Annotated in this window: 90 protein-coding genes, 1 tRNA gene, 1 pseudogene and 1 riboswitch (1 of these 93 only partly in view); of the genes and pseudogenes, 32 read left to right on the forward strand and 60 right to left on the reverse strand. The window is 30.3% G+C overall.

The genetic code is table 11. From position 1 onward, the window contains the following. Window positions 1-618, reverse strand: the beginning of a protein-coding gene (locus Q0L44_RS00245) for a DASS family sodium-coupled anion symporter (protein ID WP_296633698.1). It extends 813 nt beyond the left edge of the window; only the first 618 of its 1,431 coding nucleotides appear in the window; the start codon lies at window positions 616-618; the stop codon falls past the left edge of the window. A gap of 67 nt (window positions 619-685) precedes the next feature. Beyond that, a complete protein-coding gene (gene ahcY, locus Q0L44_RS00250; protein WP_296633700.1) occupies window positions 686-1,993 on the reverse strand; it encodes an adenosylhomocysteinase in 1,308 nt (435 codons plus the stop codon). 63 nt (window positions 1,994-2,056) lie between these two features. On the opposite strand from ahcY, the gene Q0L44_RS00255 reads away from it, so the two are divergent. From Q0L44_RS00255 to Q0L44_RS00285, 7 genes are all read left to right on the forward strand, one after another. Further along, window positions 2,057-2,683 carry a 4'-phosphopantetheinyl transferase superfamily protein gene (locus Q0L44_RS00255; protein WP_296633703.1) on the forward strand — a complete coding sequence of 209 codons (627 nt, stop codon included), beginning with the start codon at window positions 2,057-2,059 and terminating at the stop codon, window positions 2,681-2,683. 27 nt (window positions 2,684-2,710) lie between these two features. Next, window positions 2,711-3,343: a nicotinamide riboside transporter PnuC gene (gene pnuC, locus Q0L44_RS00260; RefSeq protein WP_296633705.1), complete on the forward strand. Its 633-nt coding sequence runs from the start codon at window positions 2,711-2,713 to the stop codon at window positions 3,341-3,343. Then, window positions 3,304-3,918 (forward strand): ATP-binding protein, encoded by a 615-nt coding sequence (locus Q0L44_RS00265; protein ID WP_296633708.1) that lies wholly within the window; start codon window positions 3,304-3,306, stop codon window positions 3,916-3,918. Before pnuC ends, Q0L44_RS00265 begins: the two co-directional genes overlap by 40 nt. Before the next feature lie 53 nt (window positions 3,919-3,971). After that, window positions 3,972-4,376 carry an alternative ribosome rescue aminoacyl-tRNA hydrolase ArfB gene (gene arfB, locus Q0L44_RS00270; protein ID WP_296633710.1) on the forward strand — a complete coding sequence of 135 codons (405 nt, stop codon included), beginning with the start codon at window positions 3,972-3,974 and terminating at the stop codon, window positions 4,374-4,376. A gap of 58 nt (window positions 4,377-4,434) precedes the next feature. After that, window positions 4,435-4,525: riboswitch (TPP riboswitch) on the forward strand. 132 nt (window positions 4,526-4,657) lie between these two features. After that, on the forward strand, window positions 4,658-7,009 hold the full coding sequence (locus tag Q0L44_RS00275; protein WP_296633713.1) for a TonB-dependent receptor: 2,352 nt from the start codon (window positions 4,658-4,660) through the stop codon (window positions 7,007-7,009). Between the two features lie 285 nt (window positions 7,010-7,294). Continuing rightward, window positions 7,295-7,486 carry a hypothetical protein gene (locus tag Q0L44_RS00280; RefSeq protein WP_296633715.1) on the forward strand — a complete coding sequence of 64 codons (192 nt, stop codon included), beginning with the start codon at window positions 7,295-7,297 and terminating at the stop codon, window positions 7,484-7,486. Between the two features lie 21 nt (window positions 7,487-7,507). Beyond that, the gene (locus tag Q0L44_RS00285; protein ID WP_296633718.1) at window positions 7,508-8,371 is read left to right on the forward strand and encodes an RNA polymerase sigma factor RpoD/SigA; all 864 of its coding nucleotides are present in this window, start codon (window positions 7,508-7,510) and stop codon (window positions 8,369-8,371) included. Between the two features lie 265 nt (window positions 8,372-8,636). Here Q0L44_RS00285 and Q0L44_RS00290 read toward each other — a convergent pair whose 3' ends face one another. Further along, window positions 8,637-8,795 carry a hypothetical protein gene (locus Q0L44_RS00290; protein ID WP_296633721.1) on the reverse strand — a complete coding sequence of 53 codons (159 nt, stop codon included), beginning with the start codon at window positions 8,793-8,795 and terminating at the stop codon, window positions 8,637-8,639. Here Q0L44_RS00290 and Q0L44_RS00295 point away from each other — a divergent pair. Then, window positions 8,749-10,227 carry a cellulase family glycosylhydrolase gene (locus Q0L44_RS00295; protein ID WP_296634180.1) on the forward strand — a complete coding sequence of 493 codons (1,479 nt, stop codon included), beginning with the start codon at window positions 8,749-8,751 and terminating at the stop codon, window positions 10,225-10,227. The two genes, Q0L44_RS00290 and Q0L44_RS00295, sit on opposite strands and share 47 nt — an antisense overlap. 5 nt (window positions 10,228-10,232) lie before the next feature. Here the strand turns inward: Q0L44_RS00295 and truB are convergent, their stop codons facing one another. The 8 genes from truB to Q0L44_RS00335 form a co-directional block, all read right to left on the reverse strand. Beyond that, complete coding sequence (truB, locus tag Q0L44_RS00300) at window positions 10,233-10,925, reverse strand: tRNA pseudouridine(55) synthase TruB (RefSeq protein ID WP_296633723.1); 693 nt, start codon at window positions 10,923-10,925, stop codon at window positions 10,233-10,235. 12 nt (window positions 10,926-10,937) lie between these two features. After that, entirely contained in the window at window positions 10,938-11,735 is a 798-nt protein-coding gene (locus Q0L44_RS00305) for an undecaprenyl-diphosphate phosphatase (protein ID WP_296633726.1), read from the reverse strand. A 3-nt stretch (window positions 11,736-11,738) separates the two neighbouring features. Beyond that, window positions 11,739-11,981, reverse strand: coding sequence for a DUF3098 domain-containing protein (locus Q0L44_RS00310; protein ID WP_296633727.1), 243 nt, complete (start codon window positions 11,979-11,981; stop codon window positions 11,739-11,741). Window positions 11,982-11,985: 4 nt separating this feature from the next. Continuing rightward, window positions 11,986-12,864, reverse strand: a complete 879-nt coding sequence (locus tag Q0L44_RS00315) for a permease-like cell division protein FtsX (RefSeq protein WP_296633729.1) — start codon at window positions 12,862-12,864, stop codon at window positions 11,986-11,988. A gap of 73 nt (window positions 12,865-12,937) precedes the next feature. Then, a complete protein-coding gene (gene mce, locus Q0L44_RS00320) occupies window positions 12,938-13,339 on the reverse strand; it encodes a methylmalonyl-CoA epimerase (RefSeq protein ID WP_296633732.1) in 402 nt (133 codons plus the stop codon). Window positions 13,340-13,405: 66 nt separating this feature from the next. Continuing rightward, the gene (locus Q0L44_RS00325) at window positions 13,406-13,915 is read right to left on the reverse strand and encodes a hypothetical protein (RefSeq protein ID WP_296633733.1); all 510 of its coding nucleotides are present in this window, start codon (window positions 13,913-13,915) and stop codon (window positions 13,406-13,408) included. A 200-nt stretch (window positions 13,916-14,115) separates the two neighbouring features. Continuing rightward, complete coding sequence (locus tag Q0L44_RS00330; protein WP_296633735.1) at window positions 14,116-15,666, reverse strand: ribonuclease E/G; 1,551 nt, start codon at window positions 15,664-15,666, stop codon at window positions 14,116-14,118. A 284-nt stretch (window positions 15,667-15,950) separates the two neighbouring features. Further along, entirely contained in the window at window positions 15,951-16,241 is a 291-nt protein-coding gene (locus Q0L44_RS00335) for an HU family DNA-binding protein (protein WP_296633737.1), read from the reverse strand. A 141-nt stretch (window positions 16,242-16,382) separates the two neighbouring features. Here Q0L44_RS00335 and mutY point away from each other — a divergent pair, with 141 nt between their 5' ends. Genes mutY through gldD form a run of 4 tightly spaced genes read left to right on the forward strand, consistent with a single transcriptional unit; the run spans window position 16,383 to window position 19,808 of the window. Beyond that, window positions 16,383-17,426 carry an A/G-specific adenine glycosylase gene (gene mutY / locus Q0L44_RS00340; RefSeq protein ID WP_296633739.1) on the forward strand — a complete coding sequence of 348 codons (1,044 nt, stop codon included), beginning with the start codon at window positions 16,383-16,385 and terminating at the stop codon, window positions 17,424-17,426. 40 nt (window positions 17,427-17,466) lie between these two features. After that, window positions 17,467-17,901, forward strand: a complete 435-nt coding sequence (gene ssb / locus Q0L44_RS00345; protein WP_296633741.1) for a single-stranded DNA-binding protein — start codon at window positions 17,467-17,469, stop codon at window positions 17,899-17,901. Window positions 17,902-17,917: 16 nt separating this feature from the next. Further along, a complete protein-coding gene (gldE, locus tag Q0L44_RS00350; protein ID WP_296633742.1) occupies window positions 17,918-19,243 on the forward strand; it encodes a gliding motility-associated protein GldE in 1,326 nt (441 codons plus the stop codon). Then, window positions 19,236-19,808 (forward strand): gliding motility lipoprotein GldD, encoded by a 573-nt coding sequence (gene gldD, locus Q0L44_RS00355; protein WP_296633744.1) that lies wholly within the window; start codon window positions 19,236-19,238, stop codon window positions 19,806-19,808. Before gldE ends, gldD begins: the two co-directional genes overlap by 8 nt. On the opposite strand, the gene Q0L44_RS00360 is transcribed toward gldD, so the two are convergent. The 12 genes from Q0L44_RS00360 to rplU form a co-directional block, all read right to left on the reverse strand. Beyond that, window positions 19,798-20,868 (reverse strand): HesA/MoeB/ThiF family protein, encoded by a 1,071-nt coding sequence (locus Q0L44_RS00360; protein WP_296633745.1) that lies wholly within the window; start codon window positions 20,866-20,868, stop codon window positions 19,798-19,800. The genes gldD and Q0L44_RS00360 overlap by 11 nt on opposite strands. 116 nt (window positions 20,869-20,984) lie before the next feature. Next, a complete protein-coding gene (locus Q0L44_RS00365) occupies window positions 20,985-22,091 on the reverse strand; it encodes an NTP transferase domain-containing protein (protein ID WP_296633748.1) in 1,107 nt (368 codons plus the stop codon). After that, complete coding sequence (gene moaC, locus Q0L44_RS00370; RefSeq protein WP_296633750.1) at window positions 22,084-22,560, reverse strand: cyclic pyranopterin monophosphate synthase MoaC; 477 nt, start codon at window positions 22,558-22,560, stop codon at window positions 22,084-22,086. The genes Q0L44_RS00365 and moaC overlap by 8 nt, the downstream gene beginning before the upstream one ends. 143 nt (window positions 22,561-22,703) lie before the next feature. Further along, entirely contained in the window at window positions 22,704-22,997 is a 294-nt protein-coding gene (locus Q0L44_RS00375; RefSeq protein WP_296633752.1) for a GIY-YIG nuclease family protein, read from the reverse strand. Between the two features lie 146 nt (window positions 22,998-23,143). Then, window positions 23,144-24,334 (reverse strand): molybdopterin molybdotransferase MoeA, encoded by a 1,191-nt coding sequence (locus Q0L44_RS00380; protein WP_296633755.1) that lies wholly within the window; start codon window positions 24,332-24,334, stop codon window positions 23,144-23,146. Then, a complete protein-coding gene (locus Q0L44_RS00385) occupies window positions 24,331-24,879 on the reverse strand; it encodes a GRAM domain-containing protein (protein ID WP_296633758.1) in 549 nt (182 codons plus the stop codon). Before Q0L44_RS00385 ends, Q0L44_RS00380 begins: the two co-directional genes overlap by 4 nt. 179 nt (window positions 24,880-25,058) lie before the next feature. Next, a complete protein-coding gene (gene moaA / locus Q0L44_RS00390) occupies window positions 25,059-26,051 on the reverse strand; it encodes a GTP 3',8-cyclase MoaA (protein ID WP_296633761.1) in 993 nt (330 codons plus the stop codon). Next, on the reverse strand, window positions 26,052-26,465 hold the full coding sequence (locus Q0L44_RS00395; protein WP_296633764.1) for a YeeE/YedE thiosulfate transporter family protein: 414 nt from the start codon (window positions 26,463-26,465) through the stop codon (window positions 26,052-26,054). 52 nt (window positions 26,466-26,517) lie between these two features. Further along, on the reverse strand, window positions 26,518-27,075 hold the full coding sequence (locus Q0L44_RS00400) for a YeeE/YedE thiosulfate transporter family protein (RefSeq protein ID WP_296633766.1): 558 nt from the start codon (window positions 27,073-27,075) through the stop codon (window positions 26,518-26,520). Continuing rightward, window positions 27,076-28,308, reverse strand: coding sequence for a glycosyltransferase N-terminal domain-containing protein (locus tag Q0L44_RS00405; protein WP_296633769.1), 1,233 nt, complete (start codon window positions 28,306-28,308; stop codon window positions 27,076-27,078). A gap of 90 nt (window positions 28,309-28,398) precedes the next feature. Next, a complete protein-coding gene (gene rpmA / locus Q0L44_RS00410) occupies window positions 28,399-28,659 on the reverse strand; it encodes a 50S ribosomal protein L27 (RefSeq protein WP_208080109.1) in 261 nt (86 codons plus the stop codon). 26 nt (window positions 28,660-28,685) lie between these two features. Next, the gene (gene rplU, locus Q0L44_RS00415; protein WP_296633777.1) at window positions 28,686-29,213 is read right to left on the reverse strand and encodes a 50S ribosomal protein L21; all 528 of its coding nucleotides are present in this window, start codon (window positions 29,211-29,213) and stop codon (window positions 28,686-28,688) included. 251 nt (window positions 29,214-29,464) lie between these two features. Between rplU and Q0L44_RS00420 the strand changes: the two genes are divergently transcribed. Next, window positions 29,465-30,778, forward strand: a complete 1,314-nt coding sequence (locus Q0L44_RS00420; RefSeq protein WP_296633778.1) for a pitrilysin family protein — start codon at window positions 29,465-29,467, stop codon at window positions 30,776-30,778. Window positions 30,779-30,814: 36 nt separating this feature from the next. Continuing rightward, the gene (locus Q0L44_RS00425) at window positions 30,815-32,863 is read left to right on the forward strand and encodes a pitrilysin family protein (RefSeq protein WP_296633781.1); all 2,049 of its coding nucleotides are present in this window, start codon (window positions 30,815-30,817) and stop codon (window positions 32,861-32,863) included. 53 nt (window positions 32,864-32,916) lie between these two features. Here Q0L44_RS00425 and Q0L44_RS00430 read toward each other — a convergent pair whose 3' ends face one another. After that, the gene (locus Q0L44_RS00430; protein ID WP_296633782.1) at window positions 32,917-33,789 is read right to left on the reverse strand and encodes an EamA family transporter; all 873 of its coding nucleotides are present in this window, start codon (window positions 33,787-33,789) and stop codon (window positions 32,917-32,919) included. A gap of 94 nt (window positions 33,790-33,883) precedes the next feature. Between Q0L44_RS00430 and Q0L44_RS00435 the strand changes: the two genes are divergently transcribed. Beyond that, entirely contained in the window at window positions 33,884-34,321 is a 438-nt protein-coding gene (locus tag Q0L44_RS00435; protein ID WP_296633785.1) for a heavy metal-associated domain-containing protein, read from the forward strand. 69 nt (window positions 34,322-34,390) lie between these two features. Here the strand turns inward: Q0L44_RS00435 and Q0L44_RS00440 are convergent, their stop codons facing one another. Together Q0L44_RS00440 and Q0L44_RS00445 are read right to left on the reverse strand one after the other, a co-directional pair. Then, window positions 34,391-35,572 carry a multidrug transporter gene (locus tag Q0L44_RS00440; RefSeq protein ID WP_296633787.1) on the reverse strand — a complete coding sequence of 394 codons (1,182 nt, stop codon included), beginning with the start codon at window positions 35,570-35,572 and terminating at the stop codon, window positions 34,391-34,393. 22 nt (window positions 35,573-35,594) lie between these two features. Next, on the reverse strand, window positions 35,595-38,396 hold the full coding sequence (locus tag Q0L44_RS00445; protein WP_296633790.1) for a TonB-dependent receptor: 2,802 nt from the start codon (window positions 38,394-38,396) through the stop codon (window positions 35,595-35,597). A 270-nt stretch (window positions 38,397-38,666) separates the two neighbouring features. Between Q0L44_RS00445 and Q0L44_RS00450 the strand changes: the two genes are divergently transcribed. After that, a complete protein-coding gene (locus tag Q0L44_RS00450) occupies window positions 38,667-40,913 on the forward strand; it encodes an inorganic phosphate transporter (protein ID WP_296633793.1) in 2,247 nt (748 codons plus the stop codon). 4 nt (window positions 40,914-40,917) lie between these two features. Here Q0L44_RS00450 and uvrC read toward each other — a convergent pair whose 3' ends face one another. The 6 genes from uvrC to Q0L44_RS00480 all read right to left on the reverse strand — a co-directional run bounded on the left by uvrC (window position 40,918) and on the right by Q0L44_RS00480 (window position 49,005). Continuing rightward, window positions 40,918-42,714, reverse strand: coding sequence for an excinuclease ABC subunit UvrC (gene uvrC / locus Q0L44_RS00455; RefSeq protein WP_296633795.1), 1,797 nt, complete (start codon window positions 42,712-42,714; stop codon window positions 40,918-40,920). 86 nt (window positions 42,715-42,800) lie between these two features. Next, window positions 42,801-43,430 carry a lipoprotein signal peptidase gene (locus tag Q0L44_RS00460; RefSeq protein WP_296633797.1) on the reverse strand — a complete coding sequence of 210 codons (630 nt, stop codon included), beginning with the start codon at window positions 43,428-43,430 and terminating at the stop codon, window positions 42,801-42,803. A gap of 42 nt (window positions 43,431-43,472) precedes the next feature. Further along, window positions 43,473-44,051, reverse strand: coding sequence for a hypothetical protein (locus Q0L44_RS00465; RefSeq protein ID WP_296633800.1), 579 nt, complete (start codon window positions 44,049-44,051; stop codon window positions 43,473-43,475). A gap of 113 nt (window positions 44,052-44,164) precedes the next feature. Further along, the gene (locus Q0L44_RS00470; protein WP_296633802.1) at window positions 44,165-44,542 is read right to left on the reverse strand and encodes a TraR/DksA C4-type zinc finger protein; all 378 of its coding nucleotides are present in this window, start codon (window positions 44,540-44,542) and stop codon (window positions 44,165-44,167) included. 4 nt (window positions 44,543-44,546) lie between these two features. Beyond that, on the reverse strand, window positions 44,547-48,020 hold the full coding sequence (gene ileS, locus Q0L44_RS00475; RefSeq protein ID WP_296634182.1) for an isoleucine--tRNA ligase: 3,474 nt from the start codon (window positions 48,018-48,020) through the stop codon (window positions 44,547-44,549). Between the two features lie 223 nt (window positions 48,021-48,243). Beyond that, window positions 48,244-49,005: a TerB family tellurite resistance protein gene (locus tag Q0L44_RS00480; protein ID WP_296633805.1), complete on the reverse strand. Its 762-nt coding sequence runs from the start codon at window positions 49,003-49,005 to the stop codon at window positions 48,244-48,246. A gap of 157 nt (window positions 49,006-49,162) precedes the next feature. Here Q0L44_RS00480 and Q0L44_RS00485 point away from each other — a divergent pair, with 157 nt between their 5' ends. The 3 genes from Q0L44_RS00485 to Q0L44_RS00495 all read left to right on the forward strand — a co-directional run bounded on the left by Q0L44_RS00485 (window position 49,163) and on the right by Q0L44_RS00495 (window position 50,564). After that, window positions 49,163-49,573 (forward strand): BrxA/BrxB family bacilliredoxin, encoded by a 411-nt coding sequence (locus Q0L44_RS00485; RefSeq protein WP_296633807.1) that lies wholly within the window; start codon window positions 49,163-49,165, stop codon window positions 49,571-49,573. 83 nt (window positions 49,574-49,656) lie between these two features. Beyond that, a complete protein-coding gene (locus tag Q0L44_RS00490) occupies window positions 49,657-49,902 on the forward strand; it encodes a hypothetical protein (protein WP_296633809.1) in 246 nt (81 codons plus the stop codon). Then, entirely contained in the window at window positions 49,899-50,564 is a 666-nt protein-coding gene (locus Q0L44_RS00495; protein WP_296633811.1) for an HD domain-containing protein, read from the forward strand. The genes Q0L44_RS00490 and Q0L44_RS00495 overlap by 4 nt, the downstream gene beginning before the upstream one ends. On the opposite strand, the gene Q0L44_RS00500 is transcribed toward Q0L44_RS00495, so the two are convergent. Next, the gene (locus Q0L44_RS00500; protein ID WP_296633814.1) at window positions 50,561-50,746 is read right to left on the reverse strand and encodes a hypothetical protein; all 186 of its coding nucleotides are present in this window, start codon (window positions 50,744-50,746) and stop codon (window positions 50,561-50,563) included. The genes Q0L44_RS00495 and Q0L44_RS00500 overlap by 4 nt on opposite strands. Before the next feature lie 3 nt (window positions 50,747-50,749). Beyond that, the gene (locus Q0L44_RS00505; RefSeq protein ID WP_296633816.1) at window positions 50,750-51,622 is read right to left on the reverse strand and encodes an AraC family transcriptional regulator; all 873 of its coding nucleotides are present in this window, start codon (window positions 51,620-51,622) and stop codon (window positions 50,750-50,752) included. Window positions 51,623-51,824: 202 nt separating this feature from the next. Between Q0L44_RS00505 and Q0L44_RS00510 the strand changes: the two genes are divergently transcribed. Next, a complete protein-coding gene (locus tag Q0L44_RS00510) occupies window positions 51,825-52,394 on the forward strand; it encodes a hypothetical protein (protein ID WP_296633821.1) in 570 nt (189 codons plus the stop codon). A gap of 47 nt (window positions 52,395-52,441) precedes the next feature. Here the strand turns inward: Q0L44_RS00510 and Q0L44_RS00515 are convergent, their stop codons facing one another. The 4 genes from Q0L44_RS00515 to Q0L44_RS00530 form a co-directional block, all read right to left on the reverse strand. Further along, window positions 52,442-53,224 (reverse strand): enoyl-CoA hydratase-related protein, encoded by a 783-nt coding sequence (locus Q0L44_RS00515; RefSeq protein WP_296633825.1) that lies wholly within the window; start codon window positions 53,222-53,224, stop codon window positions 52,442-52,444. 31 nt (window positions 53,225-53,255) lie between these two features. Next, window positions 53,256-54,665, reverse strand: a complete 1,410-nt coding sequence (locus Q0L44_RS00520) for an ATP-binding protein (protein ID WP_296634185.1) — start codon at window positions 54,663-54,665, stop codon at window positions 53,256-53,258. Window positions 54,666-54,957: 292 nt separating this feature from the next. Further along, window positions 54,958-56,289 carry an MATE family efflux transporter gene (locus Q0L44_RS00525; RefSeq protein ID WP_296633828.1) on the reverse strand — a complete coding sequence of 444 codons (1,332 nt, stop codon included), beginning with the start codon at window positions 56,287-56,289 and terminating at the stop codon, window positions 54,958-54,960. A gap of 64 nt (window positions 56,290-56,353) precedes the next feature. After that, the gene (locus Q0L44_RS00530) at window positions 56,354-59,092 is read right to left on the reverse strand and encodes a PD-(D/E)XK nuclease family protein (RefSeq protein WP_296633833.1); all 2,739 of its coding nucleotides are present in this window, start codon (window positions 59,090-59,092) and stop codon (window positions 56,354-56,356) included. Between the two features lie 69 nt (window positions 59,093-59,161). Between Q0L44_RS00530 and Q0L44_RS00535 the strand changes: the two genes are divergently transcribed. Then, on the forward strand, window positions 59,162-59,944 hold the full coding sequence (locus tag Q0L44_RS00535; protein WP_296633837.1) for an amidohydrolase: 783 nt from the start codon (window positions 59,162-59,164) through the stop codon (window positions 59,942-59,944). A gap of 98 nt (window positions 59,945-60,042) precedes the next feature. Here Q0L44_RS00535 and Q0L44_RS00540 read toward each other — a convergent pair whose 3' ends face one another. From Q0L44_RS00540 to Q0L44_RS00620, 17 genes and pseudogenes are all read right to left on the reverse strand, one after another. Continuing rightward, on the reverse strand, window positions 60,043-61,026 hold the full coding sequence (locus Q0L44_RS00540) for an acyl-ACP desaturase (RefSeq protein WP_296633839.1): 984 nt from the start codon (window positions 61,024-61,026) through the stop codon (window positions 60,043-60,045). A 4-nt stretch (window positions 61,027-61,030) separates the two neighbouring features. Then, window positions 61,031-61,759 carry a lysophospholipid acyltransferase family protein gene (locus Q0L44_RS00545; protein WP_296633841.1) on the reverse strand — a complete coding sequence of 243 codons (729 nt, stop codon included), beginning with the start codon at window positions 61,757-61,759 and terminating at the stop codon, window positions 61,031-61,033. Between the two features lie 3 nt (window positions 61,760-61,762). After that, window positions 61,763-62,185, reverse strand: a complete 423-nt coding sequence (locus tag Q0L44_RS00550) for a hypothetical protein (protein WP_296633844.1) — start codon at window positions 62,183-62,185, stop codon at window positions 61,763-61,765. 91 nt (window positions 62,186-62,276) lie between these two features. After that, the gene (locus Q0L44_RS00555) at window positions 62,277-65,000 is read right to left on the reverse strand and encodes a TonB-dependent receptor (RefSeq protein WP_296633846.1); all 2,724 of its coding nucleotides are present in this window, start codon (window positions 64,998-65,000) and stop codon (window positions 62,277-62,279) included. 210 nt (window positions 65,001-65,210) lie between these two features. Next, complete coding sequence (gene pgi, locus Q0L44_RS00560; protein ID WP_296633849.1) at window positions 65,211-66,779, reverse strand: glucose-6-phosphate isomerase; 1,569 nt, start codon at window positions 66,777-66,779, stop codon at window positions 65,211-65,213. A gap of 2 nt (window positions 66,780-66,781) precedes the next feature. Continuing rightward, entirely contained in the window at window positions 66,782-68,050 is a 1,269-nt protein-coding gene (locus Q0L44_RS00565) for a peptidoglycan DD-metalloendopeptidase family protein (protein ID WP_296633851.1), read from the reverse strand. 103 nt (window positions 68,051-68,153) lie between these two features. Further along, window positions 68,154-68,918 carry a DUF3108 domain-containing protein gene (locus Q0L44_RS00570; protein WP_296633856.1) on the reverse strand — a complete coding sequence of 255 codons (765 nt, stop codon included), beginning with the start codon at window positions 68,916-68,918 and terminating at the stop codon, window positions 68,154-68,156. Between the two features lie 72 nt (window positions 68,919-68,990). Next, a pseudogene (locus Q0L44_RS00575) lies at window positions 68,991-69,907 on the reverse strand (tryptophan 2,3-dioxygenase family protein). A gap of 49 nt (window positions 69,908-69,956) precedes the next feature. Further along, a complete protein-coding gene (gene hppD, locus Q0L44_RS00580) occupies window positions 69,957-71,117 on the reverse strand; it encodes a 4-hydroxyphenylpyruvate dioxygenase (RefSeq protein WP_296633859.1) in 1,161 nt (386 codons plus the stop codon). Between the two features lie 90 nt (window positions 71,118-71,207). Next, a complete protein-coding gene (locus tag Q0L44_RS00585; RefSeq protein ID WP_296633861.1) occupies window positions 71,208-71,525 on the reverse strand; it encodes a four helix bundle protein in 318 nt (105 codons plus the stop codon). A gap of 33 nt (window positions 71,526-71,558) precedes the next feature. After that, complete coding sequence (locus tag Q0L44_RS00590; protein WP_296633863.1) at window positions 71,559-72,716, reverse strand: homogentisate 1,2-dioxygenase; 1,158 nt, start codon at window positions 72,714-72,716, stop codon at window positions 71,559-71,561. A gap of 244 nt (window positions 72,717-72,960) precedes the next feature. Continuing rightward, window positions 72,961-74,016, reverse strand: coding sequence for an NAD(P)/FAD-dependent oxidoreductase (locus Q0L44_RS00595; protein WP_296633864.1), 1,056 nt, complete (start codon window positions 74,014-74,016; stop codon window positions 72,961-72,963). Window positions 74,017-74,139: 123 nt separating this feature from the next. Beyond that, window positions 74,140-74,376: a NifU family protein gene (locus Q0L44_RS00600; RefSeq protein WP_053975297.1), complete on the reverse strand. Its 237-nt coding sequence runs from the start codon at window positions 74,374-74,376 to the stop codon at window positions 74,140-74,142. A 4-nt stretch (window positions 74,377-74,380) separates the two neighbouring features. Beyond that, the gene (locus Q0L44_RS00605) at window positions 74,381-75,520 is read right to left on the reverse strand and encodes an Mrp/NBP35 family ATP-binding protein (protein WP_296633869.1); all 1,140 of its coding nucleotides are present in this window, start codon (window positions 75,518-75,520) and stop codon (window positions 74,381-74,383) included. A gap of 149 nt (window positions 75,521-75,669) precedes the next feature. After that, the gene (locus Q0L44_RS00610; RefSeq protein WP_296633872.1) at window positions 75,670-76,005 is read right to left on the reverse strand and encodes an MGMT family protein; all 336 of its coding nucleotides are present in this window, start codon (window positions 76,003-76,005) and stop codon (window positions 75,670-75,672) included. 42 nt (window positions 76,006-76,047) lie between these two features. Beyond that, on the reverse strand, window positions 76,048-76,719 hold the full coding sequence (gene trmB, locus Q0L44_RS00615) for a tRNA (guanosine(46)-N7)-methyltransferase TrmB (RefSeq protein WP_296633875.1): 672 nt from the start codon (window positions 76,717-76,719) through the stop codon (window positions 76,048-76,050). 9 nt (window positions 76,720-76,728) lie between these two features. After that, entirely contained in the window at window positions 76,729-76,950 is a 222-nt protein-coding gene (locus Q0L44_RS00620; protein ID WP_053973699.1) for a hypothetical protein, read from the reverse strand. A 41-nt stretch (window positions 76,951-76,991) separates the two neighbouring features. Between Q0L44_RS00620 and Q0L44_RS00625 the strand changes: the two genes are divergently transcribed. The 9 genes from Q0L44_RS00625 to Q0L44_RS00660 all read left to right on the forward strand — a co-directional run bounded on the left by Q0L44_RS00625 (window position 76,992) and on the right by Q0L44_RS00660 (window position 83,996). Further along, window positions 76,992-77,921 carry a DUF6427 family protein gene (locus Q0L44_RS00625; protein ID WP_296633880.1) on the forward strand — a complete coding sequence of 310 codons (930 nt, stop codon included), beginning with the start codon at window positions 76,992-76,994 and terminating at the stop codon, window positions 77,919-77,921. Between the two features lie 55 nt (window positions 77,922-77,976). Beyond that, a complete protein-coding gene (locus Q0L44_RS11490) occupies window positions 77,977-78,135 on the forward strand; it encodes a hypothetical protein (RefSeq protein WP_366084914.1) in 159 nt (52 codons plus the stop codon). 2 nt (window positions 78,136-78,137) lie between these two features. After that, window positions 78,138-78,872 (forward strand): DMT family transporter, encoded by a 735-nt coding sequence (locus tag Q0L44_RS00630; protein WP_366084915.1) that lies wholly within the window; start codon window positions 78,138-78,140, stop codon window positions 78,870-78,872. 36 nt (window positions 78,873-78,908) lie between these two features. Beyond that, on the forward strand, window positions 78,909-79,775 hold the full coding sequence (locus tag Q0L44_RS00635) for a YicC/YloC family endoribonuclease (protein WP_296633883.1): 867 nt from the start codon (window positions 78,909-78,911) through the stop codon (window positions 79,773-79,775). Between the two features lie 95 nt (window positions 79,776-79,870). Continuing rightward, window positions 79,871-80,467: a guanylate kinase gene (gene gmk / locus Q0L44_RS00640; protein ID WP_296633885.1), complete on the forward strand. Its 597-nt coding sequence runs from the start codon at window positions 79,871-79,873 to the stop codon at window positions 80,465-80,467. A 13-nt stretch (window positions 80,468-80,480) separates the two neighbouring features. Next, window positions 80,481-81,062 carry a nicotinate (nicotinamide) nucleotide adenylyltransferase gene (gene nadD / locus Q0L44_RS00645; RefSeq protein ID WP_296633889.1) on the forward strand — a complete coding sequence of 194 codons (582 nt, stop codon included), beginning with the start codon at window positions 80,481-80,483 and terminating at the stop codon, window positions 81,060-81,062. Window positions 81,063-81,107: 45 nt separating this feature from the next. After that, the gene (locus tag Q0L44_RS00650; protein ID WP_296633891.1) at window positions 81,108-81,974 is read left to right on the forward strand and encodes a M23 family metallopeptidase; all 867 of its coding nucleotides are present in this window, start codon (window positions 81,108-81,110) and stop codon (window positions 81,972-81,974) included. Further along, the gene (locus tag Q0L44_RS00655; RefSeq protein WP_296633893.1) at window positions 81,974-83,470 is read left to right on the forward strand and encodes a GH3 auxin-responsive promoter family protein; all 1,497 of its coding nucleotides are present in this window, start codon (window positions 81,974-81,976) and stop codon (window positions 83,468-83,470) included. Before Q0L44_RS00650 ends, Q0L44_RS00655 begins: the two co-directional genes overlap by 1 nt. Window positions 83,471-83,546: 76 nt before the next feature. Further along, complete coding sequence (locus tag Q0L44_RS00660) at window positions 83,547-83,996, forward strand: 6-carboxytetrahydropterin synthase (RefSeq protein ID WP_296633894.1); 450 nt, start codon at window positions 83,547-83,549, stop codon at window positions 83,994-83,996. 2 nt (window positions 83,997-83,998) lie between these two features. Here Q0L44_RS00660 and Q0L44_RS00665 read toward each other — a convergent pair whose 3' ends face one another. Further along, window positions 83,999-85,318 carry a hypothetical protein gene (locus Q0L44_RS00665; protein ID WP_296633896.1) on the reverse strand — a complete coding sequence of 440 codons (1,320 nt, stop codon included), beginning with the start codon at window positions 85,316-85,318 and terminating at the stop codon, window positions 83,999-84,001. A gap of 450 nt (window positions 85,319-85,768) precedes the next feature. Between Q0L44_RS00665 and Q0L44_RS00670 the strand changes: the two genes are divergently transcribed. Further along, window positions 85,769-86,302, forward strand: coding sequence for a hypothetical protein (locus Q0L44_RS00670; protein ID WP_296633899.1), 534 nt, complete (start codon window positions 85,769-85,771; stop codon window positions 86,300-86,302). 19 nt (window positions 86,303-86,321) lie between these two features. On the opposite strand, the gene pth is transcribed toward Q0L44_RS00670, so the two are convergent. From pth to Q0L44_RS00685, 3 genes are all read right to left on the reverse strand, one after another. Next, window positions 86,322-86,888, reverse strand: coding sequence for an aminoacyl-tRNA hydrolase (pth, locus tag Q0L44_RS00675; RefSeq protein ID WP_296633901.1), 567 nt, complete (start codon window positions 86,886-86,888; stop codon window positions 86,322-86,324). 65 nt (window positions 86,889-86,953) lie between these two features. Then, window positions 86,954-87,571: a 50S ribosomal protein L25/general stress protein Ctc gene (locus Q0L44_RS00680; protein ID WP_296633903.1), complete on the reverse strand. Its 618-nt coding sequence runs from the start codon at window positions 87,569-87,571 to the stop codon at window positions 86,954-86,956. 18 nt (window positions 87,572-87,589) lie between these two features. Then, window positions 87,590-88,531 carry a ribose-phosphate pyrophosphokinase gene (locus Q0L44_RS00685; RefSeq protein ID WP_296633906.1) on the reverse strand — a complete coding sequence of 314 codons (942 nt, stop codon included), beginning with the start codon at window positions 88,529-88,531 and terminating at the stop codon, window positions 87,590-87,592. 124 nt (window positions 88,532-88,655) lie between these two features. Here Q0L44_RS00685 and Q0L44_RS00690 point away from each other — a divergent pair. After that, window positions 88,656-88,737, forward strand: a tRNA-Leu gene (locus tag Q0L44_RS00690). A gap of 40 nt (window positions 88,738-88,777) precedes the next feature. Here Q0L44_RS00690 and Q0L44_RS00695 read toward each other — a convergent pair. After that, a partial coding sequence (locus tag Q0L44_RS00695) for a BspA family leucine-rich repeat surface protein (protein WP_296633908.1) occupies window positions 88,778-89,567 on the reverse strand: 790 nt, incomplete at its 5' end.

Raw genomic sequence — 89,567 nt, forward strand, 5'->3', positions numbered from 1 at the left:
GAATTCATTTTCCAAAAGACCTATTAAAACAGAATTTGGAGGTGTGCCAATTACTGTAGCTATACCACCTGCATTTGCTGCAAACGCAATACCAAGCATAATACTCAATGCAAAATTCTTATCACCTTTTGTAAAACCATCTTTATCATTGATTAAAAGTTTAATTACAGAAATTGCAATAGGAAGCATAACTACTGTAGAAGCGGTATTACTAATCCACATACTCATAAAAGCGGTAGCTAACATAAAGCCCAATACTACTTTTTCTGGAGTAGTTCCTGTTAATCGAACAATGTTAAGTGCAATTCTTTTATGAAGACGAACCTTTTCTAAAGCTAAAGCCAACACAAAACCTCCAAAAAACAAGAAAATTATTGGACTTCCATAATTGGCACCAACTTCAGCAATAGGCATTACTTTTAATAATGGAAATAGTATTAGTGGTAACAGTGCTGTTACAGCAATATGAACTGTTTCTGTAATCCACCAAATAACCATCCAAATAGCAACAGCTATTACTGAATCTCCAGTTTCTGAAACCAAAGTAATTGGTAAAAATTGTATGATAAAAAATAGTATTGGACCTAATAGTAATCCTATTTTTTTGGATAATTGCATCTTTAAGCTTTGTGCTAAAATAAAAAACCTCTCATGATTGAGAGGTTTTTTTTATAATTAAAAAATTTTAATATCTGTAATGTTCTGGCTTATAAGGCCCTTCTACAGTAACACCAATGTATTCTGCTTGGTCTTTATGCAATTCTGTAAGTTCTACACCTATTTTTTCTAAGTGTAATTTTGCTACTTTTTCATCTAAATGTTTTGGTAACATATATACTTTATTTTCATAAGCACCTGCATTGTTCCAAAGTTCTATTTGCGCCAAAGTTTGGTTTGTAAATGAGTTAGACATTACAAAACTTGGATGCCCAGTTGCACAACCTAAGTTTACCAAACGTCCTTCTGCAAGAAGAATAATATCTTTACCATTAATGTTGTATTTATCAACCTGTGGCTTAATTTCTACTTTTTCGCTATTGTTGTTTAAATAAGGTACATCAATCTCATTATCGAAATGACCAATATTTGCAACAATAACTTTATCTTTCATTGCCTCAAAATGCTCTCCTCTAACAATTCCTTTGTTACCAGTCGTTGTAATTACAATGTCTGCATTACCAACAACAGTTTCTAATTTTTTAACTTCAAAACCATCCATTGCAGCTTGTAAAGCACAAATAGGATCAATCTCTGTAACAGTTACAATAGAACCTGCTCCTTTAAATGAAGCAGCTGTACCTTTACCTACATCTCCATAACCACAAACTACAACTCTTTTACCCGCCAACATAATATCTGTTGCTCTACGAATTGCATCTACTGCAGACTCTTTACAACCATATTTGTTATCAAATTTAGATTTTGTAACAGAATCGTTAATATTAATAGCTGGCATTGGCAATGTCCCATTCTTTACACGCTCATACAACCTATGCACTCCTGTAGTTGTTTCTTCTGATAAACCATTAATACCTGCAGCTAATTCTGGATACCTGTCTAAAACCATATTGGTTAAATCTCCTCCATCATCTAAAATCATATTTAGTGGCTTTTTGTCTTCACCAAAAAATAACGTTTGCTCTATACACCAATCAAATTCTTCTTCGTTCATTCCCTTCCAAGCATAAACAGGGGTGCCTGTTGCAGCAATTGCAGCAGCAGCTTGATCTTGTGTTGAGAAAATGTTACAAGAACTCCAAGTAACTTCTGCACCCAAAGCTTGCAAAGTTTCTATTAAAACAGCAGTTTGAATTGTCATATGCAAACAACCTGCAATTCTAGCCCCTTTTAACGGCTGTGAATCTCCATATTCTTCTCTTAAACTTATTAAACCTGGCATTTCTGCTTCTGCCAATTCAATTTCTTTTCTTCCCCAATCAGCTAAAGAAATATCTTTAACTTTAAAAGGTACGTATGCTGTATTTGTGCTCATATTATGTATATTTATTGTCTAATTTAATCGACCGCAAAGATACAACATCATTTTCTAAAACCTATGCCTCTTTACAAAACTATAACAGTTTCAAAAAACACTAAAGTCTTCATTTGGAAGATAGAAGAAAGTTTAGAAACGCTAAAAGCAGACATTACGTTAACCAATAAAAACCAAGCTAGATTAAATTCCATGAAATCTGAGTTACATCAAAAAGGGTTTTTATCTATTAGACATTTATTAAAAGAGGTAGAATTAATAGATTCAGATCTAATTTACGACGAATTTGGAAAACCCCATTTAGAAAATAACAACTACATTTCTATTACACACTCTTTTAATTTTACTGCAATTATTCACTCTAATAAAAAAGAAGTGGGTATTGATATTGAAAAACAGCGAGATAAAATTTTAAAAATTGCTCATAAATTCACACCTTTTGAAGAGTATAAAACCATTGCAAACCATGATGCCTTAATTCGAAAATTAACCATTGTTTGGGGAGCAAAAGAAAGCTTATATAAAATTTATGGTAAAAAGAAATTACTTTTCTTACGACATATTTATATAGCTGACTTTAAATTTGACACCCTTACAACTACAGGAGAAATTCGTTTTAATGAAGAAATAGCTTCTTATGAGGTTGCTTTTTTAGAATTTGAAGGTTTTACATGCGTTTACGCCTCTTAACATGCCTAATTAATTTAATAATTTAAAATGTCAGATATTTTCGATTTCCTTTTTGGCCAGTACAAAGGCTATTCAACCCTAGATACAACTCTAGAGATTATTGCTGTCATCTTTGGTTTTTTGTCTGTTTGGTTCTCTAAACAAAACAAAAATTGGGTGTTTCCTACAGGAATGATTAGTACTTCCATTTTTGTGTATCTGCTTTTAAAATGGGAACTTTTAGGTGACATGATGATTAATGCCTATTACTTTATAATGAGTATTTACGGCTGGTATATTTGGACTAACAAAATTGATGAAACACATGTTACTCCAATCTCTAAAACAACTAAAAAGGAAAAAATAACTTCTATTTTCATTTTTTTGGGTACATTAATATTTGTGTATTTAGTCTATATAAAATTCGATAAATGGACATCTTGGGTAGCTTATGTTGATACTTTTACAACAGGCATCTTTTTTGTAGGGATGTGGTTGATGGCAAAACGAAAAATAGAAAATTGGATTTTTTGGATTATTGGAGACATTATTTCTATACCTTTATACTTCTATAAAGGGTTTACCTTTACCAGCATTCAATATTTAGGATTTACATTTATTGCCATATTTGGCTATCTCGCATGGAAAAAAAACTTTTACAACAACCAATTAACGTCGTAAAGATTGTCTTATTTGGCCCAGAATCTACAGGGAAAACAACACTTTCTAAGCAATTAGCACACCATTACAATACCGTTTGGGCTCCTGAGTTTGCACGTGAATATTTACAAAAAAAATGGAATAATGAACGAAAAACCTGTGTGGCTTCCGATTTAATTCCAATTGCAATCGGTCAAATGAAGCTTGAAAATAAACTGGCAAAAAAAGCTGATAAGGTTTTGATTTGTGACACAGACTTGTTAGAGACTAAAGTATATTCTCAAGAATTTTATGGGGGTTTTGTCGACAAAAAATTAGATGAAGCTGCAGAAAAAAACCAATATAATTTATATCTGTTAACGTATATAGATACTCCTTGGGAAGAGGATGATTTAAGGGATAGACCAGAAGAACGTTTAGAAATGTTCAATGCTTTTGAACAAGCATTAAAAGATCATAATAGACCATATATTTTACTTAAAGGAGATAAAGAAACTCGTTTAAAAAAAGCAACCCAAGCAATTGACACAATTATTTCAAGTAAAAAAAACCTATATTCATTTTCAGATTCATTACATAATTTAGATATAATTTAGATATAATTTTTAAAAATTAATATTCTTTTTTTCATGGAAAGCTAAAACAAGATATGCAAATAGCAAAAGCCATTAATGAATTACAATTTAAAGCTATTAGAAGTTCTGGTGCTGGAGGCCAACATGTAAATAAAACTTCGTCTAAAGTTGAATTAACGTTCGATTTGGAGAATTCTGACGCCCTATCTGAAAAAGAAAAAGAGCTATTAAAAACCAAACTCCAATCAAAATTAACCAAAACTAATGTTTTGATTTTATTTTGTGAAGAAACCCGTTCTCAACATAAAAATAAAGAATTAGCTATTCAGCGATTTTTAAGTTTGATAAAAACCAATTTAATCATCCCTAAAAAAAGAAAAACTACAAAACCAAGCAGAGCTTCTCTTAAAAGAAAAGCAGAAAACAAACAACGGAATTCAGTAAAAAAAGATTTAAGGAAAAGACCAAAATTAGAATAGAGGCTAAAAAAACCCATTTTTTTGTTTTCTATTACTATTTTCCAATTTAAATTTGCATTGTTCTCAAAAGGGGTGCTGTAAAAAGCTGAGATCATACCCAATGAACCTAGAACAGGTAATGCTGTTTAGGGATTTCGAGCGTTAAAAAAACATCTTGTAGATGTTTTTAGTAAATAGCGAAAAAGTTATACTTTTTCTTTAGTTCGACGCTTAATAACTAATTATTCAATATTAATTACAAGAATAATTACCTCTTTTTATTCGTTTTAAAATTTTTTAAAATGAAAAAAACTATCATTTTTTTATTCTTGTTTACAAGTACACTTGTAAACGCACAGTCCTACCAACTTATAGGAAAAGTTGTAAACCAAAACAATGAACCTTTAGCAAATGCAACTGTTTATGCAAAAGATCTAAAAAGAGGTACCACTTCAAAAGCAGATGGTACTTATCTTTTAAATTTGCCAAAAGGAGAACATTTCATCCAAGTAACCTATTTGGGTTATCAGAGTTTTTTACAAAGAATTGTAATTCTTAATCAAAATATAACGGAAAATTTCACCTTACAAAATGAAAACACCGTTCTTGATGAAGTTCTAGTAAATGCAGTAAGGGTTAATGCAGACATTCCTGTTACATTCTCTAACTTGTCTAAGAAAGAAATCGCAAAACGTAATTTGGGGCAAGACATTCCTATCTTACTAAACTATTTACCATCTGTAATTTCATCATCAGATGCAGGTGCAGGTATAGGTTATACTTATATGAATGTTCGTGGTTCTAATGGAGAAAGAATTAATGTAACTGTAAATGGTATTCCTTATAATGATGCAGAAAGTCATGGGACTTTTTGGGTGAATTTAGGAGATTTTGCATCCTCTACAGAAAACTTGCAGTTGCAAAGAGGTGTTGGTACATCTACTAATGGTTCAGGAGCTTTTGGGGCAAGTTTAAACATTTTAACAGATGCTGTTTCTGAAAAACCTTTTGGGGAAATTTCGAATTCTTTTGGCTCATTTGGAACGCGTAAACACACTGTAAAATTTAGTACTGGTAAAATAAACGATCACATAGAAATTGCAGGTCGTTTATCTGATATATATTCAGATGGATATGTAGATAGAGCATTTACAGACTTAAAATCGTACTATTTACAAGGAAGTTATTCTGATGAAAATACACTTATAAAAGCAATTGCTTTTGGGGGTGAAGAAAGAACCTATCAATCTTGGTTTGGATTAGATGCTACTCAATTAGAACAAGACAGAAGACAAAACCCATATACTTATGAAAATGAAGTAGATGATTATGGACAAAACCATTACCAATTTCATTGGAATGAGCAACTAAATAAACAATGGAGCACTACTTTAGGATTAAACTACACTAAAGGTTCTGGATTTTTTGAGCAATATAAACCAGGCGAATCTGCTGCAGATTTTTATAATTTAATTGCAGATGGAAGTGATATTATTGTAAGACGTTGGCTAGACAACGATTTTTATGTAGCTAATTTTAATACCAATTACAAAACAGAAAAAATTAATTTAATTACAGGAATCTCCTACTCTAATTATACAGGAGATCATTTTGGAGAAGTTATTTGGGGTTCTGATTTAGCTCCAAATACAGAAATTAGAGATCGTTATTATTTTTCTGATGCTACAAAAAATGATTTTTCATTGTTTGCAAAAGCTAACTTCTATATCTCAGAAAAATTGTCTGGTTATGCAGATTTACAAGAACGATTTGTGTCTTATAGAACACAAGGTTTAACTTCAGATAGAGATCCTATAAACGTAGCTGCCAATTTTGATTTTTTCAATCCTAAATTTGGTTTAACCTATAATTTAAATGCTAATAATAATTTATATGCTTCTTTTGCAGTTGCAAATAGAGAGCCAAACAGAAATGATTTTGAAAATGGAGTTTCTACTCCAGAAACTTTAAATGATTTAGAATTAGGCTGGCGTTTAAACAATGGTAAAGTAAAACTAAATACCAACATTTATTACATGGATTATAAGAATCAGTTAGTTTTAACTGGTGCACTAGATGATGTAGGCGCTCCAGTAAGAGAAACCTCTGGAAGTAGTTATAGGTTAGGTTTAGAAATAGATGCAAATATCCGTTTTTCTGATAAATTCTCATGGAAACCAAATGCAGCATTTAGTACCAATAAAAACAGAGACTTTTTTATAACTAGAGATGGTAATACTACCCCTGAATTATTAGGAAATACAGATATCTCTTTTTCACCAAATGTAATTGTAGGTAATATGTTTATCTACAATCCAACAGAAAAATTACAGGTAAGCTTGTTGTCTAAATATGTAGGTAAGCAATTTTTAAGTAATTTAAGTAGCGTAATATCAACTAACGATGTTTTGGAAAGCTACTTTACAAGTGATATAAATGTTACCTATACGATTTCACCAAACAAGATTTTTGAATCAATTACTTTAACAGCTTTAATAAATAATATTTTTGATACAGAATATGTAGATAGAGGTTATTATTATACATATGATGATGATTTTTCTGAGCCAGGAACTGTAACTACTGTAGATGGTGCAGGCTATTACCCACAAGCAACTAGAAATTTTTTAATTGGTGCTACCCTAAGATTTTAAAACAAGTTTCTACTAATATCGAAAAAACAATTTTTTGTGTGTTTTTTGTTATTTTATAGTTAAAAAAAGGACAAAAATAGCTGTTTTTTAGCAAAAATGGCTTATTTTTTGTAATTTCGAATTATATGAAAAGAAAAAAAATCGGTAAAAAATACACTTTAACACCTTATAAACTTGGTGCTCTTCTTGACGTAATTGTCTTCTAGCGTTTCTGCTAATCCACAAACTTCGTATCCTACCAATCTACTTACGAACACAAAATCTAGTGTTCAAAAAATAATTATTATGAAAATCATTAAAATTAAAAGAATAACTAAACAAGAAAAATACTACTCATCAGCCATGGGTATCTTAAATTCTAAAGTAACCTATATTAAAAAATATGTATTGGGCTTTCCAACAAAAACTATTCATAAATATAGAGAAACTTATTACGGAGAGGTGAAAGATTGCGAGGATTGTAATTTATTTATTTAAAAATAAAACCCAAACGGCTATATGAGACAACTAAAAATAACAAAACAAGTTACCAACAGAGATACAAAATCTTTAGAAAAGTATTTTCAGGAGATTGGTAAAATTGATTTAATTACAGCAGATGAAGAGGTAGAACTTGCTTTAAAAATAAAAGCAGGAGACCAAAAAGCATTAGACAAATTAGTTAAAGCAAATCTTCGATTTGTAGTTTCTGTAGCAAAGCAATATCAAAATCAAGGATTAAAACTATCTGATTTGATTAATGAAGGGAATTTAGGATTGGTAAAAGCTGCAAAAAGATTTGACGAAACAAGAGGGTTTAAATTTATATCATATGCGGTTTGGTGGATTAGGCAATCGATCATGCAATCGTTAGCAGAACAATCTAGAATTGTGAGGTTACCATTAAATAAAATTGGTAGCATTAGTAAAATAAATAAAGTCTACTCTAAGTTAGAACAACAAAATGAAAGAGTTCCAACTTACGTAGAAATAGCAAATGAATTAGATACAACAGTAAGAAATGTTGCCCAATCTATGAAGAATTCAGGTAGACACCTTTCTATGGATGCACCTGTTAGAGAAGGTGAAGATAGTAATCTCTATAATTTTCTTCAGGCAAATGAGTCTCCAAAACCAGATAATAATTTAATGAAACAATCATTAGATATTGAAATTGATAGGGCATTAGAAACACTAACTTATAAAGAAGCAAAAGTGCTAAAAATGTTTTTTGGATTGGGAAATCACTCTCCAGCAAGCTTGTCTGAAATTGGTGAAAAGTTCGATTTAACTCGAGAACGTGTTAGGCAAGTAAAACAAAGAGCTATAAAACGGTTACAAAACAAAACTAGAACCGAGGTTTTGCGTTACTATCTAGGTTAAAACAAAAAGTTTTTAACAAATAAATCTAGTTAATATTAAACTTTTTTATGTATTAAGTCTCGATTTTTAGTGATATACAGGAGGTTTTAGAATTTAAAGAAATTAAAATTTACTAGATGTAATTTAAGAGTAAAATTGTATTAATCTGTGAAATGTTATAATTTTAGAACCATGTAAAGTTGTAAAAGCATACCACTACACATTCTTTATGATACAGAAAAATCATCAAATTAAATCTATACTTTTTACTAATTCTCCTTTTCTCTTATTGCTCAAAGGATGAAAACAACGAAACTATAGATCCACCAATTACAACAACATCCTCTAAATTATTAAAAGCAAATGGAGGTAATATTGTTGATGAAAATGGAAATACTATTTTTCTAAAAGGAGTAGCATTTGGAAACGATTTTTGGTTTAGCAATATAAGTACTACACACCATAATGAAATTGATTTTCAAAGAGTAAAAAATATGGGAATGAATACCATACGTTTTTATTTAAACTATCATTTTTTCGAAGATGACGGTAATCCATACAATTATAAACAAACCGCTTGGGATTGGTTAGATCAGAATATTGCTTGGGCAAAGAAAAACAACATCTATTTAGTTCTAAATATGCATACTCCACAAGGAGGTTATCAGTCTCAAGGAAATGGATCTGCTCTTTGGGAAGTAGAAGAAAATCAGAATAGATTAATAGCATTATGGAAAGCCATTGCAGAACGTTATAAAGATGAACCAACTATTGCTGGGTTTGGCCCTTTAAATGAACCTGTACCCACAGTTTCTAAAGCTCAATGGAGCGTGTTAGCCCAAAAATTAATTGACGGAATTAGAGAAGTAGATGAACATCATTTACTATTTATTGAAGAAGCGATATACATTCAAAATAGTAACGAAGGCTACGAAAACTTAAATTTTCCTGAAGTAGAAGGTGATAATCTTGTGTATGAATTTCATTCTTATGAAACTTATTTATATACACATCAATTATTTGATTGGGCAAACTTGGGTGATGGAGGTAAATATCCAGATGAAAATTATGTAGAGGAAACTCCTGGATCCTGGTATACTGCCACTTTTGATAATCCTAATATAAATGCTGGAACTAGTAATTGGAATTATTTTGAAGGTGTAAAATATGCAATTACAGATTCTAAAATAAGTTATGCAATTCCTGCTTTAATTGGCGAGAATGTAGATGGTACCGTCTATTATGATAATATTGTTATTAAAGAATATGATGAGAATGATAATTACATTAGAGATACTAATGATTTCGATTTTAAAACACAACAAGGTTGGAGTTATTGGAGCGCAGACGATAGTGGAGCAGGAGGTTTCTCTACTTCTATAGGTTACAATGATCAATCTAGTATCTATATAAAAAATGCAACTGCAGATTGTAATATGAGTGGATATAATTACAAATTTATTCCTAAACAAGGTTTCAAATACCAGATAAGTGGTTATATGAAAGGAAGTAATATTGCCAATAATGCTGCTTGTAAACTTCGCCTTGATTTTTATACATCAGAGGGTGCTGTTTTAACTCGAAACAAAGAATATCTAGAATATACACTCAACAATTATATAAACTGGGCTAAAACTAAAAATGTGCCTTTATTTTTGGGTGAATTTGGTTTAGGGAAACATTGCTTTGAAAATAATAAAGGAGGCTTGCAATTTGTAGATGATATGTTAGATATCATTTTAGAAAACGATTTACATTTTATCTATCATGCTTATCATGAAGATGCTTTTGGCATATACTATGGACATAATGAATTACCAAACGTTTCCAACGCCAATACTAATTTAATTAATTTACTCTCAAATAAGTTAAGATAATAGAACTATTCTATTTTTAATTTATCTAAAAAACCTTCAATAGATTCTGCATTATCTACAGAATAATCTCCAATTTTGGTTCTTCTTAAAACCGATAAATGCGCACCAGAATCTAAAGCTTTCCCAAAATCATAGGCCAATGATCTTATGTAAGTTCCTTTAGAACAAACTACTCTAAACTCAATATTTGGTATAGCTACTTTTGTAATTTCAAATTCAAAAACAGTAACTGTTCTCGATTTTATTTCAGTAGTTTCACCTTTTCTTGCTAATTCGTATAAACGTTTACCATCCTTTTTAATTGCAGAAAAAATTGGTGGCTTTTGCTCTATATCACCAATAAATTTTTGGGTGGTTTGTTTTAATAAATCTTCTGTAATATTATCTATGGAAAACGTTTCATTCACCTCTGTTTCTAAATCATAACTTGGTGTAGTCCCGCCTAAGGTAAAAGTTCCTGTATATTCTTTAATTTGACCTTGATAAGTATTTATTTCTTTGGTTTGTTTACCTGTGCAAATGATTAATAAGCCAGTTGCTAAAGGATCTAAAGTACCTGCATGACCTACTTTAATTTTTTTAAGATTAAAACGCTGTTTAATATGCCAACGTATTTTATTTACAGCCTGAAAAGATGTCCAAGTTAATGGTTTATCAATCAGTAAAACTTGTCCGTTTTTAAAATCTTCTTCTGTCATCAAATACTGAGTTTATGCTAAAAATAAAGCGTAACCTATAGCTAAAAAACCTACAATTGCACAGTATAAAGAAAAGTATGATAGTTTGCTTTTTTTGACTAAAGCAATCATCCATTTACAAGCTAAAATTCCTGCTAAAAACGCTGCTATAAAACCTGCACCTATAGGTAACATTTCTGAAGATTGAAAATTTAAATCGCCACTTAAAACGTCTTTACCTATTTTACCAAATATTAAAGGCACAACCATTAAAAAGGAAAAGCGTGCAGCTTTGGTTCTGTCAATACCTAATAAAACTGATGTTGAAATAGTTGAACCAGATCTAGAAATACCTGGTAACATTGCAATAGCTTGAGAAAAACCAATAATTGCAGAGTTTGTAAAAGATACTTCTTTATTGGTGTTTTTCGCTTTATCTGCAAGTTGTAATAATATAGAAGTAAGTAAAAGCATAACACCAACAAGTAAAATTTGACCACCAAAAAAAGTTTCTAATTGCTCTTCGAATAACAAACCTACAATAACTGCTGGCAGCATAGAAATTATAATTTTTAATGAAAATTTAGTTTGGTCATTCCATTTAAATTGAAACAATCCTTTTAAGATTTCTACAACTTCTTTTCTAAAAATTACTAAGGTGCTTAATGCAGTTGCAAAATGTAAAACAACTGTAAAAGTTAAACTTTCTTCTGGTACAGAAGTATCACCTAAAATAGCTTTTGCTAATTCTAAATGACCACTAGAAGAAACTGGTAAAAATTCTGTTAAACCTTGAATTACGCCAAGAATTATAGCTTCTAAAATATCCATAAATTATTTCTTAGGATCCGCTAAAATTGCATAAATCTCTATAGCTAAACCTATAATTACTAAAGTTGGCGCTAAACGAATTCTCTGCCAATTATAAATTTCTTCATTAAATACATTTGGATCATCACTACCTCCGCCAGACATAAAAATAAAACCTGCAGTAATAAACACAATACCTATAAACATTATGATGTAATTTCGTTTACCAAATAAAAATTCTGGCTTTTGCTCTACTTTGTTTTTCATGATTTTAATAATATAATTCGTCTGTTTGCAAGTTTAAAAAACGTTGTGTTGCAAAGAAAGTACTAATCCAAGTAATAGTTAATGATGATATAATAACAATACCAGAAATATAAGCCAAAGTAATATAATCTTCTAAAAAATTTAACGCTGGTATATATTTATCAAGATAGTAAATGATAACTGCTACACCCATTAGTGCAATTAATGCACCAAATAAGCCTAACTTTAAACTTCTAAAAATAAATGGCCTTCTAATAAACCCTTTAGTAGCTCCAACCATTTGCATGGTTTTAATATTAAACCTTTTTGAATAGATTGATAAACGTATTGAGCTGTTGATTAATATCATTGCAACCAAGGCAAAAAAACTACTTAAAACTAATAACCAAAAACTAATTCGTTTTATGTTTTTTGTTAGGAGATTTATTAGTGGTTTATCATAAGAAATATCAGCAACAAAAGCATTTTTTTGAAATCTTTGCTCTAATTCTGCTACTTTTTCTTGTGTAACAAAATCCGCTTTTAGGTAAATGTCTATACCATTTTTTAGCGGATTTTCTCCTAGAAATTCTAAGAAATCCTCTCCTATTTGCTCACTAAATCTTTTTGCAGCTTGTGCTTTACTTGTATAAATAGCCTTTTTAGTAAATTCTTCTTCTAATAAAGATTCTCTAAAAGTTTTAATCTGTTTTTGGGTAATGTTGTCTTTTATGAAAAGTGTAACTGCAACTTTCTCTTTTACATAGTTAGCTACTTTAGTGCTTTTTAAAACAATTAAACTTAAAATACCCACCATAAATAACACCAAAGCAATACTAATTACAACAGAAATGTAAGAAGATTGTAAGCGTCTTTTTTGATAAGAATCAAATTTTTTGGACATTGATTTTAAAGTTTAATCGATTGCAAGATAATAATTAGAAATCAGTTGTTAAGAAGAGTTTGCAGTATTTTAACTATTTGATTTCTTGACACAATTCTATTAGTACTCCATTTGTAGATTTAGGATGCAAAAAGGCAACTAATTTATTGTCTGCACCCTTTTTTGGCTCCTCATTTAAAACGATAAATCCTTCTTCTTTTAAACGCTTAATTTCGCTTAATATATCATCTACTGCAAATGCAATATGATGAATTCCCTCACCTTTTTTTGCTATAAATTTTGCGATTGGACTTTCTGGATTTGTAGCTTCTAAAAGCTCAATTTTATTAGGGCCTGTTTTAAAGAAAGAGGTTTTAACACCTTCTGATAAGACTTCTTCTACTTTATAATGTTCTTCACCAAAAAGTGAGGCAAATACTTTATTTGATTTTTCTAAATCTTTAACTGCAATACCTATGTGCTCTATCTTATTCATAATGTAAAAATAAAAAAACCAGTAAAGAAAACTTTACTGGTTTTATATTTATTTAAAAAAGTTAGCTTACTGTGCTAAAACTTTAAAATCATCTATCATATATGCTCCATCTAAAGTACTGTCATTACCTGAACCTGTTACTTTAAAACCTACATAAAGTGTACCTGTGTACGTAGATAAATCTACTAAACCAGAATCTTTAAATGCATACCAAGAATCACTTGGTACAGGTAAATTTGCAGAAACTGGTTGCCAAATTTCGGCTGTAACATTAGAGCCATCATAATCCGTAGAAACAAACAATTCTAACGTATTATCTACAGAATCTAAGTGATGTTGTGCTACCTGAAAGTTTAAAAACTCGTTAGTTTGTGAGTCCATGTCTATACCAGGAGATATTAACCAACCAATATTTACATCATCTCCAGATCTAAATGTACTAAACTCTGCATAACCATTTCCACTAAAAACTTGCTCTGACCATAATTCGCTATCTTCTTCTGCGAAGTTAGTCCAACCTGGAAAGTTAAAAGTAGAATTGTCTTCACCAGAATCAAAATCTTCTTCTACAACCACACTAAAATTGTTAATATCTAATGGTGTACATTTAGAAGCTTTTCTTATGGTGGTTATACTGGAGGATATTTAGATCACTATCCTGTTTATATGTATTTAATTAAAGAAAAATAATTAAAATCAGAGTTTATAAAAATAGAAAAACCCACAACTTTTTTAGTTGTGGGTTTTTTGATAAAAAATTATTGCCTTATTATATTTTAATTTTGCTGTTTAGCAGCGTTAAATTTATAATATAAATATGTGTAAGCATCTCTAGGTATAATTGTAATCCACTTTTTGTGTTTTAAGTACCACTTAAAACGAACTGAATTTACTCCTTTAGTTAAATAAGCAGCAATAAAAGGATGAATATGTAATTGAATCTTCTTATTGGTTGATTTGCTGCGCTCTAATTTAGAAATGAATTTTTCTAAATCAGCCTCTATTTTATCTAATAAAACAATAGGAGCTTCTACTTGACCATCTTTATTCGGATTTGGCTCGGTAGTTTTTATACTTAACTCAGGTCTAACCCTTTGTCTTGTAATTTGCACTAACCCAAATTTAGTTGGTGGTAAAATTTTGTGTTTTGTTCTGTCTAAAGCCATTTGCTCTTTCAGATGCTGAAATAATTTATTTCTATTTTCAGCTTTATGCATATCAATAAAATCAACTACTATAATACCACCCATGTCACGCAATTGTAATTGACGTGCAATTTCTGTGGCAGAAATTAAGTTTACTTCTAATGCTGTATCTTCTTGAGAACCTGCTTTGTTAGATCTGTTTCCGCTATTAACATCAATAACGTGTAAAGCTTCTGTATGCTCTATAACTAAATAGGCACCTTTGCTCATAGAAACTGTTTTTCCAAACGACGTTTTAATTTGTCTTTCTATTCCATATTTTTCAAAAATTGGAATTGTAGAATTGTGAAGTTTTACAATCTTTTCTTTTTCGGGATAAATTTCTTGTAAATACTCTTTTATTTCTACGTTAAGGGTCTCATCATTTGTTACAATATTAGTGAAAGATTCATTCATAACATCTCTTAAAATAGATGATGCTCTGTTTAACTCGCTTAAAATTTTTGTTGGAGTGTTTGTGTTTGGTATTCTCTTACACATTGTCTTCCAACGCTCTAAGGAATTTTGTAAATCTTTATCTAATTCTGCAACTTTTTTACCTTCAGCAACAGTTCTTAAAATAACACCAAACCCTTTAGGTTTAATGCTTTTTGCTAATCTTTTTAAACGTTCTTTTTCTTTCGGGTCTTCTATTTTTTGTGAAACAGAAACTCTATTCGAAAAAGGAACTAAAACCAAAAATCTACCTGCTATAGATAACTCAGAACTTAATCTAGGTCCTTTTGTAGAAATGGGTTCTTTTACTATTTGTACTAAAAGGTTTTGACCTGTTTTTAATACATCTTTAATACTACCGTCTTTGTTGATGTCTACTTCCTTTCGGAAGTTTTTTAAAGTGAATTCTTTATACCTACCTGTGCTTACTTTCTTAATGAATGTATTTAATGAATTTACTTGCGCCCCTAAATCGTGGTAGTGCAGAAACCCGTCTTTTGGGTAACCAACATTCACGAAGGAAGCGTTTAAGCCCGTTAACACCTTTCCTATTTTGGCTAAAAAAATATCGCCAACAGAGAATTTATTATCGGTTGTTTCATTATTTAATTCAATAAGTTTTCCATCTCTTAATAAGGCAAAATCAATATCAGATGAATTTGTTCGAATTATTAATTCTGTTTTCATACTGAACTGGTTTTAACACTGTACATTTTTTGTACAGATGGATTAATATTGTCAGGTATTTATAATACCGTTTGAGGTTTGTGTAACCTCGATGTCAATGAACTTGTGTATTGTTTTTAAACAATAAACGAAAAAGTAAGCAAACGCTTACTTATTCTTGTGTCTATTAGCTCTAGCTCTTTTCTTTCTTTTGTGCGTAGAGATTTTAGCTCTCTTTCTTTTTTTACCACTTGGCATAAATTCTAGTGTTTTGCAAACCTTTAACGGTTTTGATTAATATTTTATTATTTAACAGCTACCTTATTTTTTACTCCTTCTGTAAAAGTTTTGGCTGGTTTAAAAGCTGGTATATTATGAGCTGGAATCTTAATAGTTGTATTTTTAGATATATTTCTACCTGTTTTCTCTGCTCTAGTTTTGATAATGAAACTACCAAAACCTCTTAAATAAACATTATTACCACTTTCTAATGCATCCTTAACCTCAGTCATAAATGCCTCAACTGTTGCTAAAACATCTGCTTTTTCAATTCCTGATTTATCTGATATTTTTGATACGATATCTGCTTTCGTCATGTTTCTATTTTTTCTGTATTCTTATTTATTTTATTTCAAAAATGCGGATGCAAATATATGATAATTAATCAATTCCGAAAACATTAAGACTTAAATTTATATGAATTTTAAAATGTAATTTTGTAAAACTATTTTAAAACGATGAAATTTTCTAACACTATAATTTACTGGTACTTACAAAATAAAAGAGATTTGCCTTGGCGTAAAACTAAAAACCCTTATTTCATTTGGTTATCAGAAATCATGCTTCAACAAACCAGGGTTGCCCAAGGTTTGGATTATTATTTAAACTTTACAGCAACTTTCCCAACAGTTTTTGAACTTGCAAAAGCCGAAGAAAGTACAGTTTTAAAGATGTGGCAAGGCTTAGGGTATTACTCTAGAGCTAGAAATTTACATTTCTCCGCAAAAAAAATTGCCCTAGAACTTAATGGAGAGTTTCCTGACTCATTTAAAGAGATTATAAAACTTAAAGGTATTGGAGATTATACAGCTTCTGCTATTGCGTCTATAGCATTTAATGAACCAACAGCCGTTGTAGATGGCAATGTATACAGAATACTTTCTAGGTATTTTGGTATTGATACTCCAATAAACTCGTCTAAAGGAATTAAAGAGTTTAAAGAACTTGCACAAAAATTAATTGACTCTTCACAACCCGGAACTTTTAATCAAGCAATTATGGATTTTGGCGCCATACAATGCAAACCAAAAAAACCCCTTTGTATGTTCTGCCCATTATCTGAAAGTTGTGTGGCACTTCAAAAAAACTTAATAGGTGTTTTACCTGTTAAAGAAAAAAAGATAAAAGTTAAAAAACGCTACTTTAATTACCTTGTTCTAAAAACAAAAGAAAACAAAACTATCTTATCAGAAAGAAAAGGAAAAGGAATTTGGCAAGGTTTATATCAATTTCCATTAATTGAAAGCAATAAGATTATTAATAAAGAAGAATTAATTTCATCAAAAGATTTCAATACACTTTTCTCAAATGATGTATCAATATCATTATTTAATAAAAAGGATATTGTACATAAACTATCACATCAACATTTATATACACAGTTTTGGGTAATTGAAACAGATGAAGAGAAAACTGCAAATATATCATGGAATGAAATAGAAAATTTTCCTGTACCAGTTTTAATTGCTAATTTTCTTGAAGCATATAAACTCGAAAAATAATCATTTTTTTTAGTACATTTGAGTAAGAAATAAACAAGCTATGGCTGGAACGATAAACAAAGTAATTTTAATAGGTAACTTAGGAGATGAAGTAAAAATGCATTATTTTGATGATCAAAATTGTGTGGGTCGTTTTCCCATTGCCACTTCAGAAAGTTACACCAATAAACAGACAGGAGAAAAAATTACAAATACAGATTGGCATAATATTGTAGTTAGAAATGGCCTTGCTAAGGTGTGCGAAAAATACTTAACAAAAGGAGACAAAGTTTACCTTGAAGGAAAGCTTAAAAATAAACAATGGGAACAAGATGGAATTAAACGTTATGCTACAGAAGTACAAGTAAATGAAATGACAATGCTTTCTACAAAACGAAATCCAGATTCACCTCAATCAATAACACAACAAAATTCTATTTCTGAACCTCTTAAACCCAAAATTTCAGAAAAAGAAAATGACGATTTACCATTTTAATTAAAAAACTTTATAATTGGATTCAGATCCTGGGCCTTTACTATTACTCTCTACAATTGATCTTGGAACAATCTTAAACACAATTGCCCTTGTTTTTCTATTCATAGGCTCAGCTTTAATTTCTGGGACTGAAGTTGCTTTTTTTTCGCTATCTCAAACAGATCTAAATAAACTTTCTGACGATAATAAAGAAGCAATCATAATTGTAACTTTATTAGAGAAACCTAGAAAACTATTGGCAACAATTTTAATAACAAATAATTTTATTAATATTTTAATTGTATTGTTATTTGCTTCTTTAGCTGAAACTTTATTTGAAGGTTTCAACTATGAAATAGACTTATCTTATTTAACTATTTCTATTCGTTTTTTAATAGAAATAGTTTTAGTTACTTTTTTAATTTTATTATTTGGTGAAGTTTTACCTAAAGTTTATGCCTCTAGAAATGCCTTACGCTTTTCTAAAAATATGTCTAAATTTATTCATTTTGTAGATAGTCTATTAACTCCCTTTAGTCTTCCTTTAATTTCAATAACTAAATTCATTGAAAAGAAACTAGGTAGTAAAAATTCAAACTTTTCTGTAGAAACACTATCACAAGCTTTAGAGCTTACTTCTGAAGGTGCAACAACCAAAGACGAACAAAAAATATTAGAAGGAATTGTAAATTTTGGAAACACAGAAACTGTGCAAATTATGAAACCAAGAATAGATATTTTTGCACTTTCTAATGAAGAAGCTTATGAAAATGTTCTAACTAAAATTCTTGAAAATGGCTATTCTCGAAATCCTGTTTATAAAGAAAATATAGATAATATTATTGGAGTTTTATATGCCAAAGATTTACTGGCACATTTAAATAAGAAAAATTTTAAATGGCAATCTTTATTAAGAGAAGCCTTTTTTGTACCAGAAAACAAAAAGTTAGATGATTTATTAGACGATTTTAGAGATCGAAAAAATCATTTGGCAATAGTGGTAGACGAATATGGAGGTACAAGTGGTTTGGTTACTTTAGAAGATGTTATTGAGGAAATTGTTGGTGATATAAACGATGAGTTTGATGATGATGACCTGCAATATTCTAAAATAGATGAAAACAATTACATATTCGAAGGCAAAACCACCATTAAAGATTTCTGTAAAGTTTTAGATGATGAAGATGAGGAGATATTTGAAAAAGAAAAAGGTGAAAGCGAAACTTTAGCTGGTTTTATTTTAGAAATTTCTGGAAAGTTTCCTAAAAAAGGAGAAAAAATAAACTTTAAGAACTATACGTTTACTATTGAAGCGTTAGATAAAAAACGCATAAAACAAGTTAAAGCAACAAGAAATGTATAATCGATTTTTAGTAGGTTTATTTTTAAGTTTAAGTTTGGTAATAACCACATCTTGTAAAGATGACGTATTACCAAAACCTCAAGGTTATTTGAGTTTAGAATACCCCAATAATCAATATAAAGAACTTACTGTTAAGCGTCCTTACCAATTTAAGATTCCTACACAAAGCATTATCGTTAACGAGAAAAACAATTGGTTAAAAATAAAATACCCGAACTTAAAAGCATCTATAGATATTACCTACAGACCTGTAAAAAATAATTTAGTAGAACTCTTAACTGAAGCAGAAAAATTAGTCTTTAAACATGCTGTAAAAGCAGAGCAGATAATTCCAAGAGATTTTATAAATGATGAAAACAGCGTTTATGGAAGTTTGTATGAAATTACAGGGAATGCAGCTTCTCACTTACAATTTCATGCCACAGATAGCACAAATAATTTTATAAAAGGGTCTTTGTATTTTTATGCTAAGCCAAATTATGATTCTATTTTACCAGCAGTTGCTTACATTAAAGAAGATATTTTAAAATTGATGGAAAGTCTGGAGTGGAAAACTAATATTTAGAAATTCCGCCAGTTAAATTCAATACTTTTAATTCTGGATATTTTTTCTTTAGTATTTCTGTAGCTCTGTAACTGTTTAACCCTCTCTGACAGACCATCACATAGGTTTTATTAAAATCTACAGTTATTTTTTCTGCATCAAAATTATTAATATGTATGGTTTGATTCACTTCGAAAGGCAATTTTAAATTATTTAAAACAGCAATTATCTCTAAGTTTTCATCACCCAATTTTGATTTTAAAATTTCAGGTGAAATTTGCCAATCAAGGTTTTGGTTTGCGCAAGCTGCATCTACATAGGTCTGCATCTTAAAGATTTTTGTAATTTGTTCTTTATTAAAAATAGATTTCAACTTCATTTTTAACTGTGTGTTTTGTAAAGAATTATATATTAATAATTCATTCGTTAACGGTTTTCCAACACCTGTAATAATTTTTAAAACCTCATTTACTTGAGCTGTAGCAATCAATCCAACAATAGCATTTAACGTTCCTGCCTCTTCACAATTAGGAATGTCTGTAGCCATTTCAGGAAATGCATCTCTTAAATTTGCTGAATAACTTCCATCTTTTTGCAACATGTTAAAGGTAGCTACATAACCATCAAATTTATACAGAGAACCATACACCAAAGGTTTTTGTTTAACAACACAAGCATCATTCAACAAATATTTAATTGGTAAGGAATCTGTAGCATCAACTACAATATCTACACTATCTATCAACTTAAAAACATTGTCTTTTGTAATGGCTTCATTGGTAATTTCAACCTCTGTAAAAGGCGCTCTTTCTAGTATAAACTTACGTAAAGTGGCTGCTTTTGGTTTTTCTACATCATTTAAGGTGTAAAAAACTTGTCTGTGTAAATTAGAAATAGCAACAATATCAAAATCTACTAAATGGATTTTACCAACACCACTTGAAGCTAAATACACTGCAATTGGGCTACCTAAACCTCCACAACCCACTACCAAAACAGATGCATCTTGTAGTTTTTGTTGGCCAACTTCACCTATTTCTGATAAAGTAATTTGACGTTTAAAAAGTTGGTTTTTATTCATTATTATTTCAAGTAGTTCTAGATACTATTTCTAAAGAACCGAAATCAGTCGAACTGATAAACTCATTGTCAGTTCGAGTGTGATTTCTTTTTCAGAAATTTTGTATCGAAAACTTGTTAATTATTTATTTCACTTTTTGCAGCTTCATATTCTTCAGGTGTATTTATATTTCTGATAAAATCATCTTCTATTTCTATAATTTCCACATCAGAATTAATCAACATTTTACGTGGACAAGAATAACCCTGAGCTAAATATTGTAATAAAATAGGATAGGCTCTAGGTTCGTATATTGTAATTAAAGGTTCTACAAAATCTTTGGTTTTACCTTTTATTGCAGTTGCAACTTTAGATGGATTTCTATGCTTTAAAACCAATTTAATAATTTCATCGTTCACAAAAGGCACATCTGTAGCTAAAACAAACCAAGCTGAATTTGGATTTTTTTGAAAGGCAGAACATATGCCTCCAAAAGGCCCAAGATTCAAAAATTTATCAGAAATTTCATAATCATTTTTTGCTTTTTGAACGGAATAAAAAGTTTTTAAATTATGCTCTTCTAGTAGTTGTTTAGCAACTTCTTTTTGTGGTTTTCCAAAATAATTGAGTTCAGATTTATCTGATCCCATTCTTGTACTTTTACCACCAACTAAAACCAAACCTTTTACAGGTGCAATTTTCTCTTGAATTAAATTATTGATGTGATTAGAAATTGCATCAATGTCATTTAAAGAGTAACAACTTTTGTTTTTAATATTTTGATATTTCTCCACTAAAAAATCAAAAAACTCGGTTTTTGAGTTCAGTTTTATAATAAACTGAATGTTATCTAATTGATCTAACCTTTTTAAAACTGAGGCCTCTTTAGCTTCGTCTAAAATTAAAATTTGCTTTGCTCCCTGGTAATGATTACCATTGATAAAAATACAATCAAACTGTGCAAAATCTAAACGTTGTTGGTATTTATTTATAGATCCAGAAGTTGTAATTTGTAAATTTCCTTCATGATGAAAAACATATTCTGATAATTTATTTTCTTCCACATTTTTTGCGTGTGAAGCATCAAAATAAGCCAATTTATAATTAGATAAATTTTTAGAAACTTTAGAAACTATATCTGAAATAATATCACATTTTGCACCTAAAATTGCAATTTCATTGGGTGCATAAATTTCATTATTTCTTCTTACCAAATTTTTATGTTTGCTGTGTTTTTTAGTCATTTTTAATATCAGATTTTCCTCCAGTTTTTTCCACTAATTTCACCTCTTTAATCACCATTTTTTGACTGATGCTTTTACACATATCATATATGGTTAAACAAGTAATATTTGCGCCAGTTAACGCTTCCATTTCTACACCTGTTTTGCCTGTAATCGTTACTTTACAAAATACTTCTAAATGTTCTTCATCTGTAATATGAATATCAATATCTACACCATTTATTAATAATGGATGACACATAGGAATTAAATCTGACGTCTTTTTAACACCTTGAATTCCTGCAATAATTGCGGTTTGAAAAACAGGCCCTTTTTTAGTAATTAACTCATCATTTGTAAAATGAGCAATAACCTCTTTTCCTAAAAACATGGTTGCTTTTGCAATGCCTGTTCTTTTGGTAATGTTCTTGTCAGAAACATTTACCATTTTAGGGTTGTTTTTATCATTTAAATGACTGAATTTGCTCATTTTACCTTTTTATATAATGTTCTCAATACAATTTCGATGAAAAATCAAAATCACTCGAACTGACAACTGCTAAAGTCAAACTAAATAACACAATGTCTCTTCGAGTGAAATTCTTTTTTCTAGAATTTTGTATCGAGAAGTTTTTACTTCTTAAATTTCTTATTTGCTAAATTAGGAAGTTTTTCATATTCATCATTAATTAATGCTTCCTTTTTGATTCTAGACCACTTCTTTATTCTCTTTTCTGTATGAATAGCAATTTCTACATCAGAGAATTCAACATAAAACACCAATTGTAAAGGCCTACATTTGTATGTGTAACTTTCTTGATATTTTCCTTGTTGATGTTCATAAAATCGATTTTCTAAGTTTGAGGTAATTCCTGTATAGTAAGTTTTATCAGAACATTTTAAAATATATGCAAAATAGGTTTTCATTCTATAACTTTTAAACTGTTCTCGATACAAATTTGTTCATTCTTCACAAATTCACTCGAACTGACATAGGGCTTTTACTGTCGAAAAGGAAGTTTTTAAAACTATTACTTTAAATAAAACTTCTATTCCAGAAACATTAAAAAATATCATAAGCGATAGCGAATTATAGGATAATTTTCACCTTTTTTAAATTCGTTTTTATCATTTGGTAAATGAATAAAAGCATCTGCATGCACCAAACTTGCCAAATCTCCTGAACCATTTCCAGTAATTGGAGTTGCCAAAGTATGACCGAATTTATAACTTAATTTTACTTGTAAAAAGTATTCTAAATTTGGTTTAAAACTCACATCTTTAGTTAAAATAGCTGTTTCTTCCTTGATTTCTATACCAATAGATTTGTAATACCAAGGATAAAAATACGCCAAACAATTAACGAATGTTGAAATTGGATTTCCAGGAAATCCGAATATATTACAGTTGGCAGTTTTTCCATAGAAAAAAGGTTTCCCTGGTCTTTGAGCTACTTTATGAAATAGTTTTTCTACACCTAATTCTTCAAAAACTTCTGGTAAAAAATCAAATTTACCCTTACTTACAGCTCCACTAAACAGCAAAACATCATTTTTTTCGATAAACATTTTAATCTTTTGTTTAAGTATGGCTTTATCATCTGTAATGTGTGCTGTTTCTGAATCTATTTTTAGACTTTCTAGCAAAGAAACTAAGGTAAATACGTTACTTCTTCTAATTTGATGTGCTAAAGGGTTTTCAGCTACACTAACCAATTCATCTCCTGTAGAAATAATCATCACTTTAGGTTGCTTTGCAACTTTTACCTTTGATTTACCAACTGTTGCTAAAACACCAATCTCTGCAGCAGAAATTTTAGTGTTTTCTGTAATTAAGGTATCACCAAATTTACCATCTTTTCCTTTTTTATGGATGTTTTGGAAGTCGAATACTTCATCTATTGCAATAGTTGCAATTCCATTTTTTATAACGACATCTTCATAACGAATTACAGTATTTGCATTTTTTGGCAAAACTGCACCTGTCATTACCTCAATACAATTTTCTGAATTTTGAAGTGTTATTTGCTCATTTCCTGCAGCTTGAATGCCTTCTATCTTAAAAGCTCTTTGCTCAGTTTGAAATATCTTGAAATCTATACAAATTCCATCCATAGAAACTCTATTGAATGGAGGAAAATCTCTATCTGCAACAATCTCTTCTTTTAAAATTCTACCTACAGATTTTATAAACGGTACTTCTTCTACACCAAAATCTTGAGTGGTATTTAGAATGATATTTTTTGCTTCTTTTACTGAAATCATGATTTCAATTTATTCTGAACTTTAACTAATACATCATCTCTATGATTAACTACAAAATCATATTCGGTATTTTGTTTTGTAATTATTTTAATTCCATTATCTATCAATTTCGCAGTTTTTCTTTTTTGTACTGAACTTATAATTGAGTACTCAATATTGGTTTGCGCTTTTTGAATATTTAGGGAATGACTTTTGAAAATTAATCGCTGATTGGTTAAAAACATTTTACCTCCAACACCTTCTACACCTCTAAATAAGTTTGCAAAAATCTCATCTTCTATTTCTTCTTCATCTAATAACTCAGGTACAATATTATTTACTCTTTTCCCTAGCATTTTTTTCATAGCCCATGGAAATATCAAAACAAACAAAACACCAAAAAAGATTGCTTGAAAAATTATTGAGTTTATGTTTTGATTCCTATCAAATAGAAACAAAACTGTTCCATAAATAATAGCCGTAAAAAACATAGATGAAATTCTTTGCTTCCAGGTTAAATCAATTTTAAATTCTTTTTTTATGTATTGTACTTTTTTATTATTCATAACTCTTTTTCTCATTAGAAATTTGAACTATTTCCATCCAATAAATAATGTAACAATTCCTATTATAATGGCTAGAATAAAAACAAATATTCCTTTCGTAGATTTAGTTTCCTCAAAAAAAATTCTATCCATTTTTTGAACTTAAGCATTAAAATTAGCCGACCAACTGTAAACCAGAACTAGCCTCCAATTGTGCTCATACTTTCAGAAACATTTCCTTTTTTACGGTTTGCTTCTGCTATAAAACCATTTTCTGGTTTGTCTTTTACTAAATATAAAAACAATTCTTTTAAATCGTTATTAGAAGCACCTTTTCTTATAAAATCGCGCAGATTAAAAACACCATCATCAAACAAACAATTTTTAAAAGTACCTGTAGATGTGATTCTAATTCTGTTACAATCATTACAAAAAGTTCTTGTAAAGGCAGGTATAATTCCAAAAGTTCCTAAATGATTGTCTATTTTATAATTTCTAGATGTAGACGACTTTTCTGACTGAATTTCATCTACAGAAAACACCGTTTTTACTTCATTTAAAATTTTATTGAAGGTCCAATTTTCCTTCATGTCTCTCTGCCCTTTTCCATTAAAAGGCATTTCTTCTATAAAACGTACAGCAACATTTTTATCTCTTGTTAGTTTTACAAAATCGACAATTTCATCAGTATTAAAACCAGACTGAACTACAACATTTAGTTTTAGATTCAGGCTACTTTGTTCTAGTAATTCAAACGTTTTGTACACTTCTGGAAACACATCTCTTCTTGTAATTTTTGCAAACTTATCTCTTTGCAAACTGTCAATACTTAAATTGATGTTTTTTACTTTTTCTAGTTTTTCAATCTTATCAATATGATGAGAAATTAACGCTCCATTTGTAGTAATATTTATAGCATCTAACAAATCATTATAAGACAGCATTTCTAAAAAACCCACAAAATCTCTACGCACAAAAGGCTCACCACCTGTTAAACGCACTTTATTTACGCCCAATTCTGTTAAAACACGAATTAAACGATACATTTCTTTAAACGTGAGTAATTCTTGTCTTGGTACAATATTTATACCATGAGCAGGCATACAATATTGGCAACGCAAATTACAACGATCAGTAACTGCCAACCGCACATAATCCATTTGTCTACCAAAATTATCTACCAATTTGCTCATTTAATTAGGTAATTTTTTAGCGATTAAACCATAGATAAATGCCCCTATTAATGCACCTACTAAAATTAGTAAAGCTGGTAAAAATTTGAAACCTAAAATTACAAATACAGGTGCTGCACAAGCCCCTGAAATACCCCACCCTAAACCAAATAATGTTCCTCCAAAAACGGTACTTATAACACCTTTCTTTTTTGGTTTGGGTACAATTTTGTTACCATTAATATCTTTTATCTTTCCGCTTTTAAAAAGTTGCATTATTATAGCAGAAATTACAACTGCACCACCAATAATTCCAAACATATGAAAAGATTGAAACGTAAACATTTCGTAAAAACGGTACCAAGAAATTGCTTGAGATTTGCTTAAAACTATTGCAAAGAAAATTCCTAAGAGTAAAAATTTAATATTCTTCATTTGTATAAATTATAGATATTGAATCAAGTTCAGCATATTTTTTTTAAAAAAATTAAAATAATATTGGAATTATAAACCATGTTGCTACGATACCACCTATAAAAAAGCCAATTACAGCCAATAAAGAAGGTAATTGTAAACTACTTAAACCTGTAATTGCATGACCAGAAGTACAACCACCTGCATAACGTGTTCCAAAACCAATTAACACTCCAGAAAGTATTAAAATCAGAAATCCTTTTAGAGAGAACACAACATCATCACTAAAAATTTCTGCTGGAAAATAACTTTCGCCAACATTGGCAAAACCTAAATCTGTTAGCTTTTGAACAGTGATTGGGTTTAAATCGATTGTTGGATTTGGTACTAAGAAATAAGCCGATATAAAACCACCAATAATTAAACCTACCACAAATAATAATGCAAAATCTCGCTGTTTCCAATCTTTCTTAAAATAGTCTGACACTTTACCTGCACCAGCCATTGTACAAAGAGTTTCAAAATTGGTTGATGCTCCAAAGTTTTGTCCAAAATAAAAATAAAGAAATAGCGATAACGCTATTAATGGCCCAACAATAAACCAAGGCCAAGGTTGTAATAGAAAATCCATTTATAAATGAGTATTTAAATAATTCATAATATATTCTGTTGCTCCTAAATTATCTTTAATATACTTTTTGTTGATAGTACCAGTTAAGGTTCTATCATTTTTATCATCTCTTAAATGTATTAAGTTTTGTGTAAATTCTTTTTGATTTTGGATAGAAATACATCCACCAATTTCAACCAAATCTACAGCTTCTTTAAACTTGTCGAATTTATGACCAATAATTACAGGAATTCCGAAAGTTGCAGGTTCTAAAATATTATGCAAACCTGTTTTTAAACCTCCACCAACATAAGCCAAATCTGCTGCTGCATAAATTTTGGTTAAAATACCAATGGTGTCAATAATAAAAACTTGATATTCTTTTAAACCCGTATTGGCTTTATTAGAAAAAAGTACTGTTTTTTTAACAATAGAATTTTTAAGTTTTTGAATTGCTTCATCGTTAATATTATGTGGAGCAATTATAAATTTTTCGTTTTCTACTGAATCATTATTGATGTAATCAATTAATAACTCTTCATCTTCAGGCCATGTACTACCTGCGACTACTGTGTATTTATTATCTTTAAACTGACTGATGAAATCAAGTGAATTATCTTGTTGTAAAATTTTTGAAACACGATCAAACCTTGTATCACCAGCTACAGTTACATTTTCTAAGTTAATAGATGCTAGCAACTCTCTAGATATCTCATTTTGCATAAAAAAATGATGAAAAGCTTGCAATGAATTTCGCATAAAGCTACCATAACTTTTAAAGAACAACTGATTTTCTCTTAATATTCCTGATACTAATAATGTAGGAATTTCTTTACTTTTTAATTCATAAAGAAAATTTGGCCAAAACTCATACTTTACAAAAATGGCCATTTTAGGATTTACAATTTCTAAAAACTGCTGGGCATTTTTCTTAGAATCTAAAGGTAAATAGCAAATTACATCTGCTAGTTTGTAATTTTTTCGAATTTCATAGCCTGAAGGAGAAAAAAAAGTAACTAAAATTTTATAACTATTAAGTGTTTGTTTTAATTCTTCTATGATTGGTCTTGCTTGCTCAAACTCGCCCAAAGAAGCTACATGAAACCAAATTGTTTTATGATTTTTTAAAACAGCAATTTTAGAGAATGTTTCTTTTCTACCCTCTACAAAAAGTTTTAATTTTTTATTGAAGTTTGCTAAAAATATCAAAAGATATTTAGAAAGAGAAACAAGCACACAGTATACATTCTTCATGAAATGTAAAAATACAAAATACTGCTAAGTGTCGGTAAACTATTTAATACATAAAAAAAGCCCAAACATTAACTGTTTGAGCTTAATTTCTTATGCTTCAAACGGAGTAATAGATACATAAGATCTATTATCTCTTTTCTTTTGAAACTCAACAATTCCGTCAACTTTTGCATGTAAAGTATGATCTTTACCCATGTAAACGTTTTCACCTGGATTGTGAGTTGTTCCTCTTTGACGAACGATAATGTTTCCTGCTATTGCAGCTTGTCCTCCAAAGATTTTTACACCAAGTCGTTTCGATTCTGATTCTCTACCATTCTTCGAACTACCTACTCCTTTTTTATGTGCCATGATGTTATGGTTTTAAAATTGAAATTTTATTTAGTTAAAGCATCAATTAATTCTGCCTTTTTTAAAGAAGTATATCCTTTAATACCAGCTTCTTTGGCTGCAACTTTTAATTCTGCAACTGTCATAGAACTAAAATCTTTTACTGCTTTAGTTTCTTCTTTAGTTTCAACCTCTTTTACATCAGCTTTTTTAGTTGTTGCTTTTTTGGTTGTTGCTTTTTTGGTTGTTGCCTTCTTTGAACCAGATGCAGAAATTGATTCAATTTGAATCTCACTAAAAGACTGTCTGTGTCCATTTTTCTTTCTGTAACCTTTTCTTCTTTTCTTTTTGAAGACAATTACTTTATCACCTTTAAGATGACTTAAAATTTGAGCAGTTACTGATGCTCCTTCTATAGCTGGGGCGCCAATAGTTACATTACCTGATTCGTCTAGTAAAAGTACATTATCAAAAGTTACTTTTGATCCTTCCTCTCCTTGTAAACGATGAACGTATACTTTTTGGTCTTTTGCTACTTTAAACTGCTGCCCTGCTATCTCTACGATTGCGTACATACTATTTGTTTTGCGTATTTATACTTGTTTATTGCATTTAACTTACTGAAAATGCGGATGCAAATATATATATTTTTTATTAATCAACAATAAAGAATACTATTATAAAGAAATGTTACACAATCCTTTCATTTCTTTATGTTTTTAATTTAAGCTTTGTTATTTTTGATAAATGATAAAAAAGATGTTTTTTGTAACATATTCAAAAAATAACGTCAAATAACAATGTAAATTATTAAATAAAAAATCCAATGAAGAAAAGTATTTTATCTCTTGCTTCTGCTTTGGCCTTTGCTTTTTTTGCAAATGCACAACAAGTAGAGTTTGAAGAGTATGATTTAAGTAATGGAATGCATGTAATATTGCATCAAGATAGCTCAGCACCTGTTGTTGTTACTTCTGTAATGTATCATGTAGGCGCAAAAGATGAACAACCAGGTAGAACAGGCATGGCTCACTTCTTTGAACATTTATTATTTGAAGGAACTAAAAACATTAAAAAAGGAGAATGGTTTAAAATGGTTTCATCTAATGGAGGTAGAAATAATGCCAACACTACAGATGACAGAACCTATTATTATGAAATCTTTCCTTCTAACAAATTAGAGTTAGGGTTATGGATGGAGTCTGAGCGCCTTTTACATCCAATCATTGGTCAAGATGGTGTAGATACTCAAAATGAAGTTGTAAAAGAGGAAAAAAGATTACGAGTAGACAACCAACCTTATTCTAAGTTTTTAGAGTATGTAAAAGAGAACATCTTTAAAAAACATCCTTACAAAGGAACTACAATTGGAAAAATGGAAGATTTAGATGCTGCAACGTTAGAAGAGTTTTTGGCATTTAACAAAAAATTCTATGTGCCTAACAATGCAACTTTGGTTGTAGCTGGTGATATTGATAAAGCTGCTGCTAAAAAAATGATTCAGGATTATTTTGGCCCAATCCCTAGAGGAGAAGAAATTACAAGAAATTTTCCAAAAGAAGACCCAATTACTGAGGCAATGACTGCTAAAGGCTATGATGCAAACATTCAAATACCTGCAATTATGGCTGCTTACAGAACTCCGTCTATGAAAACAAGAGATTCTAGAGTTTTAGACATGATTTCATCTTACCTAAGCACTGGTAGAAGCTCTGTATTATATAAAAAATTAGTAGATGAAAAAAAGATGGCTTTACAAGCTGGCGCAATAAATGCTAGCCAAGAAGACTATGGTACTTATATTTTATTTGGACTACCACAAGGTGATACTGAATTAAAAAATATTATTGCAGAAGTAGATGTAGAGATTGTAAAAATGCAAACTGAATTAATTTCAGAAAAAGATTTTCAGAAATTACAAAATCAATTTGAAAACAACTTTGTAAACTCTAACTCAAGTGTAGAAGGTATAGCTAACTCATTAGCGCGTTACAATGTTTTATATGGAGACACTAATTTAATCAATACAGAGATTGATATTTTTAGATCAATTACTAGAGAAGAAATTAGAGAAGTTGCTAAAAAATATCTAAACCCAAATCAAAGATTACTTTTAGAATATTTACCAGAAGCAAAATAATAACCTCGAATTTCGTTTAAAAATAAGATATAAATTATGAAAACAAAAATAGCATCGTTAATAGCGCTATTTCTTACAACAGTAGCTATTAATGCACAAATAGATAGAAGTACAATGCCTAAACCAGGGCCAGATCCTGTAGTAAAACTAGGCAAGCCTATTAAATTTACTTTAGACAATGGCTTAAAAGTAATTATGGTAGAAAACCACAAATTACCAAGAGTGTCTGCAAACTTATCTATAGACAATAAGCCTTATTTAGAAGGAGATATTGCTGGAGTTTCTGGAATGATGGGAAGCTTATTGGGTAGGGGTACAAAGTCTATCTCTAAAGATGAGTTTAACGAAAAAGTAGATTTTTACGGCGCCAACATTAGCTTTTTTAGTTCAGGTGCTTTTGGTTCATCTTTAACAAAATACTTTCCAGAAATCTTAGGATTAATGGCAGATGGAATGCAAAACCCAGTGTTTTCTAAAAAAGAATTTGATAAAGAAGTACAAATAACTTTAGACAACTTAAAATCTGGCGAAAAAAGTGTTACTGCTGCCGCAAGAAGAGTTGAAAACGTTTTAACGTATGGTAGAAATCATCCTTTTGGTGAATTTACATCAAAAGAAAGTGTTGAAAAAATTACATTAAAAGATGTAATTAACAACTACAACACCTACTATAAACCTAACAATGCATACTTAGTAATTGAAGGAGATATAGATCCTAAAAAGACAAAAGCATTAGTGAAAGATTTATTTTCTGGGTGGCAAAAAGGAGAGATACCTGCATATGAAATTCCAGAAACTAAAAACGTTACTAATACCGAAATAAACTTTGTAAATATGGATAATGCAGTTCAATCAGAAATTGCAATTATTAACAATGTAGATTTAACTTTAGGTGATGACAATTATTATGCTGCACTTTTAGCAAACAACATTTTAGGTGGTGGTGGTACTGCTCGTTTATTTATGAACTTAAGAGAAGATAAAGGATACACTTATGGATCTTATTCTAGCTTAAGACAAAATAGATATGCAGGAACTTTTAGAGCTACAGCAAGTGTTAGAAACATGGTAACAGATAGTTCTGTTGTTGAATTACAAAAAGAAATTAATAAAATGCGATACAAAAAAGTATCTGCAGAAGAATTAGAAAACTCTAAAGAAGAATATATTGGAGGTTTTGTAATGGATGTTCAAAAACCAAGAACAGTAGCTAATTTCGCTTTAAATATTGAGCGTTACAACTTACCTGAAGATTTTTATGAGAACTATATTAAAAATATTAAAGCAGTAACATTAGATGATGTACAAAATGCTGCTATAAAATATTTTAGAGGAGACCAAGCAAGAATTGTAATTACTGGTAAAGGTATAGATGTTCTTAAAAACTTAGAAAATACAGATTATATAATTAAGTATTTTGACAAAGAAGGTAACCCTACTACAAAACCAGCTATGACTTTACCAATTCCTGCAGGAATGACTGCTGAAAATGTAGTAGATAAATATATTGAAGCTATTGGAGGTAAAGATAAAGTGGATGCTATAAAAACTACCATGATTGTTTCTAACGCTACAATTCAAGGAACACCTTTAGTGATGACAATGAAATCATCTGCACCAAATAAAACATTGCAAGAAATTGCAGTTATGGGTAACGTAATGCAAAAATCTGTTTTTAACGGAGAAACTGGTTACCAATCTGCTAGAGGTCAGAAGATGGATATGCAACAAGCTCAAATAGATGAAGCCAAAGCTAACTTGGTTCCATTTTCAGATATGGCATACAAAAAAGGTGCTTTAAATAGAATTGAGCCAATAGATGGCGTAAACTATTATGTAGTGCAGTTTAATGATACTGAAGTTTTCTACGATATAAAAACTGGCTTAAAAGCTAAAGAAGTAAAGACTGTAAAAACTCCAGATGGTAAAGAAGTAAAAGTACCAACTACATTTGGTAACTATAAAAAGGTTAACGGGGTTTTATTTCCTTATTCAGTAGGGATTAAATCTGGACCAATGGATTTAAACTTTGAAGTAAAAGAAATTAAAGTAAATAAAGGCGTTACAGACGCTGATTTTGAATAAATCTTTTTAATACATTATTTAAAAGAGTCAAAGTTGTAAACTTTGGCTCTTTTTTATTTAGATCTGTTTAGTAAATAAACGCCTAATAAAATAATTAAACCTCCTAATAACTGAACAACACTTAACTCCTCACCATCTAAAATACCCCAAAAAACCGCGACTATTGGTATTAAATAAGTTACTGAAGAAGCAAAAATTGGTGATGCCAAATGCACCATTTTATTATAAAAAACTTTTGCTATTCCTGTTCCAAAAATTGCCAAAACTGCTACATAACCTAAAGCACTTGTTTTAGCCTCTGTAAATTCTACTGTTTCAAAAAAATCAGAAAAATACAATACTGTAAAGGCTGGTATTACCAATAACAAAAAATTACCTGTTACAATACTTAGAGCGCTTACATCACTCAAATGTTTTTTTACCAAATTCACATTCAAAGCATAACCAATAGAAGCTATTACTACTAATAACGTAAACCAATAATTCTGATTAGGGTTTAAATCTGCACCTTTAACAATAAGCACAATTGTACCAATTAAACCTATTACTATACCTAGCAACTGCTTTTTTCTAAATTTTAATCCAAAAGCTAAAACTCCAAAAATAAAAGTATTTAAAGGTGTTAAAGAATTTAGAATAGAAGCAATTGAACTATCTATACCATTTACAGCAAAAGCGAATAAGAATACAGGAAAAAAAGTACCTAATAAAGCTGTATAAACAATATACTTATAATGTTTTCTTTTAATTTGCTTTAAGCTTTTAAAGCCTAATGCTAATAAAAACACACCAGCAATAAGCATTCTTAAAACACCAACTTTTACAGGCGTTAAATCTATTAACGCTTTTTTCATTAAGATAAAGGAGCTACCCCAAACAAATGATAATAAAATAAGATACAACCATTTCTGTTGTTGATTATTCATAAGCTTGGTTAAATTTTTTACAAAAGTCTAACAATTATTTAGATACCACTTTAAATATTAATAAATTTGTTCAATAATTTAATAATAGATTCTAATGAAAGTTCAAAAAATAATTTATTCGATTGCACTTGCTTGTTTTCTTTTAGTAGGATGTGCCAAAGAAGTTCAAAAAGAAAATGTGTCTTTAGCCATTTCTGGAATGACCTGCGAAATTGGTTGTGCAAAAACAATACAATCTAAACTCTCTAAAAAAGAAGGTGTTTTAGAGGCAAAAGTTCTTTTTAAAGATAGCATTGCAAACATAGAGTTTGATGCAAATACTACTTCTAAAAAAGAGCTTATTGCATTTGTAGACGGAATTGCTGGAGGAGAACTATATAAAGCTTCTGAAGCTTCTACAATCAAATCTAAACCTTCTGCTAAAAAGCACGAATGTTCTGCAGATTGTAAAGAGAAATGTGAAATGAGTGAGAATAAAATGGAATGTAAAGAAGATTGTGAAATGGCTTGTTGTAAAGACAAAAAAGCATAAATTACAATTTCGTAAACATAAAAAAAGCAGGCCTATAGCCTGCTTTTTTTTTATTATGTGAGCATACTATTAAGTTCTTGTCCAACCTGCACCCCAAGTTGCATAGTCTGCTCCTGTTGCTCCAGCATCTACAGTTAAGAAATCTGCTTCTGTAAAAGTTTCACCAGTATCGTTTTTCAAGTTAACTGTAACATCTGAAAAGATTACAGAGTTTACATTTAAATCTCCACTTAAAACACCAGCTCCTGTTGGGTTATCTCCTTGATCTCCATCTAAATCAAAACCTTCTGCAAAACCTTCTAATTTAACATTAGTAAAGATACCTTGAGTACCAGCTCTTAAACGAATAGCTTCGTTACCAGTTCCTGAACCTAAACCTACAATAGTTAAGTTAGTAACAGTTGGCTTAGAAAAGTATAAAGGGTTAGAGTTGTTACCTACATCTGTATTGTAACCATCTGCTTCTATACCTTTATCATGACTTACACCATGCTTTACATAAGCATCTGTAATAGTACCTGTATAACCTTCTGTCCAGTCAATTGAATCATCTTGTGAGTTTACAACAGATAAATAAGAAACATTAACTGTACCCCCAAAAAACTCTACACCATCATCAGAACCTTCAAACATTTGAATGTATTCCACAACAGTTCCACTTCCTACACCATAAAAAGAAAAACCATTATTTTCTGATTGACCTGATGCTTTACCTCCAGAATATTCAACTCTTACATAACGTAAAATTCCTGAGTTATCATCAGCTTCAGAACCTCCATAAGATAAGGTTCCAATTTCAGAAGTTGCAGTTGCACTGCCAGTTATTGAATTCACAGGTGCTTTACCTAATAAAATTAAACCACCCCAATCACCAGCATTTGGTGTATTTGCATCAGAAGTAAAAATAATTGGCTGAGAAGAAGTACCTTCTGCAATGATTTTACCTCCTTGAGCTACTGCTAAATAAACATCTGCACCAGTTGCAGCTGCTTCAATTACCATTCCTGCAGGAATTGTTAAAGTAACACCGTCTTCGATAACTGTTGGCCCTGTTAATTTATACTCGTTTGTACTATCTAAAGTTAAATCTGAAGTTACACTTCCAGATAAACTTACAAATTGACCTTGATTTCCAGAATTACCTCCACCATTATCTGGAAGATTAATTACGATGTCTGAAGTACCATCTTCTCCACAAGAAATGAAAAGGGTTGCAGAAATAACGATTGCTAATAAAATTTTGTTTTTCATTTTTTAAAGTTTAAGTTTTTAATTAAAATTTATAATTGAAGCCTAAGCTGATGTTGCTACCTCTTTTGTAACCAGATAAAACAATATCTCCTAAAGGTGTACCTTCTCTAACTCTTTCTATTGAAGGGTCTAAAAGGTTACTTGCACTAAAGTTAATTTCAATATTTTCGCCAATATTATTTTTCCAAACAAAATCTAAAGTCGGTACAGATTTTTCTACAATATTACCAATCTGTCCAGATCCTAATGCATCTATTCTGTCAGCAAAATAAGAGAATACTAAAGTGGCTGTTGGTTTATAATTTTTCCATTTTGTAGGGCTGTAGTTCAAGTTTACATTTACTAAAATTGGAGATGCACCTTGTAATTGGTCTGTAGCTCTATTAAATGAAGTTGAAAAAGATTGTCCATTAACATTTGCATATAAATCTTGTTCTGTATGCATATATGTTAAGTTGAAACCTGTAGAAAGCTTTGCATTATCATCTTCATCTGTAATTAAGTTCTTTCTAGCTTCTAATTCTAAACCTAAAATAGTTGCTTTGTCTCCTGTTCTAAAATAACGTTGTACACCAGTTGCATCACTAGCAATTACTAAGTTTACAGGATTATTAATTTGTTTACCAAAAGCACTTAAAGACAATACCTCTCCTCTATTGATAAACCATTCATATTTTAAGTCGATATTAAATACATCAGAAAATGTTGGGTTATCTAATAAATCTGGATTACCACCAATTCTTTGTGTTACGCCTTCGTAAACAAATGGTGCAACTTCTTTAAATTCTGGTACAGAAACTGTTTTACTAAAAGTGAAACGTAGATTCTGAGTATCGTTTAAAGCGTATTTTACATTCAATGAAGGCAACCAAAATACTTCCTCTGCTTTTCTAAATTTAGGATCATTAGGGTTGATGTTAATTACATCATAACTAATTTCTTGTTTAAAAGATTCTAATCTAATACCAGGTACTACTGTTAATTTTTCATTTACATTAACCACACCATTTATAGATGCGCCATTAACATTAAGTGTTCCTGAATATGTATTCTCATTCAAACCTGGTAGGTTAGTTGTACCATAACTTGGTTCTATTGCTTTAAATACTTCTGTATTATAAACAACACCAAAATTTTGAATGTTAATGATATCATCTATCCTGTAAGGATCTGCAACTTGTACATGAGGAGTTAAGAAATCGTATCCATAACGTATGTTTTCAAAATCGCGCATTTTTCTACGTCCACTAAAACCATAGTTTAAACTAAAGTTATCTGAAATAGTTTGTTCTAAATTAAGTCTACTATTAAATTCTGAATCAATAATTTTTTGAAAATATCTTTGGTTATCAAACACAATATTGTTGTAGAAAGATGCATTTGTTGTAGGATCATCATCTAACGAAAATTGATAATTCTCTAAACTCATTCTTCTTCTGTCTGGCTCATGAGAGAAAACATTGTTAAAACCAATTCCCCAAGTTAATTTAAACTCTGGATCTTCATCTGTAGCATTATAAAAATCATACTCACCTGTAAGTTGATTTACAAAAATTAAATCTTGATTAAACTGAACGTTTAATTGAAAGAAACCTTGGTCTGTATCTAAAATAGCATCTCTATTTTCTCCTAAACCATTTACACCAAAATAACCAACTTGATCTGATGAACTGTTTAAGAAGATAGAAGTGTATTTTATTTGATGATCATCATTTATTTTATAAAGTGCATTACCCATTACAGTTGTAGCTGTAGTATATTCATACTCTTGAGCAGTTGGGTATCTTACCTTAAACACATTTGTAAAGTCTACTGCTGGCCCTTCTCTATATTCATAACCGTTTTGAAAAGATGCTGTAGCATATAAACTTAAACGAGAATCGTCTCCAAAATCGAAAGACTTACCACCACTTAAACCTATGTTTAAGTTAATTGGCTCACCTCCATTTTCTGGATCTATACCGTGAGATAAAACCTGTGCAAATGGTTTGTGCTCATACCTTCTATAAAAACCAACGTGACCTGATCCTTTTGTTTTCTTAAAATCTTCTCCAGCAGCTCTCGTGTTAACTCCTGTACCTACAGAAACATCGAAAAAACCATCTCCTTTGTATTCTTTAGATACAATATTTACATTACCTGCAGCAAAATCTCCATAAAATTCTGGTGAATATGCTTTACTAATAGAAACACTTTGTATTACTTCTGATTGAAATAAATTTAAATCGATGTTCTTTTTGTTAACATCGTTAGAAGGTAAAGACAAACCATTCATTGTTGTATTTAAATATCTATCTCCTAAACCACGAACATAAACGTTACTAGAACCTTCTTGTTTAGAAACACCAGATATTTTTGATACTGCACCTGCAGCATCACTTACTCCTTGTTTTGCTAACTCTTGAGAACCAATACTTTCTTTTATTACTGTGGCTTTCTTTTGCTCTAATAATAAAGCATTAGCATTATCTTTTTTAGTTGTTGCTCTAATTACTACATCATCTAAAGCAACTCCCTCTTCTGCAGACATTACTTGATTAATAGTTACTGTTTCATTTGCTGCTATTGTAAAAGGTTTTTCTACAGCTTTATATCCTAAAAAACTAAAAACCACAATGTGACTACCTGCAGGAACAGATAATGTAAAGTTCCCATCAAAATCTGTTGTTGTACCAATAGTAGTACCTTTAATTATAACATTTGCAAAAGGTAAAGGTTCATTGTTAGTTTCTTTATCTGTTAATAAACCCTTTAAAGTACCCTTATCTTGAGCATTTACAAATTGGCTTAAACATAGTAAAGTTATAAATAGTAATTTCTTCATTTCTTGTAAATAAATTTTCGTTGCAAATGTACCTTCATATCTGTAAATTGATTGTTAGGAATAAATTATGGTTGAGTTAAAAACCTGTTAAGCAAACGTTAATGAAGAAATTAATATTGATCTATTTTTAAAACTCTTAAAACCTTAGTGTTACAAATAAAAATGATAAATTTACCCCTATAATTTGGGCATAAATTTCATAACATTAAGATAACATTATCAACTTGTTGTGTATTTAACTTTGCTACCATATAAAAATAGTCGCCAAAAATGGGAGATCCTTATGTGTTAATGCTAGTTGCTTTAGCAGCTTTAGCTATTGTAGATTTAGTAGTAGGTGTTAGTAATGATGCTGTAAATTTTTTAAATTCTGCCATTGGTTCTAAAGCAATATCTGTTAGAAATATAATGATTATTGCAAGTGTTGGAGTATTCTTTGGTGCAATTTCATCTAGTGGCATGATGGAAGTTGCTAGAAAAGGAATCTTTAACCCAAGCATGTTTGTCTTTCAGGATGTAATGTTCATTTTCATGGCAGTAATGATTACGGATATACTGCTTTTAGATCTTTTTAACTCTCTTGGTATGCCAACTTCTACAACAGTTTCTATTGTATTTGAGTTATTAGGATCTGCAGTAGTAATTGCTTTTATTAAAATAATGGAAAATGATGCCGAAAGCTTTAGTGCAATTTGGAAATATATTAATTATGATACTGCAACAGATATTATTTTAGGAATACTGCTTTCTGTAGTAGTTGCTTTTAGTGTTGGCGCAATTGTTCAATACTTCTCAAGACTAATATACTCTTTCGATTTCTCAAAAAGACCTATCTACATTAATTCTTTATTTGGTGGTTTTGCAATTACAGCTATCACCTACTTTATCATTATAAAAGGGCTTAAAGGGACAGAGTTTTATGGAAACATTGCTCCAATTATGGAAGGCAATACTTTAAATACCATATTAATAAGTTTTATTCTATGGACAGTTATATCTTTTCTACTCTCCAAATTTTTTAAACTAAATATTTTAGTTTTAATTATTGGTGTTGGAACGTTTTCTTTAGCTATGGCCTTTGCAGGAAACGATTTAGTGAATTTTATTGGTGTTCCAATTGCTGCTTTAAATTCTTATGAAACATGGAGTGTTTCTGGGGTAAGTGCAGAAGCCTTTTCAATGGCTAGTTTAGCTGCTAAGGTAAAATCTAATGTTTGGCTTTTACTCATAGCAGGTTTAATTATGGTAATAACATTATGGACATCATCAAAAGCAAAATCTGTTATTGAAACAGGAATAAACTTATCTAGGCAAGGTGAAGGTCATGAAAAATTTCAACCCAATAATGTATCTAGGGTTGTGGTAAGAACTGCTATGTTTTTAAATGTAGGTATCAATTATATTATCCCAAAGAAAACGAAAGCTTTTATAGATGCTAAGTTCGAAAAGCCTTCTTTAAAATTACCTAACGACAAAACAAAAGAAATGCCTGCTTTTGATTTAGTAAGAGCATCAGTAAATTTAGTAATGGCTAGTGTTTTAATTTCTATAGCAACATCTATGAAATTACCTTTATCTACAACTTACGTTACATTTATGGTAGCAATGGGTACATCTTTGGCAGATAGAGCTTGGGGTCGTGAAAGTGCAGTTTATAGAGTTGCAGGAGTTTTAAATGTAATTGGTGGTTGGTTTTTAACTGCAATTGTAGCGTTTATTGCTGCAGGTATTGTAGCCTACCTTATTCATTTACATATAATTTTTATTCCAATACTTTTAATAATCGTTGCTGTATTGATAACAAAAAACTCAATAGCTCACAGAAAAAAAACACAAGAAATAAAACGAAAAACATATATAGAAAGATCTGAACTCATTACAATAAACGGTGTAATAGAGGAGAGTTCTGGGCATGTTTCTGAAGTAGCTACTAGAATAGATAAATTATATACCAATGTAGTAAATGACTTGGCTAATCATGATTTAAATAAACTTAGGAAAACTGATAAGCATGTAGAAAAGCTAAATGATGAGATAGACGATTTAAAAGATAACGTTTTTTATTTTATAAAGTCTTTAGATGAGACCTCTGTAAACGCAAGTAAATTTTACATATCTATTTTAGATTATTTACAAGATGCTGGACAGTCTATTAGCTACATTTCTAGAGCTAGTTTTAAACACGTTAATAATAACCACAAAAACTTAAAAAAAGGACAGGTTAAGGATTTAAAAACTACAAATAATGAATTAACAGATATTTTAGAAAATGTATCTAAAATATTTAATGAACGAAAATTTGACGATTTAAACCAACTTTTAATTCAAAAAAGAGAATTAATCAAAAACGTATCTTTATCTATAGAAAAACAAGTGGCTAGAATTAGAACAGATGAGACAAGTCCTAAAAATACTACACTTTATTTTAGTATTCTATTAGAGACAAAAGATTTAATGAAGGCTCTTATGAACTTATTAGAAACTTACGAAGAGTTTTATTTAAGTACTAAAGCTTAAAAGATTATTTTGATTTTGAATGGTAATAACTATGTACTTTAACTGCCCTAGAGTTACCTAAAACCGCTTTTAACTCCTCTAAACTAGCCTCTTTTACACGCTTTGCGGACTTAAATTTACGTAATAAAGTTGTAATGGTCTGTTTACCAACATTAGGTATACTTTCTAACTCACTTTGTATAGCACTTTTACTACGTTTATTTCTATGAAAGGTAATTCCGAATCTGTGTGCCTCATTTCTTAAAAACTGTGTGATTTTTAAGGTTTCTGATTTTTTATCTAAATATAAAGGTATAGGATCGTCTGGATAATAAATTTCTTCTAAACGCTTAGCAATTCCAATAATTGCTATTTTACCTCGTAACCCTAAAACTTCTAAACTCTTTATCGCAGAAGATAATTGCCCTTTTCCACCATCTACAATTATAAGTTGTGGTAAAGACTCGCCTTCTGCAAGCAATCTTTTGTACCTTCTAAAAACAACTTCTTCCATAGATGCAAAATCATCTGGGCCAACAACTGTTTTTATATTGTAATGTCTGTATTCTTTTTTACTTGGCTTTCCATCTCTAAAAACCACACAGGCAGCTACAGGATTAGTACCTTGTATGTTAGAATTATCAAAACACTCAATATGCCTTGGCTCCTCTGGAAGTCGTAAATCTGTCTTCATTTGAGTCATAATTCTTTTTACATGCCTATCAGGATCTACAATCTTTATCTGTTTTAACTGCTCTAACTTATAGTATTTTGCGTTTCTTTCAGACAATTCTATAATCCTTTTTTTATCGCCTACTTTTGGTATAGTAACTTTAACATCTTCACCAATACTTACTTGAAAAGGAACGTATATTTCTGGTGATGTTGAGTTGTATCTTTGCCTGATTTCAAAAATAAAAAGTTCTAATAACTCCTTATCAGACTCTTCTAATTTTTTCTTTATTTCTGTAGTATGAGATTGTATAATAGAACCATTTGCAATCTTTATAAAGTTAGCATAAGCATGTGTTTCATCTGATATAATGAAAAAAACATCCACATTATTTATAGATGGATTTACAATAGTACTTTTTGCTTGATAATTGCTAAGTCTATCGAGCTTTTCTTTAATTCTTTGTGCTTTTTCAAACTCCATTTTTTCTGCAAAACTCATCATTAAAGAATTCAGTCTTTCTAGACTTTCCTTAAAGTTTCCTTTAATAATATTCCGAATCTCTTTTATGGAATTGTTGTAATGTTGTTCAGTTTCCAAAACTTCACATGGACCTAAACAGTTGCCTAAATGATATTCTAAACAGACTTTATATTTAGACATGTTTATTTTTTCTCTACTTAAATCATACTTACAGGTTCTAAGTGTGTACAATTCTTTTATGAGCTCTAAAAGGGCTTTAATAGTTCTTACAGATGTGTAAGGCCCATAATACTCAGAGCCGTCTTTAATAACTCTTCTTGTCATAAAAACTCTTGGAAAACGCTCTTTTTTGATACAAATCCAAGGATACGTTTTATCATCCTTTAAAAGCACATTGTACTTAGGTTTGTATTTTTTTATAAGGTTGTTTTCTAATAAAAGCGCATCCGTTTCGGTATTAACAACTATATGCTTAATGGTTCTAATGTTTTTTACTAAAACTCGAGTTTTTCCATTATCGTGGTTTTTTGTAAAATAAGAAGATACCCGTTTCTTTAAATTTTTCGCTTTACCAACATAAATCAGTTTTTCTTCTTTATCAAAATATTGATAAACTCCTGGAGAGGAAGGCAGTGTTTTAATTTGAAGTGATAAAGAAGAATCCATACACAAAAATAAGTTTTATGTAGAATTAAATACACACATTCGGTTTTTTATTTGCTAGTAAGCTAAGGAGAAAGTAAAAATCCATTTTAAGCTCCTGTTGTGCCTGTGTCTTTCTTTTCCTCTTTAGGAAAAGCTTGTTTACTAAAAATGAATAGCAAAACTACCCCAATAGTTATGTAGGAATCTGCAGGGTTAAAAATATATTGAAAGAAGGTATACATTTCTCCTCCAATAAAAGGAATCCAGTCAGGTAAAACACCCTCCCAGATAGGAAAATAAAACATATCTACTACCTTACCGTAAAAAAGTGCTCCGTTTGTTGTTTCTGGGAAAAGAGCAGCAACGCTGTGTTTCGGGTGGTTAAACAATACTCCATAAAATATTGAATCAATAATATTACCTACAGCACCAGAGAAAATTAATGAAATACCAATAATTACTGCATTGTGTACTTTTCTTTTAATATTACCCGACAGCCAATATATAATAGCTACGACTGCAACAATTCTGAATATTGTTAAAAAGAGCTTCCCTGCCTTCCCGCCAAATTCAAAACCCATAGCCATTCCATTATTTTCTACAAAGTGTATTCTAAACCAATCAAAAATCAAAACCTCTTCACCAAGAACAAAATGAGTTTTTACATAGATCTTAATCACCTGATCTAATACAATTGAAATTAAAATTGTAAGGATAGCTAGCGCTTTTTTAGACATTTTTTTTATTTTAAAGTCACAAAAATAGTGATATTATTATTTTTATTGAGTAGTTAAGAAAATATTAGCTTTTAATGAGATGATTGTGTTTTGTTCTTGTAAAGATTTTATAGAATTTAAATATTCTTTTTCTTTAAGAACATTATCAACCAAAATTTTACCAGATTTAGAGGTAACATTAATATTTGTTTCTTTTACAGTTGCATATACATTTCCTGAATAGAGCTTTAAAAGTAAATTAGCTTGTACTTTATTTAACCTTACTATTCCATTGTCTATATAAATAGCCAAATCATTTAATAAACTTTTTGTGTCTATATCTACATTTTCGCCAAAAACATACACTTTTTTCCCTTTAGGTACTTTTACAATGGCTGTTGCTCTTTGTAACCGTTTAGTAATAAACTTTCTAAAAATGACCTCTCTTGTTTCTGTACCTTCAAAATCGAAACCAATAGCAACTTTTTTAGCATCTGCATCAATTTTAATTAATTGCTCATCATAACTTTTGGCTTCTAAAACAACTTCTAGAAAACCGTTAGATGAATTTTCTAAAATGATATTATCTAAACCTTTGGTGTAAATATTTATTTCTGATGCATTTGTTTGCAAACTTTTCATCACTTTTTTCTGCGAAAAAATCGCAGTAGAAAAACAAATACAAATAAGAATTAAATATTTTTTCATAAAAAAAGCTTCTTAAAAAGAAGCTTTATAAATTTTTTTGATAATTATTACTGAGCTCTTTTAGCCTCAATACTTAACGTTGCATGAGGCACTAATTTTAAACGCTCTTTCTGAATTAATTTACCAGTAACCCTACAAACTCCGTACGTTCTGTTTTCTATACGTAATAAAGCGTTTTTTAGATCTCTAATAAATTTCTCTTGTCTTATTGCCAATTGCACATTTGCTTCTTTGTTCATGACATCTGAACCTTCATCAAAAGATTTAAACGAAGACAACGTATCATCTGTACCATTATTTGCATCATTTTTATAGGCTGCTCTTAACAACTCTAAATCTTCGTTTGCTCTTGCAATTTTCTTCTCTATAATTGCCTTAAATTCTTGAAGATCTTCGTCAGAATATTTTACTTTAACGTTTGACATATTCTTAAATTTTTTCAATTAATATTTTACTTTTAACGGCATCAAACTCTATATCTGTGCCTTCTGCTAAGGCATCAACAAAAACCAATTCTTTTGTTAATGTCTCACTCATAATGTACTCTTTATTATCAGTTATAGATTGTTGTAAATTATCGAAATTTAAAACTGTTAATTTTATTTTATCTGTTACTTCTAAACCAGAATCTTTACGTGCATTTTGAATTCTATTCACCAATTCTCTGGCTAAACCTTCTTTAAGTAAATCTTCTGTTATAGTAACATCTAAAGCAACCGTTAATGAACCTTCATTTGCTACTAACCAACCTTCTATATCCTTAGATGAAATTTCTACATCTGAGACTTCTAAAATAATATTTTTACCATTAACTTCTATAGAAATGTTTTTATCTTTCTCTATTTTGTTAATATCTTCTTGAGTAAACTTCTGAACTTCAGCAGCTATAAAACGCATATCTTTACCAAACTTTGGGCCTAAAGCTTTAAAATTTGGCTTAATTTGTTTGATTAAAATATCTGAAGCATCTTCCATTAATTGGATTTCTTTAATATTTACCTCATGTTTAATTAAATTTTCTACTGCTAAAATTTCTTCCTTCTGCTGAGTACTATCAACAGGAATCATGATTTTTTGCAATGGCTGACGTACTTTTATCTTCTCTTTTGCTCTTAAAGATAAAACTAAAGATGAAATAGTTTGTGCATTTCCCATTTTACGTTCTAAGCTTTTGTCTACAAAACTTTCGTCATATTTTGGAAAATCTGACAAATGAATACTTTCTGAGGCTTCTTTGTTCGTTACCGAATTTAAATCTTGGTACAATCGATCCATAAAAAACGGAGCAATTGGTGCTGCTAATTTAGCAACCATAGACATACATGTATATAAAGTTTGGTAAGCAGAAATTTTATCAGTTTCATAAGTGCCTTTCCAAAAACGCCTTCTACTTAAACGAACATACCAGTTACTTAAGTATTCTTGCGTAAAATCTGATATTGCTCTTGCAGCTCTTGTTGGCTCATAGTCTGAATAAAACTTATCTACTTTATGAATTAAAGTATATAATTCAGATAAAATCCATCTGTCTAATTCTGGTCTTTCATTTAAAGCAACATCTGCTTCTTTGTAAGCAAAACCATCAATATTTGTATATAAACTAAAGAAAGAATAGGTGTTGTATAAAGTTCCGAAAAACTTACGTTTCACCTCTTCAATTCCTTCTAAATCAAATTTTAAATTATCCCAAGGATTAGCATTAGAAATCATATACCATCTTGTAGCATCCGCACCGTAAGTTGATAATGTTGTAAACGGATCTGCAGCATTACCTAGACGCTTAGACATTTTATGTCCATTTTTGTCTAGTACTAAACCGTTAGATACTACATTTTTATAAGCAACATCATCAAAAATCATTGTTGCAATTGCATGTAATGTGTAGAACCAACCCCTGGTTTGATCTACTCCTTCTGCTATAAAATCTGCCTTTCTCCAAGTTGTATCTACCAATTCTTTATTCTGAAATGGGTAATGCCACTGAGCATAAGGCATAGAACCAGAATCGAACCAAACATCAATTAAGTCAGATTCACGTTTCATAGGTTTTCCTGTAGCTGAAACTAAAGTAATTTCATCTACAATATTCTTATGTAAATCTATTTTAGCATAGTTTTCATCAGACATATTTCCTACTTCAAAGCCGGAAAATATATCTTCGCTCATTATACCTGCGTCTAAGGCACGTAGCATTTCTGATTTTAATTCTTCTACAGAACCAATACAGATTTCTTCTTTACCATCTTCTGTTCTCCAAATTGGTAATGGAATGCCCCAATAACGAGATCTAGATAAATTCCAATCGTTTGCATTTGCCAACCAATTTCCAAAACGTCCAGTTCCTGTAGACTCTGGTTTCCAATTAATGGTTTTGTTTAGCTCATGCATTCTATCTTTTACATCAGTTACTTTAATGAACCAAGAATCTAAAGGGTAGTATAAAATAGGCTTATCTGTTCTCCAACAGTTTGGGTAACTGTGTTTATATTTTTCTACTTTAAACGCTTTGTTTTCGTTTTTTAATTTCAACCCTAAACGTTCATCAACAGATAAATACTGTTTCTGATTTTTTAGAACATCCTTTAATTTCTCTTGTTGCAATTTTAATTCTGAAGCAAGATCATCTTCAGTTAAATATTCTGCTTTTACATGTTCGTTTGCAAAACCGTAAATCTGATCATAAACTTCTGGTCTAAATTTACCTTGTAAATCTACTAGAGGAACTAAATTGTCATTTTTGTCCTTTACCAACAAAGGTGGTATTTCAGGTGATGCCTGTTTACATACTAAAGCATCATCTGCCCCAAAAGTGGGTGCAGTGTGTACAATTCCTGTACCATCTTCTGTAGTTACAAAATCTCCTGAAATTACTCTAAAAGCATCCTGAGGATTATCATTTGGTAAAGCGTAATCTAACAATTGCTCGTATTTTATGCCTACTAAATCTTTACCTATAAATTCTTTTACAACGTAAAAAGGAATTTTCTTTTCTCCTAATTTATAAGCTTTTAATTCATCAGCAGTTTCAACTTCAAAGGCATTATTACCTCGAAATTGTTTGCTAATTAAGTTTTTAGCTAATACTACTTTTACAGGCTTAAACGTATATTGATTAAAGGTATCTACTAAAACATACTCAATTTTTGGACCAACAGTTAAGGCTGTGTTACTTGGTAGAGTCCAAGGAGTTGTAGTCCAAGCAATAAAATGAATATCACCTTCATTTTGTAAAAAATCTGGTAAAGTTTCGTTTATCGCTTTAAACTGAGCAACAACTGTAGTATCTGTTACATCTTGATAAGTACCTGGTTGATTTAATTCGTGAGAACTTAAACCTGTACCTGCTTTTGGTGAATAAGGCTGAATTGTATACCCTTTGTAAATTAATTTTTTGTTATAAATCTGCTTTAACAACCACCAAACAGACTCCATATATTTTGGTTCATAGGTAATATATGGATCTTCCATATCTACCCAATATCCCATCTTCTGTGTTAACTTATTCCAGATATCTGTATATCTCATAACCGCTTTTCTACAAGCTGCATTATACTCCTCTACAGATATTTTTTTACCAATATCTTCCTTTGTAATTCCTAATTCTTTCTCTACACCTAATTCTATAGGTAAACCATGTGTATCCCAACCTGCTTTTCTTTTTACCTGAAAACCTTTCATGGTTTTGTATCTAGGAAAAATATCTTTGATTGCTCTTGCTAAAACATGGTGAACTCCTGGAAGACCATTTGCTGAAGGTGGTCCTTCAAAAAATATAAAAGGTTCTGCACCTTCTCTAGATGTAATACTTTTTTCGAATATATTTTTCTCTTGCCAAGAATTTAAGATTTCTTCTGCTACTTTTGGTAAATCTAGTCCTTTGTATTCAGGAAATTTCATCTGGATTTTTTTTATTTTAATTCATGATGCCATACAAACTTTATCTATTTTAGAAACCTATCTTTTTAAGCAGATAAGACTCTAAAGATTAAAGTTTTCGCTTTCATTTTGCCCCATTTTTAATGAGACTGCGAAATTAAGGATTTTCTATTAAATTCTTTGTCTGGTTCCTAAAAATAAACATTGGGTTTTTTAGAACTATTTTTCTGAATTTTAGAGGGTGAAACTGCTATAATCCTCTTTCACTTTTAATTTGTTCGTATGCATTTTGTATACTCTGAAATTTATCTTTTGCTCCTCTTAAATGCTCTTCACCTAAATCTTGCAGTTTATCTGGATGGTATTTTTTAACCATTCTTCTATACGCTGATTTAAGTTGAGAGTCTGTTGCAGATTTGGAAATTTCTAGTATTTTATAAGCGTTGTCAGATGCATTATAAAACATGGCTTTAATAGATTGATAATCATTTTGATTGATATACAAATATCCTGCTATTTTACGAATTTCTTCTACTTCATTTTTGGTAACATACTCATCTGCTTTAGCTATACCAAATAAAAAGTGTAACAACTGTAAACGAGCAGAATGAGGCATATGCTCTCTTATTTGAATACAAACCTGACGTGCAGAAACATCTTTCTTTACAATACCTTTAAACAATTTAAAGGCATTATTTGCACGTTGTTTACCGTACATATTTAAAAATTGTGCTCTTACAAAATCTAACTCACGTTGATCTATCTTTCCATCAGACTTTATAACTATAGAAGCCAGTACCAAAAGACTCATTTCAAAATCTCCTGATTGTGTATTATTTTTTTTAATATAATTACGATCTGAACTTCTGTTATAATTAATTTGTTCTTGTTCAAATTCTTTAGTAGAAAAATTGGATACAAAACTCCCTAAAGCAAAACCAACAGCTGCACCTATTGGACCTCCTAATGTAAACCCTAAACCTGCTCCTAACCATTTAGAAAAACTACTCATGTTGTTTTAAATTTAGCTCCAAATATAAACAAACAAGAGGATTAATTAAGGATAAAGTACAACATCAATTTTATTGATTCATGCATTTATAGAAGAATATTATTGAAGTTGAATTTTGCTGTTATAATGATTATATTTGCAGTCTAAATAATTAATTATGTATCCAGAAGAATTAGTAAAACCAATGCGTGACGAGTTAATTAACGCTGGTTTTAAAGCATTATATACCAGTGAAGATGTTGAAAACGCAATGTCTAAAGAAGGTACAACTTTAGTAATGGTAAACTCTGTATGTGGTTGTGCAGCAGGTACTGCAAGACCTGGAGCCATTGCTTCATTAGGCGCAGATAAAACACCAACTAATTTAACTACAGTTTTTGCAGGTGTAGAAAAAGAATCGACTCAAAAAGCAAGAGATTTTATGATTCCTTTTCCTCCTTCATCTCCTGCAATTGCTTTGTTTAAAGATGGTAATTTAGTACACATGTTAGAGCGACACCATATTGAAGGCCGTTCTGCTCAAATGATTGCACAAAATTTAGCTGCAGCTTACGAAGAGCACTGTTAATCTTATTTTAAATCCTTTTAAAAGGACTTTTTTTAAAATCCACTTTAAAAAAGTGGATTTTGTTTTTTAAAAAATCACAAAACATGTCTTCACAATTTTCTTCATACTCAACAAAAGAATTAATTCAGAAATTAAAAAAACAAAAGAGAATTCTAATTCTACAAGGAGTTTTAATTATCTTAATGATTGTCTTCGCTGTATTTTCTAGCTTAGAAAAAGGGATTTCCTTTCATAGCTTTTTACCACTATTTTTTTCACCAATGTTTGTGGCTATTTATCTAGATGTAAGAAATATTAAGAAAACGCTGCAATCAAAAACAGAAAAATGAATACTGATAAAATAATTAAAAATACAACAGAGTATGTAAAGCAAGAGTTAAAAAGTGCTGAAGGCGGGCATGATTGGTTTCATATTGAACGTGTTTTTAAAAATGCTTTATTTATAGCAAAAAAAGAAAAAGTAAATATTCTAGTTGTTTCTTTAGCGGCTCTTCTGCACGATATTGCCGATTCAAAATTTCATAAAGGTAACGAAGATATAGGCCCTAGAAAAGCAAACGATTTTTTAAGTAAACAAAATATTTTGAATGAAGATAAAGAACATATTATTCAAATTATAAAAAATATATCTTTTAAGAATAGCTTAGATGTAGGCTTACAAAAATTTAGCTCTAAAGAACTTGAAGTAGTTCAAGATGCAGACAGGTTAGATGCTATTGGTGCTATTGGTATTGCAAGATGCTTTAACTATGGAGGCTTTAAAAATAGAGCATTATATGACCCAGAAGTTCCACCTAATTTAAATATGACTAAAGAAGAATACAAAAATACTAATGCGCCAACCATTAATCATTTTTATGAAAAGTTATTGCTTTTAAAAGATAAAATGAATACTGATACAGGAAAAAAGATTGCTGAAAATAGACATGAGTATATGGAGGTTTTTTTAAAGCAATTCTTCAGTGAGTGGAATGGTAAAATAAAACTCTAATTTTCTTCTACAACTTCTAGAGCCGTAATTTTATATTCTAAAATTTCTAACTCTTTACCAGAGTCTATAATTTGCTCTACAGTTAAACTATTATTCTCATTAATAAAAGCCCTAAGCTTCTTGCTTTTAAAAGTATAATACTCGAGTGCTTTTTCAATATTTTTTTCTGAAGACAAAGCCATCTATTATTGTATTAAATCTTTCATTTCACCTCTATATACCTTAGCGCTTTTACCTGCAAACTCTTTAAACAACTTGTTAAAGTGTGAAAAATTGTTAAAACCACACTCAAAACTAACATCAGTAATACTCATATTACTTTCTGCTAATAATTTTGTTGCATGTACCACTCTATATTCGTTTACTAATTTTGTAAATGTTTTACCTGTGGTTTTTTTAAAATACCTACAAAAGGCAGGAACAGTCATACTCACTAAACCTGCAATTTCTTCTAAGCTTATGTGTTCTTTAAAATTTTTGTTTATGTGTTTATACACTACTTCAATCTTATCACTATCTTGGTGTGTGCTTTCAAATGCATAACCATTAGCATTTAAAAGTGTATAATCGTCTGTTGTAGCTAAATCATTTAAGATCTCTATAAATGATGTAATTCTTTTGGCACCCTCTAACTCTACTAACTTTTCTATTTTAGCGCCAATTCTTTGCTTAATTTCAATATTAAATCGTATTCCTTTTTTAGCACGTTCAAAAAGTGCATCTATAGCAGCCATTTCTGGAATTTTGAAAAAATCTTTTCCCAAAAAATCTGGCAAAAACTGAATTAGTGTTTCAGAACCATTAGTTGTTAAACGATCTATATAACCAATATGAGGTAAATTAGAACCTATTAAAACCAATTGGCTGTTGTTAAAATAACTTAAATGATTTCCAATATGCCTTTTACCCTTTCCTTTATTTACATATACCAATTCTATCTCTGGATGAAAATGCCAAAAGGGAATATTGGTTTTTAAAAATTCTTTATGTTTTTTCACCAACAAAGAACTCCCAAAGTTTGGTGTAATTTTTTCTAACGTTGGTTTCTTTTGTATCATACAACAAAAATACAACACATAAGTAAAACTACCTATTTAAAATTATCAATATTATATACTATATTAACTTAAAATTAGATTAACATTTGTTTTTCTGATAATTTAGCAAACAAACTTGCCAATTCTGTTGTTTTTAAAACTGTATTTCACCTGTAAATTTGCACAAAAATTAAAACAAAAAAATAAAATAAATTAACAAGTTATGAAATTATTTAAAACAAGAGTATTACTAGTAACATTAATGTTAGCTGCATTAACAAGCTTTGCAAACAATTCTGATTTGGGTGCTAAAAAAATTAAAATTGCATTTACTGATGTTAAAAAAGGACATGAATTAACTATCAAAAATAACGAAGGAGTTATTTTACATAGTGAGGAAGTTGAAAGAAAAGGAGATTTAGTTAAAGTTTTTGATTTTTCTAAATTAGAAAATGGAAATTACACATTAGAATTAGAAAAAGATTTTGAAATTGTTATAAAGTCTGTTAAAATTAATAACGATACTATTCTTTTTGACGAAACTTCTAAAAAAACAATTTTTAAACCAGTTGTAAGAACTAAAAATAATTTTTTAATGGTTAGTAAAGTTTCTTTTGACAAAAAACCTTTAGAAGTTACATTACTTTTTAATGATGAAGTAATTCTAACTGAAACAGTTATTTCTGAAGATCTTTTAAATAGAGTTTACAAATTAGATGAAAATCAAAAGGGAAATTATAAAGTAATTATAAGAAACAATGGTAGAACATATGTAAATCCATTTCAACTTTAATTAAAACAACTTAAAAAAACGAGCCAAAAGTGGCTCGTTTTTTTTGCTTAATTATTCGGGAAATTTGGCTTTCTTTTTTCTAAAAAGGCAGTTGTGCCTTCTTTAAAATCTCTAGTTCCAAAACAGTTCCCAAAGGCTTCGATTTCTGTGTCGTAACCATTTATCCCTTCTGTATAATTGGCATTAATAGCTTTAATAGCCCCTGAAATAGCAACCAAAGAATTTCTCATAATTTTATGCGCTAGTTTATTGGCAAGTGGTACTAATTCTTCTTGAGTGGTTGCATAGTTTACCAAACCTAAAGCTAATGCTTCATCTGCAGCAATCATACTTGCTGTCATTACAAGCTCCATTGCTTTTCCTTTTCCTACTAACTGCGCTAATCTTTGTGTCCCCCCATAACCAGGAATTACACCAAGAGAAACCTCTGGTAAACCCATTTTTGCATTGTTTGAAGCAATTCTAAAATGGCAAGCCATCGCCAATTCTAAACCACCTCCTAATGCAAAACCATTTATTGCTGCAATTACTGGTTTTGATAAATTTTCTACTAAATCAAATAACATTTCTTGACCTCTTCTTGCCAAAGCTCCTCCTTCTTCTTCAGAAAAATTAGCAAATTCAGAGATATCTGCACCTGCTACAAATGCTTTTTCACCAGAACCTATTAAAATGATTACTTTAACTGCCTCATCATTCTCTAAATTTGTAAAGGCATTGCTAAGTTCTATAATTGTTTCTTTATTTAACGCATTTAACTTTTTTGGCCTATTTATGGTGATCTTTGCTAAAGCGTCATCTTTATTTACTAAAATATTATTGAAACTCATTTTATATCCTTTAATTTATAGTTTGATTATTTTATTCTTTTGGTAAAATTACGGTAAAAACTGTTCCTTCTCCTAAGACTGATTCAAAATAAATATTTCCATCATAAGCTTCTATAATATTTTTAATCATTCCTAAACCAAGGCCCATTCCGCTTGTTTTAGTGGTAAACTTTGGTTCAAAAATTAGGTCTTCTACTTCTTTAGAAATTCCTTTACCATTATCCGATACTAAAATAGTTACCTTCTTTGCATCTGAAAAAACGTTAATATTTATACTAGGATTTTCTTCTAGTTCTGTGGCTTGAGTGGCGTTTTTTACCAAATTATTTACAATTCTAATAAGTTGAGTTTTATCTAAATTTGCATAAATTTCATCTTCGCTAGAATGGTAATTGATAAAATTCTCATTAAAAATATCTAGCGCTAATTTTACTACACTTACCACGTTAATACGTTCCTTTTTCTGTGAAGGCATTTTGGCAAAGTCTGAAAATGCAGAAGCAATAGAACTCATTACATCAATTTGCTGAATAAGAGTCTGACTATATTCTGCTAGTTTTACTTTAATATTTTTATCCTCTGGATTAAATTTTCGTTCAAAGCTCTGCACAGAAAGCCTCATTGGTGTTAATGGATTTTTAATTTCATGAGCTACTTGTTTTGCCATTTCTCTCCATGCTTGTTCTCTCTCGCTTTTTGCTAACTTAGCTGCACTTTCCTCTAATTTGTCAATCATGTTATTATAAGCATCTACCAAAATTTCAATCTCGGAACTAGCTGAATCTAATATTATCTTTTCATTTCTCTCATTTAAACGTGTTTGCTGCATTCGTTCTGAAATAGTTTGTATAGATCTTGTAATATAACTCGATAAAAAATAGGCTAAAACAATAGCTATTAAAAACATTAATACATAAACAATACTTAATCTTTGTATAAATTCCTGTAGTTCTTTTTCAATCTCAGAATTATCTTGAGTGAACTGTAATTCTAATATTCCTATTCGTTTAAATTTTGGATCGTTTATATAAGTAAAAGAAGATTGATAACCAACACCTTCTTCTTCTCTTGTTTTTAAAATTTTATGATTAGAATTTTGGGACAACTCATTTAAAGCCTCATAAGAAAGTGGTTTTGTTTTAATTGTTTCAAAGGCATTCGTTTTTGAGGAAGCCAATAAATTACCATGTAAATCAAAAATTGAAATATTTAACTTATTAATAGATGATATTTCATAAATACGTTCTTGGAAAATCATTGCCAAGTTTTTAGTATTTATAGGGTAACTCGTTTTGTTGGTAAGCTCTAAGTTAATAGTTTCTATAGTTGTAGCCTCTTTTCTCTCAAAACGTTGAATGTTGTAATCTTTGGTTTGCTCATCGTATTGAATTACTGTAACCACTAATATTAATATTGATGCCAAAAGCACCAAAAGTATCATAGATAAAAAGATACGAATTCTTAAAGAAGCATTTTTTAGTTTAAACAACTTTATTGTATTTTAATTCATTTTATTATTCATAATTAGAAAATGGTTTACCTCATCATTTTTATCCAAATCAAATTTACTTTTATCAGAAAAACCTTTGTATTTTGATGTAATGTTATGCTCAACGTTTAAATTTCTATTATTATAATACAATGAACAAAAAGTGTTCCAAAAAATGAAAATATTGATTGCTCTTGTTCCATGCACTATAAATTTACAAGTACAAGATATTATAAATATTCAATTAGTCTTTTACTAAAGGTAAAAACAGTTGTCTAAATTTAATAATTAAGGGTAAACCTCTTGCCATAATCCATAAAGTAAAAGCAATCCAAATTGCGACCAACTTTAGATTAAAATAGTCAAAAATCAATAAAGTGGGTATAAATACCAAACCTGTTGAGAATAACAAGACATTTCTAAGGTATTTCATTTTTCCCATTCCTTTAAACATTCCATCAAAAATAAAGGTTATTGCACTTAAAGGCTGTGTTAAAAGTACAATCCAAAAAACATGGTAAAATTGCTGTAATACTTCTGATTCTTTTGTAAATATTTCTCCAATTAAATCGTAAAATACAAATCCCAAGCTAGCAATTAAAACTCCTATTACCAAACCGTATTTAAATAATTTTTCACTTAATAGTACTAAAGATTTGTAGTTTTTTGCTCCTAATAATTTTCCGGATAAAATATTACCTGCACTTGAGTATCCATCTATCATAAAGGCACCTAAGAGCCATATATTAATACCAATAGTATAAGCAGCAATGTAGGCTGGACCGTAATTTGCTGCAAAAGCTGTTGCAAAATACAAGGCAGTATTTAATGCCAATGTTCTAATAAATAAATTAGCAATCATACCCAACAACTTTGGAATCTCTTGGTGAAATGGCAATGAGAACTGTAAAGATATTTCAGTTTTTTTTACCAATAAAAAAACAGCAATTACAGCCATTGTAATTTGAGCAATTAAACTTGCATAAGCAGCACCTTCTATATGCATAGCTGGCAAGAAACCATTAATACCATAAACAAATATAAAATCTAAAACAATATTTAGTAACGCACCTACAATTGCAATTATCATAGGGTAAAATGTATTTTGCAATCCTCTAAAAATACCAAAAATTGAAAACACAAATAAAGAGAAAGGAAATCCAAAAATTCTTATTTTAAAATAACTAATACAATATTCTAAAACCTGACCTGAAGCATTGTAAAATTGAAATATTTCTTTAGCAAAAGGATAACTTAAAAACAAAATACAAAGGCTACCAGAAATAACAATAACTATTGCTTGTATTGGTAATTTTTGTATTTCATTTGTTTTATTTGCACCAACATACTGAGAGATAATTGATGATATAGCACTTCGTATTTGCCCAAAAACCCAAATTAGCATAGAGATAAATGCACCTACAATACCCACTGCAGCTAAACTTTCTGTAGCATTTATGTCTATATTACCAATAATAGCAGTATCTGTAATTGACAAAAGTGGTTCTGCAATACCAGCAATTAAAGCAGGAATTGCTAACTTATTTATATTTTTTAACCTAATATCTGTGTTCAAAAAAAATCTTTTTACAAAGGTAATACTCTAAAAAAGAGGAGACCATTTACTTTTTATTTTAAAACTAATATTTTAAGTCAACAGGAACTACAAAAGGTACGTTGATGTTAAAAACTTCTAAAATATACTTTTCTAATTGCACTATAAATTCTTCTAACTTTTCTTGAGTTATATTCGTTTCTGGATTTCTATAGTTAGATGAGAAATTAATACTCAAAAAACCTTCATTTAGGTTTTTAAAAGAATAAATTCCACCTTTTAAATTTTTAGAAAAATCGAACTTTTTATTCTTTGTAAATAGATATGCATAAAGTAAAACCTGAATAGCTTTGTATTGCTCTTTAGTTCTTAATTCTTCAAAATCTAACACTTTTAATTCAGAACCTTTGACCATTCCAGATTTGTAATCTATAATACGTATTTCTCCATTTAATTGATCTACTCTATCTACATCACCATGTAATTTAATTGGGAAATCTAAACTATCAATGCTAATTTCTGCAGCTAAATTCTCCTCAGTTGCAATAATTTTTAATTGATTGTTTTTGTCTTTTAATAGCGTAATTTCTTTAGATAAAAAATTACTCACAAATCGATTTGCGACCTCAAAGATTAATCGATTTTTACCTGTAGAAATGTCTCCATTTTTGAATTCTATTTTAAAATATTTAACTACTAAATCTTCCGCTTTTGTTTGCATTGTAGCAACATCTTCTTCCTGTAAAAATTTACCAATAAATGGTTTATACAATTCGTCTAATGTTTCATGAACTATAGTCCCTAAAGTATTGTAAGCTACAGTTTCTTCTACATCATCAAACTCTTTAATTCTTAAAATTTTCTGTTTGTAAAATGCAATAGGATTGTACAGGTAATTTGTTAATGAAGAAGGTGAAAAACCAGATTTTGCAATCTCTTTTAATCTTTTGAGAACTTCTTCATTTTTAGCAACTTCTTTTAATTCTGAATTTTGAGCAACTACTTTTGGAGAAACTATTTTTTGAATAACATCTGTTCTCATCATTTCCAATTGCGTAACAAATCTACTTTTTTCCCCACTTCCAAAAACATCATGTTCTGTGTTATACAAAATATATACATTCTTGGCTCTTTGCATTAATCGAAAGAAATGATACGAAAAAATAGCATCTTTTTCTCTGTAAGTTGGTAAGCCAAATTCCACTTTCACATCAAAAGGAATAAACGAATTCTGCTGACTACTTGCAGGTAAAACACCTTCATTTGCTGATGTTAGAATAACGTTCTCAAAATCTAGCACGCGTGTTTCTAACATACCCATTAACTGTAAACCTTTTAAAGGTTCACCTTGAAAAGACAAACTTTCTGAATCTATAAGTTGTTTAAAAAATTGCGATAATGTTTTTAAATCTGTAAAATATTCAAATTCTGTTTGCAAGGTTTTTAATTGTGTAAAAGCAGTATAAAAACGAAATAAGTATTCTTTTTCTAAACTGTTTACATTTACCTTTAAAACATCTATTAGAGCCAATATTTGGTTGATGAAATCTGCTACAGAAATAAATGGTTTAAATAAATTCTGTATAACACTTTGTATAAAATCTTCTTCATCTTTCAAAAGATACTCAATATCAGTTTCAGTTATAAAAGTTTGATTGTTCTTTGCTATTTGAGCAGTGAACTCATCTACAGCATTCAATAAACCATAAACTGACTGATGTTTTAAGAAGCGAATAACATCTTTATAATAAAAATGATTTGTGGTGGTTTTCTGCAGTTTTTCTTGAGAGGTATATAATTGAAAAATGGCAAATAATAAACTTGTTGTAGGCACATCTTTTAAAGGATAACCCATTGTAATATTAATTGCACTAATATTTTTTGGTAAAGAGTTTAAAGTGATTGGTAACAAAGTTTCATCTGCCAAAACCAAAGCTGTATTTGCGAAACTTGGCATTTTTTCTAGAACTTCACCAACATATTTTATTTGTGTCGTGTTTTTTGCTGCTCCAATTACTTTTATTTCTTTAGGTTGGGAAAAGTTTGTTCCTATTGTTTTTAATGCATTTTTCTCAAAATATTTCCATTCAGTTTTATACTTTCTAATAAATTTTCCTGCTTGATGATTGTTTGTAAAAAAAGCCTCATCAATATCCCAATAAATTTCAGAATTACCCAACTCTAACACCTTTTGAAAAAGTTTTTCCTCTGCTTTATTTAGAGCGTTAAAGCCAATAAAAAAGAACTTTTTTGTGCTGTTCTTAGACAAGTAATTATCTATTTTAGATACAGCTTCTCTATACATTAATCCCTGATAACCAATATTGTTCTCAATTAAAAATGCATAAAAAGAATCATAATAAATGTTTAACTTTTCTAAAAACGAATAATGATCTTTTATTAATTCTGTTTCTCTAAAAGTACCTTTAACAGACCATTTACGTAAACGCTCTATATCCCTTAAATAAATAAAGATGTCTTTTGTGTTGATTAAGTGCTGATCTAATTCATTAAAATCTTGCAAGACTGTTAATGCCCAAGAAGAAAATATATCAAATGCATCTACATTTTTTTCTACACTTTTATAAATGCTGTAAAAATGAAATAACAATTGTATACTATCTGCTTTTTGAACTCCAGAAACTTGCTGTATAAATTGTTCTATATTTAATATTTCTGGCAAAAAACCTACAGAAATCTTGTTCTTAAACTCTTGTTTTACGAATACTTTAGCTCTTTGAGAAGGTAAAATAAAAACTACATCTTCAAATGATTGTGATGTTTTTAAAATATCATCTAAGGTTTCTGAAATAAAAGATTGCATAGCATTTTTTTGGTTTTCTAAATTACAAAAACTTACATTTATACTTCCGTAAACTTTAATTTTATTTTAATGAAAAACAAATTACATGTAGTTGGAATTCAAGCAGATTTAGTTTGGGAAAATCCTTCAGAAAATTTAAAATATTTTGAAGATATAATTACAGATTTACCAACTACCACTGATTTAGTTGTATTACCTGAAATGTTTACGACTGGCTTTACAATGCAACCCAACAATTTAGCTGAACCTATAACTGGATCAAGCATTACATGGATGAAAAAGTTGGCACAAAAATTTGATTTTGCCATTACTGGAAGCCTTGTTATAGAAGAGAACAATAAATTTTTTAATAGATTAATTTTTGTGCATCCTTCAGGAAAAATTGATACTTATGATAAGAGGCATTCTTTTACTTTGGCTGGTGAGCATAAAGTATATACCTCAGGAAAAGAACTACTTACTATCGATTATAAAGGCTGGAAAATTAGACCTCTAATTTGTTATGATTTACGATTTCCTGTATGGGCAAGAAATACCAAAAATTACGATCTTTTGATATATATGGCTAATTGGCCAATTACAAGAATTAAAGCTTGGGATACGCTTTTAAAAGCACGTGCAATAGAAAATATGAGTTACACAATTGGTGTAAATAGAACTGGTTTTGACGCTAACAACTACCAATATTCAGGAAACTCTATAATTGTAGATTTTTTAGGTGACGAACTGTCTTCTTTAGAAGAAAACGGAGTTGGTACAATATCAGCTGTTTTAAAGAAGAAAAATCAAAATAAAGTTAGAGAGAAACTTGGTTTCTTAAATGATAAAGATGCTTTTAGTATTGATTTTTAAAATTAGAATACGCTAAATTTCACTATAAGAAAAGATCCTTCAGGTTTTAAAAACTTGAAGAATCTCTAAATTATCTTAGCAATTAGAAAACTCAAATGCTAACTTGGTTGTAACATCCATTTGAATTTAAACTCAGTATCTGGCACTTTAATGCGTTCGGTTATTCTGTACATTCTATCTGGCAAGTTCATTAAAAAATCTCTTGCCTTTTCTGCTTCTGGAGTTAAGTTTGTAATCTTATCAATCTCCCACATTGTATTTAATTTCTTTAAAATATCTACATAATCGAAACCTGTGTAAACTCCTATTCTTTGAGCTACTGTAGAAAAATCATCAAATAAACTGCCTTTTTCTCCAAAAGATGCTCTTAAATGCATAGCTGGCATTACAATTTTATGCTTCATCATATGTTGAAAGGCAAGCATCATCTCTGAAGCATCTATCTTAAAGATTTGTTTTACAAAATGAGCATATGCTTGGTGATGTCTCATTTCGTCTCCAGCAATAATTTTAGACATTTTAGCTAAAGCTTTATGCCCTTTTTTACGTGCTATTTTTGCTACATTATTATGAGAGACATACGTTGCTAATTCCTGAAAGGTAGTATAAATAAAGTTTTTATAAGGGTCTGTAGAAGTTCCAATATCAAAACCATCTGCGATTAAATGTTGGGTAGAGATTTCTACTTCTCGCATGTTAACTCTTCCTGATAGGTATAAATACTTATTTAAAACATCACCATGTCTGTTTTCTTCGGCGGTCCAAGTTCTCACCCATTTAGCCCATCCATTATCTGGATCTTGAGTTACACCATCTAAATCTAACAACCAAGATTCGTAGGTTGGCAAAGCTTCTTCTGTTATTGTGTCCCCTACCAATACTACCCAAAAATCATCATGCAATTCTTTAGAGATTTCTCTAATTTCTTCTATTTCACTAATAAAAGAACTTTCTTGTGAATTAGGTAAAAAATCTATTGGTTGCCAAATTTTTTCAGCAGGTATTAAATAAGTATCCATGAAACTCTGCATCTTTTTTTCTAAAGTTTGCATTACTTCTATTCTTATGTTTTTTATAGACATTTTTTTATTTTATATGTTCTTTAATTACTGATTCTGTTTTTTCTAAAAGCTCATCAAAAGGCAAAGAATCAATTTTAATTGGCTGGTGGGTCGTAATTGTAATTGGATTTCCAACTCCTAATGGGAATTTGCCGTATTTAAATACTTTCCAAGAATTGTTAATGGTTAAAGGAACTACATAACCCTCTTTATTGTATTTGGTAATTACTTTTAATCCGTTAGAAGCAAATTTTTTAGGTGCTCCTGTTTTACTTCTAGTTCCTTCAGGGAAAATTATAGCTCCCCATTTATTTTTATTGATACGTTTTGCAAAATCTACCAAAGCTCCTATAGCTTGTTTTGGGTCTTTTCTATTGATTAAAGCAGCACCTCCATTTCTTAAGTTAAAGGAAACACTAGGTATGCCTTTGCCTAATTCATACTTTGCTACGAATTTTGGTTTAAACTCTCTAAAATACCATCCTATAGGTGGAATATCGAAAGTACTTTGATGGTTGGCTACGAATATTAACGAAGTGTTTTTAGGTAATTCATGTTCGTTCTGTAAGAACATTGGTACTCCTAAAATTAACAATGATTTTACCAAAAAAAAGTTAAGTGCAGCTACTACAGCTTCATGTACTTTTCTTCCAAAAACGTTAAGTGCAATCCATTGTAATGGATGAAATATAAACAATAGTAGAATAAAGGTAAGTGCAAATATTGGTGAAAGTATATAACTAAGTATCTTCATTAATTAAAACCAGTTGCTCCAAGGTATTCTTGAAAGTATAACTAATAAACCTAAACCATAGAAAATGGCAAATGTTTTAAATTTTGCTTCACTAGAAGTTTTCTTTTTATGTTTAGACCAACCTATGGTAATTAAGATAATTGCAATAATCATCATACTTGGGTGTTCTACTGCTAGCAATCTTAATTCTTTTGTTTTCATAACAGCGCTAGCGTCATTGGTTAACGCTTCAAACCAAGGAGACATAAAATACCAAGCCAAACCAATTAGTAACTGAATATGAGTTAGAATAAGTGTGAATAATCCAATTCTTAAATCTTTATCTGTAAATTGTTTTTTTTGTGTTAAACCAATAATTGCATTTACAACTGCGAATACTAATATGGCTAATACTAAATAGGCCCAATAAGAATGTACTTCTTTCATAATATATAATGATATTTAATAATGTAAAGTTACAATTTTAAGTATAAAAAAACCACCTCAGTTGAGGTGGTTTTTAATTTGATAAAATAAATTAAAATCTGTATTTCAATGATGCGTTCCAAGTTCTTCCGAACCCAAACCATACTGAGTTTCTTACATCAACACCATTCCAAGTAGTAGAGCCTGCAGTAGTGTGAATGTTAGAATTTGATTCTGCAATGTAAGTTGTATCTAATAAGTTGTTTATGTTTCCTCTGAAACTTAAACGCTTACCTAATTGTACAGTTACACCACCATCCAATAAACCATACGAAGGAAGTTTTAAAGCTCCGTCATTGTCTGGTTGAGTGAATTGTGAATCTGTAATTGAATAATCTGCATATAATCCATCTACGAATCTATATCCTAAATCGAAATTAAATTTACCGATTGTGTAATCAACTTCTACATAAGAAGTGAATTGTGCAGCATCACCAACTTTAGAATCTTTGGTATATAAAGTACCAGTTCCGATTGATTGTTGGTTATCATCAAATAATTCTGCTGAGAAATCTTTTGTATATCTCCAATCACCGATTGATAACATTCCTTTGAAAGTTAAGTTGTTCGATGCTCTGAATGTAGATTCTAATTCAAACCCCTTGTGTAAAACATCTACGTTTCTAAATTGAGCAGTTCCATCAAGACCTTGTTGGTTTGATAAAGAACGAGTTACGAAACGATTTCCCCATGATGTAGAATATACGTTTACATTTACATCAAGTTTAGAAGAAGTATATCCGTATCCTAATTCAACTGAACGAATTTCTTCGTTTTGTAAATCTGGATTAATTTCGTTACCAAAGTTTGGAAATACTGCACCAAATTGTGGTTGTCTTGAAATTAAACCTGCATTAAAGAATACATTTGATTTTTCATTTAAATTGTAGTTTGCACCACCTTTAAGATATCCACCACCTTGATTCTGTGTATCAGAGATTGGATTTTGTGGTTGGTCAAATAAATCTTCTCTTTGGAATGATTGGTTAGATAATCCACCTTGTAATACTGCGGTTAACTTACCTTCATTGTTATATTCAACCAATCCATTTACACCTTGCCATCCAACGTTACCAATATTGAAGTAATCAATCTTAGCTCCGTTCTTTAATCCAGTTGAATTAAATGGAGATGCTTCAACAAGTGTATTAATGATTTGTCCATTATTATTTCTGTTACCTGTTGAGAAGTAACCATCAAGACCCATTAGGTTGTTTAGAACACGATAATGATAACCTGTGTAAGAACGTAAATCTACACCAATAGAGTATTTCAATTTACCACTATTGATTTCTAAATTAGAAATTCCACCAACCCAGTCATGAGAGTTCATAGATGCTCTTCTTACAAGGACTTCTCTACTTACTCCGTCTTCTCTAAAGCCATTAGAACCGATTAATTGTCCTGCAAAGCCACCAATATCACCACTATAAGGTAGTGCTACTGATTGATTGTGTGCTACAATTGCATCATAGTTAATTGTTCCATCTGGATTTCTTGAACCTCTACCGTTTTCCAAATAGTGTTCAGTTAAATCTTTTCTGAATGGTAAAATATCAGATGTTGAATTTCTAAAGTTGTTACCACGAGGACCAGTTCCTCCACCACGACCAGCTGAACCATATAATGATGTTGCTAATTTAACATTATCTGAGATTTGGTAATCCCAATTCAATGTTGCTAGTGGTTTGTTATAGAAGTTTCTTCTCATGTTGAATTCTTCTCCATTTAGAGTTCCTCCATTTGAGTTCCATCTTCTATCAATTCCTTCTTCACCGAAGTTTTGGTAATCTCTAATAGATACCCAAACATCTCTTTGGTGGTGCCATTGTCCAGCCCCTAAGAAAGAAAAGTTTAAATCATGTTTAGAACCCTCTGGTGCGTAACCAACTGCGAAGAAGTAATTCCACCCTTCACCACTTGTGTTGTTGATATAACCATCTCCTTGCCATTTAGATAACAAGATTGAAGATGCCCAACCTTTGTCATTCTTACCCGTATTGTAAACAAATGATGTTTTCATATAACCATCGTTACCACTCATTTGAGTTAAAGAACCACCCTTTGTTTTTTGAGCAGCCTTGGTAAAAATAGAAATAGTTCCCCCAACCGAAGGAACTGCTAATTTAGAAGCACCTAATCCTCTTTGAATCTGAATACCAGATGTTACATCAGTCAATCCTTGCCAGTTAGACCAATACAATCTACCATTCTCCATATCATTTACGGGTTGTCCGTTGATAAGGAATGAAGTGTTGGTTTGGTCAAAACCTCTTAATGAGATTCTTGAATCACCATAACCACCACCTTGTTTAGTAGCGTACACACCAGGTGTTTTGTTCATAATTTCAGGAAACTCTTGGTTACCCACTTTTAATGAAATTTCTCTGGCTGAAATATTTGATACAGCTATTGGAGTTTCTCTCACTTTTGCAATATCAATTACACCAGAAGTAATTACAATTTCATCTAAAACATTACCTTCTTCTAATTGAATAGAACCAAGATTTGTTTTTGAAGAAGAAAAAGCAACTTCTTTTGTCTTAAATCCTAAAAAAGAGATTACAAGAACACCAGAATCTGATTTTGTTGAAATAGTAAATTTACCATCAAAATCTGATTCTACTCCGTTTCTAGTCCCTTTTTCAAGAATACTTGCACTAGGCATTGGTTGGTTTGCATTGTCTACAACCGTACCCGTAATTTTAGTTTGTCCTAAAATTGTAGCAGAAATAAAGAATAAAGCTATGAATAATAAGTTTTTAAAATTTTTCATTGTTTAGTTTTAGATTATTAAATGTTATACAAAATTGCTTAAATTTTATCACCCATTTGTTAATTTAATGTTAAGGTTTAACAAATCTTTAAGAAGTTTATCAACCTTAAATGAGGTTAAGTATATTTAAAACAGTTAATTACAAATTAAAAACGAATGAACTACAAAAAAAGTGTTAATTAAAATTTAAAAGAATAATAATAAATTTAACTATTGTTTTTTCAATAGTTTTTTTGCTAACTCTTTTCCTAACTCTACTCCAAATTGATCGTAACTATAAATATTCCAAATAATACCTTGTGTAAATATCTTGTGCTCATAAAATGCTACTAATTTACCCAAAGATTTTGGTGTAAGTTTATCAAATAGAATAGCGTTACTTGGTCTATTCCCTTCAAATACTTTGAAAGGTAAAAGTGTATTGATTTTGTCTGCATTACCAGAAACCTGTAATTCTAAATGTACATCTTCTTTAGTTTTACCAAATGCTAAAGCATCTATTTGTCCATAATAATTAGCCATTAACTTTTTGTGATGATCTGTTAACCCATATAACGACTCTTTATACCCAATAAAATCTGCAGGAATCAATTTTGTCCCTTGATGCACTAACTGCATGAATGCATGCTGCATATTTGTACCTGTACTACCCCAAACAATTGTACCTGTTTGGTAGTCTATCTTATCTCCATTTCTATCTACACCTTTACCATTACTTTCCATAATAGCTTGTTGTAAATAATCTGGTAATTTTTTTAAATATTGTGAATATGGTAAAACGGCTTCAGTTTCTGCTCCATAAAAATTATTATACCAAACACTCAATAGCGCTAAAATAACAGGAATGTTTGTTTCGAAACTTTCATTTCTAAAGTGAATATCCATTTCTTCTGCACCATCTAATAAAGCTTTGTAGTTTTCAAAACCAACAGACAAACTAATAGATAAACCAACAGCAGACCATAGTGAAAAACGACCACCTACCCAGTTCCACATTGTAAACACATTTGCTTTATCTATCCCAAAATTATCTACAGCTACTAAATTAGTAGATACTGCAACGAAGTGTTTTGGAATATCGAATATTGTTGCTGATTTTAAAAACCAATTTTTTAAAGTTTCTGCATTAGTAATGGTTTCTTGTGTAGTAAACGTTTTTGACACGATAACAAACAAAGTAGTTTCAGGGTCTAAACGTTTCATTATTTCAGAAACATGATCACCATCTACATTTGAAACAAAGTGCGTATTTAAATGATTTTTATAATATTGTAAAGATTCTACAATCATATCTGGCCCAAGATCTGAACCTCCAATACCAATATTTACAATATCTGTAATAGATTTACCTGTATACCCTTTCCACTTACCAGAAATTACTTTATTGCTAAAACTTCTAATTTTTCGCAACGCAGTTTGTATTTGTGGTTTAATATTTTTTCCCTCTACTAAAACAGGATCTTCTGAGTTGCTTCTTAAAGCAGTATGTAAAACAGCCCTATTTTCGGTTACATTAATAACCTCTCCATTAAACTGACTTTCTATAGCTTCTTGCAAACCTATCTCTTTTGCTAAATCTACTAGTAACTTTATAGTTTCTGATGTAATTCTATTTTTAGAAAAATCTACTGATAAATCATTTAAAGTAAGAGAGAAATCTTTTTGCCTGTCATCATGTTTATACAAATCTTGAATTTTAATGTCTTTAATTTCATTAAAATGATCTGTTAATTGTTGCCAAGCGATTGTTTGTGTTGGGTTGTTATTTGGTAAAGCCATGGTTAATTTTGCGCTATAGTTTCAGTATTATTTTGAGGTTGACCTGGGTAAACTCCTATATTATCTAATTGATATTTTAACGGTTCAATATATTTGAAAAAAGTTGGTTTTATAGAATTTTTCATTGGTTTTGCTGCAGGCAACTTTTCTTTTAAAGGGTCTACCTGCCTTCCATTTTTCCAAAAACGATAACACACGTGTGGGCCTCCTGTATTTCCTGTCATGCCAACATAACCAATTACATCTCCTTGTCTAACATATTGGCCTTTTTTTACGGCTTGTTTACTCATATGCAAATATTGAGTAGAATAGATATTATTATGTTTAATTTTTACATATTTTCCATTACCACCTCTTCTTGTAGATTCTGTAACTGTACCACTTGCAGTTGCAATTATTGGTGTTCCTACTTTAGCTGCAAAATCTGTTCCTTTATGTGGCTTAACTCTATTTCCATAATAAGCTATTCTTCTCCTTAAATTGTATTTAGAGGAAATTCTGTACTGAAATTTTATTGGAGCTTTTAAAAACTGACTTCGAAGCATTTTTGCTTTATCATCGTAATATTCGTGAATATTTAAAGTAGAATCTGCTAAAAAACGGAAAGCATATAAATTTTTCCCTTTATGCTTAAATACGGCTGATTTTACTTTACCATACCCTGCAAAAATGGAATCATCTATAAATTTCTCCTCATAAACAAGCTTAAAAGAATCTCCTTTTTGTAAGGTTAAAAAGTCTAAAGTCCAAGCATAAATATCAGCAATTGTATAAGTTAAGTTTGGCATAATACCAATACTATCCATGGTTTGTGAAAAACTAGAATATACTGTTCCAGAAACCTCTTTTTGTACGAATTTAATTGGTTTTTTATATTGTTTAGCTACAATAACAGAGTCTTTAAAATCTACAATAGTTGCATTTACCTTATCGTGTTTGTAGATAAATACTTGCGCTTTTTCTGTAGAATCTTTACTCGCTAAAATAGTGTATGGTTTTCCTGCTCTAACTTTTCTAACGTCGAAAGTTTCTTTAACAGTTGCTGCTATTTTATTAATCTTAGGATAAAAGACATGATGCCTGTCTAAGATAATACCAAAGCTTTCACCACTTCTAATAGTATCTTGTATAACTTTATAATTATCTATATTATATCCAAAACGTATTTCTGGCTCATAAACGGCAACTTTATTTTTCTGGCTAGTAGCAACTTCTTCTTTACAAGATGAAAACAAAAGAACAAAAACGAAGAGTATGACAATATTTTTCAAAAAAGTGAGTGCTTTTAAAATCAAATTCAAAAATACAAATAAAAATAACTTTATTGTCCCTCCAAAAAAAGAACTTAGAAAAACATTAACAAACTATAAAACCTTATTTAAAAGGGGTAACTAAGCCCTTGTAGGACTCTAATTCAGCTCTTAAAGACCCAACAGCAAGAGAGGCTTTCATTCTAATCGGAATTTTATTATTATCATCAGTAATCCAAACAGTAACACTCTCTTCTGCCTTAAAAACTCTACCAGATTGAACAAAAGGTCTAAATACAAGTGTATTTATTTTACCAAACTTTGTTTTGATTACTTCCTTTCCTAAAAACCGAAGTTTAAATGGATATACTTGTACATCTAAAAACATATCTAACCTTAAATCGTCTCCTTTTTTTAACATTCGTACATCTTTGTTTCTTAAGTAATAAAAAGAAGACACGATGTCTTGCACATTTTTAAAAGCTACTGTGGTATCTTTCTGTGATAAAAAATCTTGAATATAAGCTTGATTCGACGTATGATTAAATGTGGTTATTCTATGTTTTTTATAGCCCCCTTCGTTAATTTTTCTTTTAAATAGGTAAGGCTTTGTTTGTTGCTTATCAAAATACGATTCATATAAGTCTTCTACTTCAAAAAACCACTTTATCATTCCTGTAGTCCAACCTTTTCCTTTGGCGTAAAAAACACTCTTCCCATTTAATTCTACTTCACTAACTTCTAATGTTGCTGTGCCCGCTCTAAAAAAGCCACTATAACTCATCTTATATCGCAAAGTTTCACCAGATTGAAATGCAGGCGGCTTTTCTTGCGCTAGTAACAACACAGATTTGAAAAGTAAAAACCCTAAAAAAAAGCTTGTTTTCATGAAATTCAACTTATTAAAAAGAGATTATAAATAGTTTACCAAACTATAAAAATACTGTTATTAAATTAATACTTAAAGAGTCCCCCAATTTTCTAATTCTTCTGCAGACCATAAATAAGGATAAAACACTCTACGTTGGTACTTTGGATGCATGTATTTACGCCAGTTACTCCCTCCAGTAGCTTTCAGCTCAGAATCATCACCTCCAATATATTTTGCAGCTGTATTATAATCGCCATTACCCATTTTACATTTACAGTGTAGTCATAATGACGCATGGCTTTTATTAAAGCTTTGTCTTCTTGAGTCTTTTAAGGTAGTTGTTTAAATTTTAAGGAGAGATTGATGTCATTATAATCTTCCATAAAATCAATAAAGTCTCCCATATATTTGAGTTCAAAGAGATTTAGTAAGGTTGATTTTTGACCTGTAGTATAATTTTAACCTGCTGCTTGCCAATACAAATGATTGTATGCATTTTTAAAAGAGGAATTTCTATCAATTGTATTTCTGTATCTTGCATCAATTAAATTGATTAATTCTGTAGATGCAAACTCTATTTTTCTGTATTGTGCAGATTGAAAACCACTTGCTGGTGTTAATGTATTTCTGAATTTTAGGTATTGTTCTTTTTCCATACCTTCAGCCATTACATTAAATGAGCTGCACAGCATATCAAAATACCTACTAATTCTATCTAAGTGCATAGAAAATTTTTCTGCAGAAACTTCATTGGTTTTGGCCACTTGGTCTATCTCCCACAACACCATTTTAAACAACAATTCATTTACTTGATGGTACATAATAAATACCATTTCATCTGGCTGATTGGTTCTAGGTGTTTGCAGACCTAGTAAAGCGTCTGTTTGAATATAATCCCAATATGTAATTGGTGTACTATGTAGTAAACCTTCTAACATAGCATCTACAGGAACACCAAGTTTGTCATACTTTTCTTCTATAGCTTTTAAAATTTCGTCTCTCTTCATTTTTGGTTGAAATAAAAAAGCAAGATACTTAAATCTTGCTCTTCGAATTTTATAATGTTCCTCTTTTTTGCTGTTCTCTTTCTATAGATTCAAAGAGTGCTTTAAAATTCCCTGCACCAAATCCTTTAGCTCCCATTCTTTGAATAATTTCGAAAAACAATGTTGGCCTGTCTTCTACAGGTTTTGTAAATATTTGTAACAAATACCCTTCTTCATCTGCATCTATCATTATTCCTAACGCTTTTAATTTTTCAATATCCTCATTTAATTCATGACTAAACTCGGATAACCTTCCAGGAACAGAAGCATAATAATCGTCTGGTGGTGTAGACAAAAACTCAACACCATTGGCACGTAGTTGAGATACTGTTTTTAAAATATCATCTGTTGCTACTGCAATATGTTGCACCCCTGCACCTTCATAAAAATCTAAGTATTCTTCTATTTGAGAACGTTTTTTACCTTTTGCTGGTTCGTTTATTGGAAATTTAATACGCCCATTCCCATTAGACATCACTTTACTCATTAATGCAGAATATTCAGTATGAATCTGTTTATCATCAAAAGATAAAAAGTTTTCGAAACCCATTACATCTTCATACCATTTTACCCAAACATCCATTTGATTCCAACCTACATTACCCACCATATGATCTATGTATTTTAAACCTGAAGTTGGAGGATTATATTCAGACTCCCACTTTTGGAAACCAGGCAAGAAAACTCCACTGTAATTTTTACGCTCAACAAATAGGTGCACAGTTTCTCCATACGTAAAGATTCCTGCTCTTACTACTTCACCAAATTCATCAGTTTCTACGGTGGGCTCCATATAAGATTTTGCCCCTCTAGAGGTTGTTTCTTCATAAGCCTTTCTGGCATCTTCTACCCAAAGTGCAACTACTTTAACTCCATCACCATGCTTTACAATATGATCGTTTATAGGTGATTTACTATTTAAAGGTGTTGTTAAAATTAATTTTATTTTATCTTGCGTAAGCACATAACTTACTGAATCTTTTGCACCCGTTTCTAAACCTCTATATGCATAAGATTGAAAACCAAATGCAGTTTTATAAAAATGCGCTGCTTGTTTTGCATTACCCACATAAAACTCTACATAATCTGTACCTAACAATGGAAGGAAATCTTGTGCTCCTTCAAATATTTTTTCTAAACCGTAGTTTACTGATTCTATTTTTTTACTCATGTTTATGTTTTATTGAAAAAGAGAGAAAAGAAACAAGAATAAAGATTTTTAGAGCTTATTTTGAAAGCCCATAGTCATCTTTTGAAATTCTTAAATCTTTAATTCAATCTTTGTTAATTCTTTTTCTGTTATATATTCTCTTTTAAAAGAGATAATTAATTGTGTTTCTATTTCAAAAGAAGAACCAAGAGCAATGTCTAAAAAATGGGAAAAAGACTTATCTGTTCTAGAAGAACCTTCTGCAACATTACTTGGAATAGAGATAGAGCATCTGCTCAATTGAGACTTTAATCCAAATTTTTCACCTACTAGAAACTTGCTTAAAAAATTAAATACATCATCCACAATTTCAATACCTAAAGTCCAAATCTTTAAGTTTTTGCAGCTATGCCTTTTACGCTTTTCCATTCTTTATCCTTATTTCTCTCTTCTTGATTCTAACTATTGAAGCCAACTCTTGTAATAATCTTCATCCGCAATTTTCATAGCTTCTTCTGTTACTTGTAATGGTTTAAAAGTATCTACCATAACTGCTAATTCTTCAGTTTCTGTATGACCAATACTTCTTTCTGTGGCACCTGGATGTGGACCATGAGGGATTCCTGCTGGATGCAATGAAATATGACCTTGATCGATATCGTTTCTGCTCATAAAATCGCCATCTACATAATATAAAACCTCATCTGAATCGATGTTGCTGTGGTTGTAAGGAGCAGGAATTGAGTTTGGGTGATAATCATACAAACGTGGTACAAAACTGCAAATTACAAAAGCATTAGTTTCAAAGGTTTGATGAACAGGTGGTGGTTGATGAATTCTACCAGTAATAGGTTCAAAATCGTGAATTGAAAATGCATAAGGAAAATTATAACCATCATAACCCACTACATCAAAAGGATGAGAAGCGTAGGTCATTTCTATAATTTCTCCTTGTTTTTTTACTTTTATTAAAAAATCGCCTAATTCATTATATGTTTCTAGTTCATGAGGCCTTCTTAAATCGCGCTCACAAAATGGCGAATGCTCTAATAGTTGACCAAACCAATTTCTATAGCGTTTTGGAGTGTAAACTGGCGAATAAGATTCAACTATAAAAAGTCTATTATTCTCATCATCAAAATCTAGCTTGTAAATAATTCCTCTAGGAATTACTAAATAATCTCCATATTTAAAATCAATATTCCCTAAATGAGTTCTTAGTTTTCCTGAACCCTTATGAATAAAAATAACCTCATCTGCATCTGTATTTTTATAAAAATATTCTTCTGTAGACTTTTTAGGTGCGGATAAAATAATATTACAATCTGAGTTTGTAAGTATAACTTTTCTACTTTCTAGATAATCGTTTTCTGGTTTTATTTTAAACCCTTTAAACCTGAAAGATTGTATGTTATTTGCTTTGGCTATTTTAGGTTTTACAGAATACTGTTTCCCTATTTTTTTGACCATAGTTGGCCTGTGTTCATGATAGCTGTTGGTAGACATACCATCAAAACCAATAGTACCAAACAACTGTTCGTAATATAAACTACCGTCTTTTTTACGAAACTGTATGTGTCTTTTAGGTGGAATTTCTCCTAATTTATGATAAAAAGGCATTTTCTAATGTATTAATACGTTAATAAATAATATAACCGTGTAGCTTAAAGTGCTAGTTGCTATATCTTTAGATTGCAAAACTGATACATTAAACGCTCATTCTGGATTGCGCTTTATTAAGAATTTTAGATAAGAAAGTAAATATGAAAACATCTTAATAGATTTCGTAGTTTTCACAAAGGTATGAAAACCAAAGAAGTTTATTAAAATTAACACAAATTGAGGTGCTAAATGTCAATAAGATTTAGTCAATTTTCTTAATTACCGCCTTTGGTGCTTCTTTTCTTGTACCATCAAAACCATCTACACCTCCAACAGTTGTGTATTTCATTACATACTTTTTATCAGGGAAAATACGTTTATAAGCACTCTGACACATTAAAGTTGCCTCATGAAAACCACACAAAATTAATTTTAATTTACCTGGATATGTGTTTACATCTCCAATTGCATAAATTCCTGGAATATTGGTTTGATAATCTAAAGCATTATTTACTTTAATGGCATTTTTTTCGATTTCTAAGCCCCAACTTCCAATAGGTCCTAATTTAGGAGACAATCCAAAAAGTGGAATAAAATGATCTGTATCTATGATAAAATTCTCTTTGTCTTTCTGCTTAACCTCAACTGCAGTTACTTTTTCTTTGCCAGAAATACCAATAACTTCTGCAGGAGTAATTAAACGAATTTTACCTGTATCTTTTAATTCTTGAACTTTGTCTACAGAATCTAAAGCACCCCTAAATTCGTTTCTTCTATGAATTAACGTAACAGATGCTGCAACATCTGTTAGAAATATAGACCAGTCTAAGGCAGAATCTCCACCACCAGAAATGACTACATTTTTATTTCGATACATTTCTGGATCTCTAATAATATACTCAACACCCTTATCTTCAAAATCTGCAATATTTGGAATAGGAGGTTTTCTTGGCTCAAAAGAACCTAAGCCACCTGCAATTGCAACTATTGGCGCATGATGTTTTGTGCCTTTATTTGTAGTTACGATAAATGAACCATCTTCTTGTTTGTCTATAGTTTCTGCTCTTTCTCCTAACGTAAAACCAGGTTCAAATTGTTTGGATTGCTCTAAAAGTTTATCTGTTAAATCGCCTGCTAAAATTTCTGGATAAGCAGGAATATCATAAATAGGTTTTTTAGGATAAATTTCTGAGCATTGACCACCTGCTTGTGGTAAAGCATCTATTAAATGACAACGCAGCTTTAATAAACCTGCTTCAAAAACTGTAAATAAACCTGTTGGTCCTGCACCAATAATTAATATATCTGTTTTTATCATTTTGATAAAAATGTTTTGAGTTTGCTGAGCGCGTTAAGGATTGAAATGGCATTCTTTTTTGTCTTTCACAAAAAAGATATAATGTAAAGCCTGACCTTTAGGTAACGCCCAAATATAATTTAATTAAGCAACGTTTATTACTTGTTCTATTTGTGGAGCATATTTTTTGATGGTTGCTTCTACTCCGTTTTTTAAGGTCATTTGATTTACAGAACAACCTGTACATGCACCTTGTAATTGTACTTTTACAATGGCGTCTTCAATAGAAAGTAGCTTAATGTTTCCTCCATCACTCATTAAAAAAGGACGAATTTCATCTAAGGCTTTTTCTACATTATTTTGTGTTTCTTGTGCTGTCATAATCTTATTTTTTAACGGAACTACAACCACTCATTGTAGTAATTCTTACAACTTCTGTAGGTGGTAAATTTTTATTCCTTTCTAATAACTGTGCAACCATTTCTTTGGTAATATTACTAAAAGCTTCTTCTAAGACTGTGTCTTCTTGTAGGGCTACTGGACTACCAACGTCTCCAGATTCTCTAATACTTTGTACTAATGGAACTTCTCCTAAAAATTTAGTATTAATGTCTTCTGCTAAGTTTTTAGCCCCATCTTTACCAAAAATATAGTATTTATTTTCTGGTAATTCTTCTGGTGTAAAGTAAGCCATATTTTCTATAATACCCAAAACTGGTACTTTAATAGAATCTTGCTGAAACATTGCTACCCCTTTTTTAGCATCTGCTAAAGCTATGTTTTGTGGTGTAGAAACTACAACCGCTCCATTAATTGGTAAAGCCTGCACAATTGACAAATGTACATCTCCTGTTCCTGGAGGTAAATCTATCAATAGAAAATCTAACTCACCCCAAGCTGCATCAAAAATTAATTGATTTAACGCTTTAGAAGCCATTGGCCCTCTCCAAATTACAGCCTGATCTGGATTTGTAAAAAATCCTAAAGACAATAATTTTACTCCATAATTTTCTACAGGTTTCATTTTAGAACGCCCATCTACATTTACAGAAAGTGGTCTTTCTTTTTCTACATCAAACATTATATGTTGTGATGGCCCATAAACATCTGCATCTAAAACCCCAACACTAAAACCCATTTTTGCTAAAGATATGGCAGTATTTGCAGTTACTGTAGATTTACCTACACCTCCTTTACCGGAAGCTACAGCAATAATATTTTTGATGTTTGGTATTTCTTTACCTCTAATTAAGTTAGGGTCTTTTTTCTCTACTGGTTTCTCTACTTTTAAATTGATTTTTACTTCAATTTTTTCAGAAATATTGGTTTTAATTGCTTTGGTTATTTCAGATTCAATCTTCTTTTTAGCTTGTAAAGTTGGATTACTGATAGTAACATCTACATTTACTTCATCACCAAAAATAACCACATTTGTAACATTGTTGTTTTCTATTAAACTTTTACCTTCTCCAGGTGCTGTAATAGTTTCTAATGCTGAATATATATCTTGCTTTTTAAAACTCATAATGTATATTTAGTACTTCAAATTTTATAGTTGATTTCTAAAAAATTTTAAAGACTTATTTTTATTTAATCTTGATTACAAAGATACGTCTTAACAACAAGATAATAAAGTGAATAAATTGTGAAAATTTATGCTTTTATAAGCGGCGTTTATTTTAATTCTTCTGCAGGATTCCAGAAAATAGATTCTAAATTTTGAATCTGATTATCAACAACTACAATTCCTTCGTTTTCTAGCAATTGCTGCATAAGGTTTGTACCATCAAAATGATGTTTACCTGTTAATAAACCTTTTTTATTAACCACTCTATGTGCAGGTACTTCCTCCTCTTTATTATGAGAATTATTCATGGCCCAACCAACCATTCTTGCAGATCTTGCAGCTCCTAGATAGGTAGCAATTGCTCCATAACTCGTTACTCTACCCACTGGTATTTGGCGAGCCACAACATATACTTTTTCGAAAAAATTATCTGATTTCTTCATGTTGTGAAGATAGCGAATTACAAAAAAAGAAATTATTAATTGCTAATACTTTAAACGAAATTGGATATACGTAATCCATTTACCAACTTCTAAGTATTGGTTTTCGTAAAAAGTTTGTGTTTCGGTAACCTCTTTGGGAGCTCCTTCATTATTGTATACATTATGATTTGCATACAAAATTTCGTGTTCTGCACCTTGTAACAAACCTAAAGTATACCCATGCATAAACTCAGAATCTGTTTTTAGGTTGATGATACCATCTTCTTTTAAAACAGTGTGATACTTCTTTAAGAAAGAAGCATTGGTCATTCTATGTTTCGTTCTTTGGTATTTAATTTGTGGATCTGGAAAAGTTATCCAGATTTCAGAAACTTCATTTTGTGCAAAGATAAAATCTACTAATTCAATCTGAGTTCTTACAAAAGCAACGTTGTCTAAATTTTCTTCGATTGCAGTTTTAGCACCTCTCCAAAAACGAGCACCCTTAATATCTATACCAATGTAATTTTTATTTGGATTTTTACGAGCTAAAGCAATTGTATACTCGCCTTTACCACAACCTAATTCTACAATAATTGGATTGTTATTTCCAAAAAAAGAATGCCATTTACCTTTCTGAGAAAAGTTGTTTATAGCTTCCTCTCTTGTTGGTTGAATGACATTTTTAAACGTTTCATTTTCCTGAAAACGTTTCAGTTTATTTTTACTTCCCAAATTGCTGGCTTATGCTCTATCTTCTGTTCCTTCGTCTAAAAATCTCTTAGACTCCTTCATCCAATATGCAAATAAAACTAAAAGCACTACTAAAAAACCCCAGTTTACAGCGTTTGAAATCCACCAACCTAAATCTGCAGTAGCAACCTCTAACCTTAACCATCTAAAAGGGATGAATAAAATATCTGTAAATAAACTACCAATCCATTTAAAAATATTGCTTGCTATCATAACTTATTTATATTTACACTGCAAAAATAACAAAAGAATCAATGCTAGCCAATTTTTTAAACAAATCTAAACCCATCAATTTTATTGGGATAGCAATTTTATTTTTTTTAGGCTATTTATCGTTTGTTTTTGAAGTGTTTCCTTTTCAGAATATAACACTAATTGACGTTATTAAATATATTGTTGTTTTTATCATTTTTATTGCACTGTTTTTTTCTTTTAACTTCATTGTCATAAAAAATAGTCTTACACTAGACAACCTATATGGTTTTTTCTTCTTTTCACTTTTTACTTTTTGCATACTACCTAAAATTGTAAGTTACTCATTTTTAGTTAACATACTAGTTTACCAATTGGCAATTAGAAAAATATACAGTTTACGATCTTTACATAAACTCAAAGAAAAATTATTTGATGGTGGTCTTTGGTTGGGTGTTCTTTTTGTGTTAGACTCTAGAACACTACTTTTTATTCCACTAATTTATTTTGCTATCTACATCCATCATAAAATTACAATACACACCATCTTAATTCCAATTGTAGGATGGATAACACCATTAATAATTTACTTTTCTTTCACCTTATGGCAAGAAAGTACAGCTAATTTTAGTGCGCTATTTGAGCCAGAATTTAGTATGGATTTTCAATTTTACATTAGTTCTAAGTATCTTTTTTTAGTCTATTTTATGTGCATTACTTGCTTCATTTCAATTTTTGCTAAATCGTATAAAGTAATGGCAATTAATAATACCTTTCGAAAAAACTGGGTTTTAATTCTCATCAACACCATTATAGCAATACTTTATATTGTTTCTGTAGATGCTAAGAATGGTGCTGAACTAATGTATATGGCTTTTCCTACTGCTGTGATTTTGGCAAACGGCATAGAACTAATTTCAAAACCAAGGAATAAAAATAGTATCATTTTTCTACTAATATGCTTTGCGTTGAGTTTTTATTTTATACTATAATTTTAACTTAAAAAAGAAAATAATCACCAAATTTGTAGCGATTTATAAATTTGCTATGAAAACAAGAACTTTAGCGTTAATTGCAGTTACTATTGCAACAATTATTTATGGTGTAAATTATACCATAGCAAAAGATGTAATGCCTACTTATGTAAAACCCTATGCATTTATTTTATTAAGAGTTGCGGTGCTACTCTACTATTTTGGTTTTTAGGATTGTTTGTAAACGCTAAAAAAATTGAAAAACAAGATTTTAAAAAAATTGCTTTTGCTTCTTTTTTTGGTATTGCCTTAAACATGCTTTCTTTTTTTAAAGGCTTAAGTCTTACAACACCTATTAGTGCTTCTGTAATGATGGTAACTTCCCCAATTATGGTATTAGTTTTTTCGTTTTTTTTATTAAAAGGAACAATTGTAAAAAAACAAATTTTAGGCATTGGTATCGGGTTAGTTGGGGCTATTTTACTTATACTTTATGGAAATAACTCTGTTAAAAACGCAAGTAATATTCCACTTGGTAATTTTCTGGTTTTTATAAATGCTACTTCTTATGGGTTATACCTAGTTTTAGTGAAAAACTTAATTTCTAAGTACAATCCTTTAGTTTTTATAAAGTGGTTATATCTTTTTGGATTAATCTATATTATCCCTTTTGGGATGTCAGAAATGACTGAAATTAACTGGATAAGTATGCCCTCTGTTATTTATATAAAAATTGGTTTTGTTATTTTATGTACCACATGTATCACCTATTTGTTTAATTTGTATGGCTTGTCTAAATTAAAGCCAACAACTGTTAGTGTTTTTATCTACTTACAACCAGTTATTGCCTCTACATATGCTCTAATTGTTGGTAGCGACTCTCTTAATATTATTAAGGTAACTGCTACGTTAATTATATTTTTGGGTGTTTATTTAGTTACCAAACAAACCAAAAAATCCATCAAATAAAAACTTATCTTTGCTTTATATTTAAAATTTGAATTTATGATTCAATCTATGACGGGTTTTGGAAAATCTGTACTACAATTGCCAACAAAAAAAGTTACTATTGAAATTAAATCTTTAAATAGTAAAAACTTAGATTTAAACGTTAGAATACCTTCTTATTATAAAGAAAAGGAATTAGCAGTTCGTAAAAAACTAGCTAGAGCTCTGGTAAGAGGTAAGGTAGATTTTTCAATTTTTGTAGAAATGACTGCAGATGAAACTTCAACTACCGTAAATAAGAGGGTTGTTAAAGATTATATCAATCAACTTAAAAACGTTGTAGAAACTGGAAGAGCTTCTGATGTTGAACTACTAAAAATGGCAATTTCTATGCCTGACGCCTTAAAAACGGAACGTGAAGAGTTAGACGAGAATGAGTGGGCTACCATAAACCAAAATATAGATGAGGCCATTGCAAAAATAATCCAATATAGAATTGATGAAGCAGTTTCTTTAGAGGAAGACTTTAAAGAGCGTATTCTAAATATTAGAAAATATTTAGAGGAAGTTAAAGCCTTAGATGCAGACAGAATAGAAAATGTAAAAATACGTTTGCAAAAAGCAATTAATGACTTGCAGGTAACTACAGACGAAAATAGATTTGAGCAAGAACTTATTTATTATTTAGAAAAATTAGACATTAACGAAGAAAAAGTACGTTTAGAAAATCATTTAAATTACTTTTTAGAAACGTTAGCTACAACAGATTCTAATGGGAAAAAATTAGGGTTTATCGTTCAAGAAATGGGAAGAGAAATTAATACTACTGGTTCTAAAGCTAATTTTGCACCAATGCAAAAAGCCGTAATTCAAATGAAAAACGAATTAGAACAAATTAAAGAACAAATTTTAAATGTGCTTTAAAAATATTCTAATAAATATTTTTAAAACAAGCTGAATTTAATTCAGCTTCATAAAAAACAAAATACTGAACTCAGTTCAGGCTAATAAATTTAAATATGAAAGATAATTTTAAAGGAAAGTTATTTGTTTTTTCAGCACCTTCAGGTTCGGGTAAAACAACCATTGTTCGTCATTTATTAGCTCAAAAGAAATTCAACTTAGCATTTTCTATCTCTGCCACGTCTAGGGCGCCAAGAGGATTCGAAAAGCATGGTGAAGACTATTATTTTATTTCTTTACAAGATTTTAAAAACCATATTAAAGCAGACAACTTTTTAGAATGGGAAGAGGTTTATAGAGATAATTTTTATGGCACCTTAAAAACAGAAGTAGAACGTTTATGGGCACAAAAAAAACATGTAATTTTTGATATTGATGTTGCTGGTGGGTTACGAATTAAAAAAAAGTTTCCAACACAAACACTTTCTGTTTTTGTAAAACCCCCAAGCATTGACGAGTTAAAAATACGATTGAAAAAAAGAAAAACAGAAACTGAAGAAAAAATTAATATGCGCATTGCTAAAGCTTCTGTAGAATTAGCAACAGCCCCACAATTTGATAAAATCATAAAAAACTATGATTTAGAAGTCGCTTTAGAAGAAGCTGAAGTGTTAATTGGTGAATTTCTTGATCTAAAAAAAAGTGAATCCTAAAGTTGCTTAAAAAATGAAAATCGGCTTATACTTTGGTACATTTAATCCTATTCACATTGGACATCTAATCATTGCCAATGAAATGGTAGAAAATTCTGATCTAGATGAAATATGGATGGTAGTTACCCCTCATAATCCTTTTAAAAAAAAGCAATCATTATTAGAAAATCATCATCGTTTTGAGCTAGTATATAGGGCCACAGAAAACTATGACAAAATTAAACCTTCCGATTTAGAGTTTAAACTTCCACAACCTAACTATACTGTACACACCTTAGCCCATGCAGTAGACACGTATCCAAACAAAGAATTTTGTTTAATTATGGGAGAAGATAATTTAAAAAGCTTCCATAAATGGAAAAATTATGAAACTATCTTAGAGCATCATCAAATATACGTATATCCAAGAGTTTCAGTTGGGTCTATTGCTCATCAGTTTAAAAACCATCCTAAAATACATGCCGTAAAAGCACCTATTATAGAGCTATCTTCTACAATGATTAGAAAAGGAATACAACAACAAAAAAACATTAAACCCTTATTAAGTAAGGAAGTTTGGGAATATATAGACGAAATGAATTTTTATAAAAAATAGTTTCATTATTTTTACGTTAAAGACCAAAGAAACCTATCATTTAAAGTGAGTAAAAAAGCAAAAAATAAGGGGAAGTTAACACAAAAGTTAACGGATAAATATAGGCTAGTTGTCTTAAACGAAAACACCTTTGAAGAGCGGTTTTCTTTAAAACTTTCTCGTTTAAATGTATTTGCTTTAGGCGGGCTTTTGGCTTTTTTGTTAATACTTATTACTACGTCTATTATTACGTTTACACCTGTAAAAGAATATATACCAGGCTACTCTTCAACAAATTTAAAAATAAAAGCCGCAAAACTAGCTTTTGAAACAGACTCTTTAAAAAGAAAACTAGACCTGTTAAATGCATATACTAAAGCATTACAACCAATACTTAAAGGAGAAATTGAGGGTAATTTTTTAGATACTATAAAAAATGAATCACAAAAATTTATCATAAAAGATAGCCTGTTAAATGCCTCTAAAGAAGATTCTTTGTTTAGAGAGAAAATAGAAAGCAGAGACCGTTTTCCTATTCAGAATAGCAATAGGTCTAACGTAGAAATTATCTTTTTTGCACCACTAAAAGGAAGTGTTTCTCAACGTTTTGATGCAAAAGCAAAACATTTGGCTGTAGACATTGCTGCTCCAAAAAATACACCTGTAAAAGCAACTGCAGATGGGACTGTTATTTTCTCTGATTGGACTACAGAAACCGGCTATGTAATTATTTTAAAACATGGGTATAATTATGTTTCTGTTTACAAACACAATGGAAATTTATTAAAAAAACAAGGAGACTTTGTAAAATCTGGAGAGGTAATTGCAAGTGTAGGGTCTACAGGAGAATTAACAACTGGAGCACATTTACATTTTGAACTTTGGAGTAATGGATATGCAATAAACCCAATAAACTTGATTGACTTTAACTAATGAGTATAAAATCTTTTTTCGCCATTCCTTTTGCTAAAATAGTAACAAAACAGGTTTTAAAATGGGCTAAAACCCCACATAAAACTCAAGAAAGAGTATTTCAAAACCTTATTGCTAAAGGAAAAAATACAGTCTTTGGTAAAGATCACGATTTTAAAAATATTAACTCTTATGATGATTTTAAGAAACACGTAAAAGTTACAGATTACGAAGGTTTAAAACCTTATGTAGATAGAATTGTAGCAGGCGAATCGGATGTGCTGTGGACAGGAAAACCAATTTATTTTGCAAAAACATCAGGTACCACTTCTGGTGCTAAATATATACCCATTACCAAAGATTCGATGCCTACCCATATTAAAGCTGCCAGAAATGCGTTGTTATTTTACATCGCAGAAAAAAATGATGCAAGCTTTGTAAATGGTAAAATGATATTTTTACAAGGAAGCCCTGTACTAGAAAACAAAAACGGAATTAAACTAGGAAGGTTAAGTGGAATTGTAGCTCATTATGTACCCCAATATTTACTTAAAAACAGGCTTCCAAGTTGGGAAACCAATTGCATAGAAGATTGGGATACCAAAGTAAACGCAATTGTAGAAGAAACCGTTAATGAAGATATGTCTGTGATTAGTGGTATACCTTCTTGGGTACAAATGTATTTTGAAAAACTGATTGAAAAGACAGGTAAATCGATTTCTGAGATTTTTCCGAACTTTAATTTCTTTATTTATGGCGGTGTAAACTTTGAACCTTATAAAAATAAATTTGAGAGTATTATTGGTAAAAAAATAGATTATATAGAATTGTACCCTGCATCAGAAGGCTTTATAGCTTTCCAAGATTCGCAAACTGAAAAAGGAATGTTACTGCAACTAGATTCAGGTATTTTTTACGAATTTATACCATCAACAGAATTTTTTGATGAAAATCCAACAAGAATTTCTTTAAAGGGTGTGCAGCTAGATGTAAACTATGTAATCATCTTAAATACCACTGCAGGTTTATGGGGGTATAATATTGGAGATACTGTAGAATTTACAAGTTTAAAACCCTATAGAATTAAAGTTACTGGAAGAATTAAACACTTTATTTCAGCTTTTGGTGAGCATGTTATTGGTAAAGAAGTAGAAAAAGCTTTGAATGATGCTATTGCTGGAACAGCAATAAATATTAGCGAATTTACTGTGGCCCCTCAAGTAAACCCAACAGCAGGATTGCCTTATCATGAATGGTTTATAGAGTTTGAAAATGAACCTGAAGATTTAGAAGAATTTGCTGCTAAAATTGATGCTTCTATGCAAGAGCAGAATATTTATTATTTAGATTTAATAGCAGGCAAAATATTAAAACCTATTGTAATTCAAAAGGTGAAAAAAGGTGGTTTTCACGAGTATATGAAGTCTATCGGAAAATTTGGAGGGCAAAATAAAATTCCACAATTATCAGACAATCGAAAAATTGCTAATGTTCTCGAAAAATTCCTTCAAAATTAACTAAATTATTTTTGTTGGCTAGTTATACTATTTGTTATTGTTTACTTTTGCTTCAGATATAAGAAACACAAAATCCATGAGTACTATTAGAATTACCAAACAATTTAAATTTGAAACTGGCCACGCATTATATGGTTATGATGGTAAATGTAAAAATGTTCATGGGCATTCTTACAAGCTCTCTGTAACTGTTTCTGGACAACCAATTACAGATAATACGAATGTTAAATTTGGAATGGTTATCGATTTTGGTGATTTAAAGAAGATTGTAAATGAAGAAATTGTAGATATTTTTGATCATGCAACTGTATTTAATAAAAATACACCTCATGTAGAATTAGCCAAAGAGCTTATGGACAGAGATCATCATGTAATTTTGGTAGATTATCAACCAACAAGTGAAATGATGGTAATTGATTTTGCGACAAAAATTAAAAAAAGATTACCAGCAACTATAAAACTGCACAGTATAAAACTACAAGAAACAGACTCTAGCTTTGCAGAGTGGTTTGCAAGTGAAAACTAAACTTATACCTCTCTAAAGATAATGTTTATTTTTATCTCTTTCATTCGTTTGTCTAGCTGACTACTTCGAGTGCTAAAGACCGATTCTTTTGGCATTTTTAAGACGTTAGACAATTCGAACTTTAAATCTTTTAGTACGCGTTCTCTTCGTTTGTTAATGGTTACATAATTGTCTTCATTTAAATCTTCAGACAACGCATCATTTAAGGAATGTAACGCAAAAAAACTGCCTTTTTGCGCTAAAAACACCTTTAATACTGCTTTATTTAACGGAGACAATTGCAATGGATTTTTCTTGTTTACAAAAAAGAGGTCTTTGGTTACGCTATACAATAATTGACCTTTCTTTATTTTATAGCTTACATATAATTTGTAAAATCCGTAACAAAAAGCAAATGCAAAAACTACTATAAAAAAACCATACAGAAAAATAGAATATGATTCACTAACATACAAAGGCATCTCAGAAATGAGCTTACTTTTTAAACTAGTGTAAGGTTCACTAATAATATAGTAATTTTGGTTAGATTGATATACATAAGTAAGCATTTTAGAACGCTGAAAGTATTTGATAGCTTCAATATTTTTAAAAATTGAATAGTCAAATGTTTTTATAAAATTATTAAAAATATCTACTTCAACAATTTTATCATAAAAGGAAACAATTTTATCATCTATTTGTAGCCTATTGTTGTGTTGATAAGTAATATTAAATAATGGAATATTTTTGTTTATTCTTTTTTCTTTGTGCCATCTAAATGTATTTAAATCTAAACGCCTTATATATTCATCTAAAACATGGTCTCTTCTACTTAAGTAGTCTATTACATAAAGATTGACATCCTTTTTTAAAAAAAAAGGAGAACTTCTTGGAGTTATACTCTCTACGTTGCTTGTTTGTTTTAAAAGCCACTCGTTGGTTACAAAATCATAATACGTAATGATGTTTTTTTCGGTGAACAGACCATAACCAGAAAATAAATGAGGTTTGTTATCGTGTACAAAAGGAATAGCAGAATATTGATTTTTATGGCTAAAGGAATTATCAATACGAGTAAAAGTATTGTTTTTAAATGCTAACGTAATGCCACAACCGTTTTCTGCAAAATAAGTAACACCATCTATTTGAAACTGATAATCATTAAATAAAGAGAGTTGGAAAGGTTTTGGAAACTCAGTTTTAAATCGCGTTTCAAAATTAAAACCTCTATACCCAGTACTATCATTTACAATAATAACGGGTTCTTTTGTTTTAGCATCTTCAAAGAGCAAATATTCTTGATTAATTTTTAAAGGCTGTTGCGCAAAAAAAGTAGGCGACAAGAAAAGGACAAAAATTATCAGCAGGCTAGTGTAGGTCGTTTTTTGCAATGATGAAAATTAAATTTTAATAAAATTACATAATTATTTACTTCGTAAATATAAGGGTTTTTAGTAAGATAAAAAAATATGCGAAATTATGATGTCGTGGAATTTTACTCACTAAACAAAATCTCTTTCACTAAAATTGTAGTAATAAAGATAGAACATCGGATCTGTAATAAATTAATTAGGCTTATTGGGAAAATGTATAGCGAATTGAAAAAAGAAAAAGTATAAAATTACAGCATTCGATTTCTATTTTTTAAAAACTATAATAAACAACTGTTTTAATGTAAACAGATTCAAAATTCATTTATTTCTATTGCAAAATTTCTTGTCGTTTTTTACAAAACTTAAGGTAAAATACATATAGTTTTAATTTTACACCTTATCTTTGGTAAAAAATAATATATGAAAACTATAAAACTAATTGTATGCTTTTGCGTAACAATAGCTTTAACAAGCTGTGGAGATGATAACGAAAACTCAGATTTACTGCTTACAAATAGTAATCTAGCAGGCAATTATACTATTGAGAATCTCACAGGCGAAGAAAATGAAACAGCAACCTCTACTTCTGGAGCTATTGTAGATTTGGCAACCTCTACTATTGTTGGTAATACATTTAAAGTAGAGTTACTTATAAATGCAAATGGTACCTATTCTATTTCTGGACCTTATGTAGAAGTTAAAAACACAACTCCAAATGGTGGTCCTAATACAGAAACTACTGATATTCCAACTACAGATACAAACGGTACCTATCAATTAAACGGTATAGAAAATACAATTACTTTTACTGCTGAAAATGGGAACTTCTTGTCAGGAACTTACAACGTAAATACGTTAACGCAAAATAGATTTATCATTTCTAAAAATAGTCTTGAACCACGAGGTTCTAATACAATTACGAGTAAAATTATTATTGATTTTTTAAAAGTCTAAGAACAGTACCTAAATAATGTTATTTGTCATTGTAAACATTCATGGTATTCGATAAGCCATCAGTACCAAATGAAGTAATCACTTTGGCTGACAATGGTAATCTTTCTATTAATAAGCTTGTTTCTTCTTTGGTCCACTCTCCCAAAACATAATCTACTTGGCGACCTTTGGCGTAGTTGGCTCCTACTCCAAAACGAAATCTTGGGTATTTATTAGTCCCTAATTTCTCTTGAATATCTTTTAATCCGTTATGACCACCATCACTCCCTTTAGCCTTTACTCTTAAGGTTCCAAAATCAATATTTAAATCATCTGTAACTACGAGGATATTTTCTATAGACACTTTCTCTTTATCCATCCAATATTTTAAAGCTTTACCACTTAAATTCATAAATGTACTTGGTTTTAAAAGGATAAAATTTCTTCCTTTAAAACAAAAACTAGCAACATCACCCAACTTTTCTGTTTCAAAAGATATACTATGCTCTTCTGCTAGTTCATCCAGTATTTTAAACCCTATATTATGACGTGTGTTTGTATATTTTTCGCCAATATTACCTAAACCAATTATTAAAAACTTCTTCATTATAGTACAAAAATAAAAAAAGCGTTACGGTTACGTAACGCTTTTGTAAAAATTTATTTTACAGACTATTCTGTTGCAGCTGGTGCAGCAGCTTCAGCTGTTTCTGCAACTTCTTCATCTTCATCCTCTACATTAGAAGCGTTACGAGAAGTTCTAACTTGTACAACAACAGTGTTATCTGGATGCATAAAAGTATAATCATCATTAATTAACGATGTAATTACTAGTTTATGACCGATTTTTAAGGTAGAAATATCTGCAGTTATAAAATCTGGTAAATTAGCAGGTAATGCTTTTACTCTTAACTTACGGTTTGTGAAACGTAATGAACCTCCATTTAAAACACCTGGAGAAGTACCTGTTAATTGAACAGGAATATTCATTGTAATTTCTTTATCATCAAATAATTGATAAAAATCTACATGTAAAATTTTATCAGTAACAGGATGAAACTGAATATCTTGCAAAATTGCAGGGATTTTTTTTCCATCAACATTAAGACTTGCCGTATATACATTTGGAGTATATACCAAGTTTTTAAACGCTTTTTCTTCTGCTGAAAAGTGTATTGGTGTTTCTCCTCCGTATATAACGCAAGGAACCATACCAGCATTACGTAAGGCTTTGGTAGCTACCTTGCCCACGCTTTCTCTTTTTGATCCTTTAATTGTAATTGATTTCATTACTTTTTTGTTAATTATTTACATTAAAAATTGTCCACTTATCGATGTGTTATCCTGTACTTTATGCATAACATCAGCGAATAAGGGCGCGCAAGATACAACTTTTATTTTTGAAGTCTCCTTTTTTAGCGGAATTGTATCTGAAACTATTAATTCTGTTAAGGCTGAATGCTCAATTTTCTCATAAGCGCCTCCAGAAAGTATTGGGTGTGTACAAATTGCACGAACACTTAAGGCTCCTCTTTCTTTCATTAAGTTAGCTGCATGAGCAAGAGTACCTCCAGTATCAATCATATCATCTACAAGAATTACGTTTTTACCTTTTACATCACCAATCAACTCCATGTGCCCAATAACATTTGCTTTTTTTCGTTGCTTATAACAGATTACAACATCTGATAATAAATGTTTAGAATATGCATAAGCTCTTTTAGAACCTCCCATATCTGGAGAAGCTATCGTTAAATTCTCTAATTTTAAACTTTCTATATATGGCATAAAAATAGTGGATGCAAATAAATGGTCTACTGGTTTTTCGAAAAAGCCTTGAATTTGATCTGCATGTAAATCCATAGTCATAATTCTTGTTGCACCTGCAGATTCTAATAATTTGGCAACTAATTTTGCACCAATTGCAACTCTAGGCTTATCTTTTCTATCTTGTCTTGCCCATCCAAAATAAGGCATAACAGCAGTAATGTGTCTTGCAGAAGCTCTTTTAGCCGCATCACACATTAATAACATTTCCATTAAATTATCTGCATTCGGAAATGTAGATCCTATAATAAATACTCTTCTTCCTCTTACAGATTCCTCAAAAGCAGGTTGAAACTCTCCGTCACTAAAGTAAGTTGTATGTACATTACCTAATTCTGTATTGTATTCTTTGGCAATTTTTTGTGCTAAAACAGTACTTTGCCTACAAGCAAAAAGCTTCGGTGTAAGTTGGTTATTGATCATGGAATAAGTATTTTAGTTGTATTTTTGTGAGCCTACAAAAGTAGAAATTATTTATCGAGTTTGAAATTAAAATTTTCACTTTAAAAACTAAATATTATTAGTAGATTTGCATTCTCTATTAAATGCTCAAGTGGCGGAATTGGTAGACGCGCTGGATTCAAAATCCAGTTCTTTCGGGAGTGTGGGTTCGATTCCCACCTTGAGTACAAATTATCCTCAAAAATAATTTATTGTTTTTGGGGATATTTAATTCTTAATAAACTTTCTATTGGTTTGACCAACACCATCAGATATCTTTATCACATACATACCGCTTGGCAATGCTTGTACATTGATGTTGTTTGTATTCTTTATAGAAATTACTTCCTTACCTAACACATTATAAATTGATACTGATATAGGAGTATCATTTCCTAAAATAAATAAACTATTCTCTACAGGGTTAGGAAAAACAGATAAGTTTGTAAAGTATTGGTCATCTATACTTGCAGTTGGACAACTACCCCAAACAGGTTTATTTTCTTCTGTTAAAGATGCCCATAAACTAAATTCATTTGGCTCTGAACTAATATTAGAAACACACCAATTTGATATATCTTGATTGAAGGCATTTGCTTCAGAAAACATACCTCCCATATCAGTCACACTACTCACATCCCAAGAACCAATGTCTTGATTAAAAGCAGATGCTCCGTAAAACATATAACTCATATCAGTAACACTTCTCACATCCCAAGAACTCACATCTGCATTAAATTCTCCTCTATCCCTAAATGCTTCACTCATATCTGTCACATTACTTACATCCCAATTAGGCATTGCACCATATTCACTATCACTACACATTCCGTCTTCGGGGTTCGTTGATAAACAAGTGTTTATTGCCTCTTGAAAATTAGCGTCTGTAATTGGGACTTGTGCATTAAAATCTGCATTAACTTTTATTGTCACAGAAGCATTGGCTGAATTTTCTCCATCAGATACTTCATAAGTAAAATTAACCTCTCCAGAGAAATTTGGAACAGGTGTATAAGTA

This window comes from Polaribacter sp. (genome assembly GCF_024639685.1).
In the GTDB taxonomy this organism is placed as follows: domain Bacteria; phylum Bacteroidota; class Bacteroidia; order Flavobacteriales; family Flavobacteriaceae; genus Polaribacter.

Bases quoted from the DNA above. Each gene is read 5' to 3' on its own strand.
- ahcY (WP_296633700.1), bottom strand. From the start codon at position 1,993: ATGAGCACAAATACAGCATACGTACCTTTTAAAGTTAAAGATATTTCT.
- Q0L44_RS00255 (WP_296633703.1), top strand. From the start codon at position 2,057: ATGCCTCTTTACAAAACTATAACAGTTTCAAAAAACACTAAAGTCTTC.
- pnuC (WP_296633705.1), top strand. From the start codon at position 2,711: ATGTCAGATATTTTCGATTTCCTTTTTGGCCAGTACAAAGGCTATTCA.
- Q0L44_RS00265 (WP_296633708.1), top strand. From the start codon at position 3,304: ATGGAAAAAAAACTTTTACAACAACCAATTAACGTCGTAAAGATTGTC.
- arfB (WP_296633710.1), top strand. From the start codon at position 3,972: ATGCAAATAGCAAAAGCCATTAATGAATTACAATTTAAAGCTATTAGA.
- Q0L44_RS00275 (WP_296633713.1), top strand. From the start codon at position 4,658: ATGAAAAAAACTATCATTTTTTTATTCTTGTTTACAAGTACACTTGTA.
- Q0L44_RS00280 (WP_296633715.1), top strand. From the start codon at position 7,295: ATGAAAATCATTAAAATTAAAAGAATAACTAAACAAGAAAAATACTAC.
- Q0L44_RS00285 (WP_296633718.1), top strand. From the start codon at position 7,508: ATGAGACAACTAAAAATAACAAAACAAGTTACCAACAGAGATACAAAA.
- truB (WP_296633723.1), bottom strand. From the start codon at position 10,925: ATGACAGAAGAAGATTTTAAAAACGGACAAGTTTTACTGATTGATAAA.
- Q0L44_RS00305 (WP_296633726.1), bottom strand. From the start codon at position 11,735: ATGGATATTTTAGAAGCTATAATTCTTGGCGTAATTCAAGGTTTAACA.
- Q0L44_RS00310 (WP_296633727.1), bottom strand. From the start codon at position 11,981: ATGAAAAACAAAGTAGAGCAAAAGCCAGAATTTTTATTTGGTAAACGA.
- Q0L44_RS00315 (WP_296633729.1), bottom strand. From the start codon at position 12,864: ATGTCCAAAAAATTTGATTCTTATCAAAAAAGACGCTTACAATCTTCT.
- mce (WP_296633732.1), bottom strand. From the start codon at position 13,339: ATGAATAAGATAGAGCACATAGGTATTGCAGTTAAAGATTTAGAAAAA.
- Q0L44_RS00330 (WP_296633735.1), bottom strand. From the start codon at position 15,666: ATGAAAACAGAATTAATAATTCGAACAAATTCATCTGATATTGATTTT.
- Q0L44_RS00335 (WP_296633737.1), bottom strand. From the start codon at position 16,241: ATGACGAAAGCAGATATCGTATCAAAAATATCAGATAAATCAGGAATT.
- mutY (WP_296633739.1), top strand. From the start codon at position 16,383: ATGAAATTTTCTAACACTATAATTTACTGGTACTTACAAAATAAAAGA.
- ssb (WP_296633741.1), top strand. From the start codon at position 17,467: ATGGCTGGAACGATAAACAAAGTAATTTTAATAGGTAACTTAGGAGAT.
- gldD (WP_296633744.1), top strand. From the start codon at position 19,236: ATGTATAATCGATTTTTAGTAGGTTTATTTTTAAGTTTAAGTTTGGTA.
- Q0L44_RS00360 (WP_296633745.1), bottom strand. From the start codon at position 20,868: ATGAATAAAAACCAACTTTTTAAACGTCAAATTACTTTATCAGAAATA.
- Q0L44_RS00365 (WP_296633748.1), bottom strand. From the start codon at position 22,091: ATGACTAAAAAACACAGCAAACATAAAAATTTGGTAAGAAGAAATAAT.
- moaC (WP_296633750.1), bottom strand. From the start codon at position 22,560: ATGAGCAAATTCAGTCATTTAAATGATAAAAACAACCCTAAAATGGTA.
- Q0L44_RS00375 (WP_296633752.1), bottom strand. From the start codon at position 22,997: ATGAAAACCTATTTTGCATATATTTTAAAATGTTCTGATAAAACTTAC.
- Q0L44_RS00380 (WP_296633755.1), bottom strand. From the start codon at position 24,334: ATGATTTCAGTAAAAGAAGCAAAAAATATCATTCTAAATACCACTCAA.
- Q0L44_RS00385 (WP_296633758.1), bottom strand. From the start codon at position 24,879: ATGAATAATAAAAAAGTACAATACATAAAAAAAGAATTTAAAATTGAT.
- moaA (WP_296633761.1), bottom strand. From the start codon at position 26,051: ATGAGCAAATTGGTAGATAATTTTGGTAGACAAATGGATTATGTGCGG.
- Q0L44_RS00395 (WP_296633764.1), bottom strand. From the start codon at position 26,465: ATGAAGAATATTAAATTTTTACTCTTAGGAATTTTCTTTGCAATAGTT.
- Q0L44_RS00400 (WP_296633766.1), bottom strand. From the start codon at position 27,075: ATGGATTTTCTATTACAACCTTGGCCTTGGTTTATTGTTGGGCCATTA.
- Q0L44_RS00405 (WP_296633769.1), bottom strand. From the start codon at position 28,308: ATGAAGAATGTATACTGTGTGCTTGTTTCTCTTTCTAAATATCTTTTG.
- rpmA (WP_208080109.1), bottom strand. From the start codon at position 28,659: ATGGCACATAAAAAAGGAGTAGGTAGTTCGAAGAATGGTAGAGAATCA.
- rplU (WP_296633777.1), bottom strand. From the start codon at position 29,213: ATGTACGCAATCGTAGAGATAGCAGGGCAGCAGTTTAAAGTAGCAAAA.
- Q0L44_RS00420 (WP_296633778.1), top strand. From the start codon at position 29,465: ATGAAGAAAAGTATTTTATCTCTTGCTTCTGCTTTGGCCTTTGCTTTT.
- Q0L44_RS00425 (WP_296633781.1), top strand. From the start codon at position 30,815: ATGAAAACAAAAATAGCATCGTTAATAGCGCTATTTCTTACAACAGTA.
- Q0L44_RS00430 (WP_296633782.1), bottom strand. From the start codon at position 33,789: ATGAATAATCAACAACAGAAATGGTTGTATCTTATTTTATTATCATTT.
- Q0L44_RS00435 (WP_296633785.1), top strand. From the start codon at position 33,884: ATGAAAGTTCAAAAAATAATTTATTCGATTGCACTTGCTTGTTTTCTT.
- Q0L44_RS00440 (WP_296633787.1), bottom strand. From the start codon at position 35,572: ATGAAAAACAAAATTTTATTAGCAATCGTTATTTCTGCAACCCTTTTC.
- Q0L44_RS00445 (WP_296633790.1), bottom strand. From the start codon at position 38,396: ATGAAGAAATTACTATTTATAACTTTACTATGTTTAAGCCAATTTGTA.
- Q0L44_RS00450 (WP_296633793.1), top strand. From the start codon at position 38,667: ATGGGAGATCCTTATGTGTTAATGCTAGTTGCTTTAGCAGCTTTAGCT.
- uvrC (WP_296633795.1), bottom strand. From the start codon at position 42,714: ATGGATTCTTCTTTATCACTTCAAATTAAAACACTGCCTTCCTCTCCA.
- Q0L44_RS00460 (WP_296633797.1), bottom strand. From the start codon at position 43,430: ATGTCTAAAAAAGCGCTAGCTATCCTTACAATTTTAATTTCAATTGTA.
- Q0L44_RS00465 (WP_296633800.1), bottom strand. From the start codon at position 44,051: ATGAAAAGTTTGCAAACAAATGCATCAGAAATAAATATTTACACCAAA.
- Q0L44_RS00470 (WP_296633802.1), bottom strand. From the start codon at position 44,542: ATGTCAAACGTTAAAGTAAAATATTCTGACGAAGATCTTCAAGAATTT.
- Q0L44_RS00480 (WP_296633805.1), bottom strand. From the start codon at position 49,005: ATGAGTAGTTTTTCTAAATGGTTAGGAGCAGGTTTAGGGTTTACATTA.
- Q0L44_RS00485 (WP_296633807.1), top strand. From the start codon at position 49,163: ATGTATCCAGAAGAATTAGTAAAACCAATGCGTGACGAGTTAATTAAC.
- Q0L44_RS00490 (WP_296633809.1), top strand. From the start codon at position 49,657: ATGTCTTCACAATTTTCTTCATACTCAACAAAAGAATTAATTCAGAAA.
- Q0L44_RS00495 (WP_296633811.1), top strand. From the start codon at position 49,899: ATGAATACTGATAAAATAATTAAAAATACAACAGAGTATGTAAAGCAA.
- Q0L44_RS00500 (WP_296633814.1), bottom strand. From the start codon at position 50,746: ATGGCTTTGTCTTCAGAAAAAAATATTGAAAAAGCACTCGAGTATTAT.
- Q0L44_RS00505 (WP_296633816.1), bottom strand. From the start codon at position 51,622: ATGATACAAAAGAAACCAACGTTAGAAAAAATTACACCAAACTTTGGG.
- Q0L44_RS00510 (WP_296633821.1), top strand. From the start codon at position 51,825: ATGAAATTATTTAAAACAAGAGTATTACTAGTAACATTAATGTTAGCT.
- Q0L44_RS00515 (WP_296633825.1), bottom strand. From the start codon at position 53,224: ATGAGTTTCAATAATATTTTAGTAAATAAAGATGACGCTTTAGCAAAG.
- Q0L44_RS00520 (WP_296634185.1), bottom strand. From the start codon at position 54,665: ATGATACTTTTGGTGCTTTTGGCATCAATATTAATATTAGTGGTTACA.
- Q0L44_RS00530 (WP_296633833.1), bottom strand. From the start codon at position 59,092: ATGCAATCTTTTATTTCAGAAACCTTAGATGATATTTTAAAAACATCA.
- Q0L44_RS00535 (WP_296633837.1), top strand. From the start codon at position 59,162: ATGAAAAACAAATTACATGTAGTTGGAATTCAAGCAGATTTAGTTTGG.
- Q0L44_RS00540 (WP_296633839.1), bottom strand. From the start codon at position 61,026: ATGTCTATAAAAAACATAAGAATAGAAGTAATGCAAACTTTAGAAAAA.
- Q0L44_RS00545 (WP_296633841.1), bottom strand. From the start codon at position 61,759: ATGAAGATACTTAGTTATATACTTTCACCAATATTTGCACTTACCTTT.
- Q0L44_RS00550 (WP_296633844.1), bottom strand. From the start codon at position 62,185: ATGAAAGAAGTACATTCTTATTGGGCCTATTTAGTATTAGCCATATTA.
- Q0L44_RS00555 (WP_296633846.1), bottom strand. From the start codon at position 65,000: ATGAAAAATTTTAAAAACTTATTATTCATAGCTTTATTCTTTATTTCT.
- pgi (WP_296633849.1), bottom strand. From the start codon at position 66,779: ATGGCTTTACCAAATAACAACCCAACACAAACAATCGCTTGGCAACAA.
- Q0L44_RS00570 (WP_296633856.1), bottom strand. From the start codon at position 68,918: ATGAAAACAAGCTTTTTTTTAGGGTTTTTACTTTTCAAATCTGTGTTG.
- hppD (WP_296633859.1), bottom strand. From the start codon at position 71,117: ATGAGTAAAAAAATAGAATCAGTAAACTACGGTTTAGAAAAAATATTT.
- Q0L44_RS00585 (WP_296633861.1), bottom strand. From the start codon at position 71,525: ATGGAAAAGCGTAAAAGGCATAGCTGCAAAAACTTAAAGATTTGGACT.
- Q0L44_RS00590 (WP_296633863.1), bottom strand. From the start codon at position 72,716: ATGCCTTTTTATCATAAATTAGGAGAAATTCCACCTAAAAGACACATA.
- Q0L44_RS00595 (WP_296633864.1), bottom strand. From the start codon at position 74,016: ATGATAAAAACAGATATATTAATTATTGGTGCAGGACCAACAGGTTTA.
- Q0L44_RS00600 (WP_053975297.1), bottom strand. From the start codon at position 74,376: ATGACAGCACAAGAAACACAAAATAATGTAGAAAAAGCCTTAGATGAA.
- Q0L44_RS00605 (WP_296633869.1), bottom strand. From the start codon at position 75,520: ATGAGTTTTAAAAAGCAAGATATATATTCAGCATTAGAAACTATTACA.
- Q0L44_RS00610 (WP_296633872.1), bottom strand. From the start codon at position 76,005: ATGAAGAAATCAGATAATTTTTTCGAAAAAGTATATGTTGTGGCTCGC.
- Q0L44_RS00620 (WP_053973699.1), bottom strand. From the start codon at position 76,950: ATGATAGCAAGCAATATTTTTAAATGGATTGGTAGTTTATTTACAGAT.
- Q0L44_RS00625 (WP_296633880.1), top strand. From the start codon at position 76,992: ATGCTAGCCAATTTTTTAAACAAATCTAAACCCATCAATTTTATTGGG.
- Q0L44_RS11490 (WP_366084914.1), top strand. From the start codon at position 77,977: ATGAAAACAAGAACTTTAGCGTTAATTGCAGTTACTATTGCAACAATT.
- Q0L44_RS00635 (WP_296633883.1), top strand. From the start codon at position 78,909: ATGATTCAATCTATGACGGGTTTTGGAAAATCTGTACTACAATTGCCA.
- gmk (WP_296633885.1), top strand. From the start codon at position 79,871: ATGAAAGATAATTTTAAAGGAAAGTTATTTGTTTTTTCAGCACCTTCA.
- nadD (WP_296633889.1), top strand. From the start codon at position 80,481: ATGAAAATCGGCTTATACTTTGGTACATTTAATCCTATTCACATTGGA.
- Q0L44_RS00655 (WP_296633893.1), top strand. From the start codon at position 81,974: ATGAGTATAAAATCTTTTTTCGCCATTCCTTTTGCTAAAATAGTAACA.
- Q0L44_RS00660 (WP_296633894.1), top strand. From the start codon at position 83,547: ATGAGTACTATTAGAATTACCAAACAATTTAAATTTGAAACTGGCCAC.
- Q0L44_RS00670 (WP_296633899.1), top strand. From the start codon at position 85,769: ATGAAAACTATAAAACTAATTGTATGCTTTTGCGTAACAATAGCTTTA.
- pth (WP_296633901.1), bottom strand. From the start codon at position 86,888: ATGAAGAAGTTTTTAATAATTGGTTTAGGTAATATTGGCGAAAAATAT.
- Q0L44_RS00680 (WP_296633903.1), bottom strand. From the start codon at position 87,571: ATGAAATCAATTACAATTAAAGGATCAAAAAGAGAAAGCGTGGGCAAG.
- Q0L44_RS00685 (WP_296633906.1), bottom strand. From the start codon at position 88,531: ATGATCAATAACCAACTTACACCGAAGCTTTTTGCTTGTAGGCAAAGT.